This window comes from Isoptericola variabilis (assembly GCF_050311655.1).
Taxonomy (GTDB): Bacteria; Actinomycetota; Actinomycetes; order Actinomycetales; family Cellulomonadaceae; genus Isoptericola; species Isoptericola variabilis.
The window spans coordinates 114,544-229,886 of sequence record NZ_JBNOZM010000008.1; the positions used below are offsets into that span (position 1 = coordinate 114,544).

General features: G+C 74.4%; 91 protein-coding genes and 1 pseudogene (2 of these 92 only partly in view). 58 read left to right on the plus strand and 34 right to left on the minus strand.

Translation table 11 applies throughout. The annotated features are described in order from the left end of the window. Together ACQP60_RS17330 and ACQP60_RS17335 are read right to left on the minus strand one after the other, a co-directional pair. On the minus strand, positions 1-513 hold the 5' portion of the coding sequence (locus ACQP60_RS17330) for a LacI family DNA-binding transcriptional regulator (RefSeq protein ID WP_429735140.1). The gene continues 486 nt to the left of window position 1, outside the view; the window shows 513 of its 999 coding nt (coding positions 1-513); it begins with the start codon at positions 511-513; its stop codon lies beyond the left edge, outside the window. A 3-nt stretch (positions 514-516) separates the two neighbouring features. Next, the gene (locus tag ACQP60_RS17335; protein ID WP_429735142.1) at positions 517-3,090 is read right to left on the minus strand and encodes a glycosyl hydrolase family 95 catalytic domain-containing protein; all 2,574 of its coding nucleotides are present in this window, start codon (positions 3,088-3,090) and stop codon (positions 517-519) included. A 319-nt stretch (positions 3,091-3,409) separates the two neighbouring features. On the opposite strand from ACQP60_RS17335, the gene yicI reads away from it, so the two are divergent. The 8 genes from yicI to nrdF all read left to right on the plus strand — a co-directional run bounded on the left by yicI (position 3,410) and on the right by nrdF (position 14,291). Beyond that, entirely contained in the window at positions 3,410-5,728 is a 2,319-nt protein-coding gene (gene yicI, locus ACQP60_RS17340) for an alpha-xylosidase (RefSeq protein WP_429735144.1), read from the plus strand. 179 nt (positions 5,729-5,907) lie between these two features. Continuing rightward, a complete protein-coding gene (locus tag ACQP60_RS17345; protein WP_429735147.1) occupies positions 5,908-7,386 on the plus strand; it encodes a GH1 family beta-glucosidase in 1,479 nt (492 codons plus the stop codon). A gap of 40 nt (positions 7,387-7,426) precedes the next feature. Further along, positions 7,427-8,875: a serine hydrolase domain-containing protein gene (locus ACQP60_RS17350; protein WP_429735149.1), complete on the plus strand. Its 1,449-nt coding sequence runs from the start codon at positions 7,427-7,429 to the stop codon at positions 8,873-8,875. Between the two features lie 576 nt (positions 8,876-9,451). Then, positions 9,452-9,694 carry a glutaredoxin-like protein NrdH gene (gene nrdH / locus ACQP60_RS17355; RefSeq protein WP_416345666.1) on the plus strand — a complete coding sequence of 81 codons (243 nt, stop codon included), beginning with the start codon at positions 9,452-9,454 and terminating at the stop codon, positions 9,692-9,694. Positions 9,695-9,901: 207 nt separating this feature from the next. Continuing rightward, on the plus strand, positions 9,902-10,333 hold the full coding sequence (gene nrdI, locus ACQP60_RS17360) for a class Ib ribonucleoside-diphosphate reductase assembly flavoprotein NrdI (RefSeq protein ID WP_429735151.1): 432 nt from the start codon (positions 9,902-9,904) through the stop codon (positions 10,331-10,333). Between the two features lie 38 nt (positions 10,334-10,371). After that, positions 10,372-12,498, plus strand: coding sequence for a class 1b ribonucleoside-diphosphate reductase subunit alpha (nrdE, locus tag ACQP60_RS17365; protein ID WP_429735347.1), 2,127 nt, complete (start codon positions 10,372-10,374; stop codon positions 12,496-12,498). A 10-nt stretch (positions 12,499-12,508) separates the two neighbouring features. Next, positions 12,509-13,291, plus strand: a complete 783-nt coding sequence (locus ACQP60_RS17370; RefSeq protein ID WP_429735153.1) for an NUMOD3 domain-containing DNA-binding protein — start codon at positions 12,509-12,511, stop codon at positions 13,289-13,291. A gap of 19 nt (positions 13,292-13,310) precedes the next feature. Next, complete coding sequence (nrdF, locus tag ACQP60_RS17375) at positions 13,311-14,291, plus strand: class 1b ribonucleoside-diphosphate reductase subunit beta (RefSeq protein WP_429735155.1); 981 nt, start codon at positions 13,311-13,313, stop codon at positions 14,289-14,291. A 90-nt stretch (positions 14,292-14,381) separates the two neighbouring features. On the opposite strand, the gene ACQP60_RS17380 is transcribed toward nrdF, so the two are convergent. Then, positions 14,382-14,942, minus strand: coding sequence for a TetR/AcrR family transcriptional regulator (locus ACQP60_RS17380; protein WP_429735158.1), 561 nt, complete (start codon positions 14,940-14,942; stop codon positions 14,382-14,384). Between the two features lie 67 nt (positions 14,943-15,009). On the opposite strand from ACQP60_RS17380, the gene ACQP60_RS17385 reads away from it, so the two are divergent. Next, complete coding sequence (locus tag ACQP60_RS17385) at positions 15,010-15,924, plus strand: alpha/beta fold hydrolase (RefSeq protein ID WP_429735160.1); 915 nt, start codon at positions 15,010-15,012, stop codon at positions 15,922-15,924. A gap of 6 nt (positions 15,925-15,930) precedes the next feature. On the opposite strand, the gene ACQP60_RS17390 is transcribed toward ACQP60_RS17385, so the two are convergent. Both ACQP60_RS17390 and ACQP60_RS17395 read right to left on the minus strand, forming a co-directional pair. Continuing rightward, positions 15,931-16,473: a phosphoribosyltransferase gene (locus ACQP60_RS17390; protein ID WP_429735162.1), complete on the minus strand. Its 543-nt coding sequence runs from the start codon at positions 16,471-16,473 to the stop codon at positions 15,931-15,933. Positions 16,474-16,590: 117 nt separating this feature from the next. Then, entirely contained in the window at positions 16,591-17,559 is a 969-nt protein-coding gene (locus tag ACQP60_RS17395; protein WP_429735164.1) for an FKBP-type peptidyl-prolyl cis-trans isomerase, read from the minus strand. Positions 17,560-17,723: 164 nt separating this feature from the next. On the opposite strand from ACQP60_RS17395, the gene ACQP60_RS17400 reads away from it, so the two are divergent. The 3 genes from ACQP60_RS17400 (at position 17,724) to ACQP60_RS17410 (ending at position 19,764) form a co-directional block, all read left to right on the plus strand. Beyond that, a complete protein-coding gene (locus ACQP60_RS17400) occupies positions 17,724-18,023 on the plus strand; it encodes a hypothetical protein (RefSeq protein ID WP_429735166.1) in 300 nt (99 codons plus the stop codon). A gap of 63 nt (positions 18,024-18,086) precedes the next feature. Further along, on the plus strand, positions 18,087-18,872 hold the full coding sequence (locus tag ACQP60_RS17405; RefSeq protein ID WP_429735169.1) for an alpha/beta hydrolase: 786 nt from the start codon (positions 18,087-18,089) through the stop codon (positions 18,870-18,872). A gap of 49 nt (positions 18,873-18,921) precedes the next feature. Further along, positions 18,922-19,764, plus strand: a complete 843-nt coding sequence (locus ACQP60_RS17410) for an alpha/beta fold hydrolase (RefSeq protein WP_429735171.1) — start codon at positions 18,922-18,924, stop codon at positions 19,762-19,764. Between the two features lie 67 nt (positions 19,765-19,831). Here ACQP60_RS17410 and ACQP60_RS17415 read toward each other — a convergent pair whose 3' ends face one another. Beyond that, entirely contained in the window at positions 19,832-21,343 is a 1,512-nt protein-coding gene (locus tag ACQP60_RS17415; protein WP_429735174.1) for a coiled-coil domain-containing protein, read from the minus strand. 307 nt (positions 21,344-21,650) lie between these two features. Between ACQP60_RS17415 and ACQP60_RS17420 the strand changes: the two genes are divergently transcribed. The 3 genes from ACQP60_RS17420 to ACQP60_RS17430 are packed head-to-tail and all read left to right on the plus strand — an operon-like array spanning position 21,651 to position 25,067. Next, positions 21,651-23,066: a hypothetical protein gene (locus ACQP60_RS17420; RefSeq protein WP_429735176.1), complete on the plus strand. Its 1,416-nt coding sequence runs from the start codon at positions 21,651-21,653 to the stop codon at positions 23,064-23,066. Beyond that, positions 23,063-24,076, plus strand: a complete 1,014-nt coding sequence (locus ACQP60_RS17425; RefSeq protein ID WP_429735178.1) for a DUF8094 domain-containing protein — start codon at positions 23,063-23,065, stop codon at positions 24,074-24,076. The genes ACQP60_RS17420 and ACQP60_RS17425 overlap by 4 nt, the downstream gene beginning before the upstream one ends. 37 nt (positions 24,077-24,113) lie before the next feature. Next, on the plus strand, positions 24,114-25,067 hold the full coding sequence (locus ACQP60_RS17430) for a tetratricopeptide repeat protein (protein WP_429735180.1): 954 nt from the start codon (positions 24,114-24,116) through the stop codon (positions 25,065-25,067). Positions 25,068-25,073: 6 nt separating this feature from the next. Here the strand turns inward: ACQP60_RS17430 and glgB are convergent, their stop codons facing one another. Further along, the gene (gene glgB / locus ACQP60_RS17435; RefSeq protein WP_429735182.1) at positions 25,074-27,299 is read right to left on the minus strand and encodes a 1,4-alpha-glucan branching protein GlgB; all 2,226 of its coding nucleotides are present in this window, start codon (positions 27,297-27,299) and stop codon (positions 25,074-25,076) included. Between the two features lie 124 nt (positions 27,300-27,423). On the opposite strand from glgB, the gene ACQP60_RS17440 reads away from it, so the two are divergent. Then, positions 27,424-28,446, plus strand: coding sequence for a LacI family DNA-binding transcriptional regulator (locus ACQP60_RS17440; protein ID WP_429735184.1), 1,023 nt, complete (start codon positions 27,424-27,426; stop codon positions 28,444-28,446). Here the strand turns inward: ACQP60_RS17440 and ACQP60_RS17445 are convergent. Together ACQP60_RS17445 and ACQP60_RS17450 are read right to left on the minus strand one after the other, a co-directional pair. Then, positions 28,433-30,565, minus strand: coding sequence for an alpha-galactosidase (locus ACQP60_RS17445; protein WP_429735186.1), 2,133 nt, complete (start codon positions 30,563-30,565; stop codon positions 28,433-28,435). The two genes, ACQP60_RS17440 and ACQP60_RS17445, sit on opposite strands and share 14 nt — an antisense overlap. Continuing rightward, positions 30,562-31,836: an ROK family protein gene (locus tag ACQP60_RS17450; RefSeq protein ID WP_429735189.1), complete on the minus strand. Its 1,275-nt coding sequence runs from the start codon at positions 31,834-31,836 to the stop codon at positions 30,562-30,564. Before ACQP60_RS17450 ends, ACQP60_RS17445 begins: the two co-directional genes overlap by 4 nt. 128 nt (positions 31,837-31,964) lie before the next feature. Between ACQP60_RS17450 and ACQP60_RS17455 the strand changes: the two genes are divergently transcribed. The 7 genes from ACQP60_RS17455 to ACQP60_RS17485 are packed head-to-tail and all read left to right on the plus strand — an operon-like array spanning position 31,965 to position 42,277. Then, on the plus strand, positions 31,965-33,659 hold the full coding sequence (locus ACQP60_RS17455; protein WP_429735191.1) for an ABC transporter substrate-binding protein: 1,695 nt from the start codon (positions 31,965-31,967) through the stop codon (positions 33,657-33,659). Positions 33,660-33,698: 39 nt separating this feature from the next. Then, positions 33,699-34,688: an ABC transporter permease gene (locus ACQP60_RS17460; RefSeq protein ID WP_429735193.1), complete on the plus strand. Its 990-nt coding sequence runs from the start codon at positions 33,699-33,701 to the stop codon at positions 34,686-34,688. A 14-nt stretch (positions 34,689-34,702) separates the two neighbouring features. After that, positions 34,703-35,770 carry an ABC transporter permease gene (locus tag ACQP60_RS17465; protein ID WP_429735195.1) on the plus strand — a complete coding sequence of 356 codons (1,068 nt, stop codon included), beginning with the start codon at positions 34,703-34,705 and terminating at the stop codon, positions 35,768-35,770. Next, on the plus strand, positions 35,767-36,702 hold the full coding sequence (locus ACQP60_RS17470; RefSeq protein WP_429735197.1) for an ABC transporter ATP-binding protein: 936 nt from the start codon (positions 35,767-35,769) through the stop codon (positions 36,700-36,702). Before ACQP60_RS17465 ends, ACQP60_RS17470 begins: the two co-directional genes overlap by 4 nt. After that, a complete protein-coding gene (locus ACQP60_RS17475) occupies positions 36,699-37,625 on the plus strand; it encodes an ABC transporter ATP-binding protein (RefSeq protein WP_429735199.1) in 927 nt (308 codons plus the stop codon). Before ACQP60_RS17470 ends, ACQP60_RS17475 begins: the two co-directional genes overlap by 4 nt. Continuing rightward, entirely contained in the window at positions 37,622-39,661 is a 2,040-nt protein-coding gene (locus ACQP60_RS17480) for a beta-galactosidase (protein WP_429735201.1), read from the plus strand. The genes ACQP60_RS17475 and ACQP60_RS17480 overlap by 4 nt, the downstream gene beginning before the upstream one ends. Positions 39,662-39,712: 51 nt before the next feature. Next, positions 39,713-42,277, plus strand: coding sequence for a glycoside hydrolase family 2 protein (locus tag ACQP60_RS17485; protein ID WP_429735204.1), 2,565 nt, complete (start codon positions 39,713-39,715; stop codon positions 42,275-42,277). Here the strand turns inward: ACQP60_RS17485 and ACQP60_RS17490 are convergent. From ACQP60_RS17490 to ACQP60_RS17500, 3 genes are read right to left on the minus strand one after another with little or no spacing between them, the layout of a single operon-like run. Next, the gene (locus tag ACQP60_RS17490) at positions 42,261-43,673 is read right to left on the minus strand and encodes a phosphotransferase (protein ID WP_429735207.1); all 1,413 of its coding nucleotides are present in this window, start codon (positions 43,671-43,673) and stop codon (positions 42,261-42,263) included. The two genes, ACQP60_RS17485 and ACQP60_RS17490, sit on opposite strands and share 17 nt — an antisense overlap. Further along, positions 43,670-45,490 carry a maltose alpha-D-glucosyltransferase gene (gene treS / locus ACQP60_RS17495; RefSeq protein ID WP_429735209.1) on the minus strand — a complete coding sequence of 607 codons (1,821 nt, stop codon included), beginning with the start codon at positions 45,488-45,490 and terminating at the stop codon, positions 43,670-43,672. The genes ACQP60_RS17490 and treS overlap by 4 nt, the downstream gene beginning before the upstream one ends. A gap of 38 nt (positions 45,491-45,528) precedes the next feature. Continuing rightward, entirely contained in the window at positions 45,529-47,604 is a 2,076-nt protein-coding gene (locus ACQP60_RS17500; protein ID WP_429735211.1) for an alpha-1,4-glucan--maltose-1-phosphate maltosyltransferase, read from the minus strand. Between the two features lie 369 nt (positions 47,605-47,973). On the opposite strand from ACQP60_RS17500, the gene ACQP60_RS17505 reads away from it, so the two are divergent. Further along, on the plus strand, positions 47,974-48,741 hold the full coding sequence (locus tag ACQP60_RS17505; RefSeq protein ID WP_429735213.1) for a type IV toxin-antitoxin system AbiEi family antitoxin: 768 nt from the start codon (positions 47,974-47,976) through the stop codon (positions 48,739-48,741). A gap of 89 nt (positions 48,742-48,830) precedes the next feature. Here ACQP60_RS17505 and ACQP60_RS17510 read toward each other — a convergent pair whose 3' ends face one another. Further along, complete coding sequence (locus ACQP60_RS17510) at positions 48,831-50,546, minus strand: FAD-binding dehydrogenase (RefSeq protein ID WP_429735215.1); 1,716 nt, start codon at positions 50,544-50,546, stop codon at positions 48,831-48,833. 122 nt (positions 50,547-50,668) lie between these two features. Here ACQP60_RS17510 and ACQP60_RS17515 point away from each other — a divergent pair, with 122 nt between their 5' ends. Next, positions 50,669-50,896, plus strand: a complete 228-nt coding sequence (locus ACQP60_RS17515; protein ID WP_429735217.1) for a ribbon-helix-helix domain-containing protein — start codon at positions 50,669-50,671, stop codon at positions 50,894-50,896. Next, positions 50,860-51,210 carry a type II toxin-antitoxin system PemK/MazF family toxin gene (locus ACQP60_RS17520; RefSeq protein WP_429735219.1) on the plus strand — a complete coding sequence of 117 codons (351 nt, stop codon included), beginning with the start codon at positions 50,860-50,862 and terminating at the stop codon, positions 51,208-51,210. Before ACQP60_RS17515 ends, ACQP60_RS17520 begins: the two co-directional genes overlap by 37 nt. Before the next feature lies 1 nt (position 51,211). Here ACQP60_RS17520 and glgX read toward each other — a convergent pair. After that, a pseudogene (glgX, locus tag ACQP60_RS17525) lies at positions 51,212-53,501 on the minus strand (glycogen debranching protein GlgX). A 44-nt stretch (positions 53,502-53,545) separates the two neighbouring features. Further along, positions 53,546-54,340 carry an SDR family NAD(P)-dependent oxidoreductase gene (locus ACQP60_RS17530; protein ID WP_429735222.1) on the minus strand — a complete coding sequence of 265 codons (795 nt, stop codon included), beginning with the start codon at positions 54,338-54,340 and terminating at the stop codon, positions 53,546-53,548. Positions 54,341-54,475: 135 nt separating this feature from the next. On the opposite strand from ACQP60_RS17530, the gene ACQP60_RS17535 reads away from it, so the two are divergent. Beyond that, on the plus strand, positions 54,476-55,282 hold the full coding sequence (locus ACQP60_RS17535; RefSeq protein ID WP_429735224.1) for an electron transfer flavoprotein subunit beta/FixA family protein: 807 nt from the start codon (positions 54,476-54,478) through the stop codon (positions 55,280-55,282). Positions 55,283-55,294: 12 nt separating this feature from the next. Then, positions 55,295-56,308 carry an electron transfer flavoprotein subunit alpha/FixB family protein gene (locus ACQP60_RS17540; RefSeq protein ID WP_429735226.1) on the plus strand — a complete coding sequence of 338 codons (1,014 nt, stop codon included), beginning with the start codon at positions 55,295-55,297 and terminating at the stop codon, positions 56,306-56,308. A gap of 20 nt (positions 56,309-56,328) precedes the next feature. Here ACQP60_RS17540 and ACQP60_RS17545 read toward each other — a convergent pair whose 3' ends face one another. The 10 genes from ACQP60_RS17545 to ACQP60_RS17590 all read right to left on the minus strand — a co-directional run bounded on the left by ACQP60_RS17545 (position 56,329) and on the right by ACQP60_RS17590 (position 68,618). Next, the gene (locus tag ACQP60_RS17545) at positions 56,329-56,610 is read right to left on the minus strand and encodes a MoaD/ThiS family protein (RefSeq protein WP_429735228.1); all 282 of its coding nucleotides are present in this window, start codon (positions 56,608-56,610) and stop codon (positions 56,329-56,331) included. Between the two features lie 14 nt (positions 56,611-56,624). Continuing rightward, positions 56,625-57,758: a GTP 3',8-cyclase MoaA gene (gene moaA / locus ACQP60_RS17550; RefSeq protein WP_429735230.1), complete on the minus strand. Its 1,134-nt coding sequence runs from the start codon at positions 57,756-57,758 to the stop codon at positions 56,625-56,627. Positions 57,759-57,762: 4 nt separating this feature from the next. After that, on the minus strand, positions 57,763-58,092 hold the full coding sequence (locus ACQP60_RS17555) for a DUF6457 domain-containing protein (protein ID WP_429735232.1): 330 nt from the start codon (positions 58,090-58,092) through the stop codon (positions 57,763-57,765). After that, a complete protein-coding gene (gene mobA, locus ACQP60_RS17560) occupies positions 58,089-58,856 on the minus strand; it encodes a molybdenum cofactor guanylyltransferase (protein ID WP_429735234.1) in 768 nt (255 codons plus the stop codon). Before mobA ends, ACQP60_RS17555 begins: the two co-directional genes overlap by 4 nt. Before the next feature lies 1 nt (position 58,857). After that, positions 58,858-60,243, minus strand: a complete 1,386-nt coding sequence (locus ACQP60_RS17565) for a molybdopterin molybdotransferase MoeA (protein ID WP_429735236.1) — start codon at positions 60,241-60,243, stop codon at positions 58,858-58,860. 85 nt (positions 60,244-60,328) lie between these two features. Then, entirely contained in the window at positions 60,329-61,558 is a 1,230-nt protein-coding gene (locus tag ACQP60_RS17570) for an MFS transporter (RefSeq protein WP_429735238.1), read from the minus strand. Between the two features lie 64 nt (positions 61,559-61,622). Beyond that, on the minus strand, positions 61,623-62,384 hold the full coding sequence (gene narI / locus ACQP60_RS17575) for a respiratory nitrate reductase subunit gamma (protein WP_429735240.1): 762 nt from the start codon (positions 62,382-62,384) through the stop codon (positions 61,623-61,625). Beyond that, complete coding sequence (gene narJ, locus ACQP60_RS17580) at positions 62,375-63,103, minus strand: nitrate reductase molybdenum cofactor assembly chaperone (protein ID WP_429735242.1); 729 nt, start codon at positions 63,101-63,103, stop codon at positions 62,375-62,377. Before narJ ends, narI begins: the two co-directional genes overlap by 10 nt. Further along, entirely contained in the window at positions 63,100-64,785 is a 1,686-nt protein-coding gene (narH, locus tag ACQP60_RS17585) for a nitrate reductase subunit beta (RefSeq protein WP_429735244.1), read from the minus strand. The genes narJ and narH overlap by 4 nt, the downstream gene beginning before the upstream one ends. Then, a complete protein-coding gene (locus ACQP60_RS17590) occupies positions 64,782-68,618 on the minus strand; it encodes a nitrate reductase subunit alpha (protein WP_429735246.1) in 3,837 nt (1,278 codons plus the stop codon). The genes narH and ACQP60_RS17590 overlap by 4 nt, the downstream gene beginning before the upstream one ends. A 265-nt stretch (positions 68,619-68,883) precedes the next feature. Here ACQP60_RS17590 and ACQP60_RS17595 point away from each other — a divergent pair, with 265 nt between their 5' ends. The 3 genes from ACQP60_RS17595 to ACQP60_RS17605 are packed head-to-tail and all read left to right on the plus strand — an operon-like array spanning position 68,884 to position 74,230. After that, positions 68,884-70,233, plus strand: a complete 1,350-nt coding sequence (locus ACQP60_RS17595; protein WP_429735248.1) for an MFS transporter — start codon at positions 68,884-68,886, stop codon at positions 70,231-70,233. Next, positions 70,230-72,554 carry a molybdopterin oxidoreductase family protein gene (locus tag ACQP60_RS17600; protein WP_429735250.1) on the plus strand — a complete coding sequence of 775 codons (2,325 nt, stop codon included), beginning with the start codon at positions 70,230-70,232 and terminating at the stop codon, positions 72,552-72,554. Before ACQP60_RS17595 ends, ACQP60_RS17600 begins: the two co-directional genes overlap by 4 nt. Beyond that, complete coding sequence (locus ACQP60_RS17605; protein WP_429735252.1) at positions 72,551-74,230, plus strand: FAD-dependent oxidoreductase; 1,680 nt, start codon at positions 72,551-72,553, stop codon at positions 74,228-74,230. The genes ACQP60_RS17600 and ACQP60_RS17605 overlap by 4 nt, the downstream gene beginning before the upstream one ends. Here ACQP60_RS17605 and ACQP60_RS17610 read toward each other — a convergent pair. Then, on the minus strand, positions 74,197-74,925 hold the full coding sequence (locus ACQP60_RS17610) for a class I SAM-dependent methyltransferase (RefSeq protein ID WP_429735254.1): 729 nt from the start codon (positions 74,923-74,925) through the stop codon (positions 74,197-74,199). The genes ACQP60_RS17605 and ACQP60_RS17610 overlap by 34 nt on opposite strands. A gap of 25 nt (positions 74,926-74,950) precedes the next feature. Here ACQP60_RS17610 and ACQP60_RS17615 point away from each other — a divergent pair, with 25 nt between their 5' ends. From ACQP60_RS17615 to ACQP60_RS17635, 5 genes are all read left to right on the plus strand, one after another. After that, a complete protein-coding gene (locus ACQP60_RS17615; RefSeq protein ID WP_429735256.1) occupies positions 74,951-75,421 on the plus strand; it encodes a P-loop nucleotide/nucleoside kinase family protein in 471 nt (156 codons plus the stop codon). 105 nt (positions 75,422-75,526) lie between these two features. Next, positions 75,527-78,223: a nitrite reductase large subunit NirB gene (gene nirB / locus ACQP60_RS17620; RefSeq protein ID WP_429735258.1), complete on the plus strand. Its 2,697-nt coding sequence runs from the start codon at positions 75,527-75,529 to the stop codon at positions 78,221-78,223. After that, on the plus strand, positions 78,220-78,654 hold the full coding sequence (gene nirD / locus ACQP60_RS17625) for a nitrite reductase small subunit NirD (RefSeq protein ID WP_429735260.1): 435 nt from the start codon (positions 78,220-78,222) through the stop codon (positions 78,652-78,654). The genes nirB and nirD overlap by 4 nt, the downstream gene beginning before the upstream one ends. Then, positions 78,651-79,454, plus strand: a complete 804-nt coding sequence (cobA, locus tag ACQP60_RS17630; RefSeq protein WP_429735262.1) for a uroporphyrinogen-III C-methyltransferase — start codon at positions 78,651-78,653, stop codon at positions 79,452-79,454. The genes nirD and cobA overlap by 4 nt, the downstream gene beginning before the upstream one ends. A gap of 37 nt (positions 79,455-79,491) precedes the next feature. Further along, positions 79,492-80,625, plus strand: coding sequence for a uroporphyrinogen-III synthase (locus tag ACQP60_RS17635; protein WP_429735349.1), 1,134 nt, complete (start codon positions 79,492-79,494; stop codon positions 80,623-80,625). Here the strand turns inward: ACQP60_RS17635 and ACQP60_RS17640 are convergent. Genes ACQP60_RS17640 through ACQP60_RS17655 form a run of 4 tightly spaced genes read right to left on the minus strand, consistent with a single transcriptional unit; the run spans position 80,613 to position 83,661 of the window. Next, a complete protein-coding gene (locus ACQP60_RS17640) occupies positions 80,613-81,668 on the minus strand; it encodes a sulfate/molybdate ABC transporter ATP-binding protein (RefSeq protein WP_429735264.1) in 1,056 nt (351 codons plus the stop codon). The two genes, ACQP60_RS17635 and ACQP60_RS17640, sit on opposite strands and share 13 nt — an antisense overlap. Further along, positions 81,665-82,471: an ABC transporter permease gene (locus ACQP60_RS17645; protein WP_429735266.1), complete on the minus strand. Its 807-nt coding sequence runs from the start codon at positions 82,469-82,471 to the stop codon at positions 81,665-81,667. The genes ACQP60_RS17640 and ACQP60_RS17645 overlap by 4 nt, the downstream gene beginning before the upstream one ends. A 6-nt stretch (positions 82,472-82,477) precedes the next feature. Further along, a complete protein-coding gene (gene modA / locus ACQP60_RS17650) occupies positions 82,478-83,242 on the minus strand; it encodes a molybdate ABC transporter substrate-binding protein (RefSeq protein ID WP_429735268.1) in 765 nt (254 codons plus the stop codon). 23 nt (positions 83,243-83,265) lie between these two features. After that, the gene (locus ACQP60_RS17655; RefSeq protein WP_429735270.1) at positions 83,266-83,661 is read right to left on the minus strand and encodes a TOBE domain-containing protein; all 396 of its coding nucleotides are present in this window, start codon (positions 83,659-83,661) and stop codon (positions 83,266-83,268) included. Between the two features lie 166 nt (positions 83,662-83,827). Here ACQP60_RS17655 and ACQP60_RS17660 point away from each other — a divergent pair, with 166 nt between their 5' ends. The 6 genes from ACQP60_RS17660 (at position 83,828) to mnmA (ending at position 91,547) form a co-directional block, all read left to right on the plus strand. After that, a complete protein-coding gene (locus tag ACQP60_RS17660; RefSeq protein WP_429735272.1) occupies positions 83,828-85,117 on the plus strand; it encodes a molybdopterin molybdotransferase MoeA in 1,290 nt (429 codons plus the stop codon). 59 nt (positions 85,118-85,176) lie between these two features. After that, positions 85,177-85,641, plus strand: a complete 465-nt coding sequence (gene moaC / locus ACQP60_RS17665) for a cyclic pyranopterin monophosphate synthase MoaC (protein WP_429735351.1) — start codon at positions 85,177-85,179, stop codon at positions 85,639-85,641. Beyond that, positions 85,638-86,717 (plus strand): molybdenum cofactor biosynthesis protein MoaE, encoded by a 1,080-nt coding sequence (locus ACQP60_RS17670; protein ID WP_429735274.1) that lies wholly within the window; start codon positions 85,638-85,640, stop codon positions 86,715-86,717. The genes moaC and ACQP60_RS17670 overlap by 4 nt, the downstream gene beginning before the upstream one ends. A 118-nt stretch (positions 86,718-86,835) precedes the next feature. Continuing rightward, entirely contained in the window at positions 86,836-89,058 is a 2,223-nt protein-coding gene (locus ACQP60_RS17675) for a PhoX family protein (RefSeq protein ID WP_429735276.1), read from the plus strand. A gap of 174 nt (positions 89,059-89,232) precedes the next feature. After that, the gene (locus tag ACQP60_RS17680) at positions 89,233-90,426 is read left to right on the plus strand and encodes a cysteine desulfurase family protein (RefSeq protein WP_429735353.1); all 1,194 of its coding nucleotides are present in this window, start codon (positions 89,233-89,235) and stop codon (positions 90,424-90,426) included. Beyond that, complete coding sequence (mnmA, locus tag ACQP60_RS17685; RefSeq protein WP_429735278.1) at positions 90,423-91,547, plus strand: tRNA 2-thiouridine(34) synthase MnmA; 1,125 nt, start codon at positions 90,423-90,425, stop codon at positions 91,545-91,547. Before ACQP60_RS17680 ends, mnmA begins: the two co-directional genes overlap by 4 nt. Before the next feature lie 51 nt (positions 91,548-91,598). Here the strand turns inward: mnmA and ACQP60_RS17690 are convergent, their stop codons facing one another. Both ACQP60_RS17690 and ACQP60_RS17695 read right to left on the minus strand, forming a co-directional pair. Continuing rightward, on the minus strand, positions 91,599-92,411 hold the full coding sequence (locus ACQP60_RS17690; protein WP_429735280.1) for a TrmH family RNA methyltransferase: 813 nt from the start codon (positions 92,409-92,411) through the stop codon (positions 91,599-91,601). Positions 92,412-92,455: 44 nt separating this feature from the next. Then, positions 92,456-92,938, minus strand: coding sequence for an ester cyclase (locus ACQP60_RS17695; protein ID WP_429735282.1), 483 nt, complete (start codon positions 92,936-92,938; stop codon positions 92,456-92,458). A gap of 197 nt (positions 92,939-93,135) precedes the next feature. On the opposite strand from ACQP60_RS17695, the gene ACQP60_RS17700 reads away from it, so the two are divergent. From ACQP60_RS17700 to ACQP60_RS17740, 9 genes are all read left to right on the plus strand, one after another. Continuing rightward, complete coding sequence (locus tag ACQP60_RS17700) at positions 93,136-94,185, plus strand: uroporphyrinogen decarboxylase/cobalamine-independent methonine synthase family protein (protein WP_429735284.1); 1,050 nt, start codon at positions 93,136-93,138, stop codon at positions 94,183-94,185. Positions 94,186-94,361: 176 nt separating this feature from the next. Continuing rightward, positions 94,362-95,108, plus strand: coding sequence for an HAD family hydrolase (locus tag ACQP60_RS17705; RefSeq protein ID WP_429735286.1), 747 nt, complete (start codon positions 94,362-94,364; stop codon positions 95,106-95,108). Continuing rightward, entirely contained in the window at positions 95,105-97,582 is a 2,478-nt protein-coding gene (locus ACQP60_RS17710) for a glycoside hydrolase family 65 protein (RefSeq protein ID WP_429735288.1), read from the plus strand. The genes ACQP60_RS17705 and ACQP60_RS17710 overlap by 4 nt, the downstream gene beginning before the upstream one ends. 100 nt (positions 97,583-97,682) lie before the next feature. Next, positions 97,683-98,732, plus strand: a complete 1,050-nt coding sequence (locus ACQP60_RS17715) for a LacI family DNA-binding transcriptional regulator (protein WP_429735291.1) — start codon at positions 97,683-97,685, stop codon at positions 98,730-98,732. 108 nt (positions 98,733-98,840) lie between these two features. Beyond that, on the plus strand, positions 98,841-100,124 hold the full coding sequence (locus ACQP60_RS17720) for a sugar ABC transporter substrate-binding protein (protein WP_429735293.1): 1,284 nt from the start codon (positions 98,841-98,843) through the stop codon (positions 100,122-100,124). Next, on the plus strand, positions 100,121-101,077 hold the full coding sequence (locus tag ACQP60_RS17725) for a carbohydrate ABC transporter permease (RefSeq protein WP_429735295.1): 957 nt from the start codon (positions 100,121-100,123) through the stop codon (positions 101,075-101,077). Before ACQP60_RS17720 ends, ACQP60_RS17725 begins: the two co-directional genes overlap by 4 nt. 5 nt (positions 101,078-101,082) lie before the next feature. Continuing rightward, positions 101,083-101,895 carry a carbohydrate ABC transporter permease gene (locus tag ACQP60_RS17730; RefSeq protein WP_429735297.1) on the plus strand — a complete coding sequence of 271 codons (813 nt, stop codon included), beginning with the start codon at positions 101,083-101,085 and terminating at the stop codon, positions 101,893-101,895. Positions 101,896-101,942: 47 nt separating this feature from the next. Next, positions 101,943-102,755, plus strand: coding sequence for a ThuA domain-containing protein (locus ACQP60_RS17735; protein WP_429735299.1), 813 nt, complete (start codon positions 101,943-101,945; stop codon positions 102,753-102,755). A gap of 32 nt (positions 102,756-102,787) precedes the next feature. Beyond that, positions 102,788-103,843: a Gfo/Idh/MocA family protein gene (locus tag ACQP60_RS17740; RefSeq protein ID WP_429735355.1), complete on the plus strand. Its 1,056-nt coding sequence runs from the start codon at positions 102,788-102,790 to the stop codon at positions 103,841-103,843. 38 nt (positions 103,844-103,881) lie between these two features. Here ACQP60_RS17740 and ACQP60_RS17745 read toward each other — a convergent pair whose 3' ends face one another. Then, on the minus strand, positions 103,882-106,122 hold the full coding sequence (locus ACQP60_RS17745; protein ID WP_429735301.1) for a prolyl oligopeptidase family serine peptidase: 2,241 nt from the start codon (positions 106,120-106,122) through the stop codon (positions 103,882-103,884). Between the two features lie 190 nt (positions 106,123-106,312). Between ACQP60_RS17745 and ACQP60_RS17750 the strand changes: the two genes are divergently transcribed. Genes ACQP60_RS17750 through ACQP60_RS17770 form a run of 5 tightly spaced genes read left to right on the plus strand, consistent with a single transcriptional unit; the run spans position 106,313 to position 110,414 of the window. Continuing rightward, positions 106,313-107,755, plus strand: coding sequence for a histidine kinase (locus tag ACQP60_RS17750; RefSeq protein WP_429735303.1), 1,443 nt, complete (start codon positions 106,313-106,315; stop codon positions 107,753-107,755). After that, positions 107,752-108,225, plus strand: coding sequence for a roadblock/LC7 domain-containing protein (locus ACQP60_RS17755; protein WP_429735305.1), 474 nt, complete (start codon positions 107,752-107,754; stop codon positions 108,223-108,225). Before ACQP60_RS17750 ends, ACQP60_RS17755 begins: the two co-directional genes overlap by 4 nt. Beyond that, on the plus strand, positions 108,222-108,572 hold the full coding sequence (locus ACQP60_RS17760; protein ID WP_429735307.1) for a DUF742 domain-containing protein: 351 nt from the start codon (positions 108,222-108,224) through the stop codon (positions 108,570-108,572). Before ACQP60_RS17755 ends, ACQP60_RS17760 begins: the two co-directional genes overlap by 4 nt. After that, positions 108,553-109,170: a GTP-binding protein gene (locus ACQP60_RS17765; RefSeq protein ID WP_429735309.1), complete on the plus strand. Its 618-nt coding sequence runs from the start codon at positions 108,553-108,555 to the stop codon at positions 109,168-109,170. The genes ACQP60_RS17760 and ACQP60_RS17765 overlap by 20 nt, the downstream gene beginning before the upstream one ends. Beyond that, on the plus strand, positions 109,167-110,414 hold the full coding sequence (locus ACQP60_RS17770; RefSeq protein WP_429735311.1) for a cytochrome P450 family protein: 1,248 nt from the start codon (positions 109,167-109,169) through the stop codon (positions 110,412-110,414). The genes ACQP60_RS17765 and ACQP60_RS17770 overlap by 4 nt, the downstream gene beginning before the upstream one ends. Before the next feature lie 19 nt (positions 110,415-110,433). On the opposite strand, the gene ACQP60_RS17775 is transcribed toward ACQP60_RS17770, so the two are convergent. Further along, positions 110,434-111,921 (minus strand): flavin-containing monooxygenase, encoded by a 1,488-nt coding sequence (locus tag ACQP60_RS17775; RefSeq protein ID WP_429735313.1) that lies wholly within the window; start codon positions 111,919-111,921, stop codon positions 110,434-110,436. Between the two features lie 144 nt (positions 111,922-112,065). Between ACQP60_RS17775 and ligA the strand changes: the two genes are divergently transcribed. Together ligA and ACQP60_RS17785 are read left to right on the plus strand one after the other, a co-directional pair. Further along, positions 112,066-114,531, plus strand: coding sequence for an NAD-dependent DNA ligase LigA (gene ligA, locus ACQP60_RS17780; protein ID WP_429735315.1), 2,466 nt, complete (start codon positions 112,066-112,068; stop codon positions 114,529-114,531). 22 nt (positions 114,532-114,553) lie between these two features. Continuing rightward, positions 114,554-115,343, plus strand: the 5' portion of a protein-coding gene (locus tag ACQP60_RS17785; RefSeq protein ID WP_429735317.1) for a hypothetical protein. The gene runs 308 nt beyond the window's last position; 790 of the gene's 1,098 nt are visible here — the first part of the coding sequence; its start codon is at positions 114,554-114,556; its stop codon lies beyond the right edge, outside the window.

The following is a 115,343-nucleotide window of genomic DNA, read 5'->3' on the forward strand; positions in this document are numbered from 1 at the left end:
GGCGAGGTGCTGCGCGGCCAGGCGGCCGGCGGCCTCGAAGTCCAGGTCGACGCAGGACAGCCCCGACGCGTCCCGGGGCAGGCCCACCAGGACGGACGGCTGCCGGGAGCGGGTGAGGATCGGGATGCGGGCGTCGTCCGCCTCGACGTCCATGACGACGAGCGCGTCCACCATCGAGCCGTTCGTCGCGCGTTCCAAGCCCTCGAGGTCGTCCTGGGTGAGCAGCAGGACGTCGTGCGCGTGCTCCCGCGCCCGGGTCACGACGCCCCCCGCGAACTGCATGATCACCGGCACGTCGATGCCGGAGCGCAGCGGGATCATGAGCCCGATGACCTCCGTGCGCGCCGAGGCGAGGGCGCGCGCGCCGGCGTGCGGCCGGTAGCCCAGCGTCGCGATCGCCTGCTCCACGCGACGTCGCGTGGGCGCGGAGATCGACCGCTTGCCGGAGAGCACGTAGGAGACGGTCGACGCGGAGACTCCCGCCGCCTTCGCGACGTCCTCGATGGTGGCCACGGGCTAGCTCCTGGGTGCGTGGGGGACGGCGGCGCCCGCGACCGGGAGGTCGGCGGGCACGTCGAGGATCACGGTAGCGCCCGCGGCCGCCGAGACGCTGGTTCCCGCGGTGGCCACGCCGCCGTGGCGCACCACGACGTCGAGCGCCCGGTCGGCCGGCGCGCGCAGCCGCGCCCGGGTGAGCGCGCCGTCGCGCCAGGCGAGGTCGACCTCGGCCCCGCCGCGGGCCCGCAGGCCGGTGACCTCGCCGTCGGGCCACGCCGGGGGCAGGGCCGGCAGCAGGTCGAGGCGGATCGCGCCGTCCTCCCGCCGGTGCGACTGCAGCAGCATCTCCGCGACGCCCGCCGTGAGGCCGAGGTTGCCGTCGATCTGGAACGGTGGGTGCGCGCTGAACAGGTTGGGGTACAGCCCGCCCCGCTGCCCGGCCGAGTGCCGTCCGTCGGGCCCGTCGGCGGGGCGCAGCGACAGCAGCACCTGGTCGTGGGCCCGCCCGCCCTCGCCGAGCCGCGCCCACAGCGCGATCCGCCAGGCGAGCGACCACCCCGTGGACTCCCGGCCTCGCAGCTCGAGGCTGCGCGCGGCGGCCCGCGCCAGCTCCGGTGTCGTCGTCGGGTCCAGGTCGCCGAGGGGATAGAGCCCCGCGAGGTGCGACAGGTGCCGGTGCTCCGGCTCCGCCTCCGGCACCTCCTCGCCCCACTCCAGCAGCTCGCCACGGGAGCCGACCGCCGGGTCGGGGAGCGCGGCCACGACGGCCTCGAGGCGGGCGAGCCACGGCTCGTCGGCGTCGTCGAGCCCGAGCGCGCCCGCGGCCTCGCGGCACCCGCCGGCCAGCGCGCGCAGCAGCGCCACGTCCATCGCGGCGCTCGTCGTGACGGCGGCGGGCTCGCCGTCGGGCGCGACGAACTGGTTCTCCGGCGACGTCGACGGGCTGGTCCAGGCCCGCTCCGGGCGCCCGTGGTCGCCCCCGGCCGTCTGCACCCAGGAGAGCGCGAACTCGCCCGCCCCGCGGAGCGCGGGCCACGCCGCGCGCAGCTCGGCGTCGTCGCCCGTGAACCGGTGGTGCTCCAGGAGGTGCTGGGCCAGCCACGTGCCGCCCTGCGCCCATGCGGACCACTTGGCCTCGCCGCGGCCGTTGCCGACGGGGGCCGCGTGTCCCCACGCGTCGGAGTTGTGGTGAGCGACCCAGCCGGCGGCTCCGTACAGGTCGCGCGCGACGGCGGCGCCCGGCCCGGCGGCGAGCCGGCGGACGTAGCGCAGCAGCGGCTCCTGGCTCTCGGCCAGCGCGGTCGTCCCGGCCGCCCAGTACGCCATCTGGAGGTTGATGTTCAGCGTGTAGCCGCTGCTCCACGGGCCCGGCAGCCACGGGTTCCACAGGCCCTGCAGTGTGAGGGGCAGGCCGCCAGGGCGGGACGACGACAGCAGCAGGTAGCGCCCGTAGTGGAAGGCGAGCGCCGCGAGGCCGGGGTCGGGGCGGTCGGCGGCGGCCGGCACGCGGCGGTCGGTCGGCAGGTCGACGGCGTCCGCCGGCGACGGCAGGGCCAGGTCCACCCGTCCGTACTGCCGCGCGTGCTCCGCGACGTGCGCCGCGCGCAGGCGCTCGCGGAGCGCGTCGACGGTCGCGTCGGCGGGCACGGGGGAGGCCGCGTCGTGGCTCGGGTCGACGGCCGCGAGCTGCGCCGCGAGGCGGTCGGCCGGCGGCGCGGCGTCCGCCTCGCCGGGCGGGTCGGTCGTGGCGGTGGCGACCAGCAGCACGTGCGTGCGCGCGACGCCGGTGCGCAGCGCGCCGTCGTCGAGCGAGTCGAGCATGGCGTCGTGGTCGGCGGCGGTGACCGCGACGGCCCCCGTGCGGCCGCGCGCGGCGTCGTACCGCAGCTCGCCCTCGGGGTGGTGCGACGGCGGGACGTCGACGGGAAGGTCGAAGGTCCGCACCAGTGCGGCGGGGGCGCCGGCCGGACGGGCGGCGTCGAGGGCCGTGCGCAGATCCGCGGCCGGGCGGGCCGAGGCGCGCAGCAGGCTCTCGACGCGCACCACCAGGCGGACCGGTCGCGCGGCGCGCACGGTGTGCACCACCGCGCCGCCCCGGGAGTCGGCCCAGGTCTCCTGCACGACGCGGCCGGCCACCGGGTGCTCCCACGTGTGGGTGGCGACGCCGGTGCGCAGGTCCAGCTCGCGCCGCACGACGCCGCGGGGAGGCGTCGGTGCGGGGGTCGCGGCCGCGGCGGCGGGCTCGTCGACGGGCTCGACGGCGACGTCGAGCTCGGCGAGCGGGAGGTACGCCTGCGCCCACGGTGTCTGCATCTCGGCGAGCAGGGCTTCGGCGCCGCGGACGTCTCCGCCGTCGACGGCGGCGCGCACGCGGGCGAGGTGCTCGGGGCCGCGGGCGCGCGCCCCGGCCAGCGGGTCGGCGTCCGGGGTGCCGGACCAGGCGGTGAGGTCGTTGAGCCAGAGGTGCTCGACCCCCGCGCGGCCCGCGCACATCACCCCCCGGCGGCCGTTGCCCACCGGGTAGGCCTCGACCCACCTCGTGGCGCTGCGGTCGGTGTGCAGGACGTGCGTCGTCGCGGGGAGTTCGCCCATGGTCGGCATGGTCGGAGAGCGTAGTGGCCGGACGCGAATCGCTTCGACCGTCCGGGCCGCCGCCGGTCCCGACGGTCGACCGGCCGAGGGTCGCCCGCTTGACGACCGTCCGCCCGAGGTCGATACTCACCGTCGAAGCGCTTCGATTTGATCGGCGCGACTCGACGCGGCGGGCCCGGGCACGGCCGCCGCGGCGCTGGACTCGACGAGGAGGACCCATGCTCCGCGGGGCACGGTGCGCGGGCGTGACGGCCTCGCGCGGCGAGTCCCGGTGCCCCGCGCCACCATCGACACGACAGCACGGAGTAGGTGCACCCTGATGAAGTTCACCGACGGTTACTGGCAGACCCGCCGCGGCATCGCACCGCTGTACGCGGTGGAGGTCGACGACGTCCGCGTCGACGAGGCGGCGGGCACGATGACCGTCTACGCCCCCACCGCGCGCATCCGGCACCGGGGCGACACGCTCAACCGGCCGATGCTCACGGTCACGTACTCGTCGCCCGCACCGGGCGTCGTGCGGGTCCGCGTCGAGCACTTCGCGGGGGCCGCGCGTCGCGGGCCGGAGTTCGCCGTGCGGGGTGAGCCGGGCTTCCTCCCGGTCGTGAAGGTCGACGAGACGGAGGGCGTGCTCGAGACCGGCGGCCTCACCGTGCGCGTGCACCGCGGCGGCGACTGGCACGTCGACGTCGAGCACGACGGCCGTGTGCTCACCTCCAGCCTGCCGAAGTCCGTAGGTGCGATGACCGCGACGTCGGGCCCGCTCGAGGGTGGCGCCTGGGTGCACGAGCAGCTGACGCTCGAGCCCGGGGAGCACGTGTACGGCCTGGGCGAGCGGTTCGGGCCGTTCGTCAAGAACGGGCAGTCCGTCGACGTCTGGAACGAGGACGGCGGCACGTCCAGCGAGCAGGCGTACAAGAACGTGCCGCTGTACCTGACCAGCAAGGGGTACGGCGTCTTCGTGGCGCACCCCGAGCGGGTGTCGCTCGAGGTCGCGTCCGAGGTGAACACGCGCGTCCAGTTCTCGGTCGAGGGCCAGTCGCTCGAGTACTACGTGATCGCCGGCCCGACGCCGAAGGACGTGCTGCGGCGGTACACCGCCCTCACCGGCCGGCCCGCTCGCGTGCCCGCCTGGTCGTACGGCACGTGGCTGTCGACGTCGTTCACCACCGACTACGACGAGGCCACGGTCACGAGCTTCGTGGACGGGATGGCCGAGCGCGGGCTGCCGCTGAGCGTCTTCCACTTCGACTGCTTCTGGATGCGCGAGTACCAGTGGTGCGACTTCGAGTGGGACCCCCGGGTCTTCCCCGACCCGGAGGGCATGCTCGCCCGCCTGCACGACCGTGGCCTGAAGGTGAGCGTCTGGATCAACCCGTACATCGGGCAGCGCTCGCCGCTGTTCGACGAGGGGCGAGCCAAGGGCTACCTGCTGCGCACCACCGACGGCGGGGTGTGGCAGTGGGACCTGTGGCAGGCCGGGATGGCGCTGGTCGACTTCACGAACCCCGAGGCCGCGGACTGGTACCTCGGCCACCTCGAGCGCCTGCTCGACCAGGGCGTGGACGCCTTCAAGACGGACTTCGGCGAGCGGGTGCCCACGGAGGACGTGGTCTGGCACGACGGCTCCGACCCCCGCAAGATGCACAACTACTACGCCGAGCTGTACAACGAGCTGGTCTTCCGCCTGCTCGAGCGGCGCCGCGGACGGGGCGACGCCGTCGTCTTCGCCCGGTCGGCCACGGCGGGCGGGCAGCAGTTCCCGGTGCACTGGGGCGGCGACTGCGACTCGACCTACGCCTCGATGGGGGAGTCCCTGCGGGGTGGGCTGTCGCTCGCGCTGTCGGGCTTCGGCTACTGGAGCCACGACATCGGCGGCTTCGAGGGCACCCCCGACGCCGGGGTGTTCAAGCGCTGGCTCGCGTTCGGCCTGCTGTCGAGCCACTCGCGGTTCCACGGCTCGTCGTCGTACCGCGTGCCGTGGGCCTTCGACGGCGACACGGACGGTGAGGCGGTCGACGTCGCGCGCCGCTTCACGCACCTCAAGATGTCGCTCATGCCCTACCTCGCCGCGGCGGGGGAGGAGGCGCACGCCGCGGGCACGCCGATCATGCGGCCGATGGTCCTGGAGTTCCCCGCCGACCGCGCGACGTTCGGTGTCGACACGCAGTACATGCTGGGCGGCTCGCTGCTCGTGGCCCCGGTCTTCCGGGCCGACGGCACAGTCGAGTACTACGTGCCCGAGGGCACCTGGACGCGGCTGCTCGACGGCGCGGACGGCGCGCACGCGGAGACGGTCACGGGTCCGCGGTGGGTCACCGAGACCCACGGCTTCGACTCGCTGCCGGTGCTGGTGCGACCGGGCACGGTGCTGCCGGTGGGCGCGCGGACCGACCGGCCCGACTACGCGTGGGCCGAGGGCGTGGAGCTGCGCTGCGTCGAGCTGCCGGACGGCTACGACGCCGTCACCTCCGTGCCGACGGGCGGGCCCGACGGCGAGGCGGCGCACTTCCGGGTCCGTCGCGCCGCCGACGAGGTCGTCGTCACGACCGACGACGCCCCGGGCGCCTGGACCGTCCGGGCGGGCGGGCGCACGGCCACGGCCGCCGGCCCCGGCACGGCCACCCTGGCCGTCTGAGTCGCCTTCCAGCATGCGATCCGTCGCGCCGTCCGCCGTCATGCCGCGACGGATCGCGTGCTCGAAGGCGACGCCGCCGGGTCCGGCCTGTTCCCGTGACCTACACTGATCACGCGTGGAAGCGCTCCCACACCCTCTCCGCCACCCGCCATGACCTCCAGGATCGAGGACCGAGAACCATGACCAGCACGTCCACGGCCACCGCGACCGAGACGGTCGACGAGGCGACGGCCGCCCGCACGTTCCCCGCCGACTTCCTGTGGGGCACCGCGACCGCGGCCTACCAGATCGAGGGGGCGGCGGCCGAGGGTGGCCGCGGCCCGTCGATCTGGGACACCTACTCGCACACGCCCGGCCGCACGCAGGGCGGTGACACGGGCGACGTCGCCTGCGACCACTACCACCGCTGGGCGGAGGACGTGGACCACCTCGACCGGCTCGGCGTCGGCGCCTACCGCCTGTCGATCTCGTGGTCGCGCGTGCAGCCCGGCGGCAGCGGCCCGCTCAACCCCGAGGGTGTCGCGTTCTACCGCGACCTGCTCGACGCGCTGCGCGAGCGCGGCATCCGGCCGTTCGTGACCCTGTACCACTGGGACCTGCCGCAGGAGCTCGAGGACGCCGGCGGCTGGGCGAACCGGGAGACCTCGTCGGCGTTCGCGCAGTACGCGCGGCACATGGCCGTCGAGCTCGGCGACCGTGTCGAGGCCTGGACCACCCTCAACGAGCCGTGGTGCTCCGCCTACCTGGGGTACGGCTCCGGCGTGCACGCGCCCGGCCGCACCGAGCCCGCCGCGGCGCTCGCGGCCGTGCACCACCTCAACCTGGCGCACGGTCTCGCGGCGCAGGCGATCCGCGAGGTGCTGCCCGGCGCCCAGGTGTCGATCACGCTGAACCTGCACGCGATCCGGCCTGCGGACGCGGCGTCCGAGGGCGACGCCGACGCCGTCCGGAAGATCGACGCGCTGGCCAACCGGGCCTTCCTGGGCCCCATCCTCGACGGCGCGTACCCCGACGACCTGCTCGCCGACACGGCGCACGTGTCCGACTGGTCCTTCGTGCGCGACGGGGACCTGGAGCAGATCCGCCAGCCCCTCGACGTCCTCGGCGTCAACTACTACTCCACGGTCACCGTGCGGCACTTCGACGGTCAGGGGGAGCGGTCGGAGAACGACGGCCACGGCGCGTCGAGCCACAGCCCGTGGATCGGAGTCACCGACGTCGAGTTCGCCGAGCAGCCCGGCCCGTACACGGCGATGGGCTGGAACATCGAGCCCTCCGGCCTCACGGACCTGCTGCTGCGGCTGCACCGCACCTACCCGAACCTGCCGCTCGCGGTCACCGAGAACGGCGCGGCCTTCGACGACGAGCTCGTGGTGGACGACGGCGAGCGCCGCGTGCACGACGACCGGCGCGTGGCCTACCTGCACGACCACGTCGAGGCCGTGGGCGCCGCGCGCGACGCCGGCGCGGACGTGCGCGGCTACTTCGCCTGGTCGCTCATGGACAACTTCGAGTGGGGCTACGGCTACTCCAAGCGTTTCGGCATCCTGCACGTCGACTACCCGACGGGCGAGCGCACCTGGAAGGACTCCGCCCACTGGTACAGCCGCCTCGCCACCTCCGGCGAGCTGCCCCCGGTCACCGCCGTCGCCCCCTGACGGTCGCCCGGTCCTGCCTGTTCGGCACTACGGTGCGGGCATGACCGCAGCGCACCCCGCCCCGCCGTCCGTCCCCGCCCCGGACGAGCGCCCCACCCGGTTCGACGACGCCCTGCGTGGGCGGTGCCAGGAGCGCCGGGTGCCGGCGCTGTCCGCCGCGGTGGGGCGCGGCGGACAGATGGTGTGGACCGGTACCGCGGGCTGGGCGCCGTCGACGGCGGGGACGGCGTTCCGGATCGGCTCGATCACCAAGCCCATGACGGCGGTCGCGGTGCTGCGGCTGGTGGTCGCCGGGCGCCTCGGCCTGAACGACCCGGTCGGGCGGCACCTCGCGGACGCCCCGGCTCCCGACGCCACCGTCGCCCAGCTGCTCACGCACACCGCGGGCCTGCCGGCCGAGCCGCCGGGGCCGTGGTGGGAGCGGCACGGCGCGGGCTCGTGGGACGAGCTCGTCGCGTCCGGCGTCGAGCCGCTCTGGGAGCCGGGGGAGCGCCACCACTACTCCAACGTGGGCTACGCCGTGCTGGGCCGGCTGCTCGAGGAGGCGCACGGCCGGTCGTGGGACGCCGTCCTGCGCGACGAGGTCTGGGCGCCGCTCGGCATGACCGGCACCGGCCGCACGCCCCCGGGCGACGCCGCGGTGGGCTACGCCGTGCACCCCGACGCCGACGCCGTCCTCGTCGAGCCCGTGGCCGCCTACGGCGCGATGGGGCCGGCGGGCGAGGTGTGGTCGACGCCGGCGGACCTCGTGCGGTTCGGGTCGTGGCTGGTCGGCGCGGGCGACGGCGCCGGCGCGGGCGACGACGTGCTCCCGCTCGCGTGGCGCCGTCGCATGGCGACGCCGCGCGCGGTGGTGGACGACGACGTCCCGTTCACGGCCGCCTGGGGGCTGGGGGTCTCCGTGCACCACGGGCCCGGGGCGGTCGGGGGGCCCGCCCGCCGCACCGTCGGCCACGGGGGCTCCGTGCCCGGGTTCACCGCGACGCTGCGCGCCGACCCCGCGACGGGTGACGTCGTCGCCGTCTGCGGCAGCTCGACCGCCGGGTTCGGCGACGCCTCGTTCCTGCTCGACCTCCTGGACGGGCCCGTGCTCGCGGCCGCCGAGGGCACGGGAGGGACGGTGGACGCCGAGCCCGGGGTGCTGGGCCTGGCCGGCACCTGGTACTGGGGGCCGACGCCGTACACGCTGTCCCCGCTCGCCGACGGCCGCCTGGACCTGAGCGCGACGGACGGGCGGAGCACGGTGTTCGCCCGGTCGTCCGAGGGCGGATGGATCGGCGTGGAGGGCGGCTACTGGCGCGGCGAGCGCCTCCGCCCCGTCGGGGTCGGGACGCCCGCGGAGGCCCTCGACGTCGGCACCTTCCACTTCACGCGTGCGCCCTACGACCCCGCGACGGCGGTGCCGGGCGGCGTCGACCCCGAGGGCTGGCGTCCCGTCCCGGTGCCGCCCGCCGCGGGCCCGGCCGCCGGGCGCGGTCCCGAGGCCTGACCGGCCGGCGCGGTGTGCGACACACCACCGCGCGCGACACGCCGACGAGCTCGACGAGATTTCGACCCGTTCAGCGCCGGGAATGTCCGATCTGCCGGCCTGTCCCGGCACGGGTGCGCGGGGGTCGGCCCGCCCCGGACCGCGGTGCGCGACGACCCGCCGTCGCGCACACGCTGTGGACGCCGGTCGCCCACTGCCTGTGGACATCCGGACGGGATCCGCACGGTGCTGCGGAACGGCGCCTCGAGGTGGTGTTGACGGAGCCTCGCCCACCCTGTGGACGAGGAGTGTCGGACACCCGTGGGACGCTGTTCATGAGCGTGTGAGGCGAGGGGTGTTCGACGAATGACAGCGGTGTCAACCACAACATGTCGGTCCCGCGCGCGCCCCGACCACTAGGTGTAGTGTTTGGAGCACGCGGGGCGCACAGCCCTTCGAACAAAGCACACCGGCGTAGTTCCACGGGCGTCATCCCTGGTCCGGGCTCTTTCGAGGCCCGTCGAGGGACCGGCTCGCAGGGCATCGGCACGGGTCGGACGAAGCCCCCCGGCGGGGAGCGCAGAGAGGGAGAGACACATGAGCATCACGGTCTACAGCAAGCCGGCCTGCGTGCAGTGCGACGCGACCTACCGCGCCCTCGACCGGAAGGGTGTCGAGTACTCCGTGGTCGACATCACCCAGGACGCCGAGGCGCTCGAGATGGTCCGCGGGCTCGGCTACCTGCAGGCTCCCGTCGTCGTCGCCGGTGACACCCACTGGTCGGGCTTCCGCCCCGACCAGATCGCCGCGGTCGCGGCGCAGCAGGCCGTCTCGGCCTGACCGCCGGCTCGAGCACGACTCGGCACAGACTCGACAACACGCGGGGCCTGCAGCGCGCGGCTCCCGCACCCCACGAACGGCCGGCGCCCCGGGCTTCGATCCCGACCCGGGGCGCCGTGCGTCTTCGGCGACAGGTTCTGCAGCGGCGTGGTCCGCGGCGGCGCCCGCGCCGGTCGGGAAGCAGCATCCGGGGGGAGGCTGAGCGCAATGGGTTCTCTCGTCTACTTCTCCAGCGTGTCGGAGAACACCCACCGGTTCGTCCAGCGCCTCGGCCTCGACGAGCTCGGCATGTCCGTGCACCGGATCCCGGTGCGCAAGACGGACGGCTTCCTCACGGTGACCGAGCCCTACGTGCTCATGGTCCCGACCTACGGCGGGGGCAACGAGGGCGGCGCCGTGCCACGGCGCGTGCGCGAGTTCCTCAACGACCCGCACAACCGGTCGCTCGTCCGCGGCGTCATCGCCGCGGGGAACACCAACTTCGGCGCTGCGTACTGCATCGCCGGCGACATCATCTCCGCGAAGTGCCAGGTGCCCTACCTGTACGCCTTCGAACTCCTGGGGACGGCTGAGGACGCCCGGCGCGTCCGTGACGGATTGGGACGATTTTGGCAACGACAGTCACTGATCTCGGCGTGAGCTCGACGACGGACCCGGAGCTCGCGGGGGCCACCCCCGTGCCGCTGCAGGGCGTGCAGCTCGACTACCACGCGCTGAACGCGATGCTGAACCTGTACGGACCGGACGGCAAGATCCAGTTCGACAAGGACCGCGAGGCCACCACGGCCTACTTCGAGCAGCACGTGGTGCCGAACACCATCCAGTTCGAGACGCTCGACGCGAAGCTCGACTACCTCCTCGAGAACAAGTACTACGACCCGGCCGTCCTCGAGAAGTACTCGCGCACGTTCGTCAAGGAGCTGTTCCGGCTCGCGTACTCGAAGGACTTCCAGTTCGAGTCGTTCCTCGGTGCGTTCAAGTACTACACGTCGTACACGCTGAAGACGTTCGACGGGAAGAAGTACCTCGAGCGCTTCGAGGACCGCGTCTCGATGGTCGCCCTCGGGCTGGCCGACGGCGACGAGCAGGTCGCGCGCGACGTCGTCGAGGAGGTCGTCTCGGGACGGTTCCAGCCGGCGACCCCGACCTTCCTCAACGTGGGCAAGGCGCAGCGCGGCGAGCCCGTCTCCTGCTTCCTGCTGCGCATCGAGGACAACATGGAGTCCATCGCGCGCGGCATCAACTCCGCCCTGCAGCTGTCCAAGCGCGGCGGCGGCGTGGCCCTGCTGCTGAGCAACATCCGCGAGCACGGCGCGCCGATCAAGCACATCCAGAACCAGTCGTCCGGCGTCATCCCCGTGATGAAGCTGCTCGAGGACTCGTTCTCGTACGCCAACCAGCTCGGGGCGCGCCAGGGCGCCGGCGCGGTGTACCTGCACGCGCACCACCCCGACATCATGCGGTTCCTCGACACCAAGCGGGAGAACGCGGACGAGAAGATCCGCATCAAGACGCTCTCCCTCGGCGTCGTCATCCCGGACGTGACGTTCGAGCTCGCCAAGCAGAACGCCGACATGCACCTCTTCAGCCCGTACGACGTCGAGCGCGTCTACGGCAAGCCGTTCGCCGACATCTCCATCACGGAGAAGTACGACGAGCTCGTCGCCGACGACCGGATCACCAAGACGACGATCAAGGCCCGCGACTTCTTCCAGACGATCGCGGAGCTGCAGTTCGAGTCCGGGTACCCGTACGTGATGTTCGAGGACACCGTGAACGCGGCGAACCCGATCAAGGGTCGCATCACGCACTCGAACCTGTGCTCGGAGATCCTGCAGGTCTCGACGCCGTCGACGTTCCACGAGGACCTGTCGTACGACCACGTGGGCCGGGACATCTCCTGCAACCTCGGCTCGCTGAACATCGCGAAGACGATGGACTCGCCGGACTTCCCGAAGACGATCGACACCGCGATCCGCGCGCTGACGGCGGTCTCCGACCAGACGAGCATCGAGTCGGTCCCGTCGATCAAGCGGGCCAACGACCTGGGGCACGCCATCGGTCTCGGCCAGATGAACCTGCACGGGTACCTCGCCCGCGAGCGGATCTACTACGGCTCCGACGAGGGCATCGACTTCACCAACATCTACTTCTACACGGTCGCCTACCACGCGATCGCGGCGTCGAACCGCCTCGCGATCGAGCGTGGCACCGCGTTCGGCGGGTTCGAGGACTCCAAGTACGCCACCGGGGAGTACTTCGACAAGTACACCGACGGCGAGTGGAAGCCCGCCACGGAGCGCGTCGCGCGGCTCTTCGCGGACGCCGGCGTGGCGATCCCGACGCAGGACGACTGGCGCGCGCTCAAGGCCTCGGTCATGGAGCACGGCATCTACAACCAGAACCTGCAGGCCGTGCCGCCCACGGGCTCGATCAGCTACATCAACAACTCGACGTCGTCGATCCACCCCGTGCCCGCCAAGATCGAGATCCGCAAGGAGGGCAAGCTCGGTCGCGTGTACTACCCGGCGCCGTACATGACGAACGACAACCTGGACTACTACCAGGACGCGTACGAGATCGGCTACGAGAAGATCATCGACACCTACGCCGCCGCGACGCAGCACGTGGACCAGGGCCTGTCGCTGACGCTGTTCTTCCCCGACACGGTGACGACGCGCGACGTCAACCGCGCGCAGATCTACGCCTGGCGCAAGGGGATCAAGACGCTGTACTACATCCGTCTCCGGCAGTTGGCTCTCGAGGGGACGTCCGTGGAGGGCTGCGTCAGCTGCATGCTGTGAGGACTGACAGATGATCTCCGTGGAGTCGAGCACCCGAAAGGCATTCGGTGTCGTCTATGGCGTGCGCCTGCGTGGTTCGGAGGAGTACCGGTACGTAGGCCTGACGACGAAGCGCCCAACGGTTCGCCTTCGACGCCACCTGAGCAACGCGCGGTCGGGTCGGAAGACAGCCTTCTACGACTGGCTTCGGAAGCACGCGGAGGAAGTCGTGGTCGACCCGTTGGACACCGAGTGGGGGAGCCTCGAATCGCTGGGGGAGTCGGAGATCATCTGGATCGCCTCGCTACGCGATGAAGGGCACCGGCTGCTGAATATCGCAGACGGCGGTCTTGGACCCACAGGTGTCGAGTGGACCGAGGAGATGCGCGAGGCGGCACGGCAGCGAGCGACCGGGCGGAAGGGTGTGAGCCGTCCGGGTCCGCTCGCCCCGTTCTACGGGCGGAGTCATACCGCGGAGCAGCGTGCGAAGTGGTCCGAGGAGAGGAAGGGCACCTTCGTCGGCCCCGACAATCCCAACTACGGCAAGTTCGGCAAGGACCACCCGAGCTTCGGCCACACGATGTCGGCAGAGTCGCGGGCGGCGCTGTCCGAGATGCGCAAGGGTGAACGCAACCCGAACTTCGGCAAGAAGGCGAGCGCGGAGACCCGAGCAAAGATGTCGGCTGCGCAGAAGGGCGTGCCCAAGCCGTCCAGTGCGCGGAGTGCGCACACCCGATACCACACCAACCAAGGGCGCTTCAGTCCTGAGTGCAGATACTGCACCGAGGACGCGAAATCGCCGGAAGGCACCTGAGGAAGAGGAAGATCGAGCCATGTCGCCCACGGGGAAGCTCAAGCTCATCGATCGCGTGACCGCGATCAACTGGAACCGGCTGCAGGACGAGAAGGACCTCGAGGTCTGGGACCGCCTGGTCGGCAACTTCTGGCTGCCGGAGAAGGTGCCGGTGTCGAACGACATCCAGTCGTGGCACACGCTCAACGACGCCGAGCGGCTCATGACCACCCGCGTGTTCACGGGCCTCACGCTGCTGGACACCATCCAGGGCACGGTCGGCGCGGTGTCGCTCATCCCCGACGCGCTGACGCCGCACGAGGAGGCGGTGTACACGAACATCGCGTTCATGGAGTCGGTGCATGCCAAGAGCTACTCGTCGATCTTCTCGACGCTGATCTCGACGCGGGAGATCGACGAGGCGTTCGCCTGGTCGGAGGAGAACCCGCACCTGCAGCGCAAGGCCGAGATCGTGCTCGACTACTACCGCGGCGACGACCCGCTGAAGCGCAAGGTCGCCTCGACGATGCTCGAGTCGTTCCTGTTCTACTCCGGCTTCTACGCGCCGATGTACTGGTCCAGCCGCGCCAAGCTCACCAACACGGCCGACCTCATCCGCCTCATCATCCGCGACGAGGCCGTGCACGGGTACTACATCGGCTACAAGTATCAGAAGGGCCTGGCGCAGGTCAGCCAGACCCGGCAAGACGAGCTCAAGGCGTACACGTTCGAGCTGCTCTTCGAGCTGTACGAGAACGAGGTCGAGTACACCGACGCCCTGTACGGCGAGCTCGGGCTCACCGAGGACGTCAAGGCGTTCCTGCGGTACAACGCCAACAAGGCCCTGATGAACCTGGGCTACGAGGCGTTGTTCCCCAAGGAGGACACGGCCGTGAACCCGGCCATCCTCGCCGCGCTGTCGCCGAACGCCGACGAGAACCACGACTTCTTCTCCGGGTCGGGCTCGTCGTACGTCATCGGCAAGGCCGTGGCCACCGAGGACGACGACTGGGACTTCTGACCCTCGCTGCCACCCTGCCGAACAGGCGGTCGCGCACCTTCTGAGTCATCGGAAGGTGCGCGACCGCCTGTTCGGCGTCGGGGTGACGGGTCACGCCGGAAGACGCAGCGCCGCGCCGACGACGAGCTCGAGGGTGGGGCGCGGGTCGGTCGGGTCGTGGCGGGAGATCGCGTGCAGCAGCAGCCCCTCGTAGGCGCCGGAGACGGCGACCATCGTCGCGCGCGCGTCGGCGGCGCCGAGCCGGCCCACCATCCGCTCGCCCCAGTCGAGGAGCGCCTCCCGGCCGCGGTTGACGCGCCCGCGCAGGTCGGGGTCGTGGCTCGCCTCGAGAAAGAGGACGAGACGGGCGGTCGTGGCGGCGCGGTCGGGGCCGGTCGCCTGCGCGAAGCCGGCGCACAGCATGTCGACGAAGTCGGCCGCCGACCGGGGCTCCGGCGCGGCGGACAGGCCGGCCAGGTCGCGGGCGGCGAGCTCATCGGCGACGCCCGCCAGCAGCGCCGCACGGGTGCGGAAGTAGTTCGACGTCGAACCGCGGGGGAGCCCGGCGCGCTCGTCGACGCGCCCGTGCGTCAGGGCGCGGAGTCCCTCGGTGCCGAGCAGGTCTACCGCCGCGTCGAGCGCGCGGCGTCGGGGCGGGAAAGGGGGTGTCACGGCGCCACCCTAGCCCAGTCACTACAATTCTAGTGACATGACACTATGAACGTAGTAACGTCGAGGCATGGACGAGAACGCGGTGAGCGAGACGTCGGCCGAGGTGCCGATGCCCGAGCTCGCCGGCGTCACCCACCGATGGGTCGACGTCGACGGGCTCGCGATGCACGTCGTCGAGCAGGGGACCGGTGACCCGGTGCTGCTGCTCCACGGGTTCCCGGAGCACTGGTGGGAGTGGCGCGGGGCGATCGGCCCGCTCGCGGCCGACCATCGCGTGGTGTGCCCCGACCTGCGCGGGTTCGGCTGGACCGCCGCGCCGCCGGACGGCTACACGGGCGACCGGCTCCTGGCCGACGTCGTCGGCCTGCTCGACGTGCTCGGCATCGATCGGACGCACGTCGTCGCCCACGACTGGGGCGCCCTGGTCGGCTTCCACCTGTGCCTCGAGCATCCCGAGCGCGCGGCCTCGCTGCTGAGCATGGGCGTGCCCCACCTGTGGCTCCGGTTCGACCCGCGGCTGCTGCTCATGATGCGGCACACGTGGTTCCAGGTGGTCATCGCCTCCCGGCTGACGGGCCCCCGCGCCCTGGCTCGGGGCCGGCAGCGGTTGCCGCGCCACCTGCTCCAGGAGTACGGCAGCGACGCTCCGGTGATGTCGGAGGCCGACGTCGAGGCGTACCTCGCGCCGCTGCGGCGGCCGGCCGGCGCGCGCGCCGGCTCGGCGCTCTGCCGCGACTTCGTCCGGCGCGAGCTGTGGGCGGTGCTGCGCGGCGCCTACCGCAACCTGCACCTGGCCGTGCCGACGGTCGCGCTGCTCGGCGAGAACGACATCCTCAGCAACCCCGCCCTGCTCGGCGGGTACGAGGAGCACGCCGACGACCTCACCGTCGACGTGCTCCCCGGGGTGTCGCACTTCATGGTCGACGAGCGCCCGGACCTCGTCGTCGACCGGGCCCGCGAGCTGTTCGCCCGCGCCGCATGAGGCGTCTCAGACGTCCGCGGAGTGCGCGCCCGTCACCGGAGGCTCGGCCGACCACGGGAAGGTGATCCACAGGTCGGTGTCCCGCCACGAGTAGTCGGGCCGGATGATCGTGCGCGGCTTGGTGTAGAGCACCACCGACCGGGCGTCGGCGCCCTGCTTCGCGAGCATGTCCATGACGAGCGCGAGCGTGCGGCCGGAGTCGGCGACGTCGTCGACCACGAGCACCTTGGACCCGGGCAGCTCGGACGTGTCCATGAGCGGCGGCAGCACGCGCGGGTCGTCGAGGGTCTTGCCGATGTCGGTGTAGAACTCGACGTTCATCGTGCCCACGCCCTTGGTGCCGAGGGCGTAGGCCATCGCCCCGCCGGGCACCAGTCCGCCGCGCGCGACGGCGATCACGACGTCGGGCAGGAAGCCGCTGTCGACGACCTGCTGGGCGAGCTCGCGGATCGCGACGGGCAGCAGGGTCCAGGTGAGGACCTCGCGCTCGGGGGCGGCGTCGCCGTCGGTGGACACGGGCGGCTCGGCGGGCGTGGGCTCTGCGCTCATGGCACCCGAGACTACGCGCGACGGCGGGCCCCCGTGACCGGGGGCCCGCCGTCGCGGTGCTGCTGACCTGGGGGGCCGTCGTCGTGACGTGCGGGACGTCACCACGACGGCGGGGGATCACTGCGCGTCGAGGATGTCCACGACGAAGACGAGCGGCTGCCCGGCGAGTTCGTTGTCGTCGCTCTTCTCGGCGCCGTACGCCTGGTCGGCGGGGATGACGAGCAGCACCTGGCTGCCGACGGTCTGGCCGGCGAGGCCGTCCGTCCAACCGGCGATGACCTGCTGGAGCGAGAAGGAGCTCGGCGTGCCCCGGTCCCACGAGGAGTCGAACGACTTCCCGTCGAGCGTCCACCCCGTGTAGTGCGCGGTGACCGTCTGGTCCTTCGTGACCTTGGCGCCGTCGCCCTTGATGAGGGTCTGCGCGACGAGGTCCTTGGGCGCCTCGTAGCCGTCGGGGATGGTCACCGACGGCTTGCCGGAGTCGTCCAGCGTGACGGTCGGCAGGCCCTTCTCGGGCTCGACGGCCGTGCCCTCGGCGCGCGTCGGGATCTTCGTCGCGTCGGTGATCTCGACGACGTTGACCATCGTGGCCGTCGAGCCGTCCTGGCCCTGCACGGGGTTGGCCACGAGCAGGCGGGCGCCGACCTTCTGCCCCTTCAGCGGCTCGGTGAGCACGCCGTAGTTCGCGTCCCCGAGGATGAAGCTCTGCGGCGCCTTCTGCTCCCAGCTGGAGCCCTGGGAGGAGCCGTCGGTGCCGAGGAACGCGACGGTGTCCATGGTGACCTTCATGCCCTCGGCGAGGTCGGCACCGGTGCCCTCGTCGATGACGCGCGACGTCGGCACCGACACCTCGAGCGGCGTCTTGAAGGTGACCTTCGGCTCTGCACCGACCTTGCCCTCGACCTTCACGGACTCGAGCGCGGCGATGTCCTCCTTGGTCGGCTCCGGGGCCTCGGTGGCCGGCGACGACGACGCGGAGGCGGACGGCGTGGCGCCGTCGCCGGACGAGTCGTCGGCGCAGGCGGTCAGGGTCAGGGCCGCGGCCAGCGCCAGCGCGGCGGCGGCGGCGGACGTGCGGAGCTTCACGGGGGAGTCCTTCGGTCGACGGGGACGAACCGGGCCACTGTAACGGCACGACCTGACCGTGCCGTCCAGGAATCCGGGGACGGACGTGGGCGCAGCACGGGAGGGTCCGGGTCGACGGCGCCGGTGACGGCGACGGGCGCCGGCCCCGGGCGACAATAGGTGTCATGCCGTCCCGTCGACCCTCCCGCAAGCGCCCGTGGGGCGCGGAGCCTCCCCCGCTCGACCTGGACCGCGCCCTGGGCGGCGTGCGGCGGGAGAGCGCGGCCGACGGCGAGTGGACGGTGCGGCGGCTGCGCGGCGGCGACAAGGCGTACCGCTGCCCCGCGTGCCGGCAGGAGATCCCGCCCGGCACGCCGCACGTCGTCGCGTGGCAGCGCGACGTCGTCGGGGGCGAGGCCGCGGGCCTCGAGGACCGGCGGCACTGGCACTCGTCCTGCTGGGAGCGCCGGGCCCGGCTGCGCTGACCGGCGCTGGACAGGCCCGGTCAGGACCGGCCGGGAACGCCGGGCCGAACTACGCTGGACGCGATGAACGACGACGCCGCCGGCGGAACCGCCGGACACGACACCGGACACCAGATCCGCTCGCTCACGATGCTGCCCGCCCGCCGTGAGGACGTCGAGCTGCACACCGCGGACGGGCTCACGCTCGTCGGCGAGCTCGCCCTCCCGGCCGACCGGGACCCGGTCGCGACGCTCCTGACGTTCCACCCGCTGCCCACGCACGGCGGCTACATGGACTCGCACGTGTACCGAAAGGCGGCCTGGCGCCTCCCCGCGCTCGCCGACCTCGCCGTCCTGCGCTTCAACACGCGCGGCACGTCGTCGCCGCGCGGCACGTCCGGCGGAGCGTTCGACGGCGGCGAGGCGGAGCAGTACGACGTCGCCGCCGCGATCGAGCTCGCCGAGTTCCGCGAGCTGCCGCGCCCGTGGCTCGTCGGGTGGTCGTTCGGCACCGAGCTGGTGCTCAAGCACGGCGCCGACCCGGCGGTCGAGGGCGCGATCCTGCTGTCGCCGCCGCTGCACCGTGCCACGGACGCCGACCTCGACCGCTGGGCCGAGTTCGGCCGTCCGCTGGTGGTCCTGGTGCCCGAGCACGACGACTACCTGCGCCCCGCCGAGGCCCGGCGCCGGTTCGCGCGCGTCCCGCAGGCCGAGGTGATCGGCGTCGACGGCGCGAAGCACCTGTGGGTCGGCGAGCCGGCGGTGCGCCGGGTCCTCGACGAGATCGTGGGGCACGTGCTGCCCGGGCACGCCCCGCTGCCCACGCACTACGACGGCGAGGTGCGGCAGGCCGAGACGGTGCCGCGATGAGGTAGTCCCGATGACGTTCCGATGACACGGCGATGACGAGGAGTCGACGATGACCACCACCTCTGCGCTGGCGACCTACCCGCTCCACGACGGGGCGGGCACTCCGGTCGTGCTGCTGCACGGCTTCCCGGTGGACCACCGCATGTGGGCGGCTGCGGCCCAGGCCCTGCCCGAGGGGGTGCGCGCCATCGGCGTCGACCTGCCCGGCCAGGGGCACTCCGACCTCGGCGGCATGCCGCCGAGGCTCGAGGACGTCGCCGACGCCGTGCACCACACCATGCGCGAGCAGGGCGAGGGCAACGCGGTCGTCGTCGGCCTGTCGATGGGCGGCTACGTCGCGCTCGCCCTGGCGGAGCGGCACCCGGGCTTCGTCGTCGGGCTCGGGCTCGTCGACACCAAGTCGACCGCCGACCTCGACGCCGCCCGCGCCAACCGGCTGCGGATCGCGGCCGCGGTGACCGAGGGGCAGACGCTCGACCCCGTGCTCAGCATGCCGGGCACGCTGCTCGGGCCGACGAGCGTGGAGAAGCGGCGGAACCTCTTCCCGCTGCTCGAGTCCTGGATCCGCGCGCAGTCGCCGACGGGCGTCGCGTGGGCGCAGCGCGCGATGGCGGCCCGCCCGGACCGCACCGACGTGCTCCGCACGTTCGACGGGCCCGTCTCCGTGGTGGTCGGGGCGGAGGACCAGGTGACCCCGCTGGTCGAGGCCGAGCACATGGTGCACGCCGCGCGCGACGGCGCGCTGACCGTCGTCCCGGCGACGGGGCACATGAGCGCCGTCGAGGACCCGGCCACCGTCGCCGCCGCCATCGGGCTGCTGCACCGGCGCGTGGCCGAGGAGTCCCACCCGCCCCGCTGGCCCTGGCAGTACCGGCCCGCGTCGACCAGCTGACCCGGACGCGAGACGCCGCGGGCCCGCCACCGGTCGGTGGCGGGCCCGCGGTGTCTCCGTGCGAGGCTCAGGCCTTGGACGGCGCCGGGGTCTCCTGCTCGGCCTCGCTCTCCGCCCCGGCGTCGGCGGCGTCGTCGGCGGGCTCGGACGGCTCCGGCGTGGCGTCCTCCACGGGCTGCTCGTCGGCAGGGTCCGGTGCGTCCGCCTCGGCGGGCTCGTCGTCGGGCTCCGCGACGGGCTCGTCGTCGGGCTGAGCGTCAGGCTCGGCGACGGTCGCGGCCGGCGGCGCGGGCGGAGCGGGAACGGTCACCTGCACGACGCCGAGCGGCTGGCCGGCGCCTGCCGGTGTCTCGGGCGCGGACTTCTCGGCGCCGAGCAGGCCGCGCAGCTCCTCGAGGTAGGAGTTGATCGAGTCGTGCCGGCGGGTGAGGTCCTCGAGCTGGCGGGCGGCGGTGGAGCGGTGGTTCTCCGCCTCGACGCGCGCGTCGTTGACCATCGTCTCGCTGAACTCGCGAGCCTCGGCGACGATCCCGTCGGCGGTGCGGCGGGCGTCCGCGACGAGCGCCTTGACGTACGCGTCGGACTCCGCGCGGACCTTCTCCGCCTGCTGCAGGGCCAGGGCGACCCGCTGCTCGGCCTCGGCCGCGTGCTCCTCGGCGGCGCGGACGAGCAGGTCCGTCTCCTGGCGGGCCGTCTCGTGGCGCGCGGCCGCCTCGTGCTCCACCTGCTCGCGGCGCTGCGCGATCTCGAGCTCGGCGTCGGCCAGGGCGGCGCGGGCCTGCTCGCGCAGCTGCTCGAGCTCGGTCGTCACGGCGTCCGATGCCTCGGCGGCCTGGTGCTTGGCCTCGGCGATGATGCGGGCGGCCTCCCGGCGGGTGCGCTCCAGGAGGTCGGTCGACTCGCGGTCGGCCTCCTCGCGCAACGCCGCGGCCTCCGCGGCGGCCTGCGCCCTCTGCTGCGCGGTGTCGCGCTCGGCCGCCACCCGCAGCTCCGTCGTCTCGCGCTCCGCGGTGGAGCGCTGCACGCCGATCTCGCGCTCGAGCGTGGCGCGCCGCTCGCTCTCCTCCGCGGACAGCGTGCTCGTGATGAGGGCGGCCTCGCGCTCCGCGGAGCCGACGAGCTCCTCGGCGCGGCGCTGGGCGGCGAGCAGCGTGCCCTCCGCCTCGGCGGCCGTCGTGGACCGGATCTCCTCGGCCTCGCGGCGGGCGCTGCCCAGCAGCTCCGAGGCCTCGGACTCCGCCCGGGCGCGCACCTGGCCGGCGGACAGCTTGGCACGCGCCATGATGTCGGCGGCCTGCTGGTTCGCCTGCGTGAGCACCTCGGTGGACTGCTCCTCCGCGGAGCGCAGCAGGCGCTCGACGCGCGAGCCGAGCCCGGCGTAGGAGGGCTTCTCGTTCTCCCGCAGCTGGCGCTGCGCGAGCGCGAGCTCCGAGGAGATCTGCATGGCGCGCGCGTCGGTGCTCTCGACGTTCCGGCGGGCCTCCTCGAGCGCCTGCTCGAGTCGGGCGATGTGACCGTCCACCTGCGCGCGGTCGTAACCGCGCATGGTGATCGGGAAGAGCGTGCGCTCGTCGGACACGTGCAGACCTCCGTACATGGTGGGTGCCCCGGCGTCGCCAGGATAGTGGCGGGGGCAGGGCGCCGATACTCGGGACATTCTTGCCCTGGTGGGACGAGTCGGACATCCTCCCACGCCGGGTCGGTGCGGCGCGACGGCGTCGCCCCGGCAGTGTTCCACGGGTCGTGACGACGCGCAGGAGCCGGGGCGAGCCCGTCGTACGCGAGTCGTGAAGGGTTCGTGAACCGCACCCTGCCGGGGCGGCCACGTGGACGGAGCCCCCCGCGCCGTCCCTATGCTGGACTGTCCACGTCGAAGGGAAAGCTCGGTGCTGCAACGCATTCTGGGCGGTGTCCTGGTCCTGGTCGGACTGGTCGCCGCCGCGCTCGGTGTCGCCTCGGCCACGGTCTGGCGTGACACCGACACGGTGGTCGCCACGGCCAAGCCGACCGGTGACGGCACGCTCGTCGTCACCGACCCCGGTGTCCTCGGGCTCGTCGGTGGCGACGTCACCGTCAGCGCGTCCGTCCCCGAGGGGCAGAAGGTCACCCTCGCCGTCGGTCGCGACGTCGACGTCGCGGGGTGGGTCGGCAACGACCCGTACTCGCGCGTGACGGGCCTGAGCGACTGGGAGAACCTCTCCGTCGCGGAGGGCGAGCCCGCCGACCCCGATGCCGAGGAGAAGCCGGAGACGGGCGCCGACCCGGCCGGGTCGGACATGTGGGTGGCCGAGGCCACCGACGAGAACAGCGTCACGCTGCGCTGGAGCGACCGCCCGGGCCGTTGGACGCTCCTCGCCGCCGGTGTCGGCGACGACGCGACCGCCCCGACGCTGGAGCTCAGCTGGCCGCGCGCCGTCACCACGCCGTGGCTGTGGCCCGGTGTCGGCGTGGGTGCCGTGCTGGTGCTCGGCGGGGCCCTGCTGCTGGTGCTCGGGGGCCGTCGCGCCCGCGCGCGCCGGGCCGACCTCGCGGAGCAGGAGTCGCGCGACGGCGACGGCACGGATCTGCACGACGACGGACCGTCGGCCGGAGGCCTGGGGGCCCCCTTCGCCCCGGTGCGGCCGGGCGCGGACGACGAGCCGGCCGCCTGGCCGCCGAGCCCGACGACCGACGCGGCGCAGGAGACCCCGGACAGCACGGAGGAGCCCTCCGGTGAGGGCGAGACACCGGACGACGGCGCCGCCCGGGACGAGGCCGCCGGCACCGCCGAGGTGCCCCTGGCCGGCCGCCTGCTGCGCCGGTCGCGGCGCCGCCAGCGTGAGGAGCCCGTCGACGCGCCGTCCGAGGCGTCGCCCGCGGCGGCCCCGGCCGCCACCGGCACGACGCCCGAGCCCGCGCCGTTCGGCGGCCTCCCCGTCCCCGCGCCGGCGGTGCCGGCCGAGCCGACCGCGCACCAGCCGGTGCCGGCCGAGCCCGCCGTCCACGAGCCCGTGCCGGCCGAGCCGCCCACGGCGACCGGTGCCCTGCGCATGACGCGGCGGGAGCTGCGCGCTCAGGAGGAGGCCCGCCGGGCCGCGGAGCAGGGCGGGATGACCCGCATGCTGCGCGCCATCACGGGCTCGATCCCCGCGGTGCGCCCGGCGCAGACCGAGCAGGCGTCCGAGCAGGCCGCCGCCCGACCCGACACGTCCACGCCCTCCGGCCGCGCCGCCGCCTGGCGCGCCACCTGGGGCTTCGGCGACGCCTCCCGCACGGGGCAGGCCGCCGACCCGACGACCGAGAACGACGGGGAGAACCGATGAACCGCCGTACCACCCGCGGACTTGCCGTGGCGAGCGCCCTCGTCGTCTCGTCGACGCTGCTCGCCGGCTGCGCCGACGAGCTGCCCCAGCCCCAGGCCGGGGAGGCGTTCACCGGGCCCGTGCTGACCAAGGAGCAGGACACCCAGGTGTTCACCGCGGTCGCCGACACGGTCGCGAAGGCCGACAAGGAGCTCAAGAGCTCCGCGTTGAAGCCCCGCGTGACCGGCCCGGCGTACGAGGTCCGCAAGAGCCAGCTCGCGGTGGCGAAGAAGCGCGACAACGCGGAGTTCGTCACGGACATCCCGAGCGAGTCCCAGCAGATGATCATCCCCACCACCGAGGGCTGGCCGCGCACGAGCTTCTCCATCACGACCAGCACGGAGGACCTCGAGACGCCGCGCCTGGTCGCGTTCGAGCAGGCGTCCGCGCGCTCGGACTACAAGATGTGGGCCTGGACGCAGCTCATCCCGGGGCAGAAGATGCCGGCGTTCGCGGACGCCGGGATCGGTTCCGAGGCCGTGGCCTCCGACGACGACACCCTCGCGGCGACGCCCGCGGACGCGCTGGCCCAGTACGCCGACCTGGTCACCCTCGGTGCCAAGAAGTCGTCGTTCGCCAAGGGGTTCGAGCTGCCCGACGGCGACCTGGTCGCCGCGGTCGCGGCCGACGCGGCGGCGTGGAAGGAGGTCCCCGGCTTCGAGGACTCCGGGACCGAGTACACGCAGAAGTACAAGGCGCGCAAGGACGAGGTCCGCGCGGTCCGCACGGCCGACGGCGGCGCGCTCGTCATGGGCGTCCTCGACGGCAAGACGACCGTGAAGGCGGAGGAGGGGGCCAAGGTGCCCGCCCTGTCCGAGACGCAGAAGGCCCTGCTCGGGGACGCCGACCAGACGAACACGCTCACGACGCGGTACACCGACATGGTCGCGCTGTACGTCCCGGCGAAGGACGCCGACGGCAAGATCCGCCCGCTCGGCTACTCGCACGTCGCGACGGCCGCCTCCAACTGACGCACCACCCGTCGGCGCCGCTCGTAGGATGTCGCCCATGACCAACCCCACGCCCGACCCGACCTTCAGCACGCGTGGCGCCGTCGACCTGTCGGCGCTGAACCGCCCGCAGTCGCCGCCCCCGGGGGAGCCCGGCGGCGCGCCGTCGGCGGGCGGCTACGTGCTGGACGTCACGGACGCGAACTTCCAGCAGGTGGTGCAGGACTCGACCACGTACCCGGTGGTCATGCTGCTGTGGATCCCCACCGACAAGGCCAACGCCGACCTCGGTGAGCTGCTGGGGCGGCTCGCCCAGGAGTACGCCGGCCGGTTCCTGCTCGGCCGCCTCGACGCGCAGGCGTACCCGCAGGTGGCGGCGGCCTTCCAGGTCCAGGGGGTGCCGACGGTCGTCGCGGTGCTGCAGGGCCAGCCGCTGCCGCTGTTCCAGGGCGCGGCGCCCGAGGAGCAGGTGCGCGGCGTGCTCGACCAGGTGCTGGCCGCGGCCGAGCAGAACGGCGTCACGGGCCGGGCCCCCGCCCAGGGCGCCGAGGGTGAGGCGCCCGCCGAGGACGAGGCCGCGGAGCCGGTCGAGGAGCCGCTGCCGCCGCTGCACCAGGAGGCGTACGACGCGATCGAGCGCGACGACCTCGACACCGCCGTCGCCGCGTACGAGAAGGCCATCAAGCAGGACCCGAAGGACGCCCTCGCGGTGGCCGGGCTGGCGCAGGTGCGCCTGCTGCAGCGCACCCGCGGCGCCGACCTGCAGGCGGCCCGGACGGCGGCGGCCGACGCCCCCGCCGACATCGACGCGCAGCTCGGCGTGGCCGACATGGACATGCTCGGCGGCAAGGTGGAGGACGCCTTCGCCCGCCTGCTCGAGCTGCTGCCCGGCGCCGACGCGGACGCCAAGGAGAAGCTGCGCGTGCGGCTGGTCGAGTACTTCGAGATCGTCGGCCCCACCGACCCGCGCGTGGTCAAGGCCCGCCAGCGTCTGGCGATCAGCCTGTACTGACCCGGGTCAGCCGGCCGGCCGAAGGACGAGGGCGCCGAGCGGCGGCACCCGCAGCGCGACGGAGTGCCGCCGCCCCTTCCAGGGGACGTCCTGCGCGTGCACGCGACCTAGGTTGCCGACGCCGGAGCCGCCGTAGACCTCGGCGTCGGTGTTGAGGACCTCGTCCCAGGCGCCGCCGTCGGGCAGCGCGAGGCGGTAGCCCTCGTGCGGCACGCCCGCGAAGTTCACGACCACGACGACGGGGTCGCCGTCGGCGGACCGGCGCACCCACGAGAGCGTGTCGTGGTCGGCGTCGTCGGCGTCGAGCCACTCGAAGCCGGCGGCGTCGAAGTCGCGCTCCCACAGGGCGGGCGTGGCCCGGTAGAGGGCGTTGAGGTCGCGCACCAGGCGCTGCACGCCCGCATGCCCAGGCGTCTCGAGCTGCCACCAGTCGAGGCCGGAGCCCTCGTCCCACTCGGCGTCCTGCGCGAACTCCTGGCCCATGAAGAGCAGCTGCTTGCCCGGGTGGGCCCACTGGTAGGCGAGGAAGGCGCGCACGCCGGCGAGCTGCTTCCAGCGGTCGCCCGGCATCTTGCGCAGCAGCGAGCCCTTGCCGTGCACCACCTCGTCGTGGCTGATCGGCAGCACGTACTGCTCCGAGAACGCGTAGACGAGCGAGAACGTCAGCTCGTGGTGGTGGTACCGCCGGTACATCGGGTCGTGGGCCACGTACCGCAGTCCGTCGTTCATCCAGCCCATGTTCCACTTCAGCCCGAAGCCGAGCCCGCCCGCGTCGGTGGGCCGGGTGACGCCGGGGAAGGCCGTGGACTCCTCGGCGATCATCATGACGCCGGGGGAGCGGCGGTAGGCCGTGGCGTTCGCCTCCTGCAGGAAGGCGATGGCCTCGAGGTTCTCCCGCCCGCCGCGCACGTTGGGCTCCCACTCGCCGGGCTTGCGCGAGTAGTCGAGGTAGAGCATCGACGCGACGGCGTCGACGCGCAGGCCGTCGGCGTGGAACTCCTCGAACCAGTAGGTCGCGTTGGCGACGAGGAAGTTGCGCACCTCGCGGCGGCCGAAGTCGAAGACGAGCGTGCCCCAGTCGGGCTGCTCCCCGCGGCGGGGGTCGGGGTGCTCGTACTGCGGGCCGCCGTCGAACCGCGCGAGCGCGAACTCGTCGCGGGGGAAGTGGCCCGGCACCCAGTCGAGGATGACGCCGACGCCGGCCTGGTGCAGCCGGTCGACCAGGTACCGGAAGTCGTCGGGGTGCCCGAACCGCGCCGTCGGCGCGTAGTAGCCGGTCACCTGGTAGCCCCACGACCCGCCGAACGGGTGCTCCGCCACCGGCAGCAGCTCGACGTGGGTGAAGCCCTGCTCGACGACGTACGCGGTGAGCTCCTCCGCCAGCTCGCGGTAGCCCAGCCCTGGCCGCCACGACCCGAGGTGCACCTCGTAGACGCTCACCGGGCCGGCGTGCGGGTCCGACGCCGCGCGGCGTGCCATCCACTCGCCGTCGGCCCAGTCGTAGCCCGAGTCGACGACGACGGACGCCGTCGCGGGCGGCACCTCGGTGCCCTTGGCGAGCGGGTCGGCCTTGGCCCGCCACACGCGGTCGGCGCCCAGCACCTCGAACTTGTACCGGGAGCCCGCGCCCACGCCGGGCACGAACAGCTCCCAGACGCCGCTGGCGCCGAGCGACCGCATCGGGTGCACCGTGGTCCAGCGGTTGTGGTCGCCCACGAGACGCACGCCGCGCGCGTTCGGCGCCCAGACGGCGAACGCCGTGCCCTCGACGTCGCCCAGCGCGCTCGGGAAGCTGCGGGGGTTGGCGCCGAGCGCCCGCCACAGCTCCTCGTGCCGGCCCTCGGAGATCAGGTGCAGGTCCACCTCGCCCAGCGTGGGCAAGAAGCGGTACGGGTCGTCGACGGTCTGGACGTCGTCGTCGTACCGGGTCCGGACCCGGTAGTCCGGCGCGTGCCGGGAGCCGTCGTCGTCGACGCCCGCCGGGACCACCGCCTCCCACACGCCCGCCGCCGCGTGCGCGGCGGGGTGCTCGGCCGGATTCTCGGGGTCGCCGGTCACGACCGTCACCTCGTCCGCCAGCGGCCGCAGCACGCGGACCACCGCCCAGGAACCGTCGTGCGGGGGCTCGCCGTCCAGCAGGTGCGGCCCGAGCACGGCGTGCGGGTCGTGCAGCGTGCCCTGGGCCAGGGCGGTCAGCACCTCGGGGTCGACGGGCGGTGGCGACGGCGTCATGCGGCCCACGATTCCACGGACGCATGTCGGGCGCGTTCCGACGCGCGGCCCGCGCTCGCGCACGGACGGAGGTCCGACGAGGCATACGATCCTGCTCGGGAAGCCTGCTCGGGAAGGGGAGCGGATGGCTCGGATCACGATCGCGGACATCGCGCGGCGCGCCGGTGTGTCCACGGGCGCGGTGTCCTACGCCCTCAACGACCGTCCGGGTGTCTCCGACGAGACCAGGGCTCGCATCCTCGGGGTCGCGGCGGAGCTCGGGTGGGTGCCGAGCCAGGCCGCCCGGGCGCTGTCCGGCGCGCGGGTGGAGACGATCGGCCTGGTGCTCGCCCGCGCCCCGGAGACCCTGGGCTTCGAGTCGTTCTACATGCAGTTCATCGCCGGGATCGAGCAGGTGCTCGCGGAGCGCTCGTACGGACTGCTGCTCCAGGTGGTGCCCGACATGGACGCCGAGACCCAGGCGCACCGGCGCTGGCACGCCGCCCGCCGCGTGGACGGCGTGATCGTGGTCGATCCTCGGAGCGACGACCCCCGGATCGCGGCGTTGTCGGAGCGCGACGCCCTGCCCGCGGTCGTCGTGGGAGATCCCGAGTTCGCGGGGAACCTGCCCGCGGTCTACACCGACGACGCCACGGCGCTCCGCGAGTGCGTGCGCTATCTCGCCGGGCTGGGGCACCGCAGGATCGGGCGTGTGTCCGGCACGGAGGGCTTCGGGCACACGACCATCCGCGACCTGGCGTTCGACGACGAGGCGGCCCGCGAGGGCGTCGCCGCCCGAGTCGCGCGGGCGGACTTCACGCCGGACTCTGGCGCGGCCGCGACCCGGTCCCTGCTGGACATCGACGACCCCGTGACCGCCGTGATCTACGACAACGACGTCATGGCGTTCGCCGGCCTCGGCGTCGCGCACGAGCTGGGGGCCCGCGTGCCCGAGGACGTCTCGCTGGTGGCCTGGGACGACTCGCCCCTGTGCCGTGCGGCCTACCCCCAGCTCACCGCGCTGAGCCACGACGTGACGAGCTACGGGGCGCACGTGGCCCGGCGGCTGTTCGAGCGGATGGCCGGGGCCGAGGCGCGGGCGTATCGCGACTCGACCCCGACGCTCACGGTGCGGGGGAGCACCGGCCCGCCCGCTAGGCCGGAGTGAGATGCAGGACGAACGCCTGGACCGGCCACAGCGTCGGCAGCTGCAGCCCGACCTCTGACAGCACTCGGCCGGTGAGGGTGACGGGCCCGTCGCCGAGCCAGCCCGGCGTCACCCAGCCCCAGCGTGACTCCCCGATCTCGTCCCGCAGCCGTACCGTGTAGCGACGCTCGGGATCGAGCCCGTCGATCCGCAGACGTTCCGCGAGCGCCTCTTCCGGTGACGCGACCGTCGCGACGGTGACGACGGCCTCCGACCGGTCCTGCGCGACCACGGTGCGGACCCGGAGCGCGGGGTCGGCCGTGTCGGGGTGCCGCACCGTGCCCGAGTGGAGCAGCCCGCGCAGCTCCTTGTAGAGGGACGCGAACGCGGCGACCCGCGCGGTCTCCTCCGGCGTGCAGCCGAGGATGTCCCACTCGAATCCCGCCGAGCCCTGCAGCGACGTGGCGATCCGGTACGACAGGTCGGTGGCGCGGCCGGACGAGTGCGCCGGCGACGGCCCGACGTGCGCGCCGACCAGCTCGGGGGGCAGCACCAGCTCGGTCCAGCGCTGGATGTCCTGCCGCTCCACCGGGTCGTTGGAGTCCGAGGCCCAGACCCTGTCAGTACGCGCGAGGATGCCGAGGTCGGTGCGCGCGCCGCCGGAGGAGCACGACTCGATCTCCAGCGCGGGGTGGTCCTCGCGGAGCCGGTCCAGGAGCCGGTACGTGGCGAGCGTCTGGGCGTGCGTGCCGGGCGCGCCGTCGTGGACGGGTTCGACCAGGTCGCGGTTGTGGTCCCACTTGATGAAGTCGATGCCGAGGTCCGCGACGAGGGCGGAGATCTGTCCTCTCACGTGCTCCCACGCGTCGGGGTTCGCCAGGTCGAGCAGGTACTGGGTGCGGAACGACAGGCCGTCGGGGGATGGCAGGGACGCCGGGTTGGCCAGGATCCACTCGGGGTGACGGCGTGCGAGGTCCGAGTCGAGGTTGATCATCTCCGGCTCGAACCACAGGCCGAACTGCATCCCCAGGCCGTGCACCAGTTCGGCGAGCGGCTCGAGGCCGTCCGGCCAGACGTCGCGGTCGACCACCCAGTCGCCGAGGCCCTTGGTGTCGTCGCGGCGCGCGGGGAACCAGCCGTCGTCGAGGACGAACCGCTCGACGCCGACCTCCGCCGCCCGACGGGCGAGCGCGAAGAGTCGCTCCGGGTCGTGGTCGAAGTACACCGCCTCCCACGTGTTGAGCACCAGCGGCCGGGCAGAGCGCGGGTGCTGCGGGCGCGCGCGGAGCCACGTGTGGAAGCGGGCCGCGACGCCGTCGAGACCGCTGTCCGACCAGGCGAAGTACGCCGTCGGGGCGCGGTAGGTCTCGCCCGGCTCCAGGACGAGCTCGCCGGGCCGGAGAAGCTCGCCCGCGCCGAGCAGCGAGACGTGCTCGGTGACCCGGTCGACACGGTGGCGCACGTCGGCGCTCCACCCCAGGTGGGTGGCCCAGACCCGGCCCTCCCCGGAACGGGGGGCGCGCTCGGAGGCGAGCGTCACCCACGGGGCGTCGTGGCCCCCGCGGCCCCGGCGCGACTCGCGCACCGTGGTTCCCCGCGGCATCGGTGTCGTGACCGGCGACTTCTCGCGCGTCCACCGGCCGCCGAACGTGGTGAGGTGGTCCGCGGTCTTCGGCACGGGCAGGGTCGCCTCGAGCCAAGCGACCTCCAGCCGGCCGGTGCCCTCGTTGACGATCTCGTGGTCGAGCACGACCAGGCCACCGGGACCGACCTCCACGCGGGTGCGCAGTGCGAGACCGCCGGCCGGGTCCGTGGCGGTGACGACGGCGGTCGCCTCGTCCGGACGGGCCACGACGGACTCCCACCGGGGGTAGACGGGGACGCCGGCGCGCGTGACGAGGAGGCCGGGGCGACCCGACCAGCCGTCCGAGTCCTGCGGCAGGATCGGGAGGCGCCAGGCCGCGTCGAGCGTGCCGGGAGGGGTCTGGCGGCTGGTGGCGCGCAGCAGGGCGTCGGCGGCGGCGCCGTCGAGGGGACCCAGGTCCGCACCCCAGTGCACGACGCTCGGCAGGCCGTGCGAGGGAAGGTGGAGGACGAGGGCGGTCCCGTCGCGGTGCAGGACGGCGTTCTCGGTGGTCACGGGGCTCCGATCGTTGCGGGCTGGTCGGGGGTGCGGTCGATGGGTGGGCGGGCTCCCGCCCTCGCCCCTCCCAGGGGAGGGGCGGCGTCGGGAGCACCGCGCAGGACGGTCAGGGCGCCGCCGACGGCGGCGACGGTGGCGACCTGACCGGACAGTGCGACCCGGGGCGGGCTGAGGGTGCGGCTGAGCGCGTGCTCGGACAGTGCGGCGTCGACCACCCGGCGGTACAGCGGCCCCGCCGTCGCGAACGCCGGGCCGGCGAGCAGCACGGTATCGACGTCGAAGAGGTTGACGAGCACGGTAGCCGCCTGGCCGACGCGACGAGCGGACGTGGTCAGCAGGGCGGCGGCGTCGGGGTCGCGGTCCCGTGCGGCGCGGGCCACACGTTCGAAGTCCGCGAGCGTGTCCTCGACGGCGCCCTGCACGCCCCAGCGCTCGGCGGCGCCCTCGTGGGCCAGGGCTTGGGCGACCACGGCCGCCGGGCCGGCCTCCGCCTGCGTGCACCCGCGGTTGCCGCAGACGCAGGGGGAGCGTGCGTCGGGGAGCGGGACGTGGCCGATCTCGACGGCGTTGGAGGCACGGCCGCGGTAGGCGACGCCGTCTACGACGACCGCCCCGCCGATGCCCGAGGCCATGTACACGAGCCCGAAGGTCTCGGTGTCGAGGTCCCGCGTCCACAGCTCGCCCACGGCCGCCGCGGTCGCGTCGTTCTCCAGCAGCACGGGCAGTCCTAGGCCGGCGGCCAGCCGTGCCGTGAGCGGGTACCTCTCCCAGGCGGGTGTGGGCTGGGCGGTGAGGAGCATGCCCCGTTCGCGGTCCTGCGGGCCGTGGGTGACGAGGCCGACCCCGAGCACCCGGTCGCGAGGGATGCCGGCGCTGGCGAGCAGGTCGCCCACGTGGTCGACCAGAGCCCCGACGGTCCGGTCGGGCGAGCGCCGTCCGGAGCCCCGCAGCCCGGCGCTCGCGACCGTCGCGCCGGCGAAGTCGACCACGACCGCCGTCGTGGTGGTCAGGTCCACCTGGATGCCCACGGCGTACCCGGCGTCGGCGGTGACGCTCAGCAGTCGGCGGGGCTGGCCGCGGCCGCGCTGCTGGACCCCCGACTCGTGCACGAGCCCGAGGTCCAGGAGCCCGCGCACGACGTGCGTGACCGTCGGGGAGGTGAGCCCGGAGAGCCGGGCGAGCTCGACCCGGCTGATCGTCCCGCGGGTCCGCACCAGGTCGAGCAGCCGGCGCGAGGACACGACCTGCGCCACGCCGTCGAGCAACATCCATCGCCTCCACCGTGAGTGACCTACAGCACTTGACCGCTTAAGTTAAGCATGGCAAGAATACCCACGAGCGCCGACGACGGCGCCGCTGGAGCCGGCTCTGGTGCCGGCACGAGAAAGGACCGCAGATGTTCCTCAGGACAGGAATCCGTCGGCGCGGCGCGGTGCTCGCCGGTGTCGCGGCCCTCGGTCTCGCCCTCGCGGCGTGCTCCGGGGGCGGCTCGGACGGCGGCTCGAACGGCTCGGGCGGGGGCGCGAGCAGCACGCTCGTCGCCTACACCGGTCAGGCCGGCGACTACCAGATCAACTTCAACCCGTTCTCGCCCTCGAAGATCGGGGGGCTCGGGACCATCTACGAGCCCCTGTTCTTCTACAACAAGGCCGAGGTGCGCGACCCGGTGCCGCTGCTGGGCACCGAGCAGTCGTGGAACGAGGACGGCACCGAGCTGTCGGTCACCCTCCGCGAGGGCGTGACCTGGAGCGACGGCGAGCCGTTCACCGCGAAGGACGTGGAGTTCACCTTCACCCTCCTCAAGGACAACCCGTCGATCAACAGCGGCGGCTTCGACGGGACGGCGAAGGCCGTGGACGACACGCACGTGACGTTCACCTTCGAGCAGCCCGCGTTCGTCAAGGGGCCGGACGTGATGAACACGCCGATCGTGCCCGAGCACCTGTGGAAGGACATCAACCCCGTCGAGGACGTCATCGAGAAGCCCGTGGGCACCGGCGCCTACCTGCTCGACGACTTCAAGCCACAGGCCTTCACGTACAAGGCGAACCCCGACTACTGGGGTGGCGAGCCCCGGCTGAAGAACATCCGCTTCCTGGCGCTGTCGGGCAACCAGGCGGGTGCCGACGCGATCGCCGCCGGCACCGTCGACTGGCAGACCGGGCCGATCCCGGACATCCAGAACACGCACCAGAACTTCCCGAACTACGACGCGTACACGCAGTGGCAGAACCAGATGGTGCTCGCCACGTGCTCGAGCGCCGAGATGGGGTGCGAGGGCCCGCAGACGGACCCGGCGGTCCGCCAGGCTCTGTACTACGCGATGGACCGCACCCAGCTCAACAAGCTCGCGTTCATGGAGACCGCGAACGAGATCTCGCCGGTCTTCACCCTGACGCCCAGCCAGGACGACTTCGTCTCGGACGCCGTGTCCGAGAAGACGGCTCCGATGACCGCCGAGCCGGACAAGGCCGCACAGATCCTCGAGGACGCCGGCTGGACGAAGGGCGCGGACGGCATCTACGCCAAGGACGGCGAGAAGCTCACGCTGACCGTCGAGGTCGTGACCGGGTGGACGGACTACATCACCGCGCTCGACACGATGGCGTCGCAGGCGAAGGCGGCCGGCATCGACCTGCAGACCGCGCAGTCCTCGTGGAACGAGTGGACGGAGAAGAAGGGCTCGGGCAAGTTCGAGCTGGCCATCGACTCCCTGTGGCAGGGGCCCGCGCCCGACCCGTTCTACCTCTACAACTACTTCTTCGACTCCGGCTCGGGGGCGAAGGTCGGCAAGTCGGCGGGCAACAACTACTCGCGCTACTCCAACCCCGAGGTCGACAAGGCGCTCGACGAGCTGGCCAAGCTGCCCCTCGACGACGCCGCCGCGCGCCAGCCGTACTTCGACACGATCCAGCAGCACGTCTTCGAGGACATGCCCTACGTGCCGATCCTCACCGGCGGCACGACGAGCGTGTGGAACACGGCGAAGTTCAGCGGCTGGCCGTCCGACGACGACCTCTACGCCTTCCCGGCCGTCTGGTCGGCGATGGACGCCGCCGAGATCTTCAAGAAGATCCAGCCTGCCGGCTGACATGACCCGAGACGTCGTCCCCGAGGAAAGCACCCTGCCGTGAACTACTTCCTGCGCAAGATGGGCTTCTACGTCGTGGCACTCTGGGCCGCGCTGACCCTGAACTTCGCGATCCCCCGGCTCCTTCCGGGCAACCCGGTCGACATCCTGCTCGCCAAGCTGCAGCAGCGCGGCGGCACGGTGACGCCCGAGACCCGGGAGGCCTACGCGCTCCTCCTCGGGGGCGACGACTCCCAACCGCTGTGGAACCAGTACGTCGACTACCTGAACAACCTCGTCCACGGTGACCTGGGGGTGTCGGTCAGCTACTACCCGGCGCAGGTCACAGACGTCATCGCGCAGTCGCTGCCCTGGACGGTGGTCCTGGTGGGCATCGCCACCGTGATGGCCGCCGTCCTGGGAGTGACGCTCGGAGCGTTCGTCGGGTGGAAGCCCGGCACCTGGCTGGACTCGCTGATCCCGGCGACCACGCTCCTGGCCGCGGTGCCCTACTTCTGGCTGGCGCTGATCCTGGCGTACTTCCTGGCCCGCGTACTCGGCTGGTTCCCGCTGCAGGGCGGCTACGACGTCGTCCTGGATCCCGGCTGGAACGCGGAGTTCATCCTCTCCGCCATCCACTACGGCGCCCTTCCGGCGCTGACGATCGTGCTCGCCTCCGTGGGCGGCTGGCTGCTCGGGATGCGCAACATGATGGTCTCCACGCTGTCCGAGGACTACGTGCTCACGGCCGAGGCCAAGGGGCTGTCGCCCCGCAAGGTGCTGCGCTCGTACGCGTCACGCAACGCGGTGCTCCCGTCGGTCGCCGGGTTCGCGATCTCGCTGGGCTTCGTCGTCTCGGGCTCGGTGATCACCGAGCAGGTGTTCTCCTACCCCGGCATCGGCGGGCGCCTCCTGGGGGCCGTGACCAACAACGACTACGCGCTCATGCAGGGGCTGTTCCTCGTGATCACGCTCGCCGTGCTCGGCGCGAACCTCGTGGTCGACCTGCTGTACGGCCTGATCGACCCGCGCACGCGAGCCCGGTCCTGAGAGGAGGCATCGACATGACGAACCTGAGCCCCGCGAACGAACCGTCCCTCGTCGACGAGGTCGAAGCCGAGGAGGTGGCACGCGAACGCGCCGGAGCCGCGCCGCGCTCCGGCTGGCGGATGCTGTTGCCCACGATGACGCCCTGGCTCGCCATCGGCCTCGTGCTGGTGGGTGTCATCACCCTCTTCGGCATCTTCGGCCCCTACCTGGTGGGCGACCCCCGACAGATCCGCGACATCGGACTCACGCCGCCGTCCGGAGACTTCCTGCTCGGCACCACGCAGACCGGCCAGGACGTGCTCGCCCAGCTGGCGTACGCGACCCGCGGGTCGCTGCAGATCGGCCTGCTGGTCGGCGTGCTGGCCACCGCCCTGTCCGCGTTCTTCGGCATCTACGGCGCCTACCGCGGCGGCTTCGCCGACGAGGCGTTCTCGCTGCTCTCGAACGTCTTCCTGGTGATCCCCGGGTTGCCGCTCGTGATCGTCATCTCCGGCTTCGTGCCGCGCGAGAGCCGCGGACTGTGGACCATCGCCGTCGTGCTGGCGGTGACGAGCTGGGCCGCGTCGGCCCGGGTGCTGAGGGCCCAGACCCTGTCCGTGCGCAACCGCGACTATGTGGCGGCGTCGAAGGTCTCGGGGGAGAAGCCGTGGCGCGTCATCGTCGTCGAGATCCTGCCGAACCTCCTGCCGGTGATCGCGTCGCAGTTCGTCTTCGCGGTCATCGCGGCGATCCTCGGCGAGGCAGGGTTGTCGTTCATCGGCCTCGGCGCGTCGAACTCCTCGACGCTCGGCACGATGCTCTTCTACGCGCAGAACGGCTTCGCCCTCTCGCTCGGAGCGTGGTGGTGGTTCGTCCCGCCGGGCCTGATGATCGCCCTGTTCGGCATGGGCCTGTCGCTCATCAACTTCTCGATCGACGAGATCATCAACCCCAAGCTCAAGAACCTGCGCCAGCACCGCAAGCGGGCCCGCAAGGCGGCCCGCCTCGAGCGTGAGCTGGCCCGTGCGCACCGCCGGTCGGGCACGCAGGAGCCGGACGCGGTCCGCGAGGCGGACGGCACGAAGGAGGTGTCCGCGCGATGACGACGACACTGGTGCACGACGAAGGGACGGCCGCCCGTGGCGGCCGGACGGAACCCGTCCTCACCGTCTCGGACCTCACGGTGGTCTACGAGGTGGAGCAGCCGGTCACGGCGGTGAAGGACGCGAGCCTGACGCTGCACCGCGGGGAGATCCTCGGCCTCGCGGGCGAGTCCGGCTGCGGCAAGACGACGCTCGCCTACGCGGTCAACCGCCTGCACCGGCCGCCGGCGCGCATCGCGTCCGGGAGCATCACGTTCCACGACCGCGACGGCTCGGACGTGGACGTGCTCGCCCTGGAGGACTCCGCGCTGCGCGCGTTCCGCTGGGACAAGCTGTCGATGGTGTTCCAGGGCGCGATGAACGCCCTCAACCCCGTGACCACCGTGCGGGCGCAGCTGCGGGACACGCTGCTGGCCCACCGGCCCGGCACGTCGCGGGCCGAGGTGCGTCGCCGGTCGGAGGAGGTGCTCACCCGCGTCGGCGTGGACCCGCGGCGCCTCGGGTCGTACGCGCACGAGCTCTCCGGAGGCATGCGCCAGCGCGTCATGATCGCGATGGCGATGCTGCTGGAGCCGCAGATCATGATCATGGACGAGCCGACGACGGCGCTCGACGTCGTTGTCCAGCGCGACATCCTGCGCGAGATCGTGCGGCTGCGCGACGAGCTCGACTTCGCGGTCGTGTTCATCACCCACGACCTGCCCCTGCTGCTCGAGATCAGCGACCGGATCGCCGTCATGCTGAAGGGCGAGATCGTCGAGCTCGACACCGCGCAGCGCCTGTACCGCGAAGCGCGCCACCCCTACACCCGCACGCTGCTGAGCTCGTTCCCGAGCCTGTCCGGCGAGCGGGGCGGCTTCATCCGCAGCGGCGTCGACGACTTCGCCGGCCCCGGCACCTGCGTGCAGAACGGTCAGGAGGACCGAGCATGACCCGCGTCCACGTGTCCGACCTGGTCAAGGACTACTCGATCCGCACGGGGCTGCGCCGGTCACGGCTGCGCGCCGTCGACCACGTGAGCCTCGACCTGGTCCCCGGGCGCACCGTCGCCCTCGTGGGGGAATCGGGCTCCGGCAAGTCGACGATCGCGAAGATCCTCACGCGGATGGAGAAGCCGACGTCGGGCACGGTCGACGTGCGCCTCGACGACGACACCCCGGTGCAGGGCTCGCTGTACCGGCGTCAGGTGCAGATGGTCTTCCAGGACCCGTTCGCGTCACTCAACCCGTTCCACTCGATCGAGCATCACGTCGCCCGGCCGCTGCGCATCCATCAGCGCACGCGCTCGGCGGCCGAGACCCACGAGCGCGTGGTCGAGATGCTCGAGCGGGTGAACCTCACCCCGGCCGAGGACATCGCGCCGCGGCGGCCGCACGAGCTGTCCGGCGGCCAGCGCCAGCGGGTCGCCATCGCCCGCGCGCTCGCCCCGGGCGCCCAGGTGCTCATCGCCGACGAGCCCGTGTCGATGCTCGACGTGTCGATCCGGCTCGGCGTCCTCAACCTGCTCGGACGCCTGCAGCGCGAGGACCGGCTCGCCGTCCTCTACATCACGCACGACCTGGCGACCGCCCGGCACTTCTCCGACGAGATCGTCGTGCTGTACCGCGGCCGGGTGGTGGAACGCGGCCCGGCGGACGCGGTCATCCTCGACCCGCACCACGACTACACCAAGCTCCTCGCGATGGCGGCCCCGGACCCCGAGCGGGTCGACCGGGTGACGCTCACCCAGGCGGGGACGGACCGCGGCGCGATCGACAACAGCGTGTGCTTCGACCACTTCGCGGGCGAGTGGCAGGAGGCCGGCGTGCCTGCGGCCCAGGCGCGCGGCGGGGCGGCCGCGCGGAGTGCCTCGTGACGCCCGCCGCGCCCTCCGCGCCGGCGCGCTGGCCGACCCAGGGCCTGTCCTACGGCGGCGACTACAACCCCGAGCAGTGGCCGCGGGCCGTGTGGGACGAGGACGTGCGCCTCATGCGCGAGGCGGGCGTCAACCTCGTGACCCTCGGCGTCTTCGCCTGGGGGACCGTGGAGACCGCCGACGGCGTGCGGGACTGGTCGTGGCTCGACGACGCGATCGAGCTGCTGCACGCCCACGGCATCGCCGTGGACCTCGCCACCCCCACGGCGGCGCCGCCGAGCTGGTTGCTCACCGCGCACCCCGACATCGCGCCCGTGCTCGTCGACGGGTACCGCGAGCCCGCCGGGGGGCGCAACGCGTGGTGCCCGGAGTCGGCCGTCTACCGCCGGTACGCGCTGCGCCACGTCGAGGCGCTCGCCCGCCGCTACGGGAACCATCCCGCCGTGCGCCTGTGGCACGTGGGGAACGAGCTCGGTGGCGGCAACGCACGCTGCTACTGCGACGACTCCGCGGCCGGGTTCCGGCGGTGGCTGCGTGAACGGCACGGCACGCTCGACGCGGTGAACGCGGCGTGGGGCACCGCCCAGTGGGGGCACCGGTACGGGGCGTGGGACGAGATCATGCCCCCGCGCGGTCGGCACGGTGCCCCCAACCCCGGGCTGTACCTCGACTACGAGCGGTACTCCTCCGACGCGCTGCTCGCGCACTACCTGGCGGAGAAGGACGTCCTCGAGCGGCACTCCGCCGTCCCGGTGACGACGAACTTCATGGTCGGGGCCGGAGCCCAGGTCGTGGACTACGCGTCGTGGGCGCCGCACGCGGCCGTCGTCGCCAACGACCACTACACGCTGGTCGGCGACCTCCCGATGGGCGACCGCGAGCACGACCTGGCGTTCGCGGCCGACCGGATGCGCGGCATGTCCTCGGGGCGTCCCTGGCTGCTCATGGAGAGCTCGACCGGCGGGCCCAGCTGGCAGCGGCGCAACCGCGCCAAGGATCCGGGGGAGATCGCGCGCCACTCGCTCGGGCACGTCGCGCGCGGGTCCGACGGCGTGATGTTCTTCCAGTGGCGGGCCTCGCGGGCCGGCGCGGAGCAGTTCCACTCCGCGATGCTCCCGCACAGCGGCACCCGGTCGCGGGTGTGGCGGGAGGTCGTGGAGCTGGGCGGCCACCTGCGAGCCCTGGCCGAGGTCGCCGGGACCGCCGTCGAGCCCGCCCGGGCCGCGATGGTGGTCGACGACCCGGCCGGATGGGCCCTCCAGCACGGCCTGATGCCGCACCGCGAGCTGTCGTACGGGCGCGAGCTGCGCGCGTGGCACCGGGCGCTGTGGGACCGTCACGTGGTGTGCGACGTGGTGCCGCCCGGCGCGGACCTCGACGGATACGACCTCGTCGTCGTGCCGTCGCTGCTGGTCACGGGCGACGACACCGCGGCCCGCCTCGCCGCCGTCCCCGCGCGGGGCGGCACCCTGCTGGTCACGTACCTCTCCGGCGTCTGCGACGCGGACGGGCAGGTCCGCACGGGCGGCTTCCCCGGCGCTTTCGCCGACGTGCTCGGCGCCTGGAGCGACGAGCTGTACCCCCTCGCCGAGGGTCGCGTCGTCGGCCTGGACGACGGCGGTGAGGCGACGGACTGGACCGAGCGTGTCCACCTCGACGGTGCCCAGGCTGTGGTCCGGTACTCCACGAGCTCGCTCGCCGGCGGCCCGGCGGTGACGCGTCGACAGGTCGGCGAGGGCGCCGCCTGGTACGTCTCCGCGGCGCTCGACGCCGAGGCCGTCGGGCGGGTCGTGGACCGGCTCGTCGCCGAGTCGGGGGTGCCGCGCGTCGTCGAGGCCGCGCCGGGGCTCGAGGCCGTGCGCCGTCGGGCCGGGGACCGCTCCTACCTCTTCCTCCTCAACCACACCGGCGACGAGCAGAAGGTCGCCGCCGCCGGTCACGACCTGCTGTCCGGGAACGACGTCGGGCCGCTGACCGCGGTGGCACCGGGCGGGGTGCGCGTGCTGCGCGAACCTCCGCACGCCGCGACAGACTGACCGGGTCACCCTGACCGCGCCCTCCCTGCGAACCACGAAGGACTCCTCTCCATGACGTACCTCCCCTCGACCTTCCGCGCCCTGCACCAGGGGTGGCGTCTCACCGCCGCGGAGCCGGCGGCCGACGCACCGGAGCACGCGGCGACGGTGCTCGCCGCCGGCGTCCCGGCCGTCGTACCCGGCGAGGCGCACCTCGACCTGCACCGCGAAGGGCTGATCGACGCGCCGTTCGACGGCGACAACGAGGCGGCGCAGCAGTGGATCGGCGACACGTCGTGGCGGTACGCGACGACGTTCGAGTGGCAGCCGGGCGACGCGGCGCGGCACGACCTCGTCGCGCTCGGCCTCGACACGGTGGCGACCGTGGAGCTCAACGGGACCGAGCTCGGGCGCACCGAGAACATGTTCCGGGCCTTCCGGTGGGACGCCCGCGGCGCGCTCCGCACGGGCGACAACTCCCTGGTCGTCACGTTCGCCGCGCCCGTGCCCGAGGCGCTGGCCCGCGCCGAGCGCGACGGGGTGCTGCCCTCGACCAACCACCACGAGTACAACCAGCTGCGGAAGATGGCCTGCTCCTTCGGCTGGGACTGGGGGATCGACGTCGCCGGCGCGGGCATCTGGAAGCCGATCGGCCTCGACTCCTGGTCCGGGGTGCGCATCGCCGCGGTGCGACCGCTGGTCGACGTCGTGGCAGGGTCCGACGGCGCGCACGACGGCGTCCTGGTCGCGCACGTCGAGATCGAGCGCGACGGGGTGGCGGCCGACGGCGAGGTCCCGCTGCGCGTGGCCCTCACCGGGCCGGACGGCGAGGAGCTCGTGGCCACGGGCAGCGTGCCGGCGGGGCGGACGGAGGGCACGGTGACCGTCGAGGTGCCCGGCGTGCGGCGTTGGTGGCCGGTCGGTCACGGGGACCAGCCGCTGTACGACGTCGAGGTCACGGCCGACGACGCCCGCTGGGCGGGGCGCGTCGGGTTCCGCACGGTGGAGCTGGACACGACCGCGGACGAGGCCGGGGCGCCGTTCCTGCTCAAGGTCAACGGCGAGACGGTGCTCGTCCGTGGGGCGAACTGGATCCCCGACCACGCGTTCCTCACGGAGATCGACCGCGACCGGTACGCGCGCCGGGTCGACGACGCCCTCGAGGCGAACGTCAACCTGCTGCGGGTGTGGGGCGGCGGCATCTACGAGTCCGACGACCTGTACGACCTCGCCGACGAGCGGGGCCTGCTGATGTGGCAGGACTTCCCGTTCGCCTGCGCCGCCTACAGCGAGGACGAGCCGATGCGTGCCGAGGTGGAGGCCGAGGCGCGCGAGAACGTCACACGGCTGAGCCCCCACCCGTCGCTCGTCATCTGGAACGGCAACAACGAGAACACGTGGGGCTCGGTGGACTGGGGCTGGGCCGGCCGGCTCGGCGGCCGCCCGTGGGGCGACCTGTACTACCGCGAGCTGCTGCCCGGCGTCCTCGCGGAGCTGGACCCCACGCGCCCGTACTCGCCGGCGAGCCCGTACTCGTTCGGCGACTACCGCCACCCGAACGACGAGCGCTACGGGACCATGCACATCTGGGACGTCTGGAACCGGGAGGACTACTCCGTCTACGCCCGCTACAAGCCGCGGTTCCTGTCGGAGTTCGGCTTCCAGGGGCCGCCCGCCTGGTCGACGCTCACGCGCGTGGTCCACGACGAGCCGCTCGACCCGTTCGGCCACCAGATGCTCGTGCACCAGAAGGCACACCTGGGCAACGCCAAGCTCGAGCGCGGCTGGCAGGGTCATCTGCCCGACCCGGCGTCGATCCGGGACTGGCACTGGACGACGCAGCTCAACCAGGCGCACGCCGTGCGGTTCGGCATCGAGCATGTCCGGTCGCTCACCCCGCACAACACGGGTGCGATCATGTGGCAGCTCAACGACAACTGGCCTGTGGTCTCGTGGGCGGCGGTCGATCACGACGAGCACCGCAAGCCGCTGTGGCACGCGCTGCGCGCCGCGTACGCGCCGCGGCTGGCGACCCTCCAGCCCCGCGCGTCCGAGGCAGCGCGTGCCGCCGCGTGGGAAGGGCTGGAGCCGGAGCCCGACACCGTCGCGCTCGTCGTCGTCAACGACACCGGTGACCGTCTCGCCGGGACCTGGACCGTGACGCGCGAGGGGTTCGACGGGTCGGTCCTGGCCAAGGCGACCGTCGAGGTCGACGCGCCCGCGCGGGGTGCCGCGACCGTGACGGTGCCCGCCGACGTCGCGACGTTCGTCGACGCGGCGACCGAGGTGCTCGTCGCCACCGCCGACGACCCGGACGCCGGTGTCGCCCCTGCCCTGAGGTACGGGGCCGAGGTCGTGGACCAGCACCTCGATCCGCAGCCGTTGCGGATCGAGGCGTCGGCCGTCGACGCGGGCTGCGAGCTGCGGGTCACCGCCACGTCGCTGGCGCGCGACGTCTTCTGCCACGCCGACGTCGTGGACCCGGACGCGCGCGTCGACTCCGGGCTGGTGACGCTGCGTGCGGGCCAGAGCGTGACGCTCCGGATCGCCTCGCCCGCAGCCGGCGACCCGGAGGCGTTCGCCGCCGCCGTGCGCACGGCGAACGACCTGCTCGGCGAGGTCAGCGCGGCCGGGTGAGCACGCGGTCGACGGCCGACAACGGGATGTGCACCCAGGTCGGCCGTTGCCGGGTCTCGTAGACCACCTCGTAGAGCGCCTTGTCCAGCACGAGGGCGGCGAGGACGGCGTCGGCGGTGGGCGGGTCGAGCTCGGGCGGGCGGCGGGTGGTCAGCCCGGTGACGGCGGCGGAGGTGTCGGCCGACTGGCGGTAGCGGGCGAGGAAGGCGTGCACGGACTCCGCCTCCCACCACGGGTCGGGCGCCCCGCCGACGGCGGCGGCGTACGCGAACGAGCGGACCATGCCCGCGACGTCGCGCAGCGGGAGGTCGGGCGCCGTGCGCTCGGCGGCGGGCCGCTGCGGCTCGCCCTCGAAGTCGAGGAGCTTCCACCCGGTCTCGCCGTGCAGGGCCTGGCCCAGGTGCAGGTCGCCGTGCACGGTCTGCAGGCGCAGCCGGGGCAGCCGGGCCTGGAGGTCGTCGAGGAGCGCGTCGATCGCGGGGGCGCGCGCGGCCAGGCCGGGCGCCTCGGCGACGGCGAGCGCCGCCCGGTCGCGCAGGCCCCCGACGAACGTCGCCGGGTCGAGCAGGGGGCCGGGCGGCATCGCCTGGCGCAGCACCGAGTGCAGCTCCGCCACGACGCGCCCGAGGTCCGCCGCGAGGTGCGCGAACGACTCGCCGCGGCCGGCGTGCTCGCACGCCAGCTCGAACCCGTCGCGGGCCCGCGGCACCAGCTCGCTGACGACGGCGAGGGCGGTGGACGTGCCGGGCGCGGTGGCCACCTGCAGGGCGCCGAGGAAGCGCGGCACGCCGTCCCAGCCGGCACGGGTCAGGGCGCGGGGGACGACGACGTCGGGGTGCGGTCCGGGGGTCACGGTGCGCAGGATCTTGAGCATCCCGCCGGTGCCGTCCGGCGACGGCACCCCCGGCAGCACGACGCTCGTGTTCGACTGCTCGCCCGCCACGACCTGGCCGCCGGCGACGAGCACGTCGTCCGGCACGCCGTCGCCCACGCCGCCCGCGCGCAGCAGGGCGAGCCAGCAGGCGGGGTGCGCGCCGCCGTCGTGCACGGCGACGTCGCCCGCGGCGGTGCGCACCTCGGCGACGAACCCCGGGCCGCGCGCCGCCGGGGCCGTGAGCACCAGCGGCACCTGCGCGACCACCTCGCCGCCCGGCACGCCGGGGCCGCGCAGCCGGACGAGGAGGACGACGACGTCGGCACGGTCGCCGTCGCCGTCGCCGGCGCCGCTGCCGTGCGGGGCGTCGTCGTCGAACGTCACCGCGAGCCACGGCTCGACGCGGACGCCCGCGGCGCTCACGCCGCCCGCGGGGAACCACCGCCGGCCGGGCAGCCAGGCCGCGAGAAGCTCCCGGACGCTCGGGTCGGGGACGTCCGCGGCCGGCCGCACGGCGGTCATGCCCGCTCGCCGCCCGTGGTCGCGCCGCCCGTGGTCGCGCCGCCCGTGGTCGCGCCGCGCGTCGTCGTGCCGTCCGGCGGCGTGAGGAGCAGCCAGTAGAAGTCGCGCGACCCCCACGTCATCGTGACGGTGCCGTCCGGGCCGACGTCGGGGAACCGGGCGCCGCCGAACAGGTCGGTGAGCGACCAGCCGGCCCGTCCGGGCACCCGCACGACGGACGAGCGCGCCGTCGCGGACAGGTTCGCCGCCACGAGCAGCGTCTCGTCCGCCGAGGTCCGGGTGAAGGCGATCACGGCCTCGTCGTCGGCCTCGAGCGGCGCGAACGCCCCGGTGCCGAACGCGGGGTGCAGGCGCCGCACGGCGAGCATCCCGTGCACCCAGTGCAGCAGCGACGACGGCTGCGCGAGCTGCGCCTCGACGTTGACGTGCTGGTAGTGGTGCACCAGCGACTGCACGAGCGGCAGGTACAGCTTGCCGGGGTCGGCGGTGGAGAAGCCGGCGTTGCGGTCGGGCGTCCACTGCATGGGGGTGCGCACGGCGTCCCGGTCGGGCAGCCAGATGTTGTCGCCCATGCCGATCTCGTCGCCGTAGTACAGGCACGGGCTGCCCGGGAGGCTGAGCAGCAGCGCGTGCGCCAGCTCCACCTCCTTGCGCGAGTTGTCGAGCAGCGGCGCCAGACGGCGGCGGATGCCGATGTTGGCGCGCATGCGCGGGTCGGGTGCGAACCACCCGTACATCGCCGCCCGCTCCTCGGTGGAGACCATCTCGAGGGTGAGCTCGTCGTGGTTGCGCAGGAACGTCGACCACTGCCCGCCGGGGGCGGGGATGTCCGGCGTGTCGGCGAGGATCTCGAGCAGGGGCCGGGCGCGCTGGTCCCGCATGGCGTAGTAGACGCGCGGCATCACCGGGAAGTGGAAGCACAGGTGGCACTCGGGCTCGTCCTCGGTGCCGAAGTAGTCGACCACGTCCTGCGGCCACTGGTTGGCCTCGGCCAGCATGATGCGGCCGGGGAACTCGTCGTCGATCATGCGGCGCACCCGGCGCAGGAACGCGTGCGTCTCCGGCAGGTTCTCGCAGTTGGTGCCCTCGGCCTCGAACAGGTACGGCACCGCGTCGAGCCGGAAGCCGTCCACGCCGACCTGGAGCCAGAACCGCGCGACGTCGAGCATCGCGTCCACCACGCGGGGGTTCTCGAAGTTGAGGTCCGGCTGGTGGTGGAAGAACCGGTGCCAGAAGTACTGCCGCCGTACCGGGTCGAACGTCCAGTTGGACGTCTCCGTGTCGACGAAGATGATGCGCGCGTCCTCGTAGCGGGTGTCGTCGTCCGACCACACGTAGAAGTCGCCGTACGGGCCCTCCGGGTCCGAGCGCGACGCCTGGAACCACGGGTGCTGGTCGCTGGTGTGGTTCATCACGAGGTCCACCACTACGCGGATGCCGCGCGCGTGCGCCGCCTCGATGAGCTCGGTGAAGTCCCCGATCGTGCCGTACTGGCTCGCGATCGACGTGTAGTCCGCGACGTCGTACCCGCCGTCCCGCAGCGGCGACGGGTAGAAGGGCGGCAGCCACAGGCAGTCCACGCCCAGCCACTGCAGGTAGTCCAGCCGCTCGGTGACGCCCCGCAGGTCGCCGGTGCCCGCGCCGTCCGTGTCCGAGAAGGCCCGGACGATGACCTCGTAGAACACGGCCGTGCGGTACCACTCCGGGTCCTCGGACAGGCCGGGCTTGTCCAGGGGCGGCGGCGCGGGCTGCGGTCGCGTGGGCAGCGCCTGCACCGGCACCTGGCGCGTGACGGGGCGCGGCACCTGGGGCGTCATCGGGGCACTCTCATGCGGGCCCGCTCACGTCCGGCCCGTCATGCGAGCCCGATCGTCAGGACGTGCGCGACCTGCTCGCGCGGGTCGAGGCGGACGTACGGGTGGGCGCCCCACGGGTACGTGGCCCCGGACAGCTCGTCGTGGGCGACGAAGAACGGCTGGTCCTCGACGCCGTCCGGCCGCGTGAGCCCGAGCGCCGCCAGGTCGAGGAACAGCGTGGACTCCTGCGTCGTCCACGGGTCCAGGTTGAGCACGACCAGCACGACGTCGTCCTGTGTGGCGCCGGGCCGACCCGCGGCGGGCAGGTGCTCGGCCCGCACGCGCCGCGAGAACGCGACGACCTGGTCGTTCGTCGTCGGGTGCATCGTGAGGTCGCGCAGCTGCTGCAGGGCCGGGTGGGCGCGCCGGATCTCGTTGAGCCGGCGCAGCAGGGTGGAGACGCCGACGACGTCGGCCCGCGACCAGTCCCGCGGCTTGTACTCGTACTTCTCGTTGTCGATCTGCTCCTCGACGCCCGGGCGGGGCACGTTCTCCACCAGCTCGTAGCCGGAGTAGATCCCCCACGTCGGCGAGCCCGTCGCGGCCAGGACCGCGCGCACCGCGAAGCCCGCCACCCCGCCGTGCTGCAGGTACGGGGGCAGGATGTCGTGCGTCGTGGGCCAGAACGACGGGCGGAGCACCGAGCCCTGTGGCCCCGAGACCTCCTGGAGGTACTCCTCGATCTCCTCCTTCGTGTTCCGCCAGGTGAAGTACGTGTACGACTGGTGGAAACCGATGCGCGCCAGGGTCTGCATCATCGCGGGACGGGTGAACGCCTCCGACAGGAAGATCACCTCGGGGTGGGTGGCGTGCACCTGCGCGAGCAGCCACTCCCAGAAGTCCAGCGGCTTGGTGTGCGGGTTGTCGACGCGGAACGCCGTCACCCCCCGGTCGACCCACAGCAGCACGATCCGCAGGATCTCCGCCGCGAGGCCCTGGGGGTCGCGGTCGAAGTTCAGCGGGTAGATGTCCTGGTACTTCTTGGGCGGGTTCTCGGCGTACGCGATGGTGCCGTCCGCGCGCACCGAGAACCACTCCGGGTGCTCCGTGACCCACGGGTGGTCGGGGGAGCACTGCAGCGCCAGGTCCAGCGCCACCTCCAGCCCCTCCGCGCGGGCCACGGCGACGAAGTCCCGGAAGTCCTGCTCGGTGCCCAGGTCCGGGTGGATGGCGTCGTGCCCGCCGTCCGGGGAGCCGATCGCGTACGGGCTGCCGGGGTCGCCCGGCTGCGGGTCCAGGGTGTTGTTGCGGCCCTTGCGGAACGTCGTGCCGATGGGGTGCACGGGCGTGAGGTAGACGACGTCGAAGCCCATCTCCGCGATCGCGGGCAGCCGCTTCGCCGCCGTGGCGAACGTGCCCGACCGCCACGTTCCGTCCTTGCGGCGCTTCGCGCCCTCCGAGCGGGGGAACAGCTCGTACCAGCTCGCCGCCAGCGCCAGCGGGCGGCTCACGCGCAGCGGGTAGGCGGCGCTCGCGGTCACGAGGTCGCGCAGCGGGTGGCGGCGCAGCGCGTCCTTGACCGCCGCCGTCATCGCCATCGCGAGGCGGGCCTCCGGCGGGCGGGTGGTGTCCGCCAGCTCGCGGGCCGCGGCCTCGAGGACGGCGGCGTCGGCCGACGGGCGGGTCGCCTGCAGCTCCGGCGCGACGATCCGCTCGAACAGCAGCCGCCCCTCCGCGAGCACGAGGTCGACGTCCTGCCCGGCGTCGAACTTGATCACCGCGTCGTGGGACCAGGTGCCGTACGGGTCCGACCACGCCTCGACGCGGAACGACCAGTCGCCCTCCGGGCCGGACGGGGCGTCGGGCTGGAGGAAGCCGCGGAACCGGTCCAGACCGGGTGCGACGTCGGCCATCGGCGCGGTGGAGTGCACGGTGCCGTCCGGGGCGAGGAGGACGGCGGTGGCCCCGACGGCGTCGTGCCCCTCCCGGAACACCGTGGCCTCGACGGGCACCACCTCGCCGACCGCGGCCTTCGCCGGCCAGCGCCCTCCCTCGACGACGGGGGAGAGCTGCAGGACGGGGATCCGTCCGATGGGCACGTGCGGCGTGGGCTGCGGAGACGTCACGGCCTCCACGCTAGCCAGCCGCCGCGCGTTCCGCGCGGTAGTGCCATGCGTCCTGCCGTAGGTCCCGCGGGGCACTACCGCGGTACGGGAGGCACTACCGGGTCGCGTTGTCCACAGAGCGTCCCCGGCGGCGTCGGGGTCCTGCCACGCTGGCGGCATGCCCGATGAAGCGCCCTCGTCGCGACGCGACAGCCGAGGCCGCGGGACACCGCCGTCCCACGGCCGAGAGCCCTGCCACCGGTCGTGACCTACGACGAGTCGCGACGATCCACCATCGAGCGTCGAAGGCGGCGCGGTGAGCTGGTACGGGTGGGGCGCGGCCAGTACGCCGGTCCGCCGCCAGCGGAGGCAGGGACCGCGCTGCAGCGGGAGCAGCGCGTGCTGGCCAGGATCGTCGCAGCGTCCCGGACGCTGCACACCGACTACTGCTTCAGCCACGAGTCGGCAGCGCTGCTGCACGGGCTGGGGGTCTACCGACTTGCCGAGGAGGTCCACGTCAGCCAGGCGTGGAAGCCGAAGGTGCGCCGGGAGCGGGGCACCACGTTGCGCAGGCACCCGATCGACGTCCCGGCGCGCGACCGGACCACGACGGCAACCGGCCTCCCGGTCACGACCCTCGAGCGCACGATGGTCGACTGCGCCCGGTGGCTGCCGGGCGAGCGCGGGCTCGTCGTCGCCGACTCGGGCCTGCGCGCGGGGGCCGACCGTCGCGTCGCCGCATCCGTCCTTGCCGAGGCGGCCGGGAGGCCCGGGGTGCGGCAGGCGCGGCGGATCCTGGAGCTCGCCGACGCGAGGTCGGAGTCGGTGGGGGAGTCGCGGCTGCGATGGACCCTGCACTCGGCCGGCGTCGAGGTGCCGTCCCTCGCCGTCGCCGTGGAGACCTGGCGTGGCACCGTCTGGGTGGACGCCGGCTGGCCGGACCTCAAGGTGGGAATCGAGTTCGACGGCGCGGTGAAGTACTCCGGTGGTGAGTACGGCGACCCACGTGAGCGGCTGCTCACCGAGAAGCGTCGTCACGACGCGCTCACGGAGGCGGGGTGGACCATCCTGCGTGTCACGTGGGACGACCTGTCCGATCCGGGACGGCTGGTCGCACGGATCGTGGGGGCGCTCGCCGAGGCGGCCCACCGTCGTCTCGCGAGGTAGTGCCTTCCGCCCTGTGGTAGGCCCGCGGGGCACTACCGCAGGGCGGGAGGCACTACCTCGGTGACCGGTGCCTGGACGGCAAGGTGGCGTCAGGCGTCGGCGGCGAGCGCCCGGCCGGTGGTGCGGCCGGTGTGCAGGCACCCGCCGAGGAAGGTGCCCTCCAGGGCGCGGTGGCCGTGCACGCCGCCGCCGCCGAAGCCGGCGGCCTCGCCCACCGCCCACAGCCCGTCGAGCACGGAGCCGTCCGCGCGCAGCACCCGCCCAGACGGGTCGCACCAGAGGCCGCCGAGGGTCTTGCGGGTCAGCACCGAGAGCCGGACGGCGAGCAGCGGGCCGTCCTTCGGCGTCGTCAGCGGCCGCGGTTTCGCGACCCGGATGAGCTTGTCCACCCGGTAGTCGCGGGCGGCGCGGGTGGCCACGACCTGCGGGTCCTTGCCCAGGCCGGACGCGACCTGCGCGTCTCGCGCCGCGACGACGGCGGCGAGCGCGGCCGGGTCCACGTGGCCCTTCGAGCCCGGGGTGGCGTCCACCAGCGCGTTCATCTTCGCGGCGAGCTCGTCGGTGGTGTCGGCCCAGAGGAACTCGGGCGACTCGGCGGCGAACCTCGCGACGGGCCCGACCGCCTTCGGCAGCACCCGCTGGGCGAGGAGCTTGACGTCCTTGCCGGTGAGATCGGGGTTCTGCTCCGAGCCGGACAGGGCGAACTCGGACTCCATGATCGCCTTGTTGAGCACGAACCAGGAGTGGTCGTCGCCGCGCCGCGTCACGTGCTGCAGCGCCCCGAGGGCGTCGAAGCCGGGGAACAGCGGGGCGGGCAGGCGTCCGCCGTCGGCGTCGAGCCACAGCGACGACGGGCCGGGCAGGATGCGGATGCCGTGGTTCGTCCAGACGGGCGAGTGGTTGGCGATGCCCTCCGGGTAGTGCCACATCCGGTCCTCGTGGACCAGGGCGGCGCCGGCGTCCGCCGCGATGCCGAGCATGAGGCCGTCGGTCGAGTCGGGGACGCCGGACAGCATGCGCTCGGGCAGGGTGCCGGCCTCGGGGTCCCAGTGCGCGCGCGCCAGGTCGTGGTTGGCGCCGATGCCGCCGGTCGCGACGACGACGGCGCCCGCCGCGATCTCCTCGCTGCCCACCACGTCGCGGTTCGACGGCGCGCCGCGGCCGCCGAACGGCAGACCGGCGAGCGGCTGGTCGGCCAGCACCTCGGCCCGCACCCCGGTGACGCGGCCGTCGGTCGTGACCAGCCCGGTGACGCGGCGGCGGAACCGCAGGTCCAGCAGGCCCGCGTCGCGGGCGGCGAGTGCCGCCTCCACGAAGGGCCGGATGATCCCGGGGCCGGTGCCCCAGGTGACGTGGAAGCGGGGCACGGAGTTGCCGTGCTCGGTCCGACCGTCGTCATTGCCCACCGTGTACCCGCCGCGCTCGGCCCACTGCACCAGCGGGAACCAGCGCACGCCCTTCTCGTGCAGCCACGAGCGCAGGTCGCCCGCGGCGAACTCGACGAAGCGTCGCGCCCACGCGTAGCCGTGGCGGTCGGGGCCCTCGCCGCGGTCGGCGCCCGGCGCAAACTGCGCCGAGCCCAGCCAGTCCGACCACGCCAGGTCGGCGGAGTCGTGCACGCCCATGGCGCGCTGCTCCGGGGAGCCGACGAGGAACAGGCCGCCGAACGACCACCAGGCCTGGCCCCCGAACGACGCCTCCGGCTCCTGGTCGAGCAGCACCACCCGGCGGCCGGCGGCGGTGAGCTCCGTGGCCGTGACGAGCCCCGACAGGCCTCCACCGATGACGACGACGTCAGCATCCATGCGCGCAGTCTGGCAGAGGTGGGGCGCGGCGTGAACGGGGTGAGCGGGTGGTGCGTTCTCGGGCCGCACGGGGAGGGGCAGCACCCTCGACGTCGTGCATCCCAGAGCGGTACCGTTCTGGGATGACGACGCAGATCGCCGTCCGCCTGCCCGACGAGCTCGTCGCGTGGATGGACCAGCAGGTGGCCGAGGGGAAGACGCGCAGCCGTGCCTCCGCCGTCGAGCGCGCGCTGCGCCGCGAGGTGCGCCGGCAGCTCGCCGAGCGCGACGCGCAGATCTACGCGGAGACGCCGGTCGACGAGGAGCTCGCGGCGTGGGCGAAGGCGCGCGACTTTCCCGAGCTCGACTGATGCGGCCGATCCACGTGGTTCGCCTCGACACGGCTCGACCGGCCGTGGTGCTGACTCGCGAGGTCGTGCGTTCGCGCCGGCACTGGGTCTCGGTGGCACCGGTCAAGTCGAGAGCGAGAGGGCTCGCGACGGAAGTGCGCCTCGGGACGCGCAACGGTCTTGATCACGACAGCGCGGTCGACTGCGACAGCATCCAGACGGTCCTCGTCAGCGACGTCGGCCGCCAGGTCGGCTTCCTCCTCGACGACCAGGAGGAGGACCTGGCCCGGGCGATCTCGACGGCGTTCGACCTGGAGGACTTCGGACTGCTCTGAGCTATCGCCCGAGGAAGACCTCGACGCTCAGCGACTCGAGCACGGCGTCCTCGGCCTCGTCGTCGGGGGCCTCGGGCCGGTCCCACGCAGAGCTCCACACCCGCTCCCACGCTCCGTCGCCGGGCGCGGCGGGCAGGGTGACCTCCGCGTCGTCGAGGCCGCCGTTGAGTACGAGCAGCACGGCCGCGTCGCCGTCGTCGGGCCCGGGTCGCAGCATCTGCAGCACGCGCCGCCCGGGCGTCTCCCACGCCTCGCGGTCCATCGGGGCGCCGTCGGCGGCGAACCAGAGCAGGTCGGTCTGGTCCTCGCCGGGCCGGGGCGTGCCGAGGAAGAACGAGTCGGCGCGCACGGCGGGGTGCTCGGCGCGCAGCGCGAGCAGGAAGCGGGTGGTGTCGAGGAGGTCGCGAGCCGCGTCCTCGAGGTCCCAGGACACCCACGAGATCGGGTTGTCCTGGGCGTACGCGTTGTTGTTGCCGCGCTGGGTGCGGCCCAGCTCGTCGCCGGCGGTGAGCATCGGCGTGCCGGCGGACAGCAGCAGCGTCGCCAGCAGGTTGCGCTGCGAGCGCCGCCGCAGCGGCACGACGGCGGACCACGGCTCGGTGGCGGTGTCGCCCGCGCCCTGGCCGTCCTCGGCGTCGGGCGCGTGCCCCTCGACGCCGTGGTTCCAGGACAGGTTGTGGTCCGAGCCGTCCCGGTTGTCCTCGCCGTTGGCCTCGTTGTGCTTGTGGTCGAAGGCGACGAGGTCGGCGAGCGTGAACCCGTCGTGCGCGGTCACGTAGTTGACCGACGCCACCGGCCCGCGCGCGAGCGGTGGGTCCGAGTGGCCGAACAGGTCGGCCGAGCCCGCCAGGCGGGTGGTGAGCTCGCGCAGCCCATGCATGGGCCGGCCGTGCGACCCCTCGCGCGCGGCGTCGAGCCAGAACCCGCGGGCGGCGTCGCGGGAAGCGGTCGTTCCACTCGGCCATGGGCGGCGGGAAGTTGCCGGTCTGCCAGCCGCCGGGCCCGACGTCCCACGGCTCCGCGACCAGCTTGAGGTTGTTCAGCACCGGGTCGGTCTGCAGCGCCACGAGGAACGGGTGGTCGGGGGAGAAGCCGTGGTCGCCCCGGCCCAGGGTGACCGCCAGGTCGAAGCGGAACCCGTCCACGCCCACCACCTCGGCCCAGTAGCGCAGCGAGTCCAGGGCGAGCTGCACCACCCGCGGGCGGCGGAAGTCGAGCGAGTTCCCCGTGCCGGTGACGTCCGCCAGCGCGGCCGGCGACGCGCCGTCGTGCAGGTAGTAGCCCGCGTTGTCGAGGCCGCGCCAGCTCACGTGCAGCGCGTCGTCGCCGCCCTCGCACGTGTGGTTGTAGACGACGTCGAGCAGCACCTCGATACCCGCGTCGTGCAGCAGGTGCACCATGCCGCGCACCTCGTCGAGGACGGCGGCCGGGCCGGCCTCGCGCGCCGCCCGCGTCGCGTACGCCGCGTGCGGGGCGAAGAACCCGAGCGTCTGGTAGCCCCAGTAGTTGGTGAGCCCGCGGGCCACGAGGTGCGGCTCGCTCGCGAACGCGTGGATCGGCAGGAGCTCGAGCGTCGTGACGCCCAGGCTGGTCAGGTGCGCGATCGTCGCCGGGTGCGCGACGCCCGCGTACGTGCCGCGCAGCTCCGGCGGGACGTCCGGGTGGGTCGCGGTGAGGCCCTTGACGTGCGCCTCGTAGACCACGGTGTCCGCCCAGGGCACGCGCGGTCGGCTCAGCGGCGGCGGGCCGGGGTGGGACGCGACGACGACGGAGTGCGGCACGAAGGCGAGCGAGTCGCGGTCGTCGGGGGCGCCGTAGCGCTCGGCCACCCACGAGCGGCCCGCCGGGGAGTCGGGGTCGTCCGGGTCGAGGGGTGCGCTCACCGCACCCAGCGTCTCTGGGCCGTAGGTGAGGTCGCCCACCAGCCCGCGGGCGTACGGGTCGACCAGCAGCTTGGCGGGGTTGTGCCGGTGACCCGCCTCCGGGTCCCACGCGCCGTGGGTCCGGAAGCCGTACCGCTGGCCCGGCCGCACGTGCGGCACGTGGGCGTGCCAGACGCCGTACACCGGGCCGTCGAGCGGGACCCTGCGCTCCGCGTAGCGCGCCGGGTCGTGCACGTCGCGGTGCGGCTCGACGACGTCGATGAGACACAGGTCCACCGCGTCCGCGTGCGCCGCCGCGACCGCGACGTCGACGCCGCCGTCCGGCGTCGGGTGCACCCCGAGCGGGGGGACGTGGCTGCGGCGCGCCGTCGGGCGCGTCAGCGGCGTGACCTTGGGTCGCGACTCCATGGGGACATGCTGCCCGGCGTTGCCGCCCACCGCTCGCCCGCAGGTCAGGGCAGGATCGAGTCCACGTAGCCGCCGTCGACCCGGACGGCGCCGCCGGTGGTCGCGGACGCGAGCGGCGAGGCGAGGTAGGTCACGAGGTTCGCGATCTCCTCCGGCTCGATGAGGCGCTGCAGCAGCGACTGCGGCCGGTGCTTCAGCATGAACTCGCGCTGCGCCTCGTCCCACGGCAGGTCGCGGTCGACGAGCTGGTAGACGAAGTCCTCCACGCCGCCGGTGTGCGTGGGACCGGCGATGACGGAGTTCACCGTGACGCCGGTGCCGGCCGCCGCCTTGGCGAAGCCGCGCGAGACGGCGAGCAGCGCCGTCTTGGAGGCGCCGTAGTGGATCATCTCGGCCGGGATGACGACGGCGGAGTCGCTCGCGACGTCGAGCACCCGGCCCCAACCGCGGGCGGTCATGCGGGGCAGGTGGTGGCGGATGAGGCGGACCGCGGCCAGCACGTTCACCTCGAAGTAGCGCCGCCACTCCGCGTCGGTGATCTCGAGGGCGGGACGGGACTCGAAGATGCCCAGGTTGTTGACCAGCACGTCCACGTCGGGCAGCGCGTCGACGGCGGCGGCGAACCCGTCGTCGGTGGCGACGTCGGCCACCACGGGCACCCCCTCGAACCCCTCGACGTCCCGGGCGAGCTCGTCGAGCGCCCGCCCGACGGAGCCCTCCGAACGACCGTTGATCCCGACGCGCGCCCCCGCCGTGGCGAGGCCGCGGGCGATGGCGAGGACGATGCCCTGCGTGGATCCGGTCACGAGCGCCGTCCTGCCGGAGAGGTCGATCCGCATCCCCCGACCGTAGGCGGCGTCACACTTGTCCGCCCGTGGACGCGGGGGCTGCCGGGGCGATGCCGCGGGTAGGCTCGACCCGTCGGTCGCGGCGCCTGCGGCCGTCGTCCCCACCGTGAGCTGGAGGTCGCGCCCGTGCGCATCGTCGTCGCCGTGAAGTACGTGCCGGACATCAACGCGGACCGACGATTCGTGGACTGTCGCGTGGACCGCGACCCGGGCGTCGGCACCCTCAACGAGCTGGACGAGAACGCCCTCGAGGCAGCGCTGCGGATCCTCGACGCGCTGCCCGAGGACGAGCGCGCGGCGAGCGAGGTCGTCGCCCTCACGGTCGCTCCGGCCGACGGTGACGTGGCGCTGCGCAAGTCGTTCCAGATGGGCGTGGACCGCGCCGTCCGCGTCACGGACGACGCCCTGGCCGGCTCGGACTACTTCGGCACCGCGACGGCGCTCGCCGCCGGGGTGCGCAAGCTCGAGGCGGACGGCGTGCCCGTCGACCTCGTCATCACCGGCATGGCGGCCCTCGACGGCCTCGGCTCCGTGGTCCCCGCGTTGGTCGCGGCCGAGCTCGGCCGCCCGGCGCTCACGCTGGCGAAGAAGGTGGCCGTCGCCGACGGCACCCTGACCGTCACCCGCGAGACCGACGAGGCCACCGAGACGCTCGCCGCGCCCCTGCCGGCCGTCCTGTCCGTCGCGGACACCGCGAACACGCCGCGGATGCCGAACTTCAAGCTGATCATGGCGGCCCGCACCAAGCAGATCGAGGCGTGGTCGGCCGCCGACCTCGGTCTCGATCCTGCCGCCGTCGGCACCGCCGGGGCGCGCACCGAGGCGGTCTCGGCCGAGCCCCGCCCCGCCCGCCCCGAGGTCGAGCTGGTGGTCGACAAGGGCGAGGGCGGCACCGCACTGGCCGAGTACCTCATCCGCAACGAGCTGGTCTGAGAGGACGCGACCGTGACGACTTCGACCGAACCCACCCGCAACCGCACCGTCCTCGTCCTGCTGGACCCGGCCACCGAGGTCCGCTCGGGCGCCCTCGAGCTGCTCACTATCGCGCGCGGCCTCGGCCGCGTCGAGGCCGTGACCCTGGAGGCGCCGACCGTCGAGGCGCTCGCCCAGCTCGGCGCGTACGGCGTCGAGACGGTGCACCAGGCCGAGGTGCCCACCGACACCCTCGCCGCCGCCGGGGGCGACGCCGCCCGCCACCTGCCGTCCGTCGTCGCGGCGACGCTCGCCGCCGCCGTCCGGCGCACCGACGCCGACGTCGTCCTGGCCCCCGCCACGTTCGCCGCGAAGGAGGCCGCCGCCCTGGCCGCCCACGCGCTCGGCGCCGGGCTGGTCATCGACGCCGCCGCGGTGGGGGAGGACGGCGACGGCCGCATCGTGGCCGGCAAGCGCGTCTTCGCCGGCGCCTGGGACACGCGGTGCGTCGTCACCGCCGACGTCGCCGTGCTCACGGTGCGGGCCAACGCCGTCGTGCCGGAGCCCGCCGACGCGGCCGTCGCGACGCAGGTCGACGCGCTGCCCGTCGAGCTCGCCGGCACGTCAGGCGTGGTCGTCACGTCGCGCGAGGTCAAGGTGCGCGCCCCGGGCCGCCCGACGCTCGAGGAGGCCGCCGTCGTGGTGGCCGGCGGGCGCGGCACCGGCGGTGACTTCGGGCCGGTCGAGGAGTTCGCCGACGCCGTCGGCGCCGCGATCGGGGCGTCGCGCGACGCCGTCTTCGAGGGCTGGTTCGACCGCTACATCGGCCAGACCGGCGTCACCATCGCCCCGCGCCTCTACGTGGGCGCCGGCATCTCCGGTGCGCCGCACCACCGCGGCGGCATGCAGGCGTCGCAGGTGATCGTGGCCGTGAACTCCGACCCCGAGGCGCCGATCTTCGAGATCTGCGACTTCGCCGTGGTCGGCGACCTCACCGACGTGCTGCCGCAGGCGGCCGCCGCCATCCGCGCGCACCGCGCGGGCTGAGCTCTCGATCCGTCGCGGGGTCAGCCGCCCGCGAAGGGCGGGAGCAGGTCGAGGCTCGCGCCGTCCGGCACGACGTCGGACGGCGCGGCGCGGCGGCCGTCGAGCAGCACGCTGCAGCGTTCCAGCACAGGCGCGGCCGCGGGGGTGACGGCGGCGAGGCGGGCGACGACGTCGGCGACGGTCGCGCCCGGCGGGACGTCGAGCGTCTCCTCCGACCGCCCGAGGGCGGCGCGGGCGGCGGCGAAGTAGCGCAGCGCCACGGTCTGCCCCAGGGCCCGCGTCGTCTCCAGCTGATCCGTCATCCTCATCCTCCGTGTCATCCCCCGATCGCGCTCATGGTGCGCTCGGGCTGGGTGAAGCCCGAGCTGTCGAGGTCGGTGCCCGAGCCGGTGTCGCTCATGCCGTGCCCGGCCTGCTTGGCCCACATGGCGGCGCGCCACAGGTCGGCCAGCACGGCGTCGTCGGCGCCCGCGCGCAGCGGCCCGAGCAGGTCGGTCTCCGTGTGCGCGAACAGGCAGTCGCGCACGCCGCCCTCCGCGGTGAGGCGGGTGCGGCGGCAGTCGTCGCAGAACGGCTCCGTGACCGACGCGATGATGCCCACGCGGCCGAGGCGCCGCCCCACGGCGCCCTTCCCGGCCCGCCCGCCCAGGTCCCGCACGACGAACCGTTCCGCGGGCGCGCCGTCGCGCGGCTCCTCGTCGGGCTCCAGGGCGAACCGGGTGCCGAGCTGCTCGCGCACCTCGGCCGCCGTCACCATCGCGGCGCGGTCCCAGGCGTGGTCGGCGTCCAGCGGCATCTGCTCGATGAAGCGCAGCTCGAAGCCGCGGTCCAGGCACCAGGCGAGCAGCTCGGCCGCGTGGTCGAGGTTGACCCCGCGCACCAGCACCGCATTGATCTTCACCAGGTCGAACTGCTGCGCCGCGGCGTCGATCCCCGCGAGCGTGCGGGCGAGGAAGGGCCGGCGGGCGAGGGTGGCGAACGTGTCCGGGTCGAGGGTGTCGAGCGAGACGTTCACGCGGTCCAGCCCGGCCTCGCGCAGCGCCGCCGCCCGGGAGTCCAGGCCGACGGCGTTGGTCGTGAGGCTCAGCTCCGGGCGCTGGGGGAGGGCAGCGCAGTCGCGGACGATCTCCACGAGGTCGCGGCGCAGCAGCGGCTCCCCGCCGGTGAACCGCACCTGCCGTACGCCCAGGTCGCGCGTCGCGATCCCGACGATCCGCACGATCTCCTCGCGCGTCATCACCGAGTCCTTCGGCAGGGTCGGCAGGCCCTCGGCCGGCATGCAGTACGTGCAGCGCAGGTTGCAGCGGTCGGTGAGCGAGACGCGCAGGTCGGTCGCGACCCGGCCGAACGTGTCCACGAGCCCGCCGGTGGCCGGCCGGTCCGCGGGCAGCCGCACGTCGGGCACCCCCGCGCCGGGCAGGCGCGGCATCCCGAGGGAGACGGTCGTCATCCGATCAGCTCCCCGCCCCGGTCTCGGTGACCGCCGTGGCGCCGGGGCCCGGGTCCTGCCAGGCGAGCGCGGACGACGTCGCGCGGTCGAGCGCGTCGGACGTCTCGCCGCGCGCCGCGGCCAGGCCGGCCGCGTAGCCGACCGCGTACGCGGTGACAGGGGCGGCGGGCCGCGCCACCTGGTGCGCGGCGTCGCGCGCGAGGTCGAGCACCGCGCCGACGTCCACGCTGCGCGGGGGCAGCCCGAGCTCCGCCTCGAGCGCGTCCACCCACCGGTCCAGCACGCTCGAGCCGGGCTCCGTGCCACGGGGGGTGGCGGGCGTCTGGTCGGTCATCGGTGTCCTCCCGGGCGGTCGGTCGGCGGTCGGGTCGTCGCGGGCTCCGTACCGTCGCGGGCCGCCACGACCGTGTGGCTTGCTGTGTGACTTGTGGTGTCGCTTGCTGCGTGGAGTCCTACCGTAAGCCGTCGCAGGTCGTCCCAGGTGTCGACGTCCGCGCTCACGCCGTCGTCGTCCGGCACCTCGGCGCAGGTGAGCTCCGCGACCAGGCGGCGCACCGGTACCCCGGCGAGGCCGTCGGCGCCCGACACCGCCACCTCGGCGAGGGCACGCCTCAGCGCGTCGCGCCGGTACAGACCCACCAGCCACTGCGCGTGGCCCTCGCGGACCAGGTACGCGCCGTCGTGGTCGGGGTCCGTCGGGTCGACGGCGGCGCGCAGCAGCGGCACGGCGTCGCCCGCCCGTGGCACGTCCACGGCGAGGACGAGCACCCACGGGGGAGGATCCTGACGCGCCGCCCGGGCCGCCGCCGCGTCGAGTGCCCGCAGCCCGGCGTCGAGCCCGGCGACGGGGCCGCCGAACGGCGGGTCCTCGCGGGTGACGAGCACGTCGCGGCCGGGCGGCACGACGGGGTCGGGCCCGACGACGACGGTGCGGTCGGCGTCGCGGGCCGCGGCCAGGGCGTGGTCGAGCAGCGACGCACCGTCGAGCACCACGGTCGGCTTGGGCACGCCGCCGAGGCGCGTGGCGCGGCCGCCGGCGAGGATCACGGCGTCGTGCCGGACGTCGTCTCGCGCGGAGGTTGCGCGGGCGGGCGCCACGTCAGGCCCCGGCGCCGAACGGCAGGTCGAGCGGCAGCACGTCGAGCTCGTCGCCGGCCTCGACCTTGTCGACGTCCGGCGGGACGAGGGCGAGCGCGTCGGCGCCGAGCAGGGCCGACGTCGCGTGGCCGCCCGGGCCGTGGTCGCTGCCCGGGGCCGTGGCGCGCGCGACCGCGCCCGACGGCAGCGTCCGCACCGGCACGACGTGCGTGCGTCCCGGCGGGCTCGGCCACGCCTCGGCGGCGACACGACGCACCGGGCGGGCGGGCGCACGGCCCGCGAGGACGGCGACCGCGGGGCGCACGAACAGCGCGAACGACACGAAGGCGCTCACCGGGTTCCCCGGCAGCGCCACCCACGGCACGCCCCGCCAGCGGGCCAGCGCCTGCGGTCGGCCGGGCCGCAGCGCGACGGCCGCGACGTCGACGTCCGCCAGCCGCGCGTCGTCGGCGTCGAGCACCGCACGCACGACGTCCGACGCCCCCGCCGACACCCCGCCGGTCGTGACGACCAGATCGACCGCAGCCGCACCCCCGGCGTCCACAACGCTGTCGAGGGCGGCGCGGAGGGCGTCGGCGTCGTCGGGGACGGCGCCGACGCGCACCACGTCGGCCCCGGCGGCGCGGGCGAGGGCGGCGAGCAGCAGTGAGTTGGAGTCGGGGATGTGGCCCGGGTCCGTCGCGACGCCGGCCGCACCGTCCTCCGAGGGCACCAGCTCCGAGCCCGTCGACAGCACGGCCACGCGCGGGCGCCTGTGCACCGGCAGTGCGGTGAGCCCGCCCGACGCCGCGACGGCGACCAGCGCGGGGGTGACGGCGTCGCCCGCCCGGCCGAGCAGGTCGCCGGGCCGCACGTCTTCGCCCCGGTGCCGCACGTGGGCCCGGGGCTGCCGGGCGAGGGTGACCTCGCGCTCCGTCGTCGGGCCGCCGGCGACGAACCGGCCCGTCGACGTCCGCTCGACCGGCACGACGGCATCCGCCCAGCCCGGCACGGGCGCGCCCGTCATGATCCGCACCGCGGCCCCGCCCGTGCTGTGGGCGGGAGCTTGGCCCTCGCCGTCGGCGTGTCGAGGGCGTGTCTCCCGCTCACAGCGGTCGGGGGGCGAGCCGGGGCGGAGGTCGCCGACGACGGACAGGGTCACGGGGGAGCCGTCGGCGGGGAGGTCGGCCAGACGCACGGCGTAGCCGTCCATGGCGGCGGCGTCGAACGGCGGGACGAGGGCGACGGCGTGCACGTCGGCGCCCAGCGCGCGCCCGGGCGGCTCGGCGGCGAGCGCGGCGAGCGGCACGTCGTCGATCGCCAGCGGCGCGACCCGCGCCAGCACGGCGGCGACGTGCTCGTCCATGCCGCGTGGGGTGCTGCGTGGCGTGCTCCGCGCGGTGCTCATGGGGCCACGCTAGGCCGACGACGTGTCGCCCGTGCGGCGCGGACCTCACGGACTGCCGGGCGCCGGGGTGAGGACGCGCGACCCGTCATCCGGCGTTCGCCTGCACGCGCCTGCGCACCGGGCCGAGCGTGAAGAGCAGGGTGAGCAGCGCGGTCAGCGCGAGCAGGCCGAACCCGATGCCGTAGTCGCCCTGCGCGCCGTAGACGGCGCCCATGATGAGCGGCGGGATGAAGCCGCCGAGGCCGCCGGCGGCGCCGACGACGCCGGTCACGGCCCCCACCGTCCCGGGCGGGGCCATCTTCGCCACGAGCGCGAAGGTCGCGCCCGAGGACCCGCCGAGCGCCGCCGCCATCGCGAGGAACGCGATCGTCGCCGCGGGGATCAGGGGCGGCTGGGCGATGATCACGGCGGCACCGACGGTCACGATCGCGTAGCAGACCAGGTTCACCGCGACGCCGCCCACCTTGTCCGACAGGGTGCCGCCGATCGGCCGGCAGACCACCGCGAGCACCACGAAGCCGGCGGTGCGGAACGACGCGTCGCTGGCGCTGAGGTCGTAGGCGTTCTGCAGGAACGTCGGCAGGTACACGCTGAACGCGACGAAGCCGCCGAAGCCGATCGCGTACAGCCAGGAGAGCTGGAGCGTGGCGGGGATCTTCAGCGTCGCCCACGTCCGCGCCCACATGCCCCCGCCGGAGCCCGGCGACCACGCCGGGGAGTCCTGCAGCAGGGCCCGCGAGGCCAGGGCGAAGACGGCCAGGAAGACCGAGACGATGATGAAGGGGGCGCCGTCGCCCCACGCGTCGCGGATCGGCACCGTGGAGAACGACGCGATCGCGGTGCCGCCCATGCCCGCGCCGAAGATGCCGATCGCGGTGCCGCGGCGGGCCGGCGGGTACCAGTTGTTCACGAACGGGACGCCGATGGCGAACGTCGTGCCGCCGAGGCCGAGGAAGAACCCGCCGATCAGCAGCCACACCAGGTTGTTCGCGACGAAGCCGATGAACAGCACGGGGAGGATCGTCAGCGCGCTGCACAGCGGGAACATCACCTTGGCGCCGAACCGGTCCGTGAGCGCCCCGATCGGGATGCGCCCGAGCGACCCGACGATCACGGGGATCGCGACGAGCACCGACACCTCGAAGTCGGACAGGTCGTACAGCTCGCCGTAGCTCTTGCCCAGCGGGCTCAGCAGCGCCCACGCCCAGAAGCAGATCGCGAACCCGATCGTCGCGAGGGTGAGCTGGGTGACGTTGCCCTGCACGGCCGGTGCGGCCGGCGCGTCGGCCGGTCCGGGGGTGGCTGCCGAGGTCATGTCTCCTCCTTCGGGTCCGGGCGGCGTCGGGCGACGCCGGCCCGGTCGGGTCGGGCAGGTCGGGTCAGCGGGGCGGCGTCGTGGTCGGGTCCCACCCGGGCCGCGGGGCCCGCGACGACACGGACGCCTCGCGGGAGCGGTAGACCACGTAGGGCCGGAACGGGTACTGCACCGGGGCGGAGAACGCGTGCACCAGCCGCGTGAACGGCCACAGCGCGAAGAGCAGCATCGCCGTGACGATGTGCACCTGGAACGCGGCCGGCACGCCCTCCATGAGCAGCGGCTGGGGCTGGAGGTACCAGAGCGAGCGGAACCAGGGGGAGATCGTCTCCCGGTAGTTGTAGCCGTGGCCGCCCGCCAGGAGCTGCGTCTGCACGGTGGCCCACGCCCCCGACAGCAGCGACCCGGCGAGGAACACGTACATGGTCTTGTCCATGCGGGTGGTCGCGAGGAAGACGGGCCCGGTGGAGCGGCGCCGGTAGATGAGGATGAGCAGCCCGGCGACGGCGACGACGGCGGCGAGCGACCCCATCGACGTCGCGATGAAGTGGTAGACGCCCTCGCTGATCCCGACCGCCTCGGTCCACGACTGGGGGATCACGAGGCCCAGGAAGTGCCCGAGCACCACGAACAGCAGCCCGAAGTGGAACAGTGGCGAGCCCCAGCGCAGCAGGCGCTTCTCGTAGAGCTCGCTCGAGCGGGTGGTCCAGCCGAACTTGTCGTACCGGTAGCGCCAGATCGACCCCACGACCAGGACGGCGAAGGTCACGTAGGGCAGCACGACCCAGAGGATGATCGTGTCGGCGGTCGCGTCCGTCAGGCCCATGGCAGGTCCTTCCCCTCGTTCCCGTACCCGGCGTCCCCGCCGTCCCCGTAACCGCTCAGCCCTACGAGCTCCGCGGGCGGCCCGGCGGCCACGAGGTCGGCGACGCGCTCGGCGGTGGCCGCGTCGACCGGCGGGAGGGTGAGGCTCACGGCCTCGACCGCCGCCGTCCAGGGCGAGCGCTGCGCGGCGAGGGCCGAGCGCAGCACCTCGATGCCGTCGCGGTGGGCCGCGAGCAGCGCGCCGGCGATCCGGGCGCCGTCGGGCCCGCCGCGGGCCGACAGCTCCAGGACGGTCGGCAGGTAGTCGGGCAGCTCGTCGCCGGTGGTCTCGAACCCGGCGGCCCGGTAGGCCTCGACGAACCGCACCAGCGCGGCGCCGCGCTTCCGGGTGTCGCCGGCGGCGTAGTACGACAGGTACATCGCGCAGCGACGCTTGAGGTCGAACGTCGCGACGTACCGGGCCTGCAGCGCGTCGGGGTCGCCGTCGAGCAGGGTCGTGGCGAGCCCGGCGAGGCGGTCGCGCACGGGTGCGGGCAGGTGCTCGACGGCGGCGCGCACCACGGGCGCGGCCGCGAGCGTCGCCTCGTCGGGGTAGGCGAGCAGCACGGAGGCGGCCATGTGCGCGACGGCGCGGTCGCCGTCGCCCAGCGCCACCGGCGCGAGCGGGTCGAGGCGCTTGGCGCGCACGCCCGGTCGGGGCAGGAAGGCCAGGCGGCTCACGACCGGCCCCCCGCGCTGTCGTCCGTGCCGCCGGCACCGCCGGAGTCCTCCGGCGGGAACAGGCCGCTGGGCCGGCCGTTGCCGTCCCAGTTGAGCAGGTTGACGCGGCCGGGGGTGGACGGGCCGTAGGGGGAGTCCGCCGTCTGCCGGGCGGCGAGCGCGTGGAAGTTCTCCACCGCGACCGGGGTCGGCTGCCCCGACGACGAGCCGAACGGCCCGGCCCCGCCCATGCCGGGGCCGCCCTCGAAGTCGAGGGAGCAGGCCATCTCCTCCAGCTCGCGCGCCACCTCGGTGTGCGCGGTGGGGATGACGTACCGCTCCTCGTACTTGGCGACGGCGAGCAGGCGGTACATCTCCTGCACCTGGTCGCCGGTCATGCCGACGGCGGCGGCGTTCTCCTCGGGGAACTCGCGTCCGAGGTTCACCTCGCGCATCCCCGACCGCATGGCGGCGAGCCGGCGCAGCACGCGCTCGACGGGCCCGGTGTCACCGGCGGTGAAGAGGCCGGCCAGGTACTCCAGCGGGATGCGCAGCTGCGAGATGGCGGCGAACAGGGTGCGGCCGTCCTCGCCGTCGTTGCCGGAGCTGGCGACGACGTCGACCACGGGCGACAGCGGCGGGATGTACCAGACCATGGGCAGCGTCCGGTACTCGGGGTGCAGGGGCAGCGCCACCTCGTAGTCGTGGATGAGCTTCCAGATGGGGGAGCGCTGCGCGGCGTCGATCCAGTCGTCCGGGATGCCCTCGCGGCGCGCCGCGGCGACGACCTCGGGGTCGCTCGGGTCGAGGAAGACGGAGCGCTGAGCGGCCAGGAGGTCGTGCTCGTCCTCGATGGCGGCCGCGGCCCCGACCTTGTCCGCGTCGTACAGCACGAGGCCGAGGTAGCGCAGGCGGCCCACGCACGTCTCGGAGCAGACCGTGGGCAGCCCGACCTCGATGCGCGGGTAGCACAGCGTGCACTTCTCGGCCTTGCCCGTCTTGTGGTTGAAGTACACCTTCTTGTACGGGCAGCCGGTGACGCACATCCGCCAGCCGCGGCACTGGTCCTGGTCGACGAGCACGATGCCGTCCTCGACCCGCTTGTACATCGCGCCGGACGGGCAGGAGGCGACGCACGACGGGTTGAGGCAGTGCTCGCAGATGCGCGGCAGGTAGAACATGAACGTCTGCTCGAGCTCCTCGGCGACGTGCTCGCTCATGTGCGCCAGGATCGGGTCGTCCTGCATGGTCGCCGTCGAGCCGCCGAGGTCGTCGTCCCAGTTCGCGGACCACTGGATGGACATGTCCTCGCCGGTGAGCAGCGACTTTGGCTTGGCCACCGGCGTGTGCTCGCCCTGCGGGGCGCTGAGCAGCATGTCGTACTCGTACGTCCACGGCTCGTAGTAGTCGTGGATCGACGGGAGCTTGGGGTTCGCGAAGATCGACGCGAGCTTCTTGGCCCGCCCGCCGGCGCGCAGCTTGAGCTTGCCGCGCCTGGTGCGCACCCAGCCGCCCTGCCAGGTCTCCTGGTCCTCGTAGGTGCGCGGGTAGCCGAGGCCGGGGCGGGTCTCGACGTTGTTGAACCAGACGTACTCCGTGCCCGTGCGGTTCGTCCACGCCTGCTTGCACGTCACCGAGCAGGTGTGGCACCCGATGCACTTGTCGAGGTTCATCACCATCGACATCTGGGCCATGACCTTCACGAGTAACGCACCTCCTGCGAGCGGCGTCGGATGACCGTGACCTCGTCCCGCTGGTTGCCCGTGGGGCCGAGGTAGTTGAACGCGTAGGTGAGCTGCCCGTACCCGCCCGCGAGGTGCGTGGGCTTCAGCAGGATGCGTGTCAGGGAGTTGTGGATGCCGCCGCGGCGCCCGGACGTCTCGGCGAGCGGCACGTCCACCGTGCGGTCCGTGGCGTGGTGCATGTACACGGTGCCCTCGGGCATGCGGTGGGAGACGACGGCGCGCGCGACGACGACGCCGTTGCGGTTGACCGCCTCGATCCACTCGTTGTCCGCCACGCCGATCTTCGCGGCGTCCGCCGGGCTCATCCAGACGTTGGGGCCGCCGCGCGACAGCGACAGCATGAACAGGTTGTCCTGGTACTCCGAGTGGATGGACCACTTGGAGTGCGGGGTCAGGTAGCGCACCGCGACGGCGGCGTGGCCCGTGCCGCTGCCGTCGGCACGACCGTCGTCGAAGGTGCCCGGGACGGGCGAGTCGCCGAACAGGCGGTGCAGGTCCAGCGGCGGCCGGTACACGGGCAGCTGCTCGCCCAGCTCGATCATCCAGTCGTGGTCGAGGTAGAAGTGCTGGCGGCCGGTGAGCGTGTGCCACGGCTTGAGCCGCTCCACGTTCACCGCGAAGGCCGTGTACCGCCGCCCGCCGTGCTCCGACCCGGACCACTCCGGGGACGTGATCACCGTCGTCGGGCGCGACTGCACGTCCGGGAAGGTGACGCGCTTGGCCTGGTCGTCGGCCGCGAGGTCCGCCAGCCGCTGCCCGGTGCGCTTCTCCAGGTGCTCGAACCCCTGCACCGCGAGGCGGCCGTTGGTGGTGCCGGACAGCGCCAGGATCGTCTCGCAGGCGTGGGTGTCGCGGTCCAGGCGCGGGCGCCCGGCCGCGGGGCCGGACGTCACCAGGCCGTTGACCTGCCCGAGCCGGCGCACCTCCTCGTCCGGCATGAACGCGACGCCCTTGGTGGCCATGCCCTTGGAGTCCGTGAGGGGCCCCAGCGCGGCCATGCGCGCCGCGAACGCCGGGTAGTCGCGCTGCACCACCTGCAGGCGCGGCATCGTCACCCCCGGCACCAGCTGGCGCTCCGCGGGTGGCGCACCCGCGTCCGTGAGCGTGCCGTGCGGCACCGCGAGCTCGTCGGGGGAGTCGTGCAGCAGGGGCGTCGCGACCAGGTCCTCGCGCACGCCCAGGTGCTCCACGGACATCTGCGAGACCAGCCCCGCCAGCGTGTGGAACGTGTCGAAGTCGGTCTTGGTCTGCCACGGCGGGTTGATCGCGGGGTTGAACGAGTGCACGAACGGGTGCATGTCCGTGCTCGACAGGTCGTGCTTCTCGTACCAGGTGGCCGCGGGGAGCACGACGTCGGAGAACAGCGTCGTGCTCGTCATGCGGAAGTCCATCGTCACGAGCAGGTCGAGCTTGCCGCGCGGCGCCTCGTCGTGCCACGTCATCGAGGCCGGACGGCGGTCCGCCGGCGCCTCGTCGGCCAGCGCGGACGCGTCCGTGCCGAGCAGGTGCTTGAGGAAGTACTCGTTGCCCTTGCCGGACGAGCCGAGGATGTTGGCCCGCCAGATCGTCAGCACCCGCGGGAAGTTCGCCGGGTCGTCGGGGTCCTCGCAGGCGAACCGCAGGTTGCCGGCCTTGAGCTCGTCGACGACGTGCTGCTCGGGCTCCTTGCCCGCCGCGCGCGCCTCGTCGACGAGGTCCAGCGGGTTGCGGTCGAACGTCGGGTAGCTCGGCATCCAGCCGCGCTGCGCCGACTCCACGAGGGAGTCCGCCGTCGTGCGGCCCGCCAGCACCCCCGGCGCGAGCGGGGAGGCGAGCGCGTCGGCCGGCATCCCGTCGTACCGCCACTGGTCCGTGGCCAGGTAGAACCAGCCCGTGCCGATCATCTGGCGCGGCGGTCGCGACCAGTCCAGGCCGCCCGCGTACTGCGCCCACCCGGTGATCGGACGGCACTTCTCCTGGCCCACGTAGTGCGCCCAGCCGCCGCCGTTGACGCCCTGGCAGCCGGTGATCGTGGTGAGCGTGAGGAACGCGCGGTAGATCGTGTCCGAGTGGAACCAGTGGTTCGCGCCCGCGCCCATGATGATCATCGAGCGGCCGCCGGAGTCCTCGGCGTTCTGCGCGAACTCCCGACCGATCTGTGCGGCGTCCGCGGCCCGCACGCCGGTGATCTCCTCCTGCCAGGCGGGGGTGCCCGGGGCCGTCGCGTCGTCGTAGCCGGTGGGCCAGTCGCCCGGCAGGTGCAGGTCCTTCCGCTCGACGCCGTACTGCGCCAGCAGCAGGTCGAAGACCGTCGTCACCAGGTGCCCGCCCACGCGCCGGGTCGGCACGCCGCGCGTCAGCACGCCCTTGCCGCCCAGGTGCTGCTGCTCGGCGGCATCGGCGCCGCTCGCCTCGTCGCCGTCGGGCACGATGTCGAACCGGGGCAGCAGCACCGCCGCGGTGCCCTGCTCGCCGGACGCCGCGCCGTCGGCCACCGACAGCAGCGGGTCGACGTCACCCAGGTCGAGGTTCCACCTGCCCTCGCCCGCCTCGCCGTACCGGTCGGCGAGGGTGCCGTTCGGCGCGACGACGGCGCCGTCGGCGCCCAGCAGCAGCGTGCGGAAGCTCGGGTTCGCCGCGCTCGAGGCGCCCGGCAGGACGGCGTCGTCCACGTCCGCGGCCGTGAGGAACTTGCCCGGCACGTACGCGCCGTCCTTCTCGTCCAGCCGCACCAGGAACGGCGCGTCCGCGTACCTCTTGAGGTAGTCGACGAACGGCGCGGTCCGCTTCTCGACGAGGAACTCGCGCAGGATGACGTGCCCCATCGCCATCGCCAGCGCGCCGTCCGTGCCCGGCTGCGGCGCCAGCCACTGGTCGGCGAACTTCGTGTTGTCCGCGTAGTCGGGGGAGACCGAGACGACCTTGGTGCCCCGGTAGCGCGCCTCGGCCATGAAGTGCGCGTCCGGGGTGCGGGTCACCGGGATGTTGGAGCCCCACATGACGAGGTACGACGAGTTCCACCAGTCCGCCGACTCCGGCACGTCCGTCTGGTCGCCGAACACCTGCGGGGAGGCGACCGGCAGGTCCGCGTACCAGTCGTAGAACGACAGCATCGTGCCGCCCAGCATCTGCACGAACCGCGCCCCGACGCCGTGCGACACCATCGACATCGCCGGGATGGGGGAGAAGCCCGCGACGCGGTCCGGGCCGTGCGCCTTGATCGTGTGCACGTGCGCCGCCGCGACGATCTCCGCCGCCTCGTCCCACGTGGCCCGCACCAGGCCGCCCTTGCCGCGCGCGCTCTTGTACGCCCGCGCCGTCTCCGGGTCGGACGTCAGCCGCTCCCACGCGAGCACCGGGTCGCCGCCCACCGCGGCCTTCGCCTCCCGGTACGCCCGCAGCAGCACGCCGCGCACGTACGGGTAGCGCACCCGCGTGGGGGAGTACGTGTACCAGGAGAACGCGGCGCCGCGCGGGCAGCCGCGCGGCTCGTACTCGGGGGAGTCCGGGCCCACCGACGGGTAGTCCGTCTGCTGCGTCTCCCACGTGATGATGCCGTCCTTGACGTACACCTTCCACGAGCACGAGCCCGTGCAGTTCACGCCGTGCGTGGAGCGCACCACCTTGTCGTGCGACCACCGGTCCCGGTAGAAGACGTCCCCCTCGCGCCCGCCCTTGAGGAACAGCTGGCGCAGGTCGTCCGACACCTCCCCCTTGCGCAGGTGCTTGCCGAGCCGCAGCAGGGCGTCGGCAGCCCCGGTCGGCGGCGCCGCCCCGAGGTCAGCGGTGACGGACGGGCGGGTGGTCGACATGCGCACTCCTGGGGCTGGGGGACCGAAGAGTCACTGCTTCGCATCATGGGCCCGGACCTGGGGTGGCGCATGTCGAACCTGCCTGCTCACAGGCCTGTCGCGACGGCTGTGCGTTCGTGCTCACGCGCATTTCACGCCTCGACGTCCGGGGGCGAAACACCGCCTTCCTAGCGTCGGACCACCGGCCCGACGACGCGCCGGTGATTCCAGGCCAGTTCGAGACCACCGCCCGGCGACGTCGGGCCCGCGCACAGGAGGACACACGATGGTTGCTCCGACCGCTGCCCCGGCCCCGGCCGTCGCACCCCCGGGCACGCACGCCCGCCCCGGCCGCTGGATCGACGACTGGCGGCCCGAGGACCCGGCGTTTTGGGCCGGCGGCGGACGTCGCGTCGCCCGCCGGAACCTCGTCCTGTCGGTGTTCGCCGAGTTCCTCGGGTTCTGCGTGTGGGCGCTCTGGTCGATCGTCGTGCCGCAGCTGCCCGCCGCCGGGTTCACGCTCACCACCGACCAGATGTTCTGGCTCATCGCGGTGCCCTCGCTGGTCGGCGCCACGCTCCGCATCCCGTACACCCTCGCCGTGCCGGTGTTCGGCGGGCGGACGTGGACGGTCGTGTCGGCGTCGCTGCTGCTGATCCCCACGCTGGCGCTGGCGGTCGTGGTGCAGCGGCCGGAGACGTCGTTCGGCGTGCTGCTCGCCGTCGCGGCGCTCGCGGGCTTCGGGGGCGGCAACTTCGCGTCGTCGATGGCGAACATCTCCTTCTTCTTCCCCGAGCGGGAGAAGGGCGCGGCGCTCGGCTGGAACGCCGCCGGCGGCAACCTGGGCACCGCCGTCGTGCAGCTCGTCGTGCCGCTGGTGATCGTCACCGGGGCCGGCGTGGCGCTGGAGCGCGCGAGCCTCGTCTTCGTCCCCTTCATCGTGCTCGCGGCGGTCCTCGCCTGGCGGTTCATGGACAACCTCTCGGCGGCGAAGGCCGACCCGCGGTCGTTCGCGGTCGCGGTGCGCGAGCCGCACACGTGGGTCATCTCGTTCCTCTACATCGGCACGTTCGGGTCGTTCATCGGCTTCTCCGGCGCGTTCCCCACGCTGCTGGCGGGCCAGTTCCCCGAGGTGAGCCTGTCGCTGGCGTTCCTCGGCGCGCTCGTGGGATCGGTCGCGCGACCGCTCGGCGGCATCCTCGCCGACCGCGTGGGCGGCGCCGTCGTCACCGTCGGGTGCTACGCCGTGATGATGGCCGGGGCGGTCGGCGCGATCTCCGCGCTCGGGAGCCACCGGTTCGGGCTCTTCTTCGCGTCGTTCCTCGTGCTGTTCGTCGCGACCGGCGTCGGCAACGGGTCGGTGTACCGGATGATCCCGGCGGCGTTCCGGGTCGCGGGAGCGGGGCGCGACGCCGCCGCCACGGCCCGCGCGGCCGCGGGTTGCATCGGCATCGCGGGTGCGGTCGGTGCGCTCGGCGGTTTCCTCGTGCCGCGCGGGTTCGCGATGTCGACGTCCCTGACGGGCTCGCTGGTGGCCGCGCTCTGGGTGTTCGTCGGGGCGTACGCCGTGATGGCCGTCGTCACCTGGGCGGTGTACGCGCGCCCCGGTACGGCGATGCGGGCGGCGCGCGTATGACGGCGCCCTCGGTCGGGGCGGGCGTCGCGACCCACTGCCCGTACTGCGCCCTGCAGTGCGGCATGGACCTCGCGCCCGCGGGCGAGGTGCCGGACGGGCGGGCCGCGCTGCCGGTGACGGTGACGCCGCGGCAGTTCCCCACCAACGGCGGCGGCCTGTGCCAGAAGGGGTGGACCAGCGCGACCGTGCTGCGCGCCCCCGACCGGCTCATGACGCCCCTGGTCCGCGGCGCCGACGGCGCGCTCGCGCCGGCGGCGTGGGACGACGCGCTCGACCTGGTCGCCCGGCGGCTCGCCGCGCTGGCGGCCGAGCACGGCCCCGAGGCCGTGGCGGTGTTCGGCGGCGGCGGGCTGACGAACGAGAAGGCGTATGCCCTCGGCAAGTTCGCCCGGACCGTGCTGCGCACGCCGTTCATCGACTACAACGGCCGGTTCTGCATGTCGTCGGCCGCGGCGGCGGGGAACCGGGCGTTCGGCCTGGACCGGGGGCTGCCGTTCCCGGTGACCGACCTGGCCGGTGCCGACGCGATCCTGCTGCTCGGCTCCAACGTGGCCGAGACGATGCCGCCCTTCGTGCAGCACCTCGCCGGCGCGCGCGCCGTGGGCGGGCTCGTCGTCGTCGACCCGCGCCGGTCGGCGACCGCCCGCCTCGCCGGGCCCGGCGAGGGGGTGCACCTGCAGCCTGTGCCGGGCACGGACCTCGTGGTGCTGCTCGCGCTGCTGCACGTGCTGGTGGCCGAGCGTCTCGTGGACCGGGAGTACGTGGCGGCGCGGACCACGGGGTTCGACGACGTCGCCCGGTCGGCCGCGGCCTGGTGGCCCGAACGGGCGGAGACGGTGTGCGGCGTGCCCGCCGAGGAGCTGCGGCGGGTGGCGCGGCTGCTGGCGGCGGCGTCGCCGTCGCGCGGGGGCCGCGGGGCCTACGTGCTCACGGGGCGCGGCGTCGAGCAGTCGGCGCAGGGCACCGCGACCGTGACGGCGGCGATCGACCTGGCCCTCGCGCTCGGGCTCGTGGGCCGGGTGGGGTCGGGGTACGGCTGCCTCACGGGCCAGGGCAACGGGCAGGGCGGGCGCGAGCACGGGCAGAAGTGCGACCAGCTGCCCGGCTACCGCAGGATCGACGACCCGGCCGCCCGCGCGCACGTCGCGGGGGTGTGGGGCGTGGACCCGGGGTCGCTGCCGGGGCCGGGCGTGCCCGCCGTCGAGCTGCTGACGTCCCTCGGCACCCCGGGCGGGCCGCGCGCGCTGCTGGTGCACGGCTCGAACGTCGTCGTGTCCGCGCCGAACGCCGACCGCGTGCGGGAGCGCCTCGCCGCCCTCGACCTCCTCGTGGTGTGCGACGTCGTGCCGTCCGAGACCGCCCTGCTCGCCGACGTGGTGCTGCCCACCACCCAGTGGGCGGAGGAGGAGGGCACGATGACGAACCTCGAGGGCCGCGTGCTCCGCCGGCGTCGCGCCGCGGACCCGCCGGGCGACGCCCGGTCGGAGCTGTGGATCCTCGCGGAGCTGGCGCGGCGCCAGGGCTCCGACGTCTTCTTCCCGACCGAGCCTGCCGCCGTGTTCGACGAGCTGGCGCGCGCGTCGGCCGGCGGTGTCGCCGACTACTCCGGGCTCAGCCACGCCCGGCTCGACGCGCACGAGGCCGCCGGCGGCCCGGGGCTGTACTGGCCCTGCCCCGCCACCCCCGCCGACCTGTCAGGACCACGCGAAGGTTCTGGTGCTCCTGGCTCTGACAACTCTGGGGACCGTGACTCGTCAGGGCCACGATCGGGTATTCACGGCCCTGGTCCTGACAGGTCGCGGGAACGGCACCCCGGGACGCCGCGCGTGTTCCTCGAGCGGTTCGCGACGCCGGACGGCCGGGCGCGGATGGTCGCGGTCGACCACGCCGGCCCGGCCGACGACGTGCGCCCCGACGCGCCGACGTACCTCGTCACCGGTCGCGTGCTGCAGCACTACCAGTCCGGCGCGCAGACGCACCGCGTGCCCGAGCTGGAGCGGCTGGTCCCCGACCCGTACGTCGAGCTGCACCCGCTGCTCGGGCTGCGGGTCGGCGTGCCGGACGGCGGGCGCGCCCGTCTGACCTCGGCGCGCGGCGTCGTCGAGGCGACCGCCCGCTGGACCGACGCCGTCCGCCCGGACACCGTCTTCATGCCCTTCCACTGGAGCGGCCCGGGCAGCGTCAACCGGCTCACCACCGACGCCGTCGACCCGGTCTCCGCGATGCCGGAGTTCAAGGTCTGCGCCGTGGCGGTGACGCCGGCCGACGCCGCCCCGGCCGCGGCGGCGGAACACGTCGAGACCCTGGAGGTCCCCGCATGAGCCACGACCCGCAGCTCGACTCGCAGCACGGCCTGCGCGTGCCGCACCGGGTGGTCGTGGTCGGGCACGGCATGGTGGGCGCGCGCCTCGCGGACGAGCTGTCCCGGCGCGACGCCGACGGCGCGCTCGACGTCACGGTGCTCGGCGCCGAGCCGTACGAGCCGTACAACCGGGTGCTGCTGTCCGACGTCGTCGCGGGCCGCACCGACGTCGCGGCGATCAGCATGCCGACGGTCGACGACGGCCGTGCTCGCGTGCTGCGCGGCACGACCGCGGCGGCCGTCGACCGCGACGCTCGCACCGTCGTGGCCGACGACGGCACCCGTCACCCCTACGACCACCTGGTCCTCGCCACCGGCGCCGCCGCGCGCCTGCCGGACGTGCCCGGCCTGGGCGACGACCCCGCGTCCCTGCCCGCCGGGGTGCACGCGCTCCGCACGCTCGACGACGCCCGCGAGGTGGTCGCCGCCACGGTGAACTCCCCGCGTGCGGTGGTGGTCGGAGGCGGGGTGCTGGGCGTGGAGGTGGCGCTCGGCCTCGCCGGTCGGGGCCTGCCCACGACGCTCGTGCACGGCGCGGGCGCGCCGATGGAGCGGCAGCTCGACGACGAGGCCGGCGCCGTCCTGCGCGCGGGCCTGGAGGCGGCGGGCGTGGCCGTGCGCACGGGGGTGCGGCCGCAGGAGGTGCTCGTCGTCGGGGGCCGGGCCGTGGGCGTGCGGCTCGACGGCGCGACCACCGAGCCCGGGGAGACGCTCGGCGCGGGCCTGGTCGTGCTCGCCTGCGGCACGGCGCCGGAGACGGCGCTGGCGCGGCGTTCCGGGCTCGCCGTCGAGCGGGGCGTCGTCGTGGGACCGGACCTGGCGAGCGTCACCGACCCGCGCGTCTTCGCCGTCGGGGACTGCGCGCAGCCGCCGGAGGGGTCGCGCGGGCTCGTCGCGGAGGGCTGGGACCAGGCGAGGCGGCTGGCCGAGCACCTGGTGGCGCTCGCTGCCCGGCCTCGCGCGGCGGCGGTCGAGGGTCCGCGCGAGCACCTGCGGCTGCCGGGCGACGGCACGTCACCGTCGATGGCGGTGCGCCTCGGGACCCTGCTGTCGTCGCGCGCGCCGGGGGCGCGGGCCGGCGGCGTCGACGCCCGGGGCACCGACGTCGTGAAGGTCAAGGCCGGGCCGCTGAGCGTGGTCGCGATGGGCCGCTGCGGCTCCGGCCGCGTCCCGGCGCCGGGGGAGCGGGCCGTGCGCCTCGGCGACCCGGCCGCGGGGCGCTACGTGGAGGCCGTGGTGGCCGGCGGCGTCCTCGTGGGTGCCACGTGCGTGGGCGACGCCCGCGTCGCCGCCGACCTCACCGCCGCCTACACCCGCCGCACCCCCGTGCCCGCCGACCCGGCGTTCCTGCTGCTCACGCCCGTCATGCCCGCCGCCGAGCCGGCGTCCAGCCCCGAGCACATGCCCGACGACGCCACCGTCTGCCGCTGCAACGGCGTCACGAAGCACGACGTCGCGGCCTGCGTGGCCGGCGGCGCGACGACGCGGGAGGCCGTCGCCCGCGCCACGCGCGCCACCACCGGCTGCGGCAGCTGCACGGAGGCGGTGTGCGGGCTGGTGGAGTGGCTGTCGAGCACGACGGCGAGGCCGGCGACGGAGGATCAGGAGGTCGGGGAGGTCCACTCGAGCGTGTAGCGGAAGAACAGCCGCTGCCGGAACCTCGCGCCCGGCAGCACGCGGCGGGCGGTGTCGCGGACCTCGCCGTACGACTCGCGTGAGTCGCGCATCGGCACGGGCGGGACGTCGTCGCCGAGCACCCCGGCGGGCACGCGGGATCGGCGCAGGCTCTTGGCCACCCCGACGACGGGATTGACGAACGACGAGACGAGGTCGACGGCGAGGTCGCGCGGCGCGCCGATCCGCGCCAGGCCGACCACCAGCAGCCGCCCGCCGGGGGCCAGGACGCCGGCGGCGTGCCGGAGGGCGGGCTCGAGGTCCATGTGGTGCAGGGAGGCGACCATCGTCACGACGTCGAACGAGCCGTCGGCGGGGACGTCCTCGAACCGGCCGTGCCGCACGGTCACGCCGGGGTCTCCCGCGAACCGCCCGGCGGTCACCTCGGCCATCGCGGCGTCCGCGTCCAGCCCGACGACGGTGGCGCCCGCGCGCCGCAGCCGGTCGACCAGCAGGCCGGTGCCGCAGCCGACGTCGAGCGCGCGGCGCCGGCGTCGCGGCAGCCGCCGCAGGATCCAGCCGTGGAAGTGGTCGTTGTGGTTCCACGGGAAGCGGTCGTTGAGCCGGCCGAGCCATCGCCCGCCGGCGCGGACCAGCGGGTTCGTCGTCGTGCGCGGGTCGAGCTGCGTCCTTGGTGTCGTCGGCGTCGTCGGCATGGACAGCGAGGGTAGCGTCACGACCGTGTCGCACCTCGTCCTGCTGTGCGGACCCGCCGGAGCGGGCAAGTCCACGCACGCCCGCCGCTGGGCGGCCGACGGGTATGCGGTCGCGTCCGTCGACGAGCTCGCCTGGGCGGCGGGGCACCCGGCCGTGCACCCGCTGCCCGACGACGTCGCCCGGGAGGTGGCGGACACGCTGCGGTCCCGGGTCGCGACGCTGCTGGACGCAGGGCGCGACGTCGTCGTCGACTCGTCGTTCTGGTCCCGCGCGTCCCGGGACGAGTACCGGGCGCTCGGGTCGGCGCACGGCGCGGACGTGCTGGTCGTCCACGTCGACACCCCGCGCGACGTCGCCCTCGCCCGGGTGGCCGCCCGGGCCGCCACGCACCCGCACGACGTCGTCCTGGCCCCGGAGACGGCCGCGGCGTTCCACGACGGCTTCGAGGTCCCGACGCCGGACGAGGGTCCGCTGCGGGTCGTCCCCGGCTGCTGACCTCCCCGCCCTCTCGCGGGGCGTGTTTCGCGCGTGAGGCAGATGTTCCCGTGAGGTAACCGCGGCCTGACGGCGGCGACACGGCGGCTTCCTAGCGTCAGCGCCATGAACGAGACGCAGGGCACGCCCCCCAGCCCCCGGCCGGACCCGCGGCACGTCGTCGTCGTGGGCGGCGGCATGGTCGCGCAGCGCTTCGTCGAGGCGCTGCGGGCGCGCGACGACGCCGGCACCTGGCGCGTGACCGTCTTCGCGGAGGAGCCGCGCAAGCCGTACGACCGCGTGGGCCTCACCCGCTACTTCGAGGTGCGCGACGCCGAGGAGCTCACGCTCGGCGACCCGGCGCTGTGGGACGACCCGCTGGTCGACCTGCACCGCGACTGCGCCGTCGCGTCGATCGACCGCGCGGCCCGCACCGTCACCGACCGCCTCGGCCGGGTGCACGCCTACGACGAGCTCGTGCTCGCGACCGGCTCGAGCGCCGCGATGCCGCCCATCGACGGCAACGACCTGCCCGGCGTCTTCGTGTACCGCACCATCGACGACGTCGCGGCGCTGCGCGGCTGGGTGGAGGCCAAGCGCGAGGCGGGGCGGGTCGAGACGCGGGGCGGCGTGGTCGAGCGGCCGGTGCGCGGCGCCGTCGTCGGGGGCGGCCTGCTGGGGCTGGAGGCGGCGGGTGCGCTCAAGGCGCTCGGCGCGCAGGCCACGGTGATCCAGTTCGGCACGCACCTCATGGACGTGCAGATCGACCTGGGCGGCGGGCACGCGCTCAAGCGGCTCATCAACGACAAGGGCATCTCCGTCCGCACGGACACCGCGACGAAGGCGATCCGCCCGCACCGCCGCACCGGGCACGTGGGCCGCATGGACTTCGCGGACGGCGGCCGGCTCGACGTGGACGTCGTCGTCATGGCCACGGGCGTGCGGCCCCGCGACGAGCTGGCCCGCGCGGCGGGGCTGGAGATCGGCGAGCGTGGGGGCGCCGTCGTCGACCTCACCTGCCGCACCGCCGACGAGCACGTCTGGGCGATCGGCGAGGTCGCCTGCATCGAGGGCCGCTGCCTCGGCCTGGTGGCCCCCGGCAACACGATGGCGGAGGTCGTGGCCGACCGGCTGCTCGGCGGCGAGGCGACGTTCCCGGGCGCCGACACGGCCACCAAGCTCAAGCTGTCCGGCGTCGACGTCGCGAGCTTCGGCGACGCGCACGGGCGCACCGAGAAGTCGGTCGAGATCGTGTGGGCGGACCCGCTGGCCGGCGTCTACAAGAAGCTCGTCATGGCCGACGACGCGCGCACCCTGCTGGGCGGCGTCTTCGTCGGTGACGCGACGCCTTACGCGTCGCTCCGGCCGATGCTCGGGGCGGAGCTGCCCGGCGACCCGAGCGCCTTCCTCCTGCCGGAGGGGACCGGGGGCGCGCCCACCCTCGAGCTGCCCGACGACGCGCAGGTCTGCTCGTGCAACAACGTCTCGGCGGGCACGATCCGCGGCGCCGTGACGGACCACGACTGCACGGACGTCGCGGGCGTCAAGGCGTGCACCCGCGCCGGCACGACGTGCGGCGCCTGCCTGCCGCTGGTCACCAAGCTCACGAAGACGGAGCTGGCGAAGGCCGGCGTCGAGGTGAGCAACGCCCTGTGCGAGCACTTCGAGCTCTCCCGCGCCCAGCTGTTCGACGCCGTGCGCGTGGCCGACCTGCACACGTTCAGCGAGATCATCGCCCGGTTCGGGCGGGTGCCGGACGGCGCGAGCGGCGCCGGCCGCGGCTGCGACATCTGCAAGCCCACCGTCGCGTCGATCCTGGCCAGCCTCGGCAACGGGCACATCCTCGCGGGCGAGCAGGCCACGCTGCAGGACACCAACGACCACCTGCTCGCCAACATGCAGAAGGACGGCACCTACTCGGTGGTGCCGCGCATGCCGGGCGGCGAGGTGACGCCCGAGGGGCTGATCGTCGTCGGGCAGGTCGCGAAGGACTTCGGCCTCTACACGAAGATCACCGGCGGCCAGCGGATCGACATGTTCGGCGCGCGCGTCGAGCAGCTCCCGGAGATCTGGCGGCGGCTCGTGGACGCCGGGTTCGAGTCGGGGCACGCGTACGGCAAGTCGCTGCGCACCGTCAAGTCGTGCGTGGGGTCCACGTGGTGCCGGTACGGCGTGCAGGACTCCGTCGGCATGGCCGTCGAGCTCGAGCTGCGGTATCGCGGCCTGCGCTCCCCGCACAAGCTCAAGCTCGGCGTCTCCGGCTGCGCGCGGGAGTGCGCCGAGGCGCGGGGCAAGGACGTGGGCGTCATCGCGACCGAGCAGGGCTGGAACGTCTACGTGGGCGGCAACGGCGGGCAGACGCCCCGGCACGCGCAGCTGCTGGCGGAGAACCTGTCGTCCGCCGAGCTGCTGCGCACCATCGACCGCTTCCTCATGCTGTACATCCGCACCGCGGACCGGCTGCAGCGCACCGCCCCGTGGGTGGAGGAGTACGAGGGCGGGCTCGAGGCGATCCGCCAGGTGGTGATCGAGGACTCCCTCGGCATCGGCGCGGACCTCGACGCCGCGATGGCGAGGCACGTCGAGGGGTACGAGGACGAGTGGAAGGCCGTGCTCGAGGACCCGGAGAAGCTGGCCCGCTTCGGCTCCTTCGTCAACGCCCCGACCACGCCCGACCCGACGCTCGCGTACGTCCCCGAGCGGGGGCAGAAGCGGCCCGCCACCGCGGACGAGGTCGCCGCCGGGAGCGCCGACCCCGAGCTCGTCTCCGCCCTCACCAGCCCCGTCCTCGTCGCCGGCCCCACCCTGGAGGTGCGCGCATGACCGCCCTGACCCCGATCCCCACCCACACGAGCACCGACGCGAGCACCGACACGAGCATCGTGGACGGCCCCGGCTGGACCGCCGTCTGCCCGCTGGACGCGCTGTCGCCGGAGCGCGGCGCCGCCGCCCTCGTGACGGGGTCGGACGGCGAGGAGCTGCAGGTGGCGCTCTTCCGCCTGCTGGACGGCACGGTCTGCGCCGTCCAGCAGCTCGACCCGTACTCGGGGGCGAACGTCATGTCCCGCGGCATCGTCGGTACCCGCCGGGGCACGCCCACGGTGGCGTCGCCGGTGTACAAGCAGGTCTTCGAGCTGCACACCGGCCGCTGCCTCGACGCGGCGGGCAAGGTGCCGCGGGGTGGGCTGGCGGGGGACCTCGCGTCGTACCCGGTCGTCGTGTCGGGCGGCGTCGTGCACGTGGGGATCGGATGACGACGCCGGGCGCGGCCCGCGGTCGCGTCACCCTGGTCGGCGCGGGGCCGGGCGCCGCCGACCTGCTCACCTACCGCGCCTGGCGCGCGCTGACCACGGCCGACGTCGTCGTCACCGACCGGCTGGTGCCCCGCGAGGTGCTCGACGACCTGGACGCCGGCGTCGAGGTCGTCGACGTCGGCAAGTCGCCGGGCCGGCACACGCTGCCGCAGGCCGAGATCGACGCGCTGATCGTGGCGCGCGCCCTGGCCGGTCAGCGCGTGGTGCGCCTCAAGGGCGGCGACCCGTTCGTCTTCGGCCGGGGCGGCGAGGAGGTCGCGGCCTGCCGCGCCGCGGGGGTGCCCGTCGACGTCGTGCCCGGGGTGTCGTCCGCGCTCGCCGCGCCCGCCCTGGCCGGGGTGCCGCTCACGCACCGGGGCACGACGACGGCGTTCCACGTCGTCACGGGCCACACCCGCGACGGGGACGCGGGCGGCGACGTGCTCGACGACGTCTCGGTCGCCTGCGTGACGTCCCGGGCGGCGACGCTCGTGGTGCTCATGGGCGTCGCGGCGCTGCCCGGGATCGTCGCCCGCCTGCTGGACGCGGGCGCCGCGCCGGCGACGCCCGTCGCTATCGTGGAACGAGGTTCGCTGCCCGACCAGCGGGTCACGCGCGTCGCCCTCGACCTGGCCGCCAAGCGTGCCGAGGAGGTCGGGGTCCGCGCGCCCGCCGTGGTCGTGATCGGCGACGTGGCCCACGAGGAGCTGCTGGAGGTCGTGCGTGACGCAGGAGGAGCCGCAGGGCAGTCCGGTGGCTGACACCGCGCAGGGGCCCCGGCCGGCGCTGGGTCAGGTGATGGCGGGCTGCACGGTCCTCGTCACGGCCGACCGTCGCTCGGGCGAGCTGGCCGCCGCGCTGGAGCGCCGCGGCGCCGCCGTCCGGCACGCGCCGGCGCTGAGCATGATCCCGCACGTCGACGACGACGCCCTGGTCGCCGCGACGCGCGCCCTCGTCGCCGACCCGCCCGACGTCGTCGTCGCGACCACCGGCGTCGGGTTCCGCGCGTGGATCGAGGCCGCCGACGCGCACGGCCTCGCCGACGACCTGCTCGCCGTCCTGGGCCGGTCGCGGATCGTCGCGCGCGGCCCGAAGGCGCGTGGCGCGATCCAGGCCGCGGGTCTCCAGGCGGACTGGGTCGCGGAGTCGGAGACGTCGGCCGAGGTCGCCGAGGTGCTCCTCAGCGAGGGCGTGAGCGGGCTGCACGTCGCCATCCAGCACCACGGGGCGGGCGCCGACGGGCTGGACGCCGTGTTCGAGAAGGCGGGCGCCCGGGTGTCCGCGCTGGTCGTGTACCGGTGGGGGCCGCCGCCCGACCCGGCCGCCGTCGAGGCCTCCGTGCGCGCCGCCGCGGCGGGCGAGATCGACGCCGTCGCGTTCACCTCCGCGCCGGGCGCCGAGGCGTGGCTGCGTGCCGTCGAGGCCCAGGGGCTGCGCGACGCGGTCGTCGAGCGGTTCGTCGACGGGTCGATGGTCGCGGCCGCCGTCGGGCCCGTCACCGCGCGTCCGCTGGAGTCGCGCGGCATCCCGACGCTGCAGCCGGAGCGCGGCCGGCTCGGCGCGCTGGTGCGGTCGATCGTCGGGCACTACGAGCACCTGGAGTCCGTCGCGCTCGCCACCGTCGCCGGGCCGCTCGTCATCCGCGCCCGCGTCGCCGTCCTGGACCAGCAGGTGCTGCCCCTGTCGCCCACGGGCGTCGAGGTACTGCGGCTGCTCGCCTCCGCGGGCGGCGACGTCGTCTCCCGCGAGCGCGTGCTCGACGTGCTGCCGGGCAGCTCCCGCGACCCGCACGCCGTCGAGGTCGCCGTCGCCCGCCTGCGCGACGCCACCGGCCGCCGCGACCTGGTCAGGACCGTCGTCAAGCGCGGCTACCGGCTGGAGCTGGCGCACGACGACGCGCGCTGGACGCGCTCCGAGGATCACGCCGGGTAGACGTCCACCTCCGCGGCCTTGACCGACAGCCACACCTGCGCGCCGGGCACGAGGGACAGCTCGGCGGCGGACTGCGGCGTGAGGTCCGCGGCGAGGCGGTCGGTGCGCACGCGCACGAGGTCGCCGCGCGGCTCGAGGGAGCGCACGGTGGCGCGGAACGCGTTGCGCGGGGAGCCGTGCTGCTCGTCGAGGTAGACGGCGACGGCGGCGGGCCGGAAGACGGCGGTCGTCGGCGTCCCGGTGGCGATCCCGTCGGGGGGAGTGCGGCCGCGCACCACCTCGCCGGTCGTCGTGAGCACGCCGTCGCCGGTCCACGTCCCGGCCAGCAGGTTGAGCCCGGCGATCGTCGCCGCGAACGTGCTGCGGGGGCGGCTCAGCACCTGGGCGGTCGGCCCGCGCTCGACGACCCGCCCGTCCTCGACGACGGCCACGTCGTCGGCCAGCAGCAGCGCGTCGAGGACGTCATGGGTGGTGATCACCGCCGTCTGCCCCTCGAGCAGGTGGCGGAGGGTCTGCCGCAGCTCGGGCGTGACGTCGACGTCGAGGGCGGCCATGGGCTCGTCGAGCAGCAGCAACCGGGGCTCGGCCGCGAGGGCACGCGCGACGGCGACGCGCTGCGCCTGCCCGCCCGACAGGGTCGACGGCGCGCGGTCCGCCAGGTGCGCGAGCCCGACCTGCTCCAGCCGCCGGTCCGCCGCCGCGTCGGCCGTGCGCCGTCGGGCGCCCTGGGAGCGCGGCCCGAACGCGACGTTCTGCCGCACGGACAGGTGCGGGAAGAGCAGCGGCTCCTGCGCGAGCAGCGCGACGTGCCGGTCGTGCGGCGGCACCCAGGTGCGGGTGCGGCCGCCGTCGGCGCGCACGAGCGTGCGGCCGTCGAGGGTGACGTGCCCGTCGTGCGGGCGCAGGGTGCCCGCCACGAGGCCGAGCGTGGTGGACTTGCCGGCCCCGTTCGGGCCCAGCAGGGCGAGCGTGCGGCCCTCGGCGACGTCGAGCTCGACGGCGAACCCGCGGGCGGGCAGCGTGGCGGCGAACGTCAGCGTCACAGGGGGCCCCGCTCCCGCCGCGTGGCGGCGATGACGAGCACGGCGACGACGACGAGCAGCAGGGACAGGGCGACGGCGGCGTCGGGGTCGGTCTCGCGCTGCAGGTAGATCTCCAGCGGCAGGGTGCGCGTGACGCCCTGCAGGCTGCCGGCGAACGTGATGGTGGCACCGAACTCGCCGAGGGCGCGGGCGAACGACAGCACCGCCCCGGACAGCAGGCCCGGCCACACGAGGGGGAGGGTCACGCGGCGCAGCACCGTCGTCGGGCGTGCGCCGAGCGACGCCGCGACCATCTCGTAGCGGGCGCCCGCCGTGCGCAGCGCGCCCTCGAGGCTCGTCACGAGGAACGGCAGCGCGACGAACGTCTGCGCGAGCACGACGGCCGTCGTCGAGAACGCGACCTGCAGGCCCGCGACCTCGAGCGTCTCGCCGAGCAGGCCGCGGCGGCCGAACGTGTACAGCAGCGCGATGCCGCCGACGACCGGCGGCAGCACCAGCGGCACCATCACCAGCGAGCGCAGCAGGTCGATGCCGGGGAAGCGGCACCGGGCCAGCACCAGCGCCATCGGGACGCCGAGCACGAGGCACGCGACCGTGCTCGCGGCCGACGTCTGCAGGCTCAGCAGCAGCGCCGCCCGCGCGGACTCGCTGGTGATCAGCCCCCAGTAGCTCGACCAGTCGACGCGCGTGGCCATCGCGACCAGCGGCAGCAGCACGAACAGCCCGCCCACCGCGGCGGGCACGAACGCCCAGCGCGGCAGGCCGACGGCGGCCTCGCCGGTGGATCGCGTCGGGGCTCGCACGGGCGCCTACGGGGCCGCGAAGCCGAACCCGGCGAGGGTCTGCTGCCCCTCGGACGAGAGGACGAGGTCGACGAACTGCCGCGCGAGCTCCGCCCGGTCCGAGTCGGCGACGGGCGCGATCGGGTAGGTGTTGACGGCCTCCGCCGACTCGGGGAGCTCGACCCCCTCGACGTCGTCGCCCGCGGCGGCGACGTCGGTGACGTAGACGAGCCCGGCGTCCGCCTCGCCGGCGGTGACCTTGCCGAGGACGTCGGTGACGCTCTGCTCCTCGCTCACCGGGCGCAGGTCGAGGCCGGCGGCGTCGGCGACCTTCGCGGAGGCGGCCCCGCACGGCACCTCCGGCGCGCACAGCACGAGCTTCACGCCGGGGCTCGCGAGGTCGGCGAGGGTCTCGACGCCGGCCGGGTTGCCCGGCGGGACGGCGATCTCCAGCGTGTTGGTGGCGAAGTCCTGCGGGTCGCCGACGAGGTCGTCTCCGACGAGCCTGTCCATGGTCGCCGTGTCCGCGGAGGCGAAGACGTCGGCCGGCGCGCCCTGCTGGATCTGCGCCACCAGGTCCGACGACCCGGCGAAGCTCAGCTGCACGTCCACGCCCTCGTGCGCCGCCTCGAACTGCGCCGCGAGGTCCTCGAACGAGCCCTTCAGCGACGCGGCGGCGAACACGGTGAGCGTCGTCGTGCCGGCGTCGCCGGTCCCGGACGCCGACGCGCCGCAGCCCGCCAGCGCCATCACCGTGAGCGCCGCGCCCCCGGCGGCGAGGGGCGTCCTCATGCGTCTCCTCCGTGCTGGTCCGGTCACGCCTCGGCCTCGATCACGACCGTTGTCGACTTGATGACCGCCACCGCCACGGAGCCGCGTTCCAGGCCCAGGTCGCGCACGGCCTCGCTGCTCATGAGCGACACGACGCGGAACGGCCCGCACTGCAGCTCGACCTGCGACATCACCGGGTCGCTCTGGATGTCGGTGACCAGCCCGACGAAGCGGTTGCGCGCCGAGCTCTTCATCCCGCCCGGCAGCGCCGGGACGGTCGCGTGCTCGCGCGCCACCATCGCCACCTCGTACCCGTCCACGACCTTGCGGCCCGACGTGTCCGTCGTGGACCCGAGCAGCCCGCGGTCGATCCACCGGCGCACGGTGTCGTCGCTGACGCCGAGGTACACGGACGCTTCCGAAACTCGCATGTGCGGCACGAAGAGGAGCATAGATCCGCAGGTGCGGACTCGGGAAGCCCGCGTTCCCGTCCAGCCCGCGCGTGTTCCCGAGGGGACGCGCCCCCACGCCCCGGGGCGGGCGCCTCGGTCGGGCGTTCGCTGTCCGCCGGAGACCTCGAGAGGCGGGGGACATAGGCTGACGCCCGTGCATGACGACGTGACGCAGCGACGGTCGGTGGCCGAGCACGCGGCCGCCGTGGCCGAGGCGGTCGAGCCCGCCCTGGCGGCGGCGCGCGAGCGCGCGTCCGCACGGGTGGACGTCGCGACCCTGCTGACGCAGGTGGGTGCCGGGGCCGGGCTGTCGCCGCGCGTGCTGGCGCGCGACGCGGTGGCCGCGGTGGCGCTGCCCGGCTTCGACAACTCCCAGATGGACGGGTACGCGGTGCGGACGTCCGACCTCGCGACGGCGACGCCGCAGGCCCCGGTGGCGCTGCCCGTCGTCGCCCCCGTCCCCGCCGGGACGCAGCCGCCGCCCCTGGAGGCGGGCACCGCGGCTCCCGTGATGACCGGGGCCCCGGTCCCCGCGGGGTCCGACGCCGTCGTGAGGATCGAGGACGCCGACCCGCCGCGGTTCCCGGACCCGGACGCCTCCGCGACGGTCCGGTTCGCCGCCCCCGTCGCGACGGGCGCCTTCGTGCGCGCCGCGGGCTCCGACGTCGCGGCCGGCGACGTGCTCGTCCCCGCCGGGACGCCGCTCGGCGCTCCGCAGCTCGGGGCGCTCGTCGCCGCCGGCGTCACGACCGTCGAGGTCGCGGCCCCGCCGCACGTGCTGCTCGTCTCCACCGGATCGGAGCTGGCCACCGCGGGCGCGGCGCTCGGCCCGGCGCAGGTGCACGACGCCAACGGGGCGGCGCTCACCGCCGCGCTCGGGCAGGCGGGCGCCCGCGTCACGTCCCGCGTCGCGCCCGACCATCCCGACGCGCTGCTCCGGGTGCTCGACGACGCGCCGGGCGACGTCGCCCTCGTCGTGACGACCGGCGGCGTGTCCGCCGGGGCGTACGAGGTGGTGCGCCAGACCCTCACGGACGCCTGGTTCGGGCACGTCGCCGTCCAGCCGGGCGGGCCGCAGGGCCTGGGCACGGTGGCCGTCGGGGGCGGCCGGCACGTGCCGCTCGTGGCGTTCCCCGGCAACCCGGTGAGCGCGTACGTGTCGTTCGAGCTGTTCCTGCGCCCGCTGCTCGCCGCGGCGACGGGTGCGTCGCCCGCCCGTCGGGCCACCGGCCGCGCGCCCCTCGCCGAGCCGCTCGACTCGCCGCCCGCGCTGCACCAGGTGCGGCGGGGCACGCTCGACGGCGACAGCCGCGTGCGCATGACCGGCGGCCCCGGCTCGCACCTGCTCACCCACCTCGCGGCCGCGACCGTCCTCGTGCACGTGCCGCCCGGCGTCGCGCACCTCGACGCCGGCGACCCCGTCGACTACCAGGAGCTCCGTTGACCGACCCGAACGACCCGACGCAGGGCCTGTCCCACTACCGTGCCGACGGCGCGGCGCACATGGTCGACGTGTCCGCCAAGGACGTCACGAAGCGGCAGGCCACCGCGACGGGCGTGCTGCGCACCCGCGCCGACGTCGTCGACCGGATCGCGTCGGGCGACCTGCCCAAGGGGGAGGCGATCGCCACCGCCCGCATCGCCGGGATCCTGGGCGCCAAGCGCACCCCCGACCTCGTGCCGCTGTGCCACCCGCTGCCGATCTCGGGCGTGGAGATCGACGTCGTGCCCGGCGGGGACGGTCCCGGTACGGTCGCGATCTCCGCGACGGTCCGCACCACCGGCCGCACCGGCGTCGAGATGGAGGCACTCACCGCGGTGACGGTCGCCGGGCTGACGCTCTACGACATGATCAAGGCCGTCGACAAGGCCGCCGTGCTCACCGACGTGCAGGTCGTCGCGAAGTCGGGCGGCACGTCGGGCGACTGGGCGCGCGCAGCGGCCGACGCGGGCGGGGAGGACGCATGATCGGCACCCACGAGCACCACGGCACGCACGACGACCGGCACCCCCGGCGCCGCGTCGCCGTCGTCGTCGCCTCCGACCGCGCGGCGGCGGGGGAGTACGAGGACCGGTCGGGACCGGCGGCCGTCGCGTGGTTCGCCGCCCGTGGCTGGCGCACGTCGCCGCCCGTCGTCGTGCCCGACGGCGAGCCGGTGCGTGAGGCGCTCGCCGCGCTGCTCGTGTCGGGCCCCGACGAGCTCCCGCACCTCGTCGTGACCAGCGGCGGCACCGGCCTCGGCCCGCGCGACCGCACCCCGGAGGCGACGCGTGCCGTCCTGGACCGCGAGGTGCCGGGGATCGCGGAGCTCGTCCGCGCGCGCTCGCTCGCACCGACCGACCCGGCGAAGCAGGCCGTGCCCGCGGCGGCGCTGTCCCGTGGCGTCGCGGGTGTCGCCGGGCGCACGCTGGTCGTCAACCTGCCGGGCTCCGTCGGCGGGGTGACGGACGGCCTCGACGCGCTGGCCGACGTGCTGCCGCACGCCGTCGACCAGCTCGCCGGCGGCGACCACCCTGTCCCCACCGACTCGCGTGGTAGTGCGTCCCGCACCGGGGAAGTGCCCGCGGGGTCCTACCGCGAGGCGGGAGGCACTACCTCGGCGACCGTGCTGCGCGCCGACGTCGTCGACTCGCCGCTCGACCCGCTGGTCGGGGAGCTCAGCGCGCTGGTGCGCGACGACGCGTGCGGCGCGGTGGCGACGTTCACGGGCTACGTGCGCGACCACGACGGCGGGCGCGGGGTCCTGCGCCTGCACTACGAGGCGCACCCGGACGCGGCGGCGGTGCTGCGGGCGGTGGCGGACCGCGTCGCGCGCCGCACGGCCGCGGCGACGGGGGACCGCGTCCGCGTCGCCGTCGTGCACCGCACCGGCGACCTGACGATCGGCGACGTCGCGGTGGTGGCGGCCGTGGCGGCGGGGCACCGGCAGGCGGCGTTCACCGCCGCGTCGGACCTGGTCGAGGAGCTCAAGGCCGAGGTGCCGATCTGGAAGGAGCAGGGCTTCGACGACGGCACGTCGGAGTGGGTGGCGTCGCTCGGCTGAGGTCGAACGCGCAGGTCACCTGCTGTTCACCTGAGGGTCGGTGTCACGACGGTCGCCCGCCACCGGTGCTCCCTACGTTCGGGCACGTCACCCCCTGTCCCACCCTCAGGAGTGCCCGATGACGATCGCCCCCGAGTCGCGCCCGCTGCTGGAGCTCGCGGCCACGCCTCACAGCCCTCACTACGCGCGCGGCAAGCGCAGCCCGGTCACGTGCCGGCTCAAGTGCGCCGACGCGTGCTCGCACCCCGCGCCCAACGAGTCCGCCAACGAGTACTTCCGCGACGTCGCGGCGCGGGCGCTCTCCCGCCGCGTCATGCTCGGCGGCCTCGCCGCCGCGGCCGCCACCGTCGTCGTCGGCGCCCAGGTGGCGGGCGCACCCGGCGCGGGCGCCGTCACCGCCGGCCGCGGGCACGGCGCGGGCAAGGGCCTCGCGTTCGGCGCCATCGCGCCGCAGGACGCCGCGGTCGACGCGTTCGTCGTGCCCGAGGGGTACGAGTGGTCGCCGATCATCCGCTGGGGCGACCCGATCCTGCCCGGTGGACGCGCGTTCGACGCCGCGCGCCAGACGCCGGAGCAGCAGGCCAAGCAGTTCGGCTACAACGTGGACTACCTCGACATCCTCCCGGCCGACCCGGACGACGTCCGCCCCCGGGGCAAGACGAAGCGCGGCACGCGTGGCCTGCTCGTGAGCAACCACGAGTACACCAACGCCGGGATCATGTTCGACGACTCGTACGACGCCGCCACGCGCCGTGCCATCGAGCGCGCGGCCTGGGGCCTGTCGGTCGTCGAGGTGCGCCGCGACCGCGAGGGTTCGCCGTGGACCTACTCGCGGATCAGCCGCTACAACCGCCGCATCACGGTCGACACCGAGTTCCGGGTGGACGGCCCCGCGGCCGGCTCGTACCTGATGAGGACGGTCGAGGACCCGACCGGTACCCGCGTGCGCGGCACGCTCAACAACTGCGCGGGCGGCACGACGCCGTGGGGCACCGTCGTCTCCGGCGAGGAGAACTACAACGCCAACTTCCGCGTCAACGGCAAGGACCCGCGCGACGCGCGGTACGGGCTCAAGGACGCGGCGACGAGCTACGGCTGGGAGCTCGACGACCCGCGGTTCGACGGCCGCAACCCCGGCTACGAGTACGAGAGCCACCGCTTCGGCTGGATCGTCGAGGTGGACCCGTACGAGCCCGACGAGGCGCCCGTCAAGCACACGGCGATGGGCCGCTTCAAGCACGAGGGCGCCAACGTCATCCTCTCGAAGCGCGGCCACGCCGTCGCCTACATGGGCGACGACGAGCGCTTCGACTACGTCTACAAGTTCGTCTCGAAGAACCGCTTCCGCGAGGGCAGCAGCCGTGGGGCCCGCCGCCACAACAAGACGCTCCTGTCCGAGGGCGACCTCTACGTGGCCCGGTTCAGGGGCGACTCCCCGGCGTCGGAGCTCGACGGCTCGGGCGCGGTGCCGTCCGACGGCGCCTTCGACGGCACGGGCGAGTGGGTCCCGCTGGTCAAGGACGGCGAGTCGCAGGTGCCGGGGATGACCACCGAGGAGGTGCTCGTCTTCACGCGGCTGGCCGCGGACGCCGTCGGCGCCACCAAGATGGACCGCCCGGAGGACGTGGAGCCCAACCCGCTCACCGGCCGCGTCTACGTGGCGTGCACCAACAACACCGACCGCGGCAAGGCGGGCAAGGAGGGCGCCACCGAGCCCAACCCGCGCACCACCAACCGCGACGGCCACGTGGTGGAGATCATCGAGGACCGCGGCGACCAGACCGCCACGACCTTCACCTGGAACCTGCTGCTCGTCGCGGGCGACCCGTCCGTCAACGGCTCCACGTACTTCTCCGGCTTCCCGGCCGACAAGGTGTCCCCGATCTCCTGCCCGGACAACCTCGCGTTCGACGCCGAGGGCAACCTGTGGATCTCCACCGACGGCGCGCCGTCGACGATCCAGAAGTGCGACGGCCTGTTCAAGGTGACCCTCACGGGCCGCCAGCGGGGCCGGGTGGAGCAGTTCCTGTCCGTGCCGCGCGACGCCGAGACCTGCGGGCCCGTCGTCGACTCGCGCGACGCGATGGTCTACGTCAACGTCCAGCACCCGGGCGAGGACGGCACCTTCGACGCGCCGAACTCCTACTTCCCCGACTACCTCGCCGAGGGCGAGCGGGCCCCCGCCGGCGCCTGGCGCGGCCCGCGGCCGTCCACGATCCAGGTGTACAAGGCCGGACGCGGCGAGCACCCCGGGAATGGCCAGGGGAACGGGCACGGGCACGGCAAGGACGGCGACGGCTGGGACGGCCCCGGGCCGTTCCCGTGGCCCCGCCGCCGCTGACCCCCGCCTGATCCGACCTGACGCATCGAGCGTGCTGACTTCGTCCTCGTTCCGCCCGGATGAGGACGAAGTCAGCACGCTCGTTGCTGTGCGGGACAGTTCGTAGACTGGGGGACCGTGACCACCCCCGAGGCGCCGGCCGGCGCCTACCTCGACCACGCCGCCACGACCCCCATGTCGCGGGCGGCGCTCGAGGCGTACGTGGCGGAGGCCGGGCGGACCGGCAACGCGAGCTCCCTGCACTCGGCGGGGCGCGCGGCCCGCCGGGCCGTCGAGGAGTCGCGCGAGTCCGTGGCCGCGTCGCTGGGCGCGCGCCCCAGCGAGGTGATCTTCACCGCCGGGGGCACGGAGTCCGACAACCTCGCCGTCAAGGGGATCTTCTGGGGCCGGCGCCGCACCGACCCGCGCCGCACCCGCGTGCTGGTGTCCGCCGTCGAGCACCACGCGGTGCTCGACCCGGCGTTCTGGCTCGCGGGGCACGCGGGGGCGGAGATCGTGCTGCTCCCCGTGGACGGCGACGGCCGCCTCGACCTCGCGGCCCTGCGCGCCGAGCTGACGGAGCACGGCGACGAGGTCGCGCTCGTCTCGGTGATGTGGGCCAACAACGAGGTGGGCACGCTGCAGCCGGTGCGCGACGTCGTCCGGCTCGCGCACCAGCACGGCGTACCCGTGCACACGGACGCGGTGCAGGCCGTCGGCCAGGTCGAGGTCGACTTCGCGGCCTCGGGCGTGGACGCGATGACGGTGACGGCGCACAAGCTCGGCGGGCCGATCGGCGTGGGCGCGCTGCTCGCCCGCCGTGACCTGCCGCTCGAGGCGGTGCTGCACGGCGGCGGCCAGGAGCGCGGCGTGCGCTCGGGCACGCTCGACGTGCCCGCGATCCGGTCGTTCGCCGTCGCGCTGGCGGAGACCGTCGCCGCACGGCCCGAGCGCGCCGCCGCCCTGGCCGCGCTGCGCGACCGGCTCGTCGCGGGCGTCCGGGGCGCGGACCCGGAGGCGGTGCTGCGCGGCGCCGACCCGACACCGCGCCCGACGTCGGACGACGGCGTCCAGTCGCGGCTCCCGGGCAACGCCCACTTCACCTTCCCCGGCGCCGAGGGCGACTCGCTGCTCTACCTGCTGGACTCCGCGGGCGTGCAGGCCTCCACCGGCTCCGCGTGCCAGGCGGGCGTGCCGCAGCCGTCGCACGTGCTGCTCGCGATGGGCGTGCCGGAGCTCGAGGCGCGCGGCGCCCTGCGCTTCTCCCTCGGCGCGACGTCGACCGCCGACGACGTCGACCGCCTCGTCGCCGCGCTGCCCCAGGTCGTCGAGCGGGCGCGCGCCGCCGGTCTCGTGTCCGCGCCGGCCCGGGCCGGAGGTGCGGCGTGAGGGTGCTGGCAGCCATGTCGGGCGGCGTGGACTCGGCCGTGGCCGCGGCGCTCGCCGTGGAGGCGGGGCACGACGTGGTCGGTGTGCACATGGCGCTGAGCCGCAACCGCGACCAGTTCCGCACGGGCTCGCGCGGCTGCTGCTCCATCGAGGACGCCGGCGACGCGCGCCGGGCCGCCGACGTGCTCGGCATCCCCTACTACGTGTGGGACCTGTCCGAGCGCTTCGAGGACACGGTCGTCGCGGACTTCCTGTCGGAGTACGAGGCGGGCCGCACCCCGAACCCGTGCGTGCGCTGCAACGAGCACATCAAGTTCGAGGCGCTGCTCGACAAGGCCACGGCCCTCGGCTTCGACGCCGTCGCGACCGGCCACTACGCCCAGGTCGTGACGCGCGAGGCCCCCGACGGCACGGTGACCCGCGAGCTGCACCGGTCGCCGAACGACGAGAAGGACCAGTCGTACGTGCTGGCCGTGATGGGTCCGGACCGGCTGGCCCGCGCGATGTTCCCGCTCGGCGGCTTCGCGTCGAAGGCGGAGGTGCGCGCGGAGGCCGAGCGGCGCGGGCTGTCCGTGAGCGCCAAGCCCGACTCCTACGACATCTGCTTCGTGGCCGACGGCGACACCCGCGGCTTCCTGCGCGACCGGCTCGGCTCGCGGCCGGGCGAGGTCGTCGACACGGCGGGGAACGTCGTCGGCGAGCACGACGGCGCGTACGCGTTCACGGTCGGCCAGCGCAAGGGCCTCGGCCTCGGCCGCCCCGCGGCCGACGGGCGCGCGCGGTACGTGGTGGACGTGCAGACGTCGACCAACACCGTCGTCGTGGGCCCGGCCGAGCTGCTGAGCGTGGACCGGATCGAGGCGGGGAAGGCGGTCTGGCTCGCCACGCCGCAGGAGCACGCCGACGGCGCCTGGCTCGACGACGTCGAGGTGCAGGTCCGGGCCCACGGCGCGCCGGTGCCCGCCCGCGTCCGGGCGACGAGCGCGGACGGCGCTCCGGCGATGGACGTGGAGCTCACCGGCCGCCCGCTGCGCGGCGTCGCGGCCGGGCAGTCGCTGGTCGTGTACCGCGGCACGCGCGTGCTCGGCCAGGGCACGGTCGCGCGGGCCTGGCGCGGCTGACGTCGCGTCCCGCACGGGACAGCGGGGGGTCAGCGCGGGGTCAGCGCAGGGTCAGTTCCGTGCGAGCCGCTGGCGGCGTGCCTCGTACAGCACGATCGACGCGGCGTTCGAGGCGTTGAGCGAGCTCGCGGACCCCGCCATGGGGATCGCCACGGTGACGTCGGCGGCCTCGCGCCACCCCTTCGACAGCCCGGCGGTCTCGTTGCCGACGGCGAGCAGCACCGGCCCGGTGAGGTCGACGTCGGCGGGCGCGGCGTCGCCGTCCTCGTCGGTCGCGACGACGGTCACCGGGCGCCCGGCGGCGCGGTGCGCGCCCACCCAGTCCATGACCTGGGTGTGCGAGGCTGCCCGGACCACGGGCAGCGCGAACAGGGAGCCGGTCGTGGCGCGCACGGCCTTCGGGTCGTACGGGTCGGCGGCATGGCCGGTGACGACGAGGCCGTCGGCGCCGAACGCGTCGGCGGAGCGCACCACGGCGCCGACGTTGCCCGGCTGGGTGGGGCGGTCGAAGACGACGCCCAGGAACGACGGCCCCACCGGGACGCGCGCCAGGTCGTCGTCGGGCATCGCGACGACGGCCAGCAGCTCGCTGGCGCCCTCGTCCTTCTCGGCGAGCTCCGCGAGCAGGTCGGGGGACATGGCGATCGTCTCGGCGCCCGTGGCCTGCAGCATGTCCTTGGCCCACGACGACAGGCGGCGGTCCGTCTCGTGCAGCAGCGTGCGCACCTGCCAGCCGTGCTCGACCGCCATCGTGATCGGGCGCACGCCCTGCACCAGGAACTCCCCGGCGCGACCCCGCTTGGTGCGGTTCGTGAGCAGCGTCTGGAGCTGCTGGAAACGGGCGTTGCGCACGGTGATCCGCATGGGCGCAGTCTCCCACGGGCGGACCCGGCGCCCGGCCACCGTGGTCAGCGGCGCAGCTCGTGCTCCCACCACACCTGGTCGCGCATCACCCAGTGCTCGGCCTCGAGCCCGTCCGCGACGCGGACCAGGTGCATCTCGCGCACGGTGAAGCGCCGGTGCGACGGCGCGACGCCGAGGAAGAACCCCGAGTGCAGGGCGCTGAACGCGACGTGCAGGGCCACGAGGTCGCCCTCGGTGACGGCGTGCAGCACCTCGACGCGCTGCTCGTCGAACGCGTCGTGGAACCAGTGCATCGTGGCGACGAGCGCGTCGGGGCCGCCGGCGCAGCCCGGCAGCACGTCGTGGTTCCGGAAGCCGGGCGCGAGCTGGCGCCGCAGCACCGCCTCCGCGCCCGACGGCATGGCGTTGGCGTGCACGCGGGTGGCGACGGCGCGGGCGGTCGACGGCAGGTGGGCCGGGAGCGCGCCGGACGGTGCGGAGACCGGCGCCGCGGGTGACGCGGGCGCCTGGTCGAGGATCACGGACATCGGGACTCCTTCGTCCGGCCGTTACGGTGCTCCGGGTGAGCGCCTGTGACGGCCGCTCCTATTCTTCGAGAGCAGCGAGTCGCCGCGGCGTGACGCGGCGCAGGAGGTGACGTGGTGGTGAAACCTGCGGCGACCCGTGCGACGGCCAGCCCGACGGAGATCGAGACGGGGTCCGGTGCGGTCGTGGGGGCGGACCGGTGACCGCGGTCTCCGGGCACGGCCCGTGGCCCGGCGGCCCGCGCGACGAGCTCGTGGCGCAGCAGACCGTGCTCGACGACCTGGCGGCCCTGCCGACCGGCGTCGACGCCGTGCCCTTCCTCACCCAGCTCACCGGCCGCGGGCCGGGGGCCGACGCCGTCGGGCGGACGGCGTCCCTGCTGGCCGAGATGCCCGTGGAGCTCGGCCCGCACGGGTGGAAGCTCGCCGACCACCCCGGCGTCGACGTGCGCCGCGCGGAGTCCCTGCGGCGCGAGGACCTGTCCGCGCTGGCGGTGGCGGCCGTCGGGCACGACGGCCCGCTCGCCGTCGAGCTCACCGGCCCGTGGACCCTCGCCGCCCAGCTCTGGTCCGCGCGCGGGGACCGCGTGCTCGCCGACGTCGGCGCGCGCCGCGACCTGTCCCTCGCGCTCGCCGAGGCGGTGCGCGGGCACCTGGCGGACGTGCGGGCCCAGGTCCCCGGTGCGACGCCGGTCGTGCAGCTCACCGAGCCCCTGCTCGGCCAGGTGCACGCGGGCGTGCTGCCCAGCTTCTCCGGCTACTCCCGCCTGCGGGCGGTGCCCGGGCCCGACGTCGTCGAGGGCCTGCGACCGGTCGTCGACGCCGCGCACGACGCCGGCGCCCGCGTCGTCGTGCACCTCGGCGCCACCTGGGTGGGCGTGCCGCCCGTCGCGCTCGCCGGGGCGGACGCCGTCGGGCTGGACCTCGGGGAGCTCGGCGGCGCGGGGGAGGCCGCGGGCTGGAACGAGCGCGCGTGGGAGCTGCTCGCCCGCGCCACCGAGCGGGGGATGGGCCTGTGGGCCGGGCTGCCGCCCGCCACGGTCTCGCAGTGCTCCGGACCGCAGCTCGGCGAGCTGGTCCGCCTGGTCGCCGAGCCGTGGCGCCGCATCGGGCTGCCCGCGGCCGGGCTGGCCGACGTGACGCTGCTCGCCGCGCCGCGGCGCAGCCTCGCGGGCCCCGGCACGCACCGCGCGGAGCTCGCGAACCTCGGACGGGTGGCGGAGGCGCTCGCGGAGCGCGCGGCGTCCTGATCCGGCCTGGCGTCCGGGACGGACCCGGGACGGTCGTGGGATCGATCCGCGAAGATCTCCGCGAGGTGCGGCGCGTGCTCCCGGACGGCCCTGGTGACTGCGTAGGCTGATCCTCGGCGTCGGCCCGCAGGGGGCACGGTGCCCGCGACCCGACCCCCGACCCGCGAAGGACACCCGTGACCAGCCTCCGAGCCGTGCTGTTCGACCTCGACGGCGTGCTCACCCCGACCGCCGAGGTGCACATGCGGGCGTGGGAACGCCTGTTCGCGCCCTACTGCGAGGCCCGCGGCCTCGCGCCGTACACGTCCGCGGACTACTTCGCGCACATCGACGGCAAGCCGCGGTACGACGGCGTGGCGGCCTTCCTCGCCTCCCGCGGCGTCGAGCTGCCGCGCGGCGCCGCCGACGACGCGCCCGGCGAGGACACCGTGTGCGCGCTCGGCAACCGCAAGGACGCCATCGTCAACCGGATGTTCGACGAGGAGGGCATCGCCCCCTACCCGGGCTCCGTGCGCTTCCTCGACGCCGTGACGGCCGCGGGCGCGCAGGTCGCCGTCGTCTCGTCGTCGCGCAACACGCCCGCCGTGCTCGCCGCGGCCGGGCTCACCGAGCGGTTCGCCGTCGTCGTGGACGGCAACGTCGCCGCCCGCGAGCACCTGGCGGGCAAGCCCGCGCCCGACACCTACCTCCGCGCCGCCGAGCTGCTCGGCGTCCCCGCCGCCGAGGCGATCGTCGTCGAGGACGCCCTGTCCGGCGTGCAGGCCGGCGCGGCCGGTCCGTTCGGCCTGGTGCTCGGCGTCGACCGCGGCGTCGGGGCGCAGGCCCTCGCTGCGCACGGCGCGGACCGCGTCGTCGCGGACCTGGGAGAGCTGGACGCGTCCGTCCTGGACGAGCCCGCCGACCGGCAGGAGGGCCGGGCATGATCCGCCGCACCGCCGACGAGCAGCGCTCCATGGACCGCCTGCGCTTCCCCGCCGAGCCCTGGCGTCTCGTGGAGGCCGAGTTCTCCGCCGAGGACCTCGGGGTCACCGAGTCCCTCTTCGCGGTGGGCAACGGCTACCTCGGGATGCGCGGCAACGTCGAGGAGGGGCGCGAGTCCCACTCGCACGGCACGTTCGTCAACGGCTTCCACGAGACGTGGCCGATCCGGCACGCCGAGGAGGCGTACGGCTTCGCCAAGGTCGGCCAGACCATCGTCAACGCGCCGGACACCAAGGTGATCCGGCTGTACGTGGACGACGAGCCGCTGCTGCTGCCGGTCGCGGACCTCGTCGACTACGAGCGCGCGCTCGACCTGCGGGACGGCGTCCTGCGCCGCGAGATCCTGTGGCGCACGCCGTCGGGCAAGCGGGTCAAGGTGGCGTCGGAGCGCATGGTGTCGTTCGTCGAGCGGCACCTGGGCGTCATGACGTTCGAGGTCACGCTGCTGGACGCGGACGGACCCGTGGCGATCTCGTCGCAGATCCTCAACCGGCAGGACGGGCAGGACGAGTACCACGTGCCCGCCGCGTCGCTGGGGGAGGGCTTCGACCCGCGCAAGGCGGAGGCGTTCGCGGGCCGGGTGCTGCAGCCGCAGACCCGCTGGGGCGACGACGAGCGGCTCGTGCTGTCCTACCGGTGCACCAACTCGGGGATGACGCTGGCCGTCGCGGCCGACCACCGCCTGGAGACCGTGGACGAGTGGGACGTGCGCACGCAGGTCGACGACGACCTCGCCAAGCACGTGTTCCGCGTCGACGCGAAGGCCGGGCACACGATCCGCCTCACCAAGGTCGTCACGTACCACACGTCCCGCGGCGTCCCGACGCGCGAGCTCGTCGACCGCTGCCGCCGCACCCTGGACCGGGTGCGCGCCGGCGGCATCGAGGAGCAGTTCGCCCACCAGCGCACCTGGTTGGACGACTTCTGGGCCCGGTCGGACGTCGAGATCGCCGGCCGCCCGGAGATCCAGCAGGCGGTGCGGTGGAACCTGTTCCAGCTCGCGCAGGCCACCGCCCGGGCCGAGGGCTCCGGCGTGCCCGCCAAGGGGCTCACCGGCAGCGGCTACGGGGGGCACTACTTCTGGGACACGGAGATCTACGTGCTCCCGTTCCTCACCTACACGAGCCCGCGGTACGCCCGCAACGCCCTGCGGTTCCGCTACCAGATGCTCGACGCCGCGCGCCGCCGCGCCAAGGAGCTGTCGCAGAAGGGCGCCCTGTTCCCGTGGCGCACCATCAACGGCGAGGAGGCGTCGGCCTACTACGCGGCGGGCACCGCGCAGTACCACATCGACGCCGACATCAGCTTCGCCCTGGTCCAGTACGTGCGGGCCACGGGCGACACCGACTTTCTGCGGCGCGAGGGGGTGGACATCCTCGTCGAGACGGCCCGCATGTGGGAGGACCTCGGCTTCTGGCGGGCCAACGGCGACGACAACTTCCACATCCACGGCGTCACGGGCCCGGACGAGTACACGACCGTGGTGAACGACAACCTGTTCACCAACGTCATGGCGCGGTTCAACCTGCGTGCCGCGGCGTTCGTCGTCGACCGCATCCGCGAGGACTACCCGGAGGACTACACCCGCCTCGTCGACCGCCTGTCCCTGGGCGTGCACGAGACCACCGAGTGGACCCGGGCCGCGGACCACATGTCCATCCCGTACGCGGACGGCATCGGCATCCACCCGCAGGACTCCCACTTCCTCGAGCGGGAGATCTGGGACCTGGCCGCGACGCCGGTGACCAAGCGCCCGCTGCTGCTGCACTACCACCCGCTGGTGATCTATCGGTACCAGGTGCTCAAGCAGGCGGACGTGGTGCTCGCGCTGTTCCTCCAGGGGCAGCACTTCTCCGCGGAGCAGAAGCTGGCCGACTTCGAGTACTACGACCCGCTGACCACCGGCGACTCGACGCTGTCGGGCGTCGTGCAGTCGATCGTCGCCGCCGAGGTCGGGTACCACGAGCTCGCGCTCGAGTACTTCGTGTCCTCGCTGCTGGTGGACCTGGCGAACCTGCACGACAACGCCGCCGACGGCGTGCACGTGGCGTCCGCGGGCGGCACCTGGTCGGCGCTCGCGTTCGGCTTCGGCGGCATGCGGGACCACGACGGCGTGCTGTCGTTCGACCCGCGTCTGCCGCAGGGCTGGGAGGCGCTGACGTTCCGCGTGCAGTGGAACGGCTCGCGCCTGCGCGTCACCGTGCGGCCGGACGAGCTCGAGCTCGTCGCCGAGACCGGTGAGGGCGCGAAGGTCGTGGTGCGGGGCGAGCAGGTCACGGTCGCCGCCGACGAGCCCGCCGTCGTCGCCCTCGACGGCCAGGGGCCGGTGCGCCCAGGCCGGCCCAGCCTGCGCGCGCTGTCCGGCAACCGCCGCGACGACGGCACCCTCATCACCGCGACGGTGCCCCACTCCTGACACCCGCACCCCGGAGGCGACCCGACCCGTCGGGTCGTCTCCGCGGGTGACGCTTGTCACCTCCGGCGACGGCGGGTACCTTCGTCGGTGATGCGCGTCGATGCGCATCGACGACGACGGCGTGGGACGGGGGACGACGGTGGCGAAGACCCCCACGAGCGCTGACGTCGCGCGCGAGGCGGGCGTGTCGCAGAGCACCGTCTCGTACGTCATGAGCGGCAAGCGGCCGATCTCGGAGAAGACCCGTCAGCGCGTCGAGGACGCGATCGCCCGCCTGACCTACGAGCCGCACGCCGGCGCCCGCGCACTGGCGGGGCACCGGACCAGCACGATCGCCGTGGTCATGCCGCTGCGCCAGGCGTCGGGGGCCCAGCGCCTCATGACGTTCGTGGAGGAGATCACCCTGGCCGCCCGCGCCCGGGACCACGACGTGCTCCTCGTGACGGCCGACGAGGGCCCGGCCGGGCTGCGGCGGGTGGCCGGGCGCTCGCTCTGCGACGCCGTGGTGGTCATGGAGGTCGGCAGCTCCGACGAGCGGGTCCGGCTGGCCCGGTCCCTCGCGCTGCCCGTCGTGTTCGTCGGGATCCCGGACGACCGGGAGGGCATCCACTGCCTCGACTTCGACTTCGCGGGAGCCGGAGAGCTCCTCGTGGCGGAGCTCGCGGGCCTCGGCCACGACACGGTCGATGTGCTGGGCTGGGGCGACGACGTCGTCGCCCAGGACTTCAACTACGTGCCGCGGTTCGCCGAGGGCGCCCGCCGCGCCGCCGCGGCGCACGGCGTCGAGCTCCGGTGGCACGAGCCGGACGACGAGCGGGGCCGCGAGGCCGTGCTCGACCGTGTCCTCGGGGGCGCCCGGGCGCGGTCCGCGGCGCCCGGGCTGGTGCTCACCGCGGCGATCCCCGAGACGCTGCGGGCGCTGTCCGAGCGCGGCCTGCGCCCCGGCCGCGACGTCGACGTCGTCGCCCTGGCCACCGACGCCGAGGGCGAGGCGTACGGCCTCACCGCCGTCCCGACCGAGCCCCGCGACGTGTCGCGGCGCGTGATGGAGCGGGTGTTCGCCCTCGTCGACCGCCACGGGCCGAGCGCGGGCGGCGCCGAGCTCGTCCCCGCCAGGATCGTCCGACGGGGGTCGACCCGGCAGGCCTGACCGCCGTCCGCGGACCTCTGGAACGTGACTCCGACCGCGGCTCCTGACCGCGACCGCAGCGAGACTCCGCACCGCTACCCGAACCGATGACGAGGAAGGTGGAGACACATGCAGCATCGATGCGCATCGACGGCGGGAGGAATGCCCGGGCGGGCTCCGGCCTGGCCCGGCCGTCCGGTCTCGCGCCGGGCCGTCACCACCGCCGGGCTGCTGGCGCCGCTGGCCGCGCTCCTGGCCGGGTGCGGCTCCGAGGGGCCGGGGACGTCGCCGCGGACCCTGCGCGTCCTCGACACGTACACCAACGACCCGGACCGGACGGTCATCGGTGCCGCCCTCGACGCGGCCGCGGCGAAGGTCGGCGTGACGCTCGAACGCGTCTCCGTCGCCGGCGACTCGCTGATCCAGCGCGTGCTCCAGCAGGGATCGTCCGGGACGCTCCCGGACATCCTCATGCTCGACAACCCGGACCTGCAGCAGATCGCCGCGACCACGGCCCTGCGCCCGTTCGACGAGGTCGGCGTGCCCACCGACGGGTACACCGACGGCGTCGCCTCGGCGGGCACCTACGACGGGCGGGTCTACGGGCTCGCCCCGACCGTGAACACCATCGCGCTCTTCTACGACGTCCGGGCCCTGGACGAGGCGGGCGTCGCGCCACCCACCACCTGGGCCGAGCTCCGCGAGGCGGCGTCCGCGCTGACCCGGGGCTCGCGCTACGGCCTCGCGTTCTGCGGCAACTCCACGTACGAGGGCACCTGGCAGTACCTGCCGTTCTTCTGGTCGAACGGGGCCGACGAGCGCGACATCGCGACGCCGGAGGCCGCCGCCGGGCTCGACCTTCTGGCCGGGACCGTCGCCGACGGCCACGCGTCCACGTCGGTGCTGAACTGGAGCCAGGCGGACGTCAAGGACCAGTTCGTCGCCGGACGCGCCGCCATGATGGTCAACGGTCCCTGGCAGATCCCCGAGCTGGAGACGATCGAGGGCCTCGAGTACGACGTCGTCACCCTGCCGGTGCGCGACCCGGCCACCCAGCGGCCCGTCGCACCCCTCGGCGGCGAGGTGTGGACCGTCCCCGCCACGGGGGACCGCACCAAGGAACGGCTCGCCGGTCGGGTCCTCGCGGAGTTCCTCTCGGACGAGAGCCTCGTGTCCATGGCGGCGGAGCGCTCCACCGTGCCCGGCCGGCCGGCACTCATCGAGCCGTTCCTCGAGCGCCGTCCCGAGATGGCCGCGTTCGCCGACCTCGTCCGCGGGGCCCGCGCCCGCACGGCCGAGCTCGGCGCCGAGTGGCCCGCGACGGCCACCGCCCTGTACACCGCCGTCCAGCTCGCGGTCTCCGGCCAGGCCACGGGGCTGGACGCCCTTGAGGAAGCGCAGGAGTACGTATGACGACGACCATCCGTGCCGCCTCGCCCGCGCTCGCGACGGCGCCCCCGCCGGCCCGGCGCCCCGGGGCGCGGCACCGCAACCGCCGGCTCGTCACGCTGCTGTTCCTCGGCCCCGCGGTGCTCTACCTGCTGCTGTTCTACGGGTACCCCGTCGTCCAGAACGTCGTGATGGGCTTCCAGCACTACACGATCTCGACGTTCTTCACCGGCGAGGCGCCGTGGGCCGGCCTCGACAACTACCGCGAGGTCGTCGGCAGCCCGCTGTTCCGCACAGCGCTGCTCAACACGGTCCTGTTCACGATCGGGTCCATCGCCGGCCAGTTCGTGCTGGGCCTCGCGGTCGCGTTGTTCTTCCGCCGCCGGTTCCCGCTCTCCGGCTTCCTGCGGTCGCTCATCCTGCTGCCGTGGCTCATCCCGCTCATCGCCGCCAGCGCCGTGTGGAAGTGGATCCTCGACACCGAGTCCGGCGCCCTCAACCGCGTGCTCGTCGGCACCGGCCTCGTGGACACGGGCGTGCCGTGGCTGAGCAGCACGTCGCTGGCCCTGGTCACCGTCATCGTCGTCAACGTCTGGATCGGCATCCCCTTCAACGCCGTCATCCTGCACGGCGGGCTGCAGGGCATCCCCGACGAGCTCTACGAGGCGGGCGCCCTCGACGGCGCCACCCGCTGGCGCGCCTTCCGGCACATCACGTGGCCCATGCTGCGGCCGGTCGTGACCGTGGTGCTGGTGCTCGGCGTCGTCTACACCCTCAAGGTGCTCGACATCATCCTCGGGCTGACGGGCGGCGGGCCCGCCAACGCCACGCAGACGCTGGCCACGCAGTCCTACCAGCTGTCGTTCGCCACCTTCGACTTCGGTCAGGGGGCCGCGGTGAGCAACATCCTCATCGTGATCTCGCTGATCTTCGCTGCCGTCTATCTGCGCCTCAACCGGCGCGCCGTGGATGAGTGAGGCCCATGAGCACCGTCCGACACCCCTGGCTCCACACCGCGGCGGGCATCGCCGTGCTCGCGGTGCTGCTGTTCCCGATCTACTGGATGGTCAACGCGTCGCTGCAGCCGAACGGGGCGACCGTCGACACGAGCTGGCTGCCGCTGTCCCCGGACCTCAGCGGCTACCGCACGGCGCTCGCGGACCAGGGCGCCAACCTGGTCACGAGCCTCGTGGTCGCCGTCGGCAGCGTCGCCCTGAGCCTGCTGATCGCCGTCCCGGCGGCCTACGCGCTGGCCCAGTTCCGGCTGCGCTGGGCCGGGCTGGTCCTGTTCGGGATCCTCATCAGCCAGATGATCCCAGGCATCGTCATCGCCAACGCCCTGTACGGCGCGTACGCCGACCTCGGCCTGCTGAACTCGATCCCCGGGCTGATCCTCGCGGACTCGACGGCGGGCATCCCGTTCGCGATCCTCATCTGCCGCGCCTTCATGCAGTCGCTGCCGCCGGCCGTCGTCGAGGCGGCCCTCGTCGACGGCGCCGGGCCGGTGCGTGCGTTCGTCTCGGTCGTGCTGCCGATCAGCCGCAACGCCCTCATCACGGCCGGCCTCTTCACCTTTCTGTTCACGTGGAGCGACTTCCTGTTCGCCCTGACCCTGACCACCACCGAGGACGTCCGGCCGGTCACGCTCGGCATCTACAACTACCTCGGTGCCTACGTGAACGACTGGAGCGCGGTGATGGCGACCGCCGTCCTCGCGTCCGTCCCCGCGATCGTCCTCCTCGTCGTCGCGCAGAAGTACGTCGCCGCCGGAGCCACCGGCGGGGCGGTCAAGTGACGCCCGCACGCCCCTCGAGCACCACCCACCAGAAACGGAGCACCCTCATGACCACCACTCCCGCACCGATCCGCGTCACCGTCTGGGGCGAGAACCGCCACGAGCAGCTCGAACCCGAGGTCGCCGCCCGCTACCCCGACGGCATGCACGGCGCCGTCGCGCAGGGCATCGAGGCGAACCTCGGCGCCGGGGTGCGCGTGCGCACCGCGACGCTCGACGACCCCGAGCACGGGCTCACCGAGGAGGTGCTGCGCGACACCGACGTGCTCACCTGGTGGGGCCACGCCGCGCACGGCGACGTCTCCGACGAGGTGGTCGAGCGGGTGCACCGGCACGTGCTGGAGGGGATGGGGCTGATCGTCCTGCACTCCGGCCACTGGTCGAAGATCTTCATGAAGCTCATGGGCACCACCTGCACCCTGCGCTGGCGCGCCGAGCACGACCGGGAGCTGGTGTGGACGATCGACCCGACCCACCCGATCGCCCAGGGCATCCCGCACCCCATGATCATCGAGGAGGACGAGATGTACGGGGAGTTCTTCGACGTCCCCGCCCCGGACGAGACCGTCTTCCTCAGCACCTTCTCCGGCGGCGAGGTGTTCCGCTCCGGTATCACCTACCGGCGCGGCTTCGGCAAGATCTTCTACTTCCGCCCCGGCGACCAGGAGTACCCCACGTACTTCCACGACGGCGTCCGCAAGGTCATCTCCAACGCCGTCGAGTGGGCCGTGACCCTGCGCCCCGAGCGGACCAGCCCCACCCTGCTGCGCTACGAGACCGAGGACTTCTACCGCGGCCAGGGCTACGGCGGCGCGCTGAACGACGAGGCGCGCGCCGCCGCCGCGGAGGCCGGGCTGTGAGCATCCCGCTCGTCCTCGTCGGCGCCGGCGGCATGGGCCGGGCGTGGCTCGCGACGATCCAGGCCGAGCCCGGGGCGGAGGTCGCGGGCGTCGTCGACCTCGACCTCGACGCCGCCCGCGGGGCGCTCGCGGACGCCGGCCTCGACGGCGTTCCGGTCGGGACGGACGCGGTCGCGCTCGCCCGGGAGACCGGCGCGCGCGCGATCGTGAACGTCACCGTCCCGGCCGCGCACCACCCCGTCACCACGGCGGCGCTGTTCGCGGGGCTGCCCGTGCTCGGCGAGAAGCCGGTGGCCGAGTCGGTGCCGCGCGCCCTCTCGCTCGCCGCGGCCGCCGAGGTGACCGGGGAGCTCTTCGTCGTGAGCCAGTCGCGCCGCTACAACCGCCAGCTCTTCGCCTTCCGGGAGCAGGCGCGCACCCTGGGCGACCTGGGCGTGCTCACCACGGAGTTCTTCAAGGCGCCCCGGTTCGGCGGGTTCCGCGACGCGATGGCGCACCCGCTGCTGCTCGACATGGCGATCCACCCGTTCGACACCGCCCGGTTCCTGCTCGGCGCCGAGCCCGTCTCGGTGTACTGCGAGGAGTTCAACCCCTCGTGGAGCTGGTACGCCGGCGACGCCGCGGCGACCGCGGTCTTCGAGATGACGGGGGGCGTCCGCTACGCCTACACGGGCAGCTGGTGCAGCCCCGGCCGGGAGACGTCGTGGAACGGGGCCTGGCGCCTGTCGGGACGGGACGGCACCGCGCTCTGGGACGGCGACCACGAGCCGGTCGTCGAAGGGCCGCGCGACGGGCTGCACGACGCTGCGGAGGGCGCCGACCCCGGCGACGGGATCGCCGGGTCGCTGGCGGCCTTCCTGGCGGCCCTCGACGGCGGTCCGACGCCCATGGGCGAGGTGCACGAGAACGTGCTCAGCCTCGTCATGGTGGCCGCGGCGGTCGAGTCGGCCGCCACCGGCGCCAAGGTGCTCGTCGACGACGTGCTCGAGCGCGCCTACACCGAGGCCCTGGCCACGGAGACGCGGGAGGACGTCCGCGCGCAGCTCGCGTCGTGGGCGTCGGTGCGCGCGGCCCTCGGGACGGCCTGACACCGGGGCCCGGCGGGCGCGCCCGCCGGGCCCCGGTGTCAGGCGAGGCGCTCGCGCAGGAACGTCCAGGCCAGCGCGGACATGTGCGCGGCCTGCGCGTTGTTGGCGGCGCCGCCGTGGCCGCCCTCGACGTTCTCGTAGTACGTCACGTCCGCGTCCGGCCCGCCCGAGGCCAGCATGAGCGCCGCCAACTTGCGCGCGTGGCCCGGGTGCACGCGGTCGTCCTTGGTCGACGTCGTGAACAGGACCGGCGGGTAGGCGCGGTCGCCGTCGAGCAGGTGGTAGGGCGAGAACGTGCGGACGAACTCCCAGTCGTCGGTGTCGGGGTCGCCGTACTCGGCCACCCACGACGCGCCCGCGAGGAGGTGCGAGTACCGCTTCATGTCCAGCAGCGGCACCTGCACCACGACCGCGCCGAACAGGTCGGGGTACTGCGTGAGCATGTTCCCGGCGAGCAGCCCGCCGTTGGAGCCGCCCTGCGCACCGAGGTGCTCGGGCGTCGTGATGCCGCGGGCCACGAGGTCGCGTGCGACGGCGGCGAAGTCCTCGTACGCCTTGTGCCGGCGCTCGCGCAGCGCCGCCTGGTGCCAGGCGGGGCCGTACTCGCCGCCGCCACGGATGTTCGCGACGACGTACACACCGCCGCGGGCGAGCCACGCCCGGCCCACCGTGCCCGAATACCCCGGCAGCAGCGGGATCTCGAAGCCGCCGTACCCGTACAGCAGCGTGGGCGCGGTGCCCGGCGTCGCCGGGTCGGGCTCGACCAGGTCCTGGCGGCCGACGACGAAGTACGGCACGCGGGTGCCGTCGTCGGAGGTGGCGAAGTGCTGCACCGCGACCATGCCGTCCGCGTCGAAGTACGCCGGGGCGGCCTTCAGTGGCTCCGGCTCGCCCGGCTCCGCGCCCGGACCGGCGACGGTCGCGAGCGCGAGCGTGGACGGCGTGAGGTAGCCGGTGGTCGTGACCCAGACGTCGTCGCTGTCCAGCGGGTCGACGGCGCGCACCCCCACGGTGAGGAGGCCGCCACCCAGCGGCAGCTCCGAGCGGGTCCAGGACGCGCCGGTCATCGTGTCGAGGGAGGTGTCGAGGGTCGCGTCGCCGGGCGGCGTGAGCACGTGCACGGCGTTCTTCACGTCGTCGAGCACGTTGACCACCAGGTGGTGGCGGGTCCACGCGGCGCCGACCAGCGACGTCGACGGCGTGGGCTCGAACAGGACGGTGAGGTCGCGCGAGCCGGCGAGGAACGCGTCCGCCCGGGCGGCCAGCAGCGAGCCTGCGGCGTAGGTGGTGCCCGCGGGCGTCCAGTCGTCGCGCAGCTCGACCAGCAGCCACTCGCGGTGGAAGCCGACCTCCGCGGACTCGGGCACGTCGATCTTCGTCAGGCGCTGGTCGGGCGTGCCGACCGCCTCGACGAGGAAGGTCTCGGACCGGTAGAAGGCGATCGAGCGGCTCACGACGTCGCGCTCGAAGCCCGGCGTGCGCGAGCGGCGCGCCGAGATGTACATGTCGTCGTCGGTGCCCTCGTACACGACGACGGCGTCCTCGACCGGCGTGCCGCGGCGCCAGAGCTTCACGATGCGCGGGTAGCCCGAGGGCGTCGTCGTGCCGGGACCGAAGTCGGTGAACACGTACACGGTGTCCTCGTCGGCCCACGCCAGGCCGCCCTTGGCGCCGGTGCGGCCGTCGTCGCGCGCGGTGTCGCGCTCGAAGCCGCCCTCGGCGGCCGGGACGAAGCGCTTGGCGACGAGGTCGAACTCGCGCGTGACGTCCGCGTCCGACCCGCCGGGGGAGAGGTCGACCAGCGCGCGGCGCCAGGGCTCGCCCTCGGCGAGCTGCTCCGGCGTGGGGCGCAGCAGTGACGCGCCGTGCCACACCCAGCTCTCGCCCTCCGCCGCGGCGAGCGCGTCGAGGTCGAGCACCGTCTCCCACTCCGGGGCGTCGGTGCGGTAGGAGTCGAGCGTGGTGCGGCGCCACAGGCCGCGCTCGTGCTCGGCGTCGCGCCAGAAGTTGTACAGGTGGTCGCCGATCCGGGACACGTCGGGGATGCGCTCGTCGGAGTCGAGCACCTCCCGGATCGCCGCCTCGGTCCCCGCGAAGCCCGGGGCGGCGCCGACGGTCGCGTGCGCGTGGTCGTTGCGCGCGCGCACCCAGTCCAGCGCCTCGGCGCCCTCGACCTCCTCGAGCCACGCGAACGGGTCCGGCCGGGCCGGGTCGAGCGGGGTCGCCGGGGCGGCGGGTGGGGCTGACGGTGGGGTGGTCTCGACGGGCTCGGCGGTCATGCTGGGCACCCTAGCCGCCGGGCGCGCCGACGGTCGGCCGGACCTTTCACCGCGGGGGTGCCCGTGGTAGAAACTCCTGGTCAGGGCATTGATCCCGCTATGGACGTTCCAGGGGTTTCGCGGAGAACGCCGCTTTCGAACGGCGCGGTCGCGGCCCCAGGGACCCGACCTTTCCACCCACGGGGGTGCGGTGAGCACGACGACCTCTGCCGGCTCGCGCGCGACGACGCGCGCCGCGGCCCGGCTACCCGCTCAGCTCTGCGCGGCCGCGGCCGTCCTGTGCCTCGCGGCCGTGCCGGTGCTCGGCGACCGGCTGACGCCCGCGGGCGCGGCGGCGCTGTGCGGCGGCGCCGCGCTGCTCGTCGTCGTCGCGGTCGTGGCGCTGTCCCGTGCCGCCGCGCGGGGCGACCGCGGACGCGCCGCGCTGCAGGCGGACCTCGACGCCCGGACGGCGGAGCTCGCGGCCGCCACGGGTGCGCTCGACGACGCGACCACCGAGCTCGCGCGGGCCCGCGAGGCCCGCGACGACGAGCACGCGGCCGTCGAGACCGCGGTCGTCGCCCTCGGGCGCAAGGTGCAGGCCTCGGCGCACCGCATCCAGGAGGAGGCGGCGCGCATGGTGCAGCGGCACGCGGCCGACCCGGACGTGCTCCAGACGTCCATGCGGATCGATCACGCCGCCGCGCAGCACGCGCGCCAGGCGCAGAACCTCGTCGCGCTCTGCGGTCGGCGACCGGGCCAGACCTGGGACGACCCGCTGGCCCTGCCCGACGTCGTGCGCGCGGCCGCCGGGAGGATCACGGCGTTCCAGCGCGTCGAGGTGTCCGGCGACCCGGGGCTGGCCGTGGTCGGGCGCGCGGTGGAGCCGGTCGTGCACGTGCTCGCCGAGCTGCTCGCCAACGCGACCCAGTGCTCGCCGCCCAGCACCCAGGTGCTCGTCGCGGTCCGGCAGGTGCAGCGCGGCGCCGTCGTCGAGATCGACGACTGCGGCGTCGGGATGGCCGCCCGGGAGCTGGACCGGGTGCGCGCCGTCGCCTCCGGCGCCCGGCCCGTCGGGATCGCCGATCTCGGGGAGGTGCCGCAGACCGGCCTCGCGGTCGTGGGGTCCTACGCCCGCGCCTTCGACCTGCGCGTGGACCTCAGCGAGTCCGTGTACGGCGGCCTGCGGGCCGTCGTCATGGTGCCCGCCGAGCTCGTCACCACCGCCGCCGCGGTGCCCGACACGCTCGCCCCGGGCGTCGACGAGCCGTGGCCGCAGCCGCCCGCCCGGGACGCGCGGCCCGAGGCCCGTCCCGAGGCTCGGCCCGCCCCCGAGTCCCCGGCTGCCGCGGCGTCCGGGCCGGACGCCGTGCCGACCCTGCCGCAACGGCGCTCGCGCCGCGCGGGCGAGGAGGCCACGGGCGCGCTGCGCGCGGTCCCGGCAGCGCCGACGTCCGCCCCGGCCGCCGTCGTCGCCGCGCAGACCGCGGAGGAGGCCGGGGCGTGGATCGGTGCGTTCTTCGCCGCCGACCGCGACGCCAGGCCCCCCGCGGACGCCGCCGCCGACGGCACCGCGACCGTGGACGGCACCGCGACCACCCACCCCAGCCAGCAGCCGTCCGCCGTGCCGGACGCGACCCCGGAGGACTCATGACGACCCCCACGACCGACGCGACGCCCGCGCAGGCGCACCCGGACAGCTGGATGCTCGACCTCGTCGCGGGGGTGCGGGGCGTGCGCCACGTCGTCGTGCTGAGCTCGGACGGGTTGGTCAAGGTCCGCACGGACGTCACGCCCCCGGACACCGCCGACAAGGTCGCGGCGGCGTGCGCCGGCCTCGTCGCGCTCGGCATGAGCATGGGGCGGGAGTTCGGCGCGGGCGACGCGCTGCGCCAGGTGCTCGTCGAGTTCGACGGCGGCTTCCTCTTCGTGCGCGGCGCGGGCGACGGGTCGCGGCTGGCGGTCGTGACGGACGCGGCCGTCGACCCGGGGCTCGTGGCCCAGCAGATGCAGGCCCAGGTGCTGATGATCGGCGAGCGCACGCTCGGCACCGACGTCCTGCGCCCCGCCTCTGTTCCCGCTGCCGTGCCCGCGCCCGTGCCCGCCGCCGGGGAGCCCCGATGACGGACGGCTACCGCGACCACCCGGTGCGCTCGTACGTCCTCACGGGCGGGCGGGCGCACCCCAGCCGGAACACGCTGCGGCCCGAGACGCTGCTGTGCGCGGTGGACGACGGCCGCGAGCTGCCCGTCGGCGCGGGCCGGCACGAGCGGGCGCTGCTCGAGACGTGCCGCGGCACCCTCGCCCTCGCGGAGCTCGCCGCGCACCTGCGCCTGCCCACCAGCCTGGTCGCCGTCCTCGCCTCCGACCTGCTCGACGCCGGCTACCTGGCGGTCCGCTCGCCGGCGAGCCACGACCTGCCGGGCGTCGACCTGCTGGAGGAGGTCCTCGATGGTCTCCGCCAGTTCTGAGCCGCCAGCCGTCGACCCGGCCTCCCTGCACCTCGCGCCGACGGTCGAGCGGTCGGTCAAGGTGCTCGTGGTGGGCGCGTACGGCGTGGGCAAGACGACGCTCATCGGCGCGGTGAGCGAGATCCCCGTGCTGAGCACGGAGGAGACGATCACGGCGGCCAGCGTGGGCGTCGACCCGCGGCTGGGGGAGAAGACCACGACGACGGTCGCGATGGACTTCGGCCGCGTCACGGTGGGCGGCACCACGGCCCTGTACCTCTTCGGCACCCCCGGTCAGAAGCGCTTCTGGGACCTGTGGGCGGGGCTCGCCGAGGGCGCGGTGGGTGCGCTCGTCGTGGTGGACACGCGCCGCCTGGAGGAGAGCTTCGAGGTGCTGGACCAGCTCGAGGAGCACACCGCGCTGCCGGTGACCGTCGTGGTCAACGAGTTCCCGGACGCGCCGCGGCACGCCACCGACGCCGTGCGCGCCGCGCTCGACCTGCCGCCCGGCACCCCCGTCGTCGCGGGCGACCTGCGCGAGCGGCGGCAGGCCGTGGCGGCGCTGCAGGCGCTCGTCGCGCACGCCGTGCGCCTGGCCCGCGCGGGCGAGGCCGCGTGAGCCTCACCGGGGCGGTGCGTGTGGTGCGGCTCGAGGACGTGGCCGACCGGCCGCTGCTCGCCGACCTGGCGGGGGCGCCCGACCCGGCCGCGCGGTACGAGGCGCTGCGCTCGCGCTGGGGCGCGCTCGCGCCGGTCGACCTCGAGCCCGGCGTGCCGGCATGGCTCGCGCTCGGCCACGCGGAGGTCGCCGCCGTCCTGCGCAACGAGGCGATGTTCTCCCGTGACGCGCGGCACTGGTGGTACGAGGCCGACGGCCTGGTCGGACGGCGTTCGGCGACCCGCGCGGTCCTCGCGCCGCGCGACGGCGCCCACGACCGCGACGGCGCGGAGCACCGGCGGCTGCGCACCCCGCTGGCCGACGCGCTGGGCGCCGTCGAGGACCGGCGCGTGCGCCGCACGACGGAGGTCGCCTGCGTCTCGGTGCTGGACCGCCTGGCCGCGCGCGGCGGTGCAGGCACGGCGGGCACCGTGGACCTCGTCGCCGACTACGCCGTCGACGTCCCGGTGCGGGTGCTGGCCGACCTGCTCGGCATGACGCTCGCGGACGCGCGCCGGATGCACGAACTCACCGTCGCCCAGCGCTCCGGCACGGAGGACGCGTACCCGGCGTCCCTCGAGGCGGAGGACCTGCTCGCGGGCTTCGTCGCCGGACGCCGGGCGGAACCGAGCGACGACCTCACGTCCGCGCTGCTCGCGCACCCCGCGCACGCGAACGACCTCGAGGTGATGGCCGCCGTCGCGCTCGTGTTCGCCACGGCGCACGACGCCGAGATCGCGTGGATCGCGACCGCGCTGCAGCGGCTGCTCGCGGACCCCGCGTTCGCCGCCCGGCTGCACGGCGGCCGCCTCTCCCTCGACGACGCGCTCGACGAGGTGGCCCGCGACGCGCCGCCCCTGCCGCACCTGCGGCCGCGGTACGCCCTCGCCGACGGCGAGCTGGGCGGACAGGCGATCGCGGCGGGCGACGCCGTCGTCCCCGCGGTGGCGGCCGCCAACGCGGACCGTGCCGTGCGGGGCGCCGACCTCTGGGAGCAGGCCGACGCCCGCTTCCACCTCACCTGGGGGACGGGCGCGCACGCGTGCCCGGCGCACCGCACGGCCCCGCTGATCACGCGGACCGTCGTGGGGCACGTCCTCGCCCGCGTCGCGGACCTGGAGCTCGCCGTCGCTCCGGCCGACGTGCAGCCCGTGCGCTCCGCCTGGGTCCGCTACCCCCGGGAGCTCCCGGTCCGCTTCCGGTGACCGCCGCCCGGCCGCGACGTCAGCCGAGCCGCGCGCGCAGCCGTCCGGGCAGGTGGCGGTACGCCTTCGGGTCCACCGGCAGCAGCCACTGACCGGCCCGCGTGGCCGCCGGCAGCTGGAGGTCGAGGTCCGCCAGCATCTCGTCGATCTGGTGCAGCGAGAACGGGATGACGTTGGTGCCGCGGGCGTGCTTGCCCTCGGTGCGCTTCTCCATCCAGTCCACGCGGTCGGCGACGAGCCGCCGTCGCTCGTCCACGGACGGCAGGTCCACGGCGTCCGCGAGGTGGGCGGCGGTCCACAGCGCGGCGACCTCGGCCGACAGCGGGCTGAACAGGGACGAGTTGTACCCGGCGAACGTCAGGTGCGGTACGTCGTGCGGCAGCACCTGCCGGTAGAGCTGGAAGTTGCCGCGGTCGTCGAGCAGGCGCGCCTGCAGGTCGTCGTCGAGGAACGGCACGCGCTGGTGGAAGCCCGTGCCGCACACCACGAGGTCCGCGCGCACGGTGGTGCCGTCGTCGAGCACCGCGACGGGGGCGCCGCCGTCGTCGACGCCCAGGCGCTCGATCTCGGCCTCGCGGCGCACGTCGATGGCCCCCGCGGCCACCTGCTCGAAGAAGCCGTCGGTGGCGAGGGAGACCGTGGAGCGGGCGATGTCGGCGAACTCGCCCCGCGGCACGAGCCCCAGCTCCCGCAGGCGGAACTGCTTGACGGAGACCGCGCCGACGCTGGCGAGCATCGACCTCCGCACGCCGTTGCCCGGGCCGTGCAGGAACTTCTCCATGCCGCCGGACACGGTCTCGTAGCGGAACAGGCCCTCGCCCATCCGGGTGAGCAGGAGGTACTTGTAGTTGAGCACGTTGCCGAGCCGCTTGGGCAGCTTCCACAGCAGGTGCCGCGCGACGACCTGGGTGCTCGCGGCGACCGGGGCGATCTCGGCGGCGACGTCGCACGCGGACTTGCCGTACCCGACCACGACGACGTGCTTGCCGCGCGCGTCCTCGAGGGACGTGAGCTGGCTCGAGGCGACGACCTTGCCGCCGGCGCGCAGCAGCTGCGCGAGGCCTTCGAAGCGCGGGATCACCGGGTCGGAGAAGATGCCGTTCGCGACCACGACGTGGTCGAAGCGCTCGGGCTCGCCGACCGGCTCGCCCGCCCGTCGTGCCGTGACGAGCCAGCCGTCCTCCGCGGGCGTGAGCTCCGCGCGCACCACCTCGGTGGACAGCCGGAGCGCGCCGCGCAGGTCGTGCAGGTCGACATACCGCTCGAGGTACGCCTGCACCTGCTGGCCGCTGGGCCACTCCGGGTAGTCCTTCGGCATGGGCAGGTCGGAGAAGGCGTACGAGCCCTTGTTGTTCTGGGTGGTGAGGCCCGAGTAGCGCCGGCTCGCGCTCCACACGCCGCCGACGTCGGGGGCCTTGTCGAGCACGGTGACGTCGTGCCCGAACTCGCGGAGCACCTTGGCGCTGGCCAGGCCGGCGAAGCCGGCGCCGACGACGGCGATCTTCATGAGCGTCCTTGCTGTCGGTCGAGAGGGGGCCAAATCGCCAGAATCGTAGCGGTTCGGACAGTGCGGGGACAGGCCCTCTCGCAGGTCGGGCGCGGTCGAGCGCCGGACCCGGCCGGTGTCGGCGGCTCGCGGCAAGATGGGTCCGTGACGGACACGGAGAACAGCTCGCTCGATTCTGCGCCGGACCCTGTGCTCGACGAGGCCGCCGCCCAGCGCCGCTGGGCTGAGCTGGTCGCCCTCGTCGAGGAGGACCAGCGCGCGTACTACGAGGACGACGCCCCCCGGGTGTCCGACGCCGAGTACGACGCGCGGATGCACGAGCTCGCGGCGATCGAGGCCGCGCACCCGGCGCTGCAGACGCCCGAGTCCCCGACGCAGCGGGTGGGCGGGACGGCGGCCGCCGGCTTCGCCACCGTCGAGCACGTCGAGCGCATGCTCAGCCTCGACAACGTGTTCTCCGTCGACGAGCTGCGGGCGTGGGACGCGCGGGTCGCCCGCGACCTGGGGGCGGAGCACGTCGGCTACCTGTCCGAGGTGAAGATCGACGGGCTGGCCATCGCCCTCCTGTACGAGAAGGGGCGCCTGGTGCGCGCGGCGACCCGCGGCGACGGCCGCACGGGCGAGGACGTCACGCAGAACGCGCTGCGGATCGCCGACATCCCGCGGCGGCTGGCGGGCGACGGCCACCCCGACCTCGTCGAGATCCGCGGCGAGGTCTTCATCCCCGTCGCGTCGTTCGAGCGGCTCAACGCACTGCAGGCGGAGCTGCGCGACCGGGTCGTCGCCGAGTCCCGGGCGCGGCACGACGGCCGGGCGACGTCCGCGCGCCCGTTCGACGAGGAGCGCGCCCGCGTCGCCGCGCTCCGCCGGTTCCCGCAGTTCGCGAACCCGCGGAACGCGGCGGCCGGGGGGCTGCGCCAGCTGCTCGACAAGAAGGAGGGCATGGAGCTCGAGGCCGGCGTCGCCCGCGTGGAGTCCCTGCGCCTGTACGTGCACGGCATCGGCGCGCTGCAGTGGACGGCGGGCGAGCACACGGAGCTGGCCCGGCAGTCGGAGGCGTACGAGCACTTCGCGCGCTGGGGCCTGCCCGTCTCGCCGCACAACCGCGTGGTCGAGGGGATCGACGGCGTGGTCGAGATGATCGAGTGGTTCGGCGCCCACCGGCACGACATCGAGCACGAGCTGGACGGCATCGTCGTCAAGGTCGACGCGCTCGCCGACCAGCAGCGGCTCGGCGCCACGAGCCGTGCCCCGCGGTGGGCCATCGCCTACAAGTACCCGCCCGAGGAGGTCACCACCCGGCTCGTGGCGATCCAGGTGGGCGTGGGCCGTACCGGCCGCGCCACGCCGTACGCCGTGATGGAGCCGGTCCTGGTGGCGGGGTCCACGGTGCGGCAGGCCACACTGCACAACCAGGACGTGGTGAAGGCCAAGGGCGTCCGCATCGGCGACATGGTCGTGCTGCGCAAGGCGGGCGACGTCATCCCCGAGATCCTGGGCCCGGTGACGGCGCTGGCCGACGACGGCTACCCGCGCGAGGACTTCGTCATGCCCGAGCGGTGCCCAGAATGCGGCACCCCGCTGCGGCCGATGAAGGAGGGCGACGTCGACCTGCGCTGCCCCAACGCGGAGTCCTGCCCGGCGCAGGTACGCGGCCGCGTCGAGCACATCGGCTCGCGCGGAGGACTCGACGTCGAGGTGCTCGGCGAGGTGACGGCGTCCGCCCTCACGCAGCCCGAGGTGCCCGAGACCCCGCCCCTGCGCACCGAGGCGGGCCTGTTCGACCTCACGCTGGACGAGCTGCTGCCCATCGAGGTCGTCGTGCGCGACGCCGAGACGGGCCTGCCCAAGGTCGACGACGACGGCGTCGCCCGGCGCCGGACGCCGTTCCGCAAGAAGGTCACGTACACCCGGGCCCGCCGCGCCGAGGCCGAGGCGGCGGGGGAGGCCCTGCCCGAGTACGAGCCGACGGCCGCGGCCACCAAGCTCCTCGACGAGCTCGAGCTCGCCAAGACCAAGGACCTGTGGCGCATCCTCGTCAGCCTTAACATCCGCCACGTCGGGCCCGTCGCCGCCCGGGCGCTCGCGGGCTGGTTCGGCTCGCTCGACGCGATCCGCGCCGCGTCGCGCGAGGAGCTGGCCGCCGTCGAGGGCGTCGGCCCGATCATCGCCGACGCGCTGCTGGCCTGGTTCGACGTCGAGTGGCACCGCGAGATCGTCGACCGCTGGCAGGCCGCCGGCGTGCGGACCTGGATCCCCGACCACCCTGGGCCGGAGGCGATGGCGGCGCAGGCGGACGCGGGCCCGAGCGGGCCGCTCGCCGGCCTCACGGTCGTGGTCACGGGCTCGCTCGAGGGCTACAGCCGCGACGGGGCGAAGGAGGCGATCCTCGCCGCGGGCGGCAAGGCGGCCGGGTCGGTCTCGAAGAAGACCGACTACGTCGTCGTGGGCGAGAACGCGGGCTCGAAGGCCGCGAAGGCGGAGGACCTCGGCCTGCCGATCCTCGACGAGGCGGGGTTCACCCGCCTGCTCGAGGGCGGCCCCGCGGCGCTGGGCGACGGCACGGACGGCGGCGCGGACGGCAGCGCGGACGGGGACGAGGCCGACTGACGCCCGAGACTACGATGCGCGGGTGCATGACAGCCCGCTTGCTCACCTGACACTGCGCGGCGCCCACCTCGTGGGCTCCGTGAACCTCCCGACCGCGCGCGACACGCTGCGCACCGTCGCGGCGCGGCTCGGCGTGCACGCCCGCCGCATCCCGGACGGCGAGGTGGGCGAGCGGTTCCACTGGATCCTGTTCCAGGGCGCGCGGTTCGAGGCGGTCGAGGGGCTGTCGCGCGTGGGAGACGAGCCCGTCGTCGTGGCGGGCTTCGACGTGCGCCCGCACGTGCTGGACGGCTCGGTGCCGGCCGACGGGCTGCGGTTCGGCCCCCTGGGCTACGCGGACGCCGCCCTCGCCTCCTACGCCGACTTCGCGGCCCTGCGCGCCGAGGGCGCGATCGCGCCGGGCACGCGGTTCCAGGTCGGCATCCCGTCGCCCCTGGCGGCGGTGACGACGTTCGTCGCGCCGGGCGACCGCGCGGCGGTGTACCCGGCGTACGAGGCGGCGGTGCTGCGCGAGCTCGACGAGATCCTCGCCGCCGTCCCCGCCGCCGATCTCGCGATCCAGGTCGAGCTCGCCACCGACTTCGCGTTCGTCGAGGGCGCGAACCTGGGCGGCGGCGCCGCGCGGGCCTGGTTCGACCGGGACGCGGGCGGCGACGAGGACGTCGTCCTGGGATGCGCGCAGCGCGCTGCCCGCGTCGCCGCGCACGTCCCCGAGGCGGTCGAGCTCGGCTTCCACCTCTGCTACGGCGACGTCGCGGAGAAGCACTTCGTCGAGCCGGCGGACACCGGGCACCTGGTGGCGATGGCGAATG

Excerpts from the sequence above, each read along its gene's own strand:
- ACQP60_RS17335 (WP_429735142.1), bottom strand. The coding sequence starts at position 3,090 with ATGGGCGAACTCCCCGCGACGACGCACGTCCTGCACACCGACCGCAGC.
- yicI (WP_429735144.1), top strand. The coding sequence starts at position 3,410 with ATGAAGTTCACCGACGGTTACTGGCAGACCCGCCGCGGCATCGCACCG.
- ACQP60_RS17345 (WP_429735147.1), top strand. The coding sequence starts at position 5,908 with ATGACCAGCACGTCCACGGCCACCGCGACCGAGACGGTCGACGAGGCG.
- ACQP60_RS17350 (WP_429735149.1), top strand. The coding sequence starts at position 7,427 with ATGACCGCAGCGCACCCCGCCCCGCCGTCCGTCCCCGCCCCGGACGAG.
- nrdH (WP_416345666.1), top strand. The coding sequence starts at position 9,452 with ATGAGCATCACGGTCTACAGCAAGCCGGCCTGCGTGCAGTGCGACGCG.
- nrdI (WP_429735151.1), top strand. The coding sequence starts at position 9,902 with ATGGGTTCTCTCGTCTACTTCTCCAGCGTGTCGGAGAACACCCACCGG.
- ACQP60_RS17370 (WP_429735153.1), top strand. The coding sequence starts at position 12,509 with ATGATCTCCGTGGAGTCGAGCACCCGAAAGGCATTCGGTGTCGTCTAT.
- nrdF (WP_429735155.1), top strand. The coding sequence starts at position 13,311 with ATGTCGCCCACGGGGAAGCTCAAGCTCATCGATCGCGTGACCGCGATC.
- ACQP60_RS17385 (WP_429735160.1), top strand. The coding sequence starts at position 15,010 with ATGGACGAGAACGCGGTGAGCGAGACGTCGGCCGAGGTGCCGATGCCC.
- ACQP60_RS17390 (WP_429735162.1), bottom strand. The coding sequence starts at position 16,473 with ATGAGCGCAGAGCCCACGCCCGCCGAGCCGCCCGTGTCCACCGACGGC.
- ACQP60_RS17400 (WP_429735166.1), top strand. The coding sequence starts at position 17,724 with ATGCCGTCCCGTCGACCCTCCCGCAAGCGCCCGTGGGGCGCGGAGCCT.
- ACQP60_RS17405 (WP_429735169.1), top strand. The coding sequence starts at position 18,087 with ATGAACGACGACGCCGCCGGCGGAACCGCCGGACACGACACCGGACAC.
- ACQP60_RS17410 (WP_429735171.1), top strand. The coding sequence starts at position 18,922 with ATGACCACCACCTCTGCGCTGGCGACCTACCCGCTCCACGACGGGGCG.
- ACQP60_RS17425 (WP_429735178.1), top strand. The coding sequence starts at position 23,063 with ATGAACCGCCGTACCACCCGCGGACTTGCCGTGGCGAGCGCCCTCGTC.
- ACQP60_RS17430 (WP_429735180.1), top strand. The coding sequence starts at position 24,114 with ATGACCAACCCCACGCCCGACCCGACCTTCAGCACGCGTGGCGCCGTC.
- glgB (WP_429735182.1), bottom strand. The coding sequence starts at position 27,299 with ATGACGCCGTCGCCACCGCCCGTCGACCCCGAGGTGCTGACCGCCCTG.
- ACQP60_RS17440 (WP_429735184.1), top strand. The coding sequence starts at position 27,424 with ATGGCTCGGATCACGATCGCGGACATCGCGCGGCGCGCCGGTGTGTCC.
- ACQP60_RS17450 (WP_429735189.1), bottom strand. The coding sequence starts at position 31,836 with ATGTTGCTCGACGGCGTGGCGCAGGTCGTGTCCTCGCGCCGGCTGCTC.
- ACQP60_RS17455 (WP_429735191.1), top strand. The coding sequence starts at position 31,965 with ATGTTCCTCAGGACAGGAATCCGTCGGCGCGGCGCGGTGCTCGCCGGT.
- ACQP60_RS17465 (WP_429735195.1), top strand. The coding sequence starts at position 34,703 with ATGACGAACCTGAGCCCCGCGAACGAACCGTCCCTCGTCGACGAGGTC.
- ACQP60_RS17470 (WP_429735197.1), top strand. The coding sequence starts at position 35,767 with ATGACGACGACACTGGTGCACGACGAAGGGACGGCCGCCCGTGGCGGC.
- ACQP60_RS17475 (WP_429735199.1), top strand. The coding sequence starts at position 36,699 with ATGACCCGCGTCCACGTGTCCGACCTGGTCAAGGACTACTCGATCCGC.
- ACQP60_RS17485 (WP_429735204.1), top strand. The coding sequence starts at position 39,713 with ATGACGTACCTCCCCTCGACCTTCCGCGCCCTGCACCAGGGGTGGCGT.
- ACQP60_RS17490 (WP_429735207.1), bottom strand. The coding sequence starts at position 43,673 with ATGACCGCCGTGCGGCCGGCCGCGGACGTCCCCGACCCGAGCGTCCGG.
- treS (WP_429735209.1), bottom strand. The coding sequence starts at position 45,490 with ATGACGCCCCAGGTGCCGCGCCCCGTCACGCGCCAGGTGCCGGTGCAG.
- ACQP60_RS17510 (WP_429735215.1), bottom strand. The coding sequence starts at position 50,546 with ATGGATGCTGACGTCGTCGTCATCGGTGGAGGCCTGTCGGGGCTCGTC.
- ACQP60_RS17515 (WP_429735217.1), top strand. The coding sequence starts at position 50,669 with ATGACGACGCAGATCGCCGTCCGCCTGCCCGACGAGCTCGTCGCGTGG.
- ACQP60_RS17530 (WP_429735222.1), bottom strand. The coding sequence starts at position 54,340 with ATGCGGATCGACCTCTCCGGCAGGACGGCGCTCGTGACCGGATCCACG.
- ACQP60_RS17545 (WP_429735228.1), bottom strand. The coding sequence starts at position 56,610 with ATGACGGATCAGCTGGAGACGACGCGGGCCCTGGGGCAGACCGTGGCG.
- moaA (WP_429735230.1), bottom strand. The coding sequence starts at position 57,758 with ATGACGACCGTCTCCCTCGGGATGCCGCGCCTGCCCGGCGCGGGGGTG.
- ACQP60_RS17555 (WP_429735232.1), bottom strand. The coding sequence starts at position 58,092 with ATGACCGACCAGACGCCCGCCACCCCCCGTGGCACGGAGCCCGGCTCG.
- ACQP60_RS17565 (WP_429735236.1), bottom strand. The coding sequence starts at position 60,243 with ATGAGCACCGCGCGGAGCACGCCACGCAGCACCCCACGCGGCATGGAC.
- ACQP60_RS17570 (WP_429735238.1), bottom strand. The coding sequence starts at position 61,558 with ATGACCTCGGCAGCCACCCCCGGACCGGCCGACGCGCCGGCCGCACCG.
- narI (WP_429735240.1), bottom strand. The coding sequence starts at position 62,384 with ATGGGCCTGACGGACGCGACCGCCGACACGATCATCCTCTGGGTCGTG.
- ACQP60_RS17590 (WP_429735246.1), bottom strand. The coding sequence starts at position 68,618 with ATGTCGACCACCCGCCCGTCCGTCACCGCTGACCTCGGGGCGGCGCCG.
- ACQP60_RS17595 (WP_429735248.1), top strand. The coding sequence starts at position 68,884 with ATGGTTGCTCCGACCGCTGCCCCGGCCCCGGCCGTCGCACCCCCGGGC.
- ACQP60_RS17600 (WP_429735250.1), top strand. The coding sequence starts at position 70,230 with ATGACGGCGCCCTCGGTCGGGGCGGGCGTCGCGACCCACTGCCCGTAC.
- ACQP60_RS17605 (WP_429735252.1), top strand. The coding sequence starts at position 72,551 with ATGAGCCACGACCCGCAGCTCGACTCGCAGCACGGCCTGCGCGTGCCG.
- ACQP60_RS17610 (WP_429735254.1), bottom strand. The coding sequence starts at position 74,925 with ATGCCGACGACGCCGACGACACCAAGGACGCAGCTCGACCCGCGCACG.
- nirB (WP_429735258.1), top strand. The coding sequence starts at position 75,527 with ATGAACGAGACGCAGGGCACGCCCCCCAGCCCCCGGCCGGACCCGCGG.
- nirD (WP_429735260.1), top strand. The coding sequence starts at position 78,220 with ATGACCGCCCTGACCCCGATCCCCACCCACACGAGCACCGACGCGAGC.
- cobA (WP_429735262.1), top strand. The coding sequence starts at position 78,651 with ATGACGACGCCGGGCGCGGCCCGCGGTCGCGTCACCCTGGTCGGCGCG.
- ACQP60_RS17635 (WP_429735349.1), top strand. The coding sequence starts at position 79,492 with ATGGCGGGCTGCACGGTCCTCGTCACGGCCGACCGTCGCTCGGGCGAG.
- modA (WP_429735268.1), bottom strand. The coding sequence starts at position 83,242 with ATGAGGACGCCCCTCGCCGCCGGGGGCGCGGCGCTCACGGTGATGGCG.
- moaC (WP_429735351.1), top strand. The coding sequence starts at position 85,177 with ATGGTCGACGTGTCCGCCAAGGACGTCACGAAGCGGCAGGCCACCGCG.
- ACQP60_RS17670 (WP_429735274.1), top strand. The coding sequence starts at position 85,638 with ATGATCGGCACCCACGAGCACCACGGCACGCACGACGACCGGCACCCC.
- ACQP60_RS17675 (WP_429735276.1), top strand. The coding sequence starts at position 86,836 with ATGACGATCGCCCCCGAGTCGCGCCCGCTGCTGGAGCTCGCGGCCACG.
- ACQP60_RS17680 (WP_429735353.1), top strand. The coding sequence starts at position 89,233 with ATGTCGCGGGCGGCGCTCGAGGCGTACGTGGCGGAGGCCGGGCGGACC.
- ACQP60_RS17690 (WP_429735280.1), bottom strand. The coding sequence starts at position 92,411 with ATGCGGATCACCGTGCGCAACGCCCGTTTCCAGCAGCTCCAGACGCTG.
- ACQP60_RS17695 (WP_429735282.1), bottom strand. The coding sequence starts at position 92,938 with ATGTCCGTGATCCTCGACCAGGCGCCCGCGTCACCCGCGGCGCCGGTC.
- ACQP60_RS17710 (WP_429735288.1), top strand. The coding sequence starts at position 95,105 with ATGATCCGCCGCACCGCCGACGAGCAGCGCTCCATGGACCGCCTGCGC.
- ACQP60_RS17715 (WP_429735291.1), top strand. The coding sequence starts at position 97,683 with ATGCGCATCGACGACGACGGCGTGGGACGGGGGACGACGGTGGCGAAG.
- ACQP60_RS17720 (WP_429735293.1), top strand. The coding sequence starts at position 98,841 with ATGCAGCATCGATGCGCATCGACGGCGGGAGGAATGCCCGGGCGGGCT.
- ACQP60_RS17725 (WP_429735295.1), top strand. The coding sequence starts at position 100,121 with ATGACGACGACCATCCGTGCCGCCTCGCCCGCGCTCGCGACGGCGCCC.
- ACQP60_RS17730 (WP_429735297.1), top strand. The coding sequence starts at position 101,083 with ATGAGCACCGTCCGACACCCCTGGCTCCACACCGCGGCGGGCATCGCC.
- ACQP60_RS17735 (WP_429735299.1), top strand. The coding sequence starts at position 101,943 with ATGACCACCACTCCCGCACCGATCCGCGTCACCGTCTGGGGCGAGAAC.
- ACQP60_RS17740 (WP_429735355.1), top strand. The coding sequence starts at position 102,788 with ATGGGCCGGGCGTGGCTCGCGACGATCCAGGCCGAGCCCGGGGCGGAG.
- ACQP60_RS17745 (WP_429735301.1), bottom strand. The coding sequence starts at position 106,122 with ATGACCGCCGAGCCCGTCGAGACCACCCCACCGTCAGCCCCACCCGCC.
- ACQP60_RS17755 (WP_429735305.1), top strand. The coding sequence starts at position 107,752 with ATGACGACCCCCACGACCGACGCGACGCCCGCGCAGGCGCACCCGGAC.
- ACQP60_RS17760 (WP_429735307.1), top strand. The coding sequence starts at position 108,222 with ATGACGGACGGCTACCGCGACCACCCGGTGCGCTCGTACGTCCTCACG.
- ACQP60_RS17765 (WP_429735309.1), top strand. The coding sequence starts at position 108,553 with ATGGTCTCCGCCAGTTCTGAGCCGCCAGCCGTCGACCCGGCCTCCCTG.
- ACQP60_RS17775 (WP_429735313.1), bottom strand. The coding sequence starts at position 111,921 with ATGAAGATCGCCGTCGTCGGCGCCGGCTTCGCCGGCCTGGCCAGCGCC.